This window comes from Dyella sp. AtDHG13 (genome assembly GCF_003201105.1).
Lineage (GTDB): Bacteria > Pseudomonadota > Gammaproteobacteria > Xanthomonadales > Rhodanobacteraceae > Dyella > Dyella jiangningensis_B.
The window spans coordinates 112104-216040 of the sequence record NZ_QICJ01000010.1 but is presented as its reverse complement, the minus strand read 5'-3'; the positions used below and the strand labels follow the sequence as shown (position 1 = coordinate 216040).

The 103937-nt window shown below is 64.7% G+C and carries 84 protein-coding genes, 3 pseudogenes and 8 riboswitches (1 of these 95 only partly in view); of the genes and pseudogenes, 54 read left to right on the top strand and 33 right to left on the bottom strand.

The genetic code is table 11. The features are described from left to right. Positions 1-1171 (top strand): annotated as a pseudogene (locus tag BDW41_RS17195) (DEAD/DEAH box helicase); the annotation flags it as partial. Positions 1172-1321: 150 nt separating this feature from the next. Here the strand turns inward: BDW41_RS17195 and BDW41_RS23865 are convergent. After that, on the bottom strand, positions 1322-1450 hold the full coding sequence (locus tag BDW41_RS23865) for a hypothetical protein (RefSeq protein ID WP_255412979.1): 129 nt from the start codon (positions 1448-1450) through the stop codon (positions 1322-1324). Between the two features lie 501 nt (positions 1451-1951). On the opposite strand from BDW41_RS23865, the gene BDW41_RS17190 reads away from it, so the two are divergent. Continuing rightward, positions 1952-2335: an HU family DNA-binding protein gene (locus tag BDW41_RS17190; RefSeq protein WP_074549321.1), complete on the top strand. Its 384-nt coding sequence runs from the start codon at positions 1952-1954 to the stop codon at positions 2333-2335. 121 nt (positions 2336-2456) lie between these two features. Further along, positions 2457-2870 (top strand): H-NS histone family protein, encoded by a 414-nt coding sequence (locus BDW41_RS17185; protein WP_074548986.1) that lies wholly within the window; start codon positions 2457-2459, stop codon positions 2868-2870. Between the two features lie 110 nt (positions 2871-2980). Here BDW41_RS17185 and BDW41_RS23160 read toward each other — a convergent pair whose 3' ends face one another. From BDW41_RS23160 to BDW41_RS23155, 3 genes are all read right to left on the bottom strand, one after another. After that, positions 2981-3283 (bottom strand): hypothetical protein, encoded by a 303-nt coding sequence (locus BDW41_RS23160; protein WP_146217377.1) that lies wholly within the window; start codon positions 3281-3283, stop codon positions 2981-2983. 138 nt (positions 3284-3421) lie between these two features. Then, positions 3422-3487, bottom strand: a riboswitch (Fluoride riboswitch). Position 3488: 1 nt separating this feature from the next. Further along, positions 3489-4880, bottom strand: coding sequence for an Hsp70 family protein (locus BDW41_RS17180; protein ID WP_074548988.1), 1392 nt, complete (start codon positions 4878-4880; stop codon positions 3489-3491). Between the two features lie 8 nt (positions 4881-4888). After that, positions 4889-6250, bottom strand: coding sequence for a zinc ribbon domain-containing protein (locus BDW41_RS23155; RefSeq protein WP_074548990.1), 1362 nt, complete (start codon positions 6248-6250; stop codon positions 4889-4891). Positions 6251-6300: 50 nt separating this feature from the next. Further along, a riboswitch (Fluoride riboswitch) is annotated at positions 6301-6362 on the bottom strand. 59 nt (positions 6363-6421) lie between these two features. Continuing rightward, a riboswitch (Fluoride riboswitch) is annotated at positions 6422-6483 on the top strand. A 203-nt stretch (positions 6484-6686) separates the two neighbouring features. On the opposite strand from BDW41_RS23155, the gene BDW41_RS17155 reads away from it, so the two are divergent. Together BDW41_RS17155 and BDW41_RS17150 are read left to right on the top strand one after the other, a co-directional pair. Then, positions 6687-7004: a DUF190 domain-containing protein gene (locus BDW41_RS17155; RefSeq protein WP_074548992.1), complete on the top strand. Its 318-nt coding sequence runs from the start codon at positions 6687-6689 to the stop codon at positions 7002-7004. Positions 7005-7229: 225 nt separating this feature from the next. Continuing rightward, the gene (locus BDW41_RS17150; RefSeq protein WP_233496915.1) at positions 7230-8417 is read left to right on the top strand and encodes an MFS transporter; all 1188 of its coding nucleotides are present in this window, start codon (positions 7230-7232) and stop codon (positions 8415-8417) included. Between the two features lie 5 nt (positions 8418-8422). Here BDW41_RS17150 and BDW41_RS17145 read toward each other — a convergent pair whose 3' ends face one another. The 7 genes from BDW41_RS17145 to BDW41_RS17115 are packed head-to-tail and all read right to left on the bottom strand — an operon-like array spanning position 8423 to position 17625. Further along, positions 8423-10312, bottom strand: a complete 1890-nt coding sequence (locus BDW41_RS17145) for a dynamin family protein (protein WP_074548996.1) — start codon at positions 10310-10312, stop codon at positions 8423-8425. A gap of 5 nt (positions 10313-10317) precedes the next feature. Next, positions 10318-12279, bottom strand: a complete 1962-nt coding sequence (locus BDW41_RS17140; protein WP_074549323.1) for a proton-conducting transporter membrane subunit — start codon at positions 12277-12279, stop codon at positions 10318-10320. A gap of 4 nt (positions 12280-12283) precedes the next feature. Continuing rightward, on the bottom strand, positions 12284-13090 hold the full coding sequence (locus BDW41_RS17135; protein WP_074548998.1) for a 4Fe-4S dicluster domain-containing protein: 807 nt from the start codon (positions 13088-13090) through the stop codon (positions 12284-12286). Positions 13091-13098: 8 nt separating this feature from the next. After that, complete coding sequence (locus BDW41_RS17130) at positions 13099-14538, bottom strand: nickel-dependent hydrogenase large subunit (RefSeq protein WP_074549000.1); 1440 nt, start codon at positions 14536-14538, stop codon at positions 13099-13101. Further along, on the bottom strand, positions 14535-16001 hold the full coding sequence (locus tag BDW41_RS17125) for a proton-conducting transporter membrane subunit (protein WP_074549002.1): 1467 nt from the start codon (positions 15999-16001) through the stop codon (positions 14535-14537). The genes BDW41_RS17130 and BDW41_RS17125 overlap by 4 nt, the downstream gene beginning before the upstream one ends. Then, on the bottom strand, positions 15998-16678 hold the full coding sequence (locus tag BDW41_RS17120; protein WP_074549326.1) for a hydrogenase: 681 nt from the start codon (positions 16676-16678) through the stop codon (positions 15998-16000). The genes BDW41_RS17125 and BDW41_RS17120 overlap by 4 nt, the downstream gene beginning before the upstream one ends. A gap of 5 nt (positions 16679-16683) precedes the next feature. After that, positions 16684-17625, bottom strand: coding sequence for an NADH-quinone oxidoreductase subunit H (locus BDW41_RS17115; RefSeq protein WP_074549004.1), 942 nt, complete (start codon positions 17623-17625; stop codon positions 16684-16686). A gap of 170 nt (positions 17626-17795) precedes the next feature. Next, positions 17796-17857: riboswitch (Fluoride riboswitch) on the bottom strand. 209 nt (positions 17858-18066) lie between these two features. Continuing rightward, a riboswitch (Fluoride riboswitch) is annotated at positions 18067-18133 on the top strand. A 279-nt stretch (positions 18134-18412) separates the two neighbouring features. Here BDW41_RS17115 and BDW41_RS23770 point away from each other — a divergent pair. Further along, positions 18413-18538, top strand: a complete 126-nt coding sequence (locus BDW41_RS23770) for a hypothetical protein (protein WP_083337657.1) — start codon at positions 18413-18415, stop codon at positions 18536-18538. Between the two features lie 84 nt (positions 18539-18622). On the opposite strand, the gene chrA is transcribed toward BDW41_RS23770, so the two are convergent. The 4 genes from chrA to BDW41_RS17090 are packed head-to-tail and all read right to left on the bottom strand — an operon-like array spanning position 18623 to position 22156. Next, the gene (chrA, locus tag BDW41_RS17105) at positions 18623-19846 is read right to left on the bottom strand and encodes a chromate efflux transporter (RefSeq protein WP_074549007.1); all 1224 of its coding nucleotides are present in this window, start codon (positions 19844-19846) and stop codon (positions 18623-18625) included. Beyond that, on the bottom strand, positions 19843-21330 hold the full coding sequence (locus tag BDW41_RS17100; RefSeq protein WP_074549009.1) for a multicopper oxidase domain-containing protein: 1488 nt from the start codon (positions 21328-21330) through the stop codon (positions 19843-19845). The genes chrA and BDW41_RS17100 overlap by 4 nt, the downstream gene beginning before the upstream one ends. A gap of 26 nt (positions 21331-21356) precedes the next feature. Then, positions 21357-21839 (bottom strand): DoxX family protein, encoded by a 483-nt coding sequence (locus tag BDW41_RS17095; protein WP_074549011.1) that lies wholly within the window; start codon positions 21837-21839, stop codon positions 21357-21359. Continuing rightward, a complete protein-coding gene (locus BDW41_RS17090) occupies positions 21839-22156 on the bottom strand; it encodes a PadR family transcriptional regulator (RefSeq protein WP_074549013.1) in 318 nt (105 codons plus the stop codon). The genes BDW41_RS17095 and BDW41_RS17090 overlap by 1 nt, the downstream gene beginning before the upstream one ends. Before the next feature lie 291 nt (positions 22157-22447). Next, a riboswitch (Fluoride riboswitch) is annotated at positions 22448-22515 on the top strand. Between the two features lie 94 nt (positions 22516-22609). Between BDW41_RS17090 and BDW41_RS17085 the strand changes: the two genes are divergently transcribed. From BDW41_RS17085 to BDW41_RS17030, 12 genes are all read left to right on the top strand, one after another. After that, positions 22610-23071 carry a universal stress protein gene (locus BDW41_RS17085; RefSeq protein WP_074549015.1) on the top strand — a complete coding sequence of 154 codons (462 nt, stop codon included), beginning with the start codon at positions 22610-22612 and terminating at the stop codon, positions 23069-23071. Next, a complete protein-coding gene (locus tag BDW41_RS17080) occupies positions 23068-23682 on the top strand; it encodes a histidine phosphatase family protein (RefSeq protein WP_074549017.1) in 615 nt (204 codons plus the stop codon). The genes BDW41_RS17085 and BDW41_RS17080 overlap by 4 nt, the downstream gene beginning before the upstream one ends. A gap of 15 nt (positions 23683-23697) precedes the next feature. After that, positions 23698-24240: an inorganic diphosphatase gene (gene ppa / locus BDW41_RS17075; protein WP_074549019.1), complete on the top strand. Its 543-nt coding sequence runs from the start codon at positions 23698-23700 to the stop codon at positions 24238-24240. A gap of 13 nt (positions 24241-24253) precedes the next feature. Then, positions 24254-27619 carry a DEAD/DEAH box helicase gene (locus BDW41_RS17070; protein ID WP_074549021.1) on the top strand — a complete coding sequence of 1122 codons (3366 nt, stop codon included), beginning with the start codon at positions 24254-24256 and terminating at the stop codon, positions 27617-27619. Between the two features lie 24 nt (positions 27620-27643). Beyond that, positions 27644-28921, top strand: a complete 1278-nt coding sequence (gene eno, locus BDW41_RS17065; protein WP_074549023.1) for a phosphopyruvate hydratase — start codon at positions 27644-27646, stop codon at positions 28919-28921. 40 nt (positions 28922-28961) lie between these two features. Beyond that, positions 28962-30728 carry a lipid A export permease/ATP-binding protein MsbA gene (msbA, locus tag BDW41_RS17060; protein WP_074549025.1) on the top strand — a complete coding sequence of 589 codons (1767 nt, stop codon included), beginning with the start codon at positions 28962-28964 and terminating at the stop codon, positions 30726-30728. 151 nt (positions 30729-30879) lie between these two features. After that, positions 30880-30946, top strand: a riboswitch (Fluoride riboswitch). A gap of 80 nt (positions 30947-31026) precedes the next feature. After that, complete coding sequence (locus BDW41_RS17055) at positions 31027-32334, top strand: voltage-gated chloride channel family protein (RefSeq protein WP_074549027.1); 1308 nt, start codon at positions 31027-31029, stop codon at positions 32332-32334. A gap of 18 nt (positions 32335-32352) precedes the next feature. After that, positions 32353-32703 (top strand): DUF190 domain-containing protein, encoded by a 351-nt coding sequence (locus tag BDW41_RS17050; protein WP_074549029.1) that lies wholly within the window; start codon positions 32353-32355, stop codon positions 32701-32703. Positions 32704-32856: 153 nt separating this feature from the next. After that, positions 32857-34968 (top strand): LTA synthase family protein, encoded by a 2112-nt coding sequence (locus BDW41_RS17045; RefSeq protein WP_074549031.1) that lies wholly within the window; start codon positions 32857-32859, stop codon positions 34966-34968. A 90-nt stretch (positions 34969-35058) separates the two neighbouring features. Further along, positions 35059-35137, top strand: a riboswitch (Fluoride riboswitch). A gap of 200 nt (positions 35138-35337) precedes the next feature. Continuing rightward, positions 35338-36546, top strand: coding sequence for an MFS transporter (locus BDW41_RS17040; RefSeq protein ID WP_233496914.1), 1209 nt, complete (start codon positions 35338-35340; stop codon positions 36544-36546). Positions 36547-36550: 4 nt separating this feature from the next. After that, entirely contained in the window at positions 36551-37141 is a 591-nt protein-coding gene (locus BDW41_RS17035; RefSeq protein WP_074549035.1) for a phosphatase PAP2 family protein, read from the top strand. Between the two features lie 51 nt (positions 37142-37192). Continuing rightward, positions 37193-38371, top strand: coding sequence for a hypothetical protein (locus tag BDW41_RS17030; RefSeq protein WP_074549037.1), 1179 nt, complete (start codon positions 37193-37195; stop codon positions 38369-38371). 202 nt (positions 38372-38573) lie between these two features. On the opposite strand, the gene BDW41_RS17025 is transcribed toward BDW41_RS17030, so the two are convergent. The 3 genes from BDW41_RS17025 to BDW41_RS17015 form a co-directional block, all read right to left on the bottom strand. Beyond that, on the bottom strand, positions 38574-38936 hold the full coding sequence (locus tag BDW41_RS17025) for a BPSL0761 family protein (RefSeq protein ID WP_233496913.1): 363 nt from the start codon (positions 38934-38936) through the stop codon (positions 38574-38576). A 159-nt stretch (positions 38937-39095) separates the two neighbouring features. Beyond that, positions 39096-39842, bottom strand: a complete 747-nt coding sequence (locus tag BDW41_RS17020; RefSeq protein ID WP_233496912.1) for an enhanced serine sensitivity protein SseB C-terminal domain-containing protein — start codon at positions 39840-39842, stop codon at positions 39096-39098. Between the two features lie 64 nt (positions 39843-39906). Then, positions 39907-40260, bottom strand: a complete 354-nt coding sequence (locus BDW41_RS17015) for a hypothetical protein (protein ID WP_074549041.1) — start codon at positions 40258-40260, stop codon at positions 39907-39909. 117 nt (positions 40261-40377) lie between these two features. On the opposite strand from BDW41_RS17015, the gene BDW41_RS17010 reads away from it, so the two are divergent. Next, positions 40378-40695, top strand: coding sequence for a helix-turn-helix transcriptional regulator (locus BDW41_RS17010; RefSeq protein ID WP_017461006.1), 318 nt, complete (start codon positions 40378-40380; stop codon positions 40693-40695). 162 nt (positions 40696-40857) lie between these two features. On the opposite strand, the gene BDW41_RS23765 is transcribed toward BDW41_RS17010, so the two are convergent. Then, a complete protein-coding gene (locus tag BDW41_RS23765; RefSeq protein WP_146217376.1) occupies positions 40858-41745 on the bottom strand; it encodes a hypothetical protein in 888 nt (295 codons plus the stop codon). 1322 nt (positions 41746-43067) lie between these two features. On the opposite strand from BDW41_RS23765, the gene BDW41_RS16995 reads away from it, so the two are divergent. The 5 genes from BDW41_RS16995 to BDW41_RS16970 all read left to right on the top strand — a co-directional run bounded on the left by BDW41_RS16995 (position 43068) and on the right by BDW41_RS16970 (position 48880). Continuing rightward, entirely contained in the window at positions 43068-44942 is a 1875-nt protein-coding gene (locus BDW41_RS16995) for a helix-turn-helix domain-containing protein (RefSeq protein WP_074549047.1), read from the top strand. 188 nt (positions 44943-45130) lie between these two features. Then, positions 45131-45961 (top strand): hypothetical protein, encoded by an 831-nt coding sequence (locus BDW41_RS16990; RefSeq protein ID WP_083337658.1) that lies wholly within the window; start codon positions 45131-45133, stop codon positions 45959-45961. Beyond that, the gene (locus tag BDW41_RS23150; protein ID WP_146217375.1) at positions 45945-47291 is read left to right on the top strand and encodes a hypothetical protein; all 1347 of its coding nucleotides are present in this window, start codon (positions 45945-45947) and stop codon (positions 47289-47291) included. The genes BDW41_RS16990 and BDW41_RS23150 overlap by 17 nt, the downstream gene beginning before the upstream one ends. Positions 47292-48189: 898 nt before the next feature. After that, positions 48190-48492, top strand: coding sequence for a YlcI/YnfO family protein (locus tag BDW41_RS23405; protein ID WP_083337680.1), 303 nt, complete (start codon positions 48190-48192; stop codon positions 48490-48492). 97 nt (positions 48493-48589) lie between these two features. Next, positions 48590-48880, top strand: a complete 291-nt coding sequence (locus tag BDW41_RS16970) for a hypothetical protein (protein WP_074549050.1) — start codon at positions 48590-48592, stop codon at positions 48878-48880. Between the two features lie 231 nt (positions 48881-49111). Here BDW41_RS16970 and BDW41_RS23140 read toward each other — a convergent pair whose 3' ends face one another. Beyond that, positions 49112-49543 carry a hypothetical protein gene (locus BDW41_RS23140; protein ID WP_146217373.1) on the bottom strand — a complete coding sequence of 144 codons (432 nt, stop codon included), beginning with the start codon at positions 49541-49543 and terminating at the stop codon, positions 49112-49114. A gap of 55 nt (positions 49544-49598) precedes the next feature. Next, positions 49599-50627 (bottom strand): DNA-binding protein, encoded by a 1029-nt coding sequence (locus BDW41_RS16960; RefSeq protein ID WP_074549054.1) that lies wholly within the window; start codon positions 50625-50627, stop codon positions 49599-49601. A 267-nt stretch (positions 50628-50894) separates the two neighbouring features. Between BDW41_RS16960 and BDW41_RS16955 the strand changes: the two genes are divergently transcribed. Both BDW41_RS16955 and BDW41_RS16950 read left to right on the top strand, forming a co-directional pair. Beyond that, a complete protein-coding gene (locus BDW41_RS16955; RefSeq protein ID WP_074549056.1) occupies positions 50895-51641 on the top strand; it encodes a Pycsar system effector family protein in 747 nt (248 codons plus the stop codon). Then, entirely contained in the window at positions 51641-52393 is a 753-nt protein-coding gene (locus BDW41_RS16950) for an adenylate/guanylate cyclase domain-containing protein (RefSeq protein WP_074549058.1), read from the top strand. The genes BDW41_RS16955 and BDW41_RS16950 overlap by 1 nt, the downstream gene beginning before the upstream one ends. Positions 52394-52398: 5 nt before the next feature. Here the strand turns inward: BDW41_RS16950 and BDW41_RS16945 are convergent, their stop codons facing one another. After that, the gene (locus tag BDW41_RS16945) at positions 52399-52746 is read right to left on the bottom strand and encodes a hypothetical protein (protein WP_074549061.1); all 348 of its coding nucleotides are present in this window, start codon (positions 52744-52746) and stop codon (positions 52399-52401) included. 126 nt (positions 52747-52872) lie between these two features. Here BDW41_RS16945 and BDW41_RS16940 point away from each other — a divergent pair, with 126 nt between their 5' ends. Genes BDW41_RS16940 through BDW41_RS16930 form a run of 3 tightly spaced genes read left to right on the top strand, consistent with a single transcriptional unit; the run spans position 52873 to position 54338 of the window. Then, the gene (locus BDW41_RS16940; protein ID WP_074549063.1) at positions 52873-53190 is read left to right on the top strand and encodes a helix-turn-helix transcriptional regulator; all 318 of its coding nucleotides are present in this window, start codon (positions 52873-52875) and stop codon (positions 53188-53190) included. Positions 53191-53219: 29 nt separating this feature from the next. Further along, complete coding sequence (locus tag BDW41_RS16935) at positions 53220-53975, top strand: enhanced serine sensitivity protein SseB C-terminal domain-containing protein (protein WP_074549065.1); 756 nt, start codon at positions 53220-53222, stop codon at positions 53973-53975. A 12-nt stretch (positions 53976-53987) separates the two neighbouring features. Beyond that, positions 53988-54338, top strand: a complete 351-nt coding sequence (locus tag BDW41_RS16930) for a hypothetical protein (RefSeq protein WP_074549067.1) — start codon at positions 53988-53990, stop codon at positions 54336-54338. A gap of 16 nt (positions 54339-54354) precedes the next feature. Here the strand turns inward: BDW41_RS16930 and BDW41_RS16925 are convergent, their stop codons facing one another. The 4 genes and pseudogenes from BDW41_RS16925 to trxB form a co-directional block, all read right to left on the bottom strand. Then, positions 54355-54636: a DUF4880 domain-containing protein gene (locus BDW41_RS16925; RefSeq protein WP_074549069.1), complete on the bottom strand. Its 282-nt coding sequence runs from the start codon at positions 54634-54636 to the stop codon at positions 54355-54357. Between the two features lie 131 nt (positions 54637-54767). Then, a pseudogene (locus BDW41_RS23760) lies at positions 54768-54947 on the bottom strand (hypothetical protein); the annotation flags it as partial. Between the two features lie 12 nt (positions 54948-54959). Continuing rightward, positions 54960-56327 carry an FAD-dependent oxidoreductase gene (locus tag BDW41_RS16915; protein ID WP_074549073.1) on the bottom strand — a complete coding sequence of 456 codons (1368 nt, stop codon included), beginning with the start codon at positions 56325-56327 and terminating at the stop codon, positions 54960-54962. A 90-nt stretch (positions 56328-56417) separates the two neighbouring features. Then, positions 56418-57380, bottom strand: coding sequence for a thioredoxin-disulfide reductase (gene trxB / locus BDW41_RS16910; RefSeq protein ID WP_074549075.1), 963 nt, complete (start codon positions 57378-57380; stop codon positions 56418-56420). Between the two features lie 185 nt (positions 57381-57565). Between trxB and BDW41_RS16905 the strand changes: the two genes are divergently transcribed. Then, positions 57566-58675 carry an MFS transporter gene (locus BDW41_RS16905; protein ID WP_199535363.1) on the top strand — a complete coding sequence of 370 codons (1110 nt, stop codon included), beginning with the start codon at positions 57566-57568 and terminating at the stop codon, positions 58673-58675. Positions 58676-58739: 64 nt separating this feature from the next. On the opposite strand, the gene BDW41_RS16900 is transcribed toward BDW41_RS16905, so the two are convergent. From BDW41_RS16900 to arsH, 3 genes are read right to left on the bottom strand one after another with little or no spacing between them, the layout of a single operon-like run. Then, positions 58740-59804, bottom strand: a complete 1065-nt coding sequence (locus tag BDW41_RS16900) for an ArsO family NAD(P)H-dependent flavin-containing monooxygenase (RefSeq protein ID WP_074549079.1) — start codon at positions 59802-59804, stop codon at positions 58740-58742. Continuing rightward, positions 59801-60199 (bottom strand): arsenate reductase (glutaredoxin), encoded by a 399-nt coding sequence (arsC, locus tag BDW41_RS16895; protein ID WP_074549336.1) that lies wholly within the window; start codon positions 60197-60199, stop codon positions 59801-59803. Before arsC ends, BDW41_RS16900 begins: the two co-directional genes overlap by 4 nt. A 2-nt stretch (positions 60200-60201) precedes the next feature. Further along, positions 60202-60987, bottom strand: a complete 786-nt coding sequence (gene arsH, locus BDW41_RS16890) for an arsenical resistance protein ArsH (protein ID WP_074549082.1) — start codon at positions 60985-60987, stop codon at positions 60202-60204. Positions 60988-61036: 49 nt separating this feature from the next. On the opposite strand from arsH, the gene BDW41_RS16885 reads away from it, so the two are divergent. The 8 genes and pseudogenes from BDW41_RS16885 (at position 61037) to BDW41_RS16850 (ending at position 67579) form a co-directional block, all read left to right on the top strand. Then, complete coding sequence (locus tag BDW41_RS16885; protein WP_074549084.1) at positions 61037-61384, top strand: helix-turn-helix domain-containing protein; 348 nt, start codon at positions 61037-61039, stop codon at positions 61382-61384. Then, positions 61381-61896 carry a hypothetical protein gene (locus BDW41_RS16880; RefSeq protein ID WP_074549086.1) on the top strand — a complete coding sequence of 172 codons (516 nt, stop codon included), beginning with the start codon at positions 61381-61383 and terminating at the stop codon, positions 61894-61896. The genes BDW41_RS16885 and BDW41_RS16880 overlap by 4 nt, the downstream gene beginning before the upstream one ends. Positions 61897-61953: 57 nt before the next feature. Next, complete coding sequence (locus BDW41_RS16875) at positions 61954-63240, top strand: arsenic transporter (RefSeq protein ID WP_074549088.1); 1287 nt, start codon at positions 61954-61956, stop codon at positions 63238-63240. Between the two features lie 227 nt (positions 63241-63467). Beyond that, positions 63468-64418, top strand: a pseudogene (gene pstS / locus BDW41_RS16870) (phosphate ABC transporter substrate-binding protein PstS); the annotation flags it as partial. Further along, the gene (pstC, locus tag BDW41_RS16865) at positions 64397-65509 is read left to right on the top strand and encodes a phosphate ABC transporter permease subunit PstC (RefSeq protein WP_233496910.1); all 1113 of its coding nucleotides are present in this window, start codon (positions 64397-64399) and stop codon (positions 65507-65509) included. The pseudogene pstS and the gene pstC, both read left to right, overlap by 22 nt. 9 nt (positions 65510-65518) lie before the next feature. After that, a complete protein-coding gene (gene pstA, locus BDW41_RS16860) occupies positions 65519-66367 on the top strand; it encodes a phosphate ABC transporter permease PstA (protein WP_074549090.1) in 849 nt (282 codons plus the stop codon). Beyond that, the gene (pstB, locus tag BDW41_RS16855) at positions 66364-67158 is read left to right on the top strand and encodes a phosphate ABC transporter ATP-binding protein PstB (RefSeq protein WP_199535362.1); all 795 of its coding nucleotides are present in this window, start codon (positions 66364-66366) and stop codon (positions 67156-67158) included. The genes pstA and pstB overlap by 4 nt, the downstream gene beginning before the upstream one ends. Positions 67159-67204: 46 nt before the next feature. Continuing rightward, on the top strand, positions 67205-67579 hold the full coding sequence (locus BDW41_RS16850) for a metalloregulator ArsR/SmtB family transcription factor (protein ID WP_074549094.1): 375 nt from the start codon (positions 67205-67207) through the stop codon (positions 67577-67579). A gap of 13 nt (positions 67580-67592) precedes the next feature. Here BDW41_RS16850 and BDW41_RS16845 read toward each other — a convergent pair whose 3' ends face one another. Next, positions 67593-68120: an arsenate reductase ArsC gene (locus tag BDW41_RS16845; RefSeq protein WP_074549096.1), complete on the bottom strand. Its 528-nt coding sequence runs from the start codon at positions 68118-68120 to the stop codon at positions 67593-67595. An 86-nt stretch (positions 68121-68206) separates the two neighbouring features. On the opposite strand from BDW41_RS16845, the gene BDW41_RS16840 reads away from it, so the two are divergent. The 12 genes from BDW41_RS16840 (at position 68207) to BDW41_RS16790 (ending at position 88474) form a co-directional block, all read left to right on the top strand. Beyond that, positions 68207-68839 (top strand): hypothetical protein, encoded by a 633-nt coding sequence (locus tag BDW41_RS16840; protein ID WP_146217372.1) that lies wholly within the window; start codon positions 68207-68209, stop codon positions 68837-68839. After that, positions 68836-70155, top strand: coding sequence for a site-specific integrase (locus BDW41_RS16835; RefSeq protein WP_233496909.1), 1320 nt, complete (start codon positions 68836-68838; stop codon positions 70153-70155). Before BDW41_RS16840 ends, BDW41_RS16835 begins: the two co-directional genes overlap by 4 nt. A 30-nt stretch (positions 70156-70185) precedes the next feature. Continuing rightward, on the top strand, positions 70186-73215 hold the full coding sequence (locus BDW41_RS16830) for a Tn3 family transposase (RefSeq protein ID WP_074549100.1): 3030 nt from the start codon (positions 70186-70188) through the stop codon (positions 73213-73215). A 907-nt stretch (positions 73216-74122) separates the two neighbouring features. Then, entirely contained in the window at positions 74123-74254 is a 132-nt protein-coding gene (locus BDW41_RS23860; protein ID WP_255412978.1) for a hypothetical protein, read from the top strand. 1 nt (position 74255) lies between these two features. Next, the gene (locus BDW41_RS16825) at positions 74256-77528 is read left to right on the top strand and encodes a non-ribosomal peptide synthetase (protein ID WP_074549102.1); all 3273 of its coding nucleotides are present in this window, start codon (positions 74256-74258) and stop codon (positions 77526-77528) included. Further along, positions 77525-82996, top strand: coding sequence for a non-ribosomal peptide synthetase/MFS transporter (locus tag BDW41_RS16820; protein WP_083337661.1), 5472 nt, complete (start codon positions 77525-77527; stop codon positions 82994-82996). The genes BDW41_RS16825 and BDW41_RS16820 overlap by 4 nt, the downstream gene beginning before the upstream one ends. Continuing rightward, complete coding sequence (locus tag BDW41_RS16815; RefSeq protein WP_074549104.1) at positions 82993-83718, top strand: alpha/beta fold hydrolase; 726 nt, start codon at positions 82993-82995, stop codon at positions 83716-83718. The genes BDW41_RS16820 and BDW41_RS16815 overlap by 4 nt, the downstream gene beginning before the upstream one ends. 98 nt (positions 83719-83816) lie before the next feature. After that, a complete protein-coding gene (locus tag BDW41_RS16810; RefSeq protein ID WP_158537008.1) occupies positions 83817-85688 on the top strand; it encodes a non-ribosomal peptide synthetase in 1872 nt (623 codons plus the stop codon). Between the two features lie 70 nt (positions 85689-85758). Further along, positions 85759-85962: an MbtH family NRPS accessory protein gene (locus tag BDW41_RS16805; protein ID WP_074549108.1), complete on the top strand. Its 204-nt coding sequence runs from the start codon at positions 85759-85761 to the stop codon at positions 85960-85962. Further along, positions 85959-86318, top strand: coding sequence for a nuclear transport factor 2 family protein (locus tag BDW41_RS16800; protein WP_074549110.1), 360 nt, complete (start codon positions 85959-85961; stop codon positions 86316-86318). Before BDW41_RS16805 ends, BDW41_RS16800 begins: the two co-directional genes overlap by 4 nt. A gap of 56 nt (positions 86319-86374) precedes the next feature. Next, on the top strand, positions 86375-87250 hold the full coding sequence (locus tag BDW41_RS16795; protein WP_074549112.1) for a branched-chain amino acid aminotransferase: 876 nt from the start codon (positions 86375-86377) through the stop codon (positions 87248-87250). Positions 87251-87304: 54 nt separating this feature from the next. Then, complete coding sequence (locus tag BDW41_RS16790; RefSeq protein WP_074549113.1) at positions 87305-88474, top strand: YbaK/EbsC family protein; 1170 nt, start codon at positions 87305-87307, stop codon at positions 88472-88474. A 161-nt stretch (positions 88475-88635) separates the two neighbouring features. On the opposite strand, the gene BDW41_RS16785 is transcribed toward BDW41_RS16790, so the two are convergent. Beyond that, positions 88636-89676 carry an aldehyde reductase gene (locus tag BDW41_RS16785; RefSeq protein ID WP_074549115.1) on the bottom strand — a complete coding sequence of 347 codons (1041 nt, stop codon included), beginning with the start codon at positions 89674-89676 and terminating at the stop codon, positions 88636-88638. 140 nt (positions 89677-89816) lie between these two features. Between BDW41_RS16785 and BDW41_RS16780 the strand changes: the two genes are divergently transcribed. Continuing rightward, positions 89817-90770: an AraC family transcriptional regulator gene (locus BDW41_RS16780; protein ID WP_199535361.1), complete on the top strand. Its 954-nt coding sequence runs from the start codon at positions 89817-89819 to the stop codon at positions 90768-90770. Between the two features lie 125 nt (positions 90771-90895). Here BDW41_RS16780 and BDW41_RS23400 read toward each other — a convergent pair whose 3' ends face one another. Then, a complete protein-coding gene (locus BDW41_RS23400) occupies positions 90896-101161 on the bottom strand; it encodes an autotransporter-associated beta strand repeat-containing protein (protein WP_158537007.1) in 10266 nt (3421 codons plus the stop codon). Between the two features lie 405 nt (positions 101162-101566). Then, positions 101567-101758: a hypothetical protein gene (locus BDW41_RS23065; protein WP_146217371.1), complete on the bottom strand. Its 192-nt coding sequence runs from the start codon at positions 101756-101758 to the stop codon at positions 101567-101569. A gap of 104 nt (positions 101759-101862) precedes the next feature. Between BDW41_RS23065 and BDW41_RS16770 the strand changes: the two genes are divergently transcribed. The 3 genes from BDW41_RS16770 to BDW41_RS16760 all read left to right on the top strand — a co-directional run. Next, positions 101863-103047, top strand: a complete 1185-nt coding sequence (locus tag BDW41_RS16770; RefSeq protein WP_074549119.1) for a GGDEF domain-containing protein — start codon at positions 101863-101865, stop codon at positions 103045-103047. Between the two features lie 121 nt (positions 103048-103168). Continuing rightward, complete coding sequence (locus BDW41_RS16765) at positions 103169-103816, top strand: methyltransferase domain-containing protein (RefSeq protein ID WP_233496908.1); 648 nt, start codon at positions 103169-103171, stop codon at positions 103814-103816. Position 103817: 1 nt separating this feature from the next. Continuing rightward, positions 103818-103937, top strand: partial view of a flavin reductase gene (locus BDW41_RS16760; protein ID WP_074549121.1) — the start only. 807 nt of this gene lie beyond the right edge of the window; 120 of the gene's 927 nt are visible here — the first part of the coding sequence; its start codon is at positions 103818-103820; the stop codon falls past the right edge of the window.

The window sequence follows — 103937 nt, the reverse complement described above, 5'->3', positions numbered from 1 at the left end:
CGCGCGCTCGCGGACCTCAGGGGAAAACTTCGTAGACTTGTTCATGGCTCCATTCTCTCAAGAGTTGGAGCCTCCTCAGAACCCGGGGCGATTCAATGTCATCGAGGACGCCTTGGACGAGAAGGCTGGTCTAGAAACGCGGCTTCGACTGGACACGATACAGACCGCAGCGGTCATCTCGCTTTTGCTAGAAAACTGGTTCGAGCCGCCTGCTGTCCATGGGGCGCACTACTCCACGCTCGTGCAACAGCTCCTGTCTTCCATCGCGCAATATGGCGGCCTCCAGGCGGCTCAGGCGTTCCGCCTTCTTTGCGCCCCGCCCGGTCCGTTCGAGCGGGTGTCCAAAGAGGCCTTTGCCGAACTGCTGCGCACCCTAGGTCAGGCGGAAATCTTGACTCAGGATCACTCAGGTCTGCTGCTCCACGGCCGCATCGGCGACAAGATCGTCAATCACAATTCCTTCTACGCGGCGTTCTCCAGCGACGAGGAGTTCCGCATTGTTTCCAGCGGCAAGGCGCTAGGAACGCTACCTGTCTCGCAGATGCTGACGCCGCGCCAGCGCATTCTTTTCGGAGGGCGCACATGGCTCATCGAAGCCATCGACGAAGAATACAAGACAATCCATGTCGCGCCCGCCAGGGGCGGCGCTCCTCCGCTGTTCAATGGAGGCGGAGGGCGTGTACATACCCGGGTGCGGCAGCGCATGCGCGATATATATGCGGCACAAGACGCACTGCCATTCCTGGACCCAACGGCACAACGCTTCTTGGAGGAAGGCCGCGAGGCGTTCGCTGCGCTGGTGTTGGCCGATCAATTGCTGTTGGATCAGGGTAGCCATGCGATCCTTTTGACATGGCTGGGCGATGCGGCCAACGAGGCAATCGCGTGCCTATTGATGTTCCGCGGCGTGCAGGCATTCACAGGCCGACTGGGTGTTGAGATCCTGCGTGCAGGCCGTAGCCTCGAGGAGGTCAGAGACCTGCTGTGTGACATCGGCTCGGAACCTGCTACAACGCCGGACGAACTGCTCGCGAAAGCAAACAATCTAGCCCGCCAAAAATGGGACGGACTTCTCTCACCGCACCTCTTGCGGCAAAGCTATGCCAGTTCCAACCTGGATACTGATGAGGCGATGGCTTGGCTCCAGGCTACGTTTGTACCGCAGTCATAACAGGCCAATTGTGGTGCATAACTCACCTGACTAATTGAAGGGCCTGATCGCGAAGTGACAGCTTGGATTACGGGGAGGCCCGGCGGGGCCTCCCCGTAATTATTCAACCGCTAGATCTATTCTATGTGCAGCACTTGCGCTGATGGACTCTTACTTTTTGGGCTTATGAACCGGCAAAGTCGGGTGTTTGGGTTTGTTCGGTGGATCAACGCGACGGCGGCGATCATCCGTGCCGTCTTCTTTCTTTGGCTTCGGACCAGGCTTAATGTGATAGCTCATGGACACTCTCCGTTAAAGATTAGAAACACGTCGCAGGTGGCACATACGAATCAGTGTGCCAGTAAAGCCAAGCTGGAATAGCAAGAGACGGCGCCAGCATGCATCGAAAACCAGGTGCGCTGTCGATGATCAATATAGCCTCAAAACCAGAATCTGCCGTTTCCCGATCAAGGAAACGGCAGGGGTTTTTGAGGTCCATGCTGAAGCCGCCTGTGGCCGTTACGTAGGCTTGGGGCGGTGAGTTGGCAAAGTGGACGCGGGTGAGAACAGGCGTAGACAGTGAAGGTCCGCTTGGTGCGAGGGGCTTTTCATAGAGACCGCTGGTATCCACCCTTCCCTACCCCCGATAACGACCCCTAATCACCGAGCCGCCACAGCGAGGCGCGCTCATCGTTAGCCAGCGCCCAGCTGGTGGCCCAGAACGCCGTAACCACGTAGATTTGTCAGGCCAAAACGGCCATCGCTCCATGAGGAGCGATGCATCGTCTGAGACTGAAGATCATGGCCACCAAAACCACTGCCAAAAAAAACACGAAAGCGAAGGCGGCCCCGAAGGCGGCTCCCACCATCAAGCCGATCAAGGATGCGCTGACCAAGTCGGCGCTTATCGCGCACCTGACTGAGCAGGCCAACGTCGAAGCCAAGCAGGTCAAAGCGGTGCTCGCGGCGCTCGAACACACCGTCCTCGGCGCGGTGCACAAGAAGGGAGCCGGCAACTTCACGCTGCCCGGCCTGTTCAAGATCAGTGCGGTGAAGGTGCCGGCCAAACCAAAGCGCAAGGGCAAGAACCCCTTCACCGGTGAGGAACAGGTGTTTGCCGCCAAGCCGGCCACCGTCAAGGTGAAGGTGCGCCCGCTCAAGAAGCTCAAGGACGCGGCAATTTAAGTGATCGATTGTTCCTGCGCCGATCGTTCCGCGCAGGAAGCCTGCCGCGGGCGACCACGGACGTAACGCGCATCGCCGCATTGAGGCGATGCGATTCACTCGATCGACTCCCGAGGAAAACATGGCGATCAAGCTCGACTCACTCTCCCCTGCCGAACTCCAGGCGCTCATTCGGAACGCCGAAGCGCAGATGGAATCTGCGCGCAAGCATCAAGTCCAGGAGGTGCGGACGAAGATTGATGCACTACTCAAGGATGCAGGCTTGAGTATTGATGAGGTCTACCCGCGACGCGGCGGCAGGGGAGCCAAGAGCCCGAAGGTCGTCGTTGCGCCGAAGTATCGCAACCCCTCGGATGCCGCTCAGACTTGGTCCGGCCGCGGTAAGCGCCCGCAATGGTTCTCAGCGGCCTTGAAGAAGAAAGGCGTCACGGTGGAGAGCATGCTCATCGGTGGAAACGCCATGAAAGCGCCTCCGATCAAGGCGGCGAGAAAAGCTCCCGGGAAAGCGTCCGCAACAAGGGCCGCTAAGAAGTAGAAGCGCCTTACAACCATCGCAGCCCCGCACTGACCTGCGGGGCTCTTTGGTCAGGTTGCTGCCCAAGCGCCAGACGCCATTGAGGGCAGCCTCGCAGCAGGAAGGTCTCTCTAGTGCCGAGGATGAGCCACCGCCTTCTGGTCAACTGACGGGGCAATCTCTGCACCAGATAAGCAGATAGCGCGATTTGGTGGCCATGAATCGCGATCTTGCGGACAGCTCGTCACCTCTTGATAGGAGGTAACACCCTCGCTGAATTGAATCTCGTACCAGCGTTCCGCCGAGACGTGGGGCGTGGTGAATCCCAGACCTGCCACGATCAATATGCCGGCCAGCAGCGGTATGAGAATCATGCTGCCATCGATCAGATGTTCTTCCTGGCCTTCGCGTTCCTCGATATGCCACTTTGCCATGCTGCCTCCCGGATCCGTCTGCGAAAAAGCTCGGCCACGGGCATTGCATGAAGCAAATGCGCACGCCCACGGCCGATATCTCATCGAAAGCCACAGGGTTCAGGCAAAAGCACAACACAGCCTTGAACCGCGTAGCCACGCTCCGTAGGCGTCATCAGCGGGCTTTCGCCGCGGTTGGGGAGGTACGCCATCTCCGTGGGCAAAATTACTGCGCGCCCCTGGCCGGAAACAAGTGCGTTGGGACGCAATGCTCAATATCACTTGCGACGGTGGCCAAACCGGAGACGACACCCAGCGAGGGGTCGCCTTCGACCACAGGGATGCCCGGAAAATGACGACGCACGCACCGTTGCAGGTCGGCGGCCTGCGAGCTGCCGCCGGTGAGAAACACGCAGTCCGGGAGCGTGCCGATGTCGTTCCGCGCCTGAATAAGCAGCCGGTTGAATTTCTCGATGAAGCCGGCGGCGGCCTCCAGGAAATCGGCCCGCTGCACCTGAAGCGCCAGGCCTGATTCGATGAAGCCGAAGTCGACGGCGCAGTGCTCATCGCTGCCGAGCCGGATCTTTGCCATTTCGGCCAGACGGTTGAGCTGAGTGGTGGCGCCGAGGTGCTGCAGGGATCTCAGGCGCGAGCCAAACGGTTCGCGAACCATCCTGAAATTCTTTTTCCGGAAATCCCGCTGCCGCGGAAGGATCTGCACGCTGGCTGCGTCGACGTAATTGTGCGCCGGCACCGCGGCCTCATCCTTGCCGAACAAGGGCATGAAGCTTTGCAGATTCACCCCGAGATCGAGGTCCGTGCCGCCTACCGGAACGCCCCAGCTGCGGTGGATACGCGGCGCCATGCCGGCGCCGAGTTCGGCATAGGCCAGATCGGTCGTGCCGCCACCGATGTCCACGATCAGGACGCGCTGCCGCCGATCGATGGCGCGGTGATAGTGCATCGCGGCGGCGACAGGCTCCTCGACGAACGCGATCTCGTCGAACCCGGCCAGCTGAGCCGCTTCACGCAGCAGCTCCAACGCCTGGATACCGCCCTGTGCGCCCATGGAACTGCGGAATTCGACGGGACGCCCGATCACCGCGCCGCGGACCGTGATGCCCAGCTGACGCGTCGCCGTGAGGCGGACATGCTCCAGGATGTGGGCGGCGATGTTCACCACGGTCTGCCTTACCGGGGCATCCATCCGGTATCCGAACATCGACTTCGGCGACTCGATCAGGTGACCGGTGCCCTCCTCCAGATAGGCCTGGACCGCTTCCTCGCCAATGACGGCCCGGTGCAGATCGCCCGTCACGGGGCGCGCCGAACGAACCTGCTCCTCCATCCACTGGCGACGGACGACGCGGATGGCATCCTTGCGAAGTTGCACGTCCGACAGGCCGTGTCGCTGCATGCGTCCGCTACGGACAATCGCGTCCACTTCGGCCTCCATGGCGGGCGTCAGCTGGAACTCATCCGGGCTGGGCACCCGCTCGGGAAAGAAGACCGCCGTGCGGAACTGGGTGGCGTCGCCAAAGCGGATCAGCTGCAGTTTTCCATCCAGCACGGCCGCAGCTGCGGAGTAGCTGGTGCCAAAGTCGATACCGATGTGCATACGTCTCGTCAGAGCTTGAAGATTGATAGGGGGCGTCCGTCGTGATCCGGTCGCCCTCGGGAAGTTGAGGTATGGCCAAGCGCGTGCAGCCAGTGTTCTGCCTCCAGCGAAAGGGCATGTTGATTGCCGTAGATGTCCGGCATCCGTGGCTCCCGTGCGATGGCTTCCACGGCGCCCTGCAGCCAGGGGCGGTAGTCCGGTTGCAAGAGACGCTCGCGACATACATCCACCAGGCGCCTGCATTCACCGACGGCACCCCGTATCAAGGCGTTGGCCGTTGCCGCGCCTGCCGGCATGAACAAGGCGCAGGCGGCGGCCACCGCAGGATGGTGCCCCTGCCCGCTCGCCGACAGCATCGGCGGCAGTGATGCCCCTGTATCCCGCAGCGTCAGCAGGCCACGGAGGGCGGCCAGCCGGCTGCGGAGTTTCACGGGCTCGGCCGCCAGCAGATCCGGTAGCGCCTCCAGGATCGCCGCCTGCCCCACCGGCCCGAGCGCAGTCAGCGCCTGACCGGCAGCCTGCGCAAGCACGTCGTCTTCGAGCAGGCGCACAAGCTCGGGAGCCAACTCACCCGTGCCAAGTCGTCCTGCAGCGCCCACGGCCGCAGGGAGTCGCTCCGAGCGCAGTGCGAAGGCAACATCTGCGGACCTCTGCGGATAGTCGCGCGCCGCCGCATGCGTGACGACCGCATCCTTGACGAGATATTCCGACTCGCGCAGTGGCGCCGCCAGTTCGTGAAGCGGATGGGCGTAAAGAACCTCCCGCAAGCCGTCGATCACGCAGTCGTCGCCCAAGCGCGCCAGCATGGTCACCGCGAAGACACGTCCCTGCGGATTGATCTGGGGTCCCTCGCGCAGATAGACGCGGAGCGGCTCCATCGCGGCACGCCCCTGTGCGGCGAGGTACGCGCTCGCTTGCGCGTGACCGGCATAGTCGTCGATGAGAGCACGCAGATGATCCGGAGACAGGGAGCCGCCGACCATGCCCGCAGGCATGCTGTCCAGCAGGGCCTGTGCGCCGCGGCCGACCACCGCCGCCGGGTGGTCAACCAGGCGTGACACTGCCGCCGCCCACGCCGGGTTACGGGGCAGCCGCTCCAGCGCCCGCAGAATCGCCACACCCTGCACCGGATCGCGCGGATGCTCCAGCGCGCAGTCGGCGAATGCCATGGCGGCGCCCTCCGGCTGCAGTTGTGCCAGTGCCTCGATCGCCGTCATCCGGATGTCCGACAGCGGATGCTTCAAGGCATGCAGCAACCGTTGCGGATAGGCGCGGTCGCGGCCGGCCTGGACGTCAGCACCGCATTGCGGGCAGGTGGAGCTGGCTGCGTCGACTTCGGCGAAGCACGAGGGACAGAAAAATGTGGGCATGACGACGGCATCCCTCGGACGGCGAGGGATATCCTGGAAAGCGGCACGATGGCCAGTCAGGAGTCATCAGCCCTGGGGGCGGTCACAGGCGGACTCCATCGCCCAGCTGCGCGCATTCTAGCGGCTCGGTCGCCCGGTCGCTTGCTTTTGGCCGAACTGGCTGGCTAACTTCGGCGGCACGGAGATGGCATTCTCCCTATAACCGCCGCAAGGCTGATGATGCCTACCTGGTCCGGGCTTCCGGCAGGTGGCGGCGCGCACCCTCCTCTGCTGAAAGTTCGCCACTGACACAGTCCGGGGCGAAAGAAGGCTATGAGCGTCGTGAGGCTTCCGAAAGTCGTTGGGCTCGTTTTCTGCCAAGTCCGCGACGCACATGAAGCATCTGCGCACTCAAGGCTTCCCGTCCCACCGCGTCCCATGCGGAGGAGGCGATGCCATGAACGGTTGGTCACTGCGGTTCTACATGCATGAAAACCAGAAGCACCGGGGCATGCTGCTCTACGAGTGGCTGCTGGAGCAGGCCAAAAAGCACGGCATCCATGGCGCGTCGGCATTCAAGGCCATCGCCGGGTACGGCCGCCACGGCGTCCTGCACGAGCAGAGCTTTTTCGAGCTGGCCGGAGACTGTACGGTCCTGGTCGAGCTGATCGTGGACGACACGGACGCGAGCAAGATGCTGGAGATCGTGCACGAGGACGGGGCGCCCCTGTTCTGGGCCAGGTTTCCAGCCGAGTTCGGGGTCGTCAGTCACTAACATGCGGAGGAGCATCCAGCGCTTGAGCCCCGGCATCCTCCCAGGACGTGGGATGGCTCCATCACGCTCCTCCAACGCCCTACCCACCGCCATCACGGGAGCACTTCAGTTTTGAGCCAAGAGCCGACCTCGTCCGACATGACGGGCCAACAAAAGAGTACAGCGCGCGCCGGAGACTCATCGAGCACGGCCACCCCTTCGCCCAGGCATTGGCTGAATCGGACGGTGGTCGGCGCCGGCGTCACCAGTGCTTTCGGCGACTTCTGCTACGAGACCACCACGGTCCTGCTGCCTGGCTTCCTGGCGGTGCTGGGCCTTCCCGCAGGCGTGCTCGGCACGATCGAAGGCATCGCCGACGCCATCGCCAGCTTCACCAAGATGGTTTCCGGCTACATCGCCGACAAGCTCGGTCACCGCAAGCTGCTGGTGCTGACCGGTTACGGCATGACGCCGCTGGGGCAGATCCTGCTCGCGCTCGCGACGGGGTGGCCACTGCTGCTGCTCGGCCGGGCGATATCGTGGTTCGGCAAAGGGCTTCGGGGGCCGCTGCGGGATGCGATCGTCATCCAGGCCGTCACGCCGGAGACCAAGGGACGGGCCTTCGGATTCCATCGGGCCGCCGATACGGTAGGCGCGGTGGCCGGCCCCCTGCTCGGTGTCGCCCTGCTGGGCTGGGCACAAGGCCTGTATGGAAACGGTTCCACCGAGCCCTTCCGGCTGGTGTTCTGGCTTTCGGTCATACCGGGATTGCTGGCCGTGCTCGCCTTCCTCACGCTAGTGCGCGACCCCCAGCACTCCCCCAACCCGGCGCTGCGCTTTCTCGGCTCGCTGCGTGAGTTGCCCGCCTCGTTCAAGCGATACCTGGGCGCCGTGGGGGTGTTCGGTATTGGCGACTTCTCCCACTCCCTGCTGATCCTGGCGGCGACTCAGTTGCTCACGCCGGCCCACGGCGTCATCCGGGCCGCGCAGATCGCGGGCTTGCTGTACGTGTGGCGCAACGTGGTCCAGGTAGCGCTCTCATATCCCGTGGGTCTGCTCGCCGACCGCCTGGGGCACCTGCGCATGCTGCGCCTGGGCTACCTGCTCGGCGCCATCACCGCCGCCCTGACAGCCGTTGCATTCGTGATGTCGTTGGGCAGCATTGCGTTCCTCGCCCTGATCTTCCTGTGCGCGGGTCTTTACGTCACCGTCGAGGAGGCGCTGGAGCCCACGGTTACCGCCGAGTTCGTAGCACCGAAGCAGCTGGTCACGAGCTACGGTGCGCTCGGCACGATCAACGGGGCTGCCAAGTTCGTCTCCAGCGCGATGGTGGGCCTGGTGTGGTCGGCGGTCTCGCCTGCCTTCGGGTTTGGACTGGCCACGCTGTGGATGGGACTGGGGACGATTGCTTTGTTACGTGTCCGGCGCGGCTAGACGTCTCAGAGGTGAACGCCATCCTGGTCTGATGTGCGGCTCTGCCGCAGCCACTTGGTCAGCCCCTCCAGATCGCGCTTCATCGAACCCTTGTCGCCGCCGGTGGCCGTCGCATCCGCCGACGTAATGGCAAGCTGCCGGCGCAGCGTGCGGCAGGTGGCGGCGAGCCAGTCCTGCAATTGCCGGGCGTAATCGGCCATCGCGGCGTGAAGCGACTCGCCCAGCTGCGTCTCCAGCAGGCTCTTCATCCGCCGACGGCGCCAGAATGCCGGACCGTCCGGTTCGGACCATGTGCAGGCCGGCATGGTCCAGGTGAAGGGGGGCGCGCCGCGCAAAAACTGTTCGCCATGCTCGACGCCCGCCTCGTCCAGGCACTGCTGCAGTGCAGTGACCATGTCGCGCACGACCTGGTCGGCCAGCTCACCGGCCACCTGCGCCGCACGCTCCGCCGCCGGTTGATCAGCCAGGTCTTCCGCCACCTCGTGGATCACCGTAGCCGCGCCGCGCCGCCCCAGTCCGGTGCAGAGCTCGCGCTGCCGATTCTCCGCTTCATCGAGCCGCCCCAGCACCGCACCCGTGTCGCGCTTGTTCCCGGTCGACGTTGCCGGCGCTTCCTCTCGCAGTCCCTGCTCCAGCCGCAAGGCGAGTTGCCGGGCCAGTTGCAGGGTGCGGTCACGCATCCGCTGTGCCGACGCCGCCAGGCATGCATCGAGTGCCGGTTGCAGCACGCTGTCGCGCCAGTCGGAAAAATGCTCCCGATGCGTCGGGGCGACGCTGATCGGGTGCACGGCGATCGCTTCGCCGAGGGCATCGGACAGCATCCGCTCCACGTACTCGCGCTGTTGCGCCAGCGCTTGCGCGGTGACCGCGTCACTCTTGGTGAGGAGGACCATGCGCTGGGCCTTCGCCTGTTGCAGGGCACGCAGTAGGTCGGTATCGAGCGTGGAGAGCGTCGCCGATGCATCGATGGCGACCATGCCCAGATCGCAGCGCGGCAGGTAGTTGAGCGCGTGGGCGGAGGCACTGGCATGCAACGAGCCGAGCCCCGGCGTGTCGGTGAAAGTCAGTCCGGATGCCAGGATCCGTGCGGGCACGGTGATCGCCACCTCCCGCATGCGGCTGGACTGGCTGCCGCCCTCCACGATGCACTGCGCCAGCTCGTCAGACGCGATGGTCGAGACGCGCCCTTCGGAGTCCCATCCCTCGATCTGCAGTGCGTCGCCATGCCGGATGCGGGTGACGACGGCGGTGACCGGGATCGCGCCGGTAGGCAGCAGCTCGCATTCCAGCAGCGCGTTGACCAACGATGACTTGCCGCTGCTGACGCGGCCGAGGATGGCCACCTCGATCCCATCGTGACGGGTCAACAAGCGGCGCACCGTCGGGCGAAACTCGAACAAATGATGGCGCTCGACGATCTGTGCCATCACGGCGAGCAGCCCTTCCGGATCGACGCCCTCCGGCAGTGTCAGCGTCTGGTGCCGCAGCTCGCGGGCAATGTCATCCAGCAGCAGCCCCAGCTCGGCCGCCAGCGCGCGAGCAACGCGCTCGCCCTCCGCGTCCAGCGATCCATATCCGCGCAGGTAGCTTGGCCGCAAGTCATAGACTGCGTTGCGCGCCAGCGTCATGCGGGTTTCGAATCCCCACGACGCGTCCACGGCGGAATAGTTGCTGCGGTTTAACGCCTGCGTTTCCATGAAGCGGCGCATGGCGGCGCGCAGGCGTTCCAGGTGGCGGCGCAGAGCGGTGATGCGTTGAGGCTCGGGAAAATCAATGTAGCGCGGGAACAGGCTGTCCGGATCTTGGTCGGTGAGCATTTGGATGCCGTCCTGGACCTCGTGCTCGATGTGGCTCAGGAGGTTGAGGATGTGGTGACGCTGGTTCTCGGTCAGCATGCGGATCAGAACAAGGCAACCGCCATGATCAGGACCAGCAGCAACCCGACCAGGCCCAGATAGACATTCATGTGCCCCGACTGCAGCGGGCTTACCGCACGGGCCAGCCACTGCACGACGCGTACCGGCACACGGAATATCTTCGCTTCGAAAAGGGGCGCCACCGTGGTGCGATGCTCGACGCGGTGAACGAAATAGCTGCGGCCACTGTACTCATGGTCGATCGTCGTCCGCGGCCGGTAGACGAAGGCATAGAACGTGCGCATGGCGTTGGCGAAGGTCAGCGTCGTCGTGGCACCCTGCGCCGGGCGGGCAAAGCCCCCATACCACACCGGCACGCGCAATCGCCGGTGCCGGCGCACCGACCCGATGAGCAGGCCGATCGGCAACAACGCCAGCAGCGGCAGCGCCACCACCAGCTTGGTCGGGGAGATGAACGCAAAGCTCGACGTCAGCGGCACGAGCAGCGCCCCACTGCGCAGCGCCATGCTCGTCTGGCCGGGAAAAAGCTGCGCGGTGACACGATCGAGCCCGTGCAGCCACCACGGCATGCCCACTGCCAGCAGCAGCACGCCCAGGCCAAGCAGCCCGCAGGCCACCGCATGGCCCCCGCGTACCGAACCAGCGCCCCCTTCCTCGCGCACGCGCCTCCCCAGCACCCCCAGACCGACCAGCTTCACGAACGTGGCAAACGCGACGGCGGCCGTCAGCGCTATGCCGGCACCCGCCAGCGAGAGCGTGAGTCGACCGCCTAGGCTGGTTAGATGAAACCCCTGGAACAGCGTCTGGAAAGTGAACCACTCGCTGACGAAACCGGCCTGCGGTGGCATCGCCGCCAGGCTCATGCCGGCGAAGACCACCCCCATGCCGAAATACCAGCGGCTGTGCCGCAGCAGGGCCTGCTGGCGGATGTCGTAATGCCCGCTGGCGGCGTAGTTGCCGTCGGCCGCCAGCATCAGGCAGCCCTTGGCGAGCGCGTGTCCGGCCAGATGCAGCAACGCCACCAGATACCCCAGCGAGGCCAGGGCCAGCAGCCCTTCCTGCCGGAAGATCATGCTGGCGCCCAGCACGGTGATGGCGATGGCGGCGTTTTCCGCCGAGGAAAATGCCAGCAAGCGCCGCCAGTCGTCCTCCTGGAAGGCGTACAGCACCGCGAGGATGGCGCTGAGCACCCCGACCGTCACCGTGATCACGCCCAGCGCGTACTGCCCCGGCAGCCACTCAGTAAGACCCCGCGCCAGGCCGAAGAAGGCGGCATTGAGCACCACGCCCGACAACAGGGCACCGCTGGCACCACTGCCCTGCCCGTAGGCACCGGGATACCACTCGTAGAACGGCAATATGCCCAGTTTTGCGCCGAAGCCGATCAGCAGCAGCAGACCGATCCCTAGGGCCGGCCAACTTCCTGCAGCCCATGCCTGCGCGGCGAACTCACCGAAGTGCACGCTGCCCGTGCGCTGCGACAACCAGAGCAACGCCGCCATCAGGGCGACCGCACCGACTTCCAGCAAGCCCAGCATGAACAACAAGCCGCGACCCTCGCGCGAGGGCCCGAGGTGTTCCCCGACCAATAGCACCGCACCGCCCAGGCTCATCAACTCCCACGCGATCAGAAAGCCCAGAGCATCCTGTAGACCAAAACAGCCCAGTGCGCCGAGCAGGCACAGACTCGCGCCAGCGGACCAGCTGCGCCATGACGCCCCGGGCGAGCCCAGCGCTGTGGCGAAGAACGCCGCCACTGCACCGAACGCGAGCAGCCATAGCGCATCCGGTGCGAGCACCAGACGGGAGCCTGCCCAGCCGACGCCCAGCGGCGCGCAGGCGATGCCCTCCGGCAGGCGGCCGGCCGACGCAAGCACCACCAGCGCGCAGCCCAGCGCCAACGCCACGCGCACCAGCCGCCGGCCGACACCGAGCACCGCCAGCACCAGCGAAAGCAGCCACAGGGCCGATGCGGCCAGCACCATCCATTCAGCGCTCATGGACACGCCCCCCATGGATACGTTGCGGTTTGCGCTCCAGCAGCATCAGCAACGCCTCGATGATGGCGGCAGGATTGGGCGGACAGCCCGGCAGCCACACGTCCACCGGCAGCACCCCCTCCAGCCCGTGGCCGCTCGTCTCGGTGCCGCCGCATACGCCGCCACTCACTGCGCAGGTGCCGCACGCCAGCACACGCTTGGGTTCGGGCATGGCTTCCCACGCCGCCAGCAAGGGTTCGTGCATGCCCGTGGTTACGGTGCCGGTGACCAGCAGCAGATCGGCCGCACGCGGCGACGCCGTGAAAAAGATCCCCAGCCGGTGCAGGTTGTAGAACGGATTGTTGAGCGCCTGCAGTTCGGACTCGCAGCCGTTGCACGAGCCGGCATCGACGTGCCGCACATGGAGACTGCCGCGGAAGCTGCGTTCGATATGCGAGGCCAGGCGCACCTCCGGCGGCCGCGGATCCGGGTCCAGCGACCATTGCAGATCCACGCGGTCGCGCACGCCGAACGCCCACTCGCTGCCCGGCTGCAAGGTGCCTGCGGGGCAGGTTTCGACGCACAGCTGGCAATTGACGCATCGACCGTAATCGAGCGTTTCCAGATGGCCTCGCGTATCCAGCGTGATGGCCTGCGTCGGGCAGGCATCGGCGCAGCGGTGGCAGTCCTCGGTGCAACGGTCGGCACCGACGCTCGGCATGCCGATGGTGCCCTGCTGGCCATGCGCAGCAGGATCCTTTGGCCACCCGGTGGTGGCCTTGCCCTGACCCAGTCCTCGCAACGTCCACAACGGCATCGATCCTCCTAGCGGTCGCAGCCGGCGATGGTGAGGCCGAAGCTAGCCTCGTTGATCGCGTAATCCATCATGTTGGTCTGGTGCACGGTGAAGGGAAACGCACGCCAGTTCGAGAAGGACGGCGACTTGACCTTCACTCGCGCCAGCGCGCCGTCTGGCCCTACGTGCACCGCGTAATACAGCGACCCACGCGGCGTTTCCGCCCAGCCCAGGCCGAAGCTGCCTGGTGGCGCCTCGCAGGCCACGCGGCACGGTCCGGTGGCGAGCCGGGGCAGCAGGATTTCCAGCAGATCGAAACTGGCCAGCAACTCGGCGGCGCGCACCTTGGCCCGGGCATGGGCGTCGCCGGACTCGGCAAGCGGCACCGGCACGGTCAGCTCGTCGTAGGCTGCATACGGATGGTCGCGACGCAGGTCGCGGTCCAGTCCCGAGGCACGCTCGATCGGTCCGGTCGCGCCCTGGTCGAAAGCGACCTCGCGCGGCAGCACGCCGGTGGTGATCAGGCGGTCCAGGTAGCTGGTGGTGCGCTCGAGCTGCGCAAGGTAGCCCTCGACTTCCTTGCGCAGCGCCAGCAGGTGTTCGGGCCAGCCGGGAGGCACGACCATCTCGCGGCGCAGGCCGCCGGGACACAGCACATTGCGCATGAAACGCTGGCCGGTGAGTTGCCCGGCCAATTGCTTGGCCCGCTCCTCCAGCAGGCGCCCCTCGGCCTGGCCGACCTTCAGGGTGGTCGCATCGGCCAGCGCCCCGAAGTAATGCAGGTGGTTGTAGATGCGCTCCAGCTCGGCCACCAGGACGCGCCATTGCCGGGCGCGGCGCGGAACCTCGCAGCCGGCGGCGTGCTCTACCGCCTGGCAGTAGGCCAGCGCATGCGCCACGCTACCCACGCCCGACACCCGCTCGGCCAGCACGCATCCGTGCGTGGGCGACAACCCCTCGAAACGCGCTTCCATACCTCTGTGCTTCAGGAACAACCGCGGCACGTAGTGCACGATCGCTTCGCCGATGTAGAGGAACAGGAACTGGCCGGACTCCATCACGTCGGCCCGGACAGGGCCGAACCCGAGCCATTGCGCTTGGGGATCAACGGCTTCCGGGAGCACCAGGGGAGCGCGCGGCATGCCGTTCGAGCGGTCGATCACCAGCGGATGCGGCTCGGGATGGCCGCGAAAACTCAGGCCATGCAGATCCTGCATTTCCCGCTCGTACCAGCCCAGCAGCGGTGCACGCGTGGCCAGACTCGGCAACGCGTCATCGACAGGCCGCACGCACCACACCTCGAACGGTTGGCCGGCCGCCGGTGCGGCGAGATAGCGAACCTCGATCGCGTCAGGCGCGGACCGCCACGCGTAAGCCATCTGCATCCGCCCACCATCGGCAAGCAACTGCTCGACGCGCGACTCCAGCGCGGCCGCGTCTAGCACCAGCATCTGCAGACGGACGCTCATGGCCGCACTCCCAGGCCCTGCGCGATGCCACTGAACACGGACTGCCACGAGGGTGGCCACCACAACCCCAGGATCAACAGCGCCCCCAGCGCCAGGGCCATGGGCAGGACGCGCCAGGCGGCACCGCCGATCGGGGTCCGGTTCGCCGGCTCCGATACTTCGCCGAGATACATCGCTCGGAAATGGTTGAGGAACGCCACGAAGATCGCGATCAGCAGCACCAGCATGACGATGGCAGCCCAGCGATGGGGGCCGTCCCAGCCGGCGCGCAGGATGGTGAACTCGCTGAGGAACAGTCCGAAAGGAGGCGCGCCGGTGATCGCCACGGCGCCGCACAGCCAGATCGCCCCGGATACCGGAAACTCCCGCCACATGCCGCGCATGTCGTCCATGCGCTTGCTGCCGAAGCGCTGCATGGCATTGCCTGCACCGAAGAACAGCAGCGGCTTGGCCAGCGAGTGATTGAGCATGTGATACATGGCGCCGGCGATGCCCAGCGGCCCACCGAAGCCGAAGCCCAACGCCAGCACGCCCATGTGTTCCACGCTGGAATACGCCATCAGGCGCTTGACCTGCCGCTGCCGCACGATGAACAGCGCACCGACCACCAGCGAAAACACCCCCAGTACCACCAGTGCCAGATGCGGCAGCTGGCCGTGCCCGGCCGCGTCCGTCACCGCCAGCAGTCGCACGATGCCGACCATGGCGGTATTGAGCAGCGCACCGGAGAGCATCGCCGAGACCGGCGCCGGGCCTTCGCTATGGGCATCGGGCAGCCAGGTGTGCATGGGCGCCAGGCCGACCTTGGTGCCGTAGCCGATCAGCACGAGCAGGAAACCCATCTTCAGCAACACCGGCGGCATATGCGGCGCCGCTGCCACCAGCGTCGACCAGCTGAGCATGTAGGTCTCGCCGTAGACGAAGCTGCCGCCCCAGTACAGCAGCGCCGTACCGAGCAGCGCCAGGCTGATGCCGGAGGACACCACGATGATGTACTTCCACGCCGCCTCCATGCTCTCGGCGTTGCGCTCGAAGCCGACCAGGAAGGTGCTGATCAGGGTGGTCAGCTCGATCGCGATCCAGTAGACGCCCACGCTGTTGACCAGCGGCGCGACCAGCATGCTCAGCGCGAAGCCGGCGAACAGCGCGTAGAAGACCGGCAGCTGTCCTTCGCTGTGCGCCGCCTGCCGCATGTAAGCGATCGCGTAGATCGAGGACAGCAGGTAGACGATCGCGACGCAAAGCACGACCCAGGAACCCAGCGCGTCGACGATCAGATAGCCATGAAGCAGCGTGACCGGTGCAACGAACTGGAACGGCAGCGGCGCGGCGAGTACGAACACCGCCACGGCGGACGCCAGGTTGAGCCACTCGCTGACGCGAGCCCGGCGCAGCGCAAGCCCCAGCACGACGGCCAGGGCCGGTGCGAGCCAGAGCAGCGCGACATGCAGCGATGCGCTCATCCGGTCAATCTCCGCAGCTCATGACTGCTGGTGCTGCCGATATGAGTCAGCAGGTAGCGCACCAGCACCCCGAAACAGGCGACGGCCACCAGCAGGTCGAACAGCAGCACCAGCTCGATCATCAGCGGCATGCCGGGCATCAAGATCTGCGTACCCAGAAAGATCCCGTTTTCCAGCACCAGGATGCCAAGGATGTGACTGATCGCCTCGTGGCGGAGCGTCAGCATCAGGAAGCCGATCAGCTTCATCGAAAACATCACGGTGAGTGCGAGCACCACCACGTTGGAGTTCAGTCCCAAATCGTCGGCGAGCCGAACGGCGACCACCAGTGCAAACACCACCGCGCCAGCACCGATCACCAGCGTCGTCGACGTGCTGAGCAACTCGCGCACTTCACGCGCGGTGTTCAATCGCCGCAGGATCCTGAGGATCAGCCATGGCAGCACCAGGCCGCGGAACAGCACGGTCAAGCCGGCCACCCAGTACAGCTCGGTGTATCCCCCGTAGTAGGCCACGGTGGCGGACAGCAGCCCGATCAGCCAGGACTGCGCGGCAAACGCCAGCATGTAATCCTTGAGCCAGCGCGACCCCAGCATCACGAACGCCATCAACAGGCTACCGATCGCCAGCAGACTGAACAGCGAGGCGGCCAAGGGTGAGAGGTGGGCGGCAAGCATGGCGGTCACCGGATCTGGTTGGCCACGATGGCCAGCACGGCGAGCAGGAAGGCGGCAGCCAGCGGTTCCTGGTAGCGGTAGAAGCGCAGGCGCGACTGCGCGGTCTCCACCCCGACCACCGCGCACGCCACCAGGGCGAACTTGATCGCAATGCCCAGCACGGCACCGGCCAACCCCATCGCCGTGCCCAGCTTCGACAGGCCCCAGGGCAGCAGCAGCACGTGGCAGAAGATGGTGTAGAGAATGAACTGCTTCATCATCGACGACCACTTCAGCAGCGCCAGCAATGGCCCGGAATACTCCAGCACCCGCGCCTCCTCGATCATGTAGACCTCGATATGCGTGCTGGAGTGAATCGGCAGGCGATCCGTCTCGGTCAGCAGCAGCACGAAGAAGGCGGCGATCAGGAACAGGTGGGTGGGGCTCCAGTACACCTCGGGTCGGGCCACAAGTAGGTGATTGACCACGAACGGCAGCATGGCGTGCGCCATCAGCGTGATGCCGACGAACACCAGAATCAGGATCGGCTCGGCAAGGATCGCGATCATCACCGTGCGACTCGCACCGATACCGCCGTAGGCACTGCCGGTATCCAGCGCGGCGAGATTCACGAAAAACGTACCCAGGGTGAGCACCAGGCCACCGCCGAGAATGTCGCCCATGTCCGACTGCGGCAGCGGAAAATCCGTCAGAACCGGGATCAGGATCGGCACGGTGAGCATCGCGGTAAACGCCACCACCGGGGCGCTCCAGAACACCCAACTCGCGGTCACTGGCACCAGTTGCTGCTTGCGGAACAGCTTGAACAGGTCGCGATACGGCTGCAGCAGCGAGGGCCCCTGCCCCCGCTGCGCGCGCTCCTCGTAGCGCAGGATGAACCCCTGCAGCAGCGGCGACAGCAGCACCACTGCGGCTACCTGCGCGATCTGGTCGAGGATGTCGCGCATGACGCCGGGTCAGTCGCGCAAACGGGATGTCTCGGGAGAGCGGCGCACCCTGCGGGCCACGACGCGAACTGGCTGGCGCCCGCGCCGGCCGCTGAGCACCGATGCGGCGAGGAAGATCGTCAGAAGGGGGGCAATACAGGTCATGGGCGGCTCCAGAAGGGTCGCGTGCGCTGCCTGTAGGAGTCATCAGCCCTGGGGGCGGTCGGAGGCGGACTCCATCGCCTGACGCGACGAAAGATACCATGCGTGCCGATGAATGCCAGCGTGCTGATATCCGACGATCCTGGCGTAGCCAATTGAAGGATGCCATGACCGTGCGATCGACCAGCCTGCGCCTTTGGGCAGGACCCGTCGCGCAGGCTGCACGCAACCGCACGCTGCGATCACCCGCCACCGCCCCCCGCACGCGTGCTTGCCGCCCCGAAGCGGCCTCGACTATCTCCCCGCCCGGGAGATGGCATGCCTCCCTGTGTACACCCGCCATAAGGCTGATGATGCCTATCGAACGCGCTTGTTCCCGCGCGACTCGACAGGTTTCGCCTAGCGAATCCTGGAGGAGTAGATGAGGCAACGGCGCACGACTGCAACGTAGCGCGAGTCCCCGCCCATGCCCAAATCGCTTGCCCCAGCCACTGACGCCGACAGCGGTGTATTTGGTCGTCAACGATGCTTTCCGGCGTGTCACCACTGCCTAGGAGGTACAACAATCCGCGCGGCCGCTTAACTCTGCCGCGTCTCGACGCACTGGCTTCGCCATACCGTCGCCTCCCATGAAGCCGACTACGGCATGCCGCCACATCATATTCAGCAGTATCCTCGGCATAGTTCGATTGCGATGACGTCGATCTACTTGCATACCGAAGATGATTCGCGTCATGCACGCACCACCGGGTCAGCGCAGGAGGCGCGATGACGTCATATGGCAACGATTGCCTTGGGATCCCCGACGATGCCTTGGCGGTGGCCTTTGAATGCCCTGGAATCCAGCCCCTGCCATCTACCCAATCAGCTGCGTTGTCATGGGCGTTAACACACACCACGCCACCACGATCAGCGGCGACCAACGCGCCCCGACCAGCATGGCGAAGCCCACCAGTGCGATGGCGAAGTCGCGCGGCGACAGCACCGCGCTCACCCACACCGGGTTATAGAGCGCCGCGGCAAGCAACCCGACCACGGCGGCATTGACGCCGGCGAGCATGCGCGCCGCCGCCTCGCGCTGCGCCAGCGATTGCCAGAACGGCAACGCGCCGGCCACCAGCAGCAAGCCCGGCAGGAAGATCCCGACGATGCCGATGGCCGCGCCGGCGATGCCGCCGCGGCCGCCGTGGAGCTGGTCGCCCAGGTAGGCGGCAAAACTGAACATCGGACCTGGCACCGCCTGGGCCGCGCCGTAGCCGGCCAGAAAGGCGTCCTTGCTGACCCAGCCAGGGCCGACCACGTCATGCTGCAGCAAGGGCAGCACCACGTGGCCGCCGCCGAACACCAGCGCACCGCTGCGATAGAACGCTGCGCCCACCTGCAGCAGTTCGGGCCACCCGGCCGGTACCACCAGGGCCAGCGTCAGCAGGCCAGCAAACGCCACGAGCAGACCGCCGCCGGCGCGCTTGCCGTAGACCAGCGGGAAGCGATCGCCCGCCGCATGCTCGACCTTGCGGCACAGCCACAGCCCGGCGATGGCGCTGCCGGCGACCACGCCAAGCTGCATCATGGCGCTGTTGCTGATCGCGACCAGTCCGGCCGCCGCCGCGGCCAGCAGCGCCCGATTGCGGTCCGGCGCGAGCCGGCCGGCCATGGCGTACACGCCTTGGCCCACCACGGCCACCGCCACGAGCTTGAGCCCGTGGATCGCGGCCAGCCCCAGCGGGCTGTGCAGTCGCTCGCTCAGCGCCGCGAACGCAAACAGCAACATGGCCGAGGGCAGCGTGAAGCAGACGAACGCTGCCAACCCACCTAGCCAGCCGGCGCGGATCAGGCCCATAGAGAAACCCACCTGGCTGCTCGCCGGCCCGGGCAGAAACTGGCACAGCGCCACCAGGTGTCCGTAGTGACGCTCGTCCATCCAGCGCCGCCGCTCGACAAACTCGCGATGGAAATACCCCAGATGGGCGATCGGGCCGCCGAACGAGGTCAGCCCCAGCATGAGAAACGCGGCGGCTACTTCCCGCACGCTGCCGCGACGGGGCGCGGTGCCGGCCGGCTCCCGGGTGGCCAGGGTCATGCGCAGTCGAACAGCGCCATGAACCCGTAATCCATGTGCAGCTGCATGTGGCAGTGGAACAGCGAGAGCCCGCGCTGGTCGGCGGTAAAGTCGATATCCATCGTCTGATAGCCGCCCAGCATGGCGACGTCCTTCAGGATGCCCGCGGTCGGCTGGCCCGCGATGCGGGTGATCTCGAAACTGTGGCGATGCAGGTGCATCGGGTGGATGTCGTCGCTGGCGTTGTGCATGCGCAGGCGGTAGCGCTTGCCGTACTGCAGGCGGAACTTCGGCTTCATCGCCCGCATGTCGAACGCCTCGCCGTTGATCGTCCAGCGGTTGAAGCCGTGCTGGGCGGCGTTCTGCTTGGCGAACGTCATCTCGATGATCTCGTCGACCTTGCCCGCCTGCGCGCCGGGAAGCGCGAAGCGCCGGTAGTCCCACGCAAACGGCTTGGGCGCTTCCCACTTCGGCTTGCCCTGCTGGCCGGCGTACTCGACCACGATGCCCATGCCGCGCTCGCGGTCGTCGTCGGCCAGATCGCCGAGCACCCACACGCCCGGCCGGTTCATCTCCACGATGACGCTGACGCGCTCGGCCGTGCCGAGCCACAGCACCGGCACCTCGGCGGCGTTCGGCACCGGGTTACCGTCCAGTGCCACCACCTTGAACGTGTGGCCGGGCAGGGCGAGGCTGCGGATCTCGGTCGCGCTGCCGTTGATGATGTGGAACAGCACCCGCTCGCCCGCCTTCACGCGCACCGGGTCGCCGTGCCCGAGCATGCGGCCGTTGATGGCGAAGGCCTGGTAGCCGACCTCGTAGCCATGCGCGGCACCGCTGGCCAGCGAAGCCTGCATCGCCGACTCGCCGGCCTCATCCAGCGACCGATCACGTTGCCCGGGGGCGAGGAAATCCATCGCCATGTCGCCGCCCTTGCTGAAGAACGGATCGAACTCCTTGAGCACCAGGAACACTTCGCGGTCGTGCCGGCCCGGCTCGCGCCGCGGCTCGATATAGACCGGGCCCACCTGGCCGCTGTACTGCCCGCGGGTCAGGTCGCTGCCGGCCACTACATGCGTGTGGTAGAAGCGCAGCCCCGCCGGCCCGGGCGTGAATGCCAGCCGGCGCATGCCGTGGGCGGGGATGAAGGGCGTGCCTTCCTCGGCGGCGCCATCGACCGCGATGGGCAGGAACTGGCCGTGCCAGTGCAGCTGTTCGGGCACGTCGGTGTCGTTGTGCACGTCGATGACCACCGGCTGCCCTTCCTTCAGGCGAATCAGCGGCCCCGGGAACTGTCCGTTGTACGTCGTCGTAGACACGATATGGTCTGGCGCTAGCTCTACCAGGCTCCGGGCGATGCGCAGCGCATAGTCCGGCTTGGCCAGGGCGGCGCCCGGCGCTCCGGTGGCTGCGGTGGCAGCGGCCTGGGCGCTGGGTAGCTGCGTGCCGAGAAGCCCGGCCGCACCGGCCGCGCCACTGAGGCGAAGAAAGTCACGTCGATTCATCACGTCATGGCACTCCGTCGTGGGGCTCAGCGACCGATCGCGCGGCGCGCCGCGAGGCGCGCATCCAGCGAACAGCGCCCGCCACCTTCGATCAGCAGGTAAATACAGCCCAGCAACATGCAGAAGTCGTTCCGGGCTTCGTGCGCCATGCTCCAGAAACCGTAGCGGGCGAGCTTGGCCACATGGAAGATGCCGAGGTCGTGCCCCAGCCACATCGGCAGTTTGGTCGAGACGATGGCGACCACCATCACGATGATCAGTGGGATGCACGCAAGGCGAGTCAGCAGGCCGAGCACGATCAACAGTCCGCAAGTCAGTTCGAACACGCCGACGAACGCCCCGAGAAACTCCGGCCAGGGTAGCCCGATCTTAGCGAACCGCCCCGCGCCGAGAATCGACGGGAAGATCAGCTTTTGCAGTCCCTCCGGGACAAACACCACCAGTCCCACCATCAGGCGGGTCAGCAAGGTCCAGCCGTCGGCGCGCGTGTCCAGCAGGCGCTTGATCATCAGCTCGCACTCCCGTCATCGTGGAAAATTTCGCCGAACAATTCCTTGACCTTGGTCTTGGCGGCCGCGAAGGCGCGCTTGCCCTTGGGCGTAATGCGATACACGCGCCGCCGCACACCGTCTGCCACGGCTTGTGTCGAGCGCAGATAGCCCTTTTTCTCCAGGCCGTGGAGCAAGGGATAGAGCGTTCCAGGGCTGAGCTTGTAACCGTGATGGGCCAGTTCCTCGATCATTTCCTGGCCGTAAATAGGCGCCCCGGCCGCGTGGTGCAGGACATGCAGCCGGATCAGGCCGGCATAGAGGTCGCGATCGGTCATTGAAGATACTATATCGAAAATCGATATCGCAATTCGATAATAGCAATTCAAACTTGTCAAGCAATCAGAGCGAGCTCTGCAGAGATTCGCCCGCAGGCAGTCGGGCACACTGCGTCACCATTTGTAGGGGATCATGCGGAATCCTTCGACCCGTTTAGCGAGGTGATGACCGCCGCTTTCCGCTAGCGCGTGCGCTTAGGCACTTAAGGCCTACGCCCCGCTGAATTGCCGCTGTCGACATTGGCCCGAAAGCATCTCAATTCTTGCCGGACCCGATGCGCTCAGCTAATGTCTCGCAAGGGAGATGGCATTCCTCCCGCATGACCAACCGCCGCAAGGCTAATGATGCCTACCCACCGCGCCCCACGGCGACGGACAGACGGTAGGCATGGCTCTCCTCCGTCAAGTCCGTTTCCGGGTGCGCGCTGCATCAGCCCACCTGGAGTCTTGGTCATGCCCCACCTGCACACCGCTGCTTCCCCGGCGCTCGACGCGCGGCAGCTCGGCCATATCCTTGCCGTCTATGACGGTTCCCCCGAAACGATCCTCGCCGTCGAACATGCCTTGTTACTGGCCCGACGCATCCGCGCCAGCGTATTCATTCTGGGGTTGTACCCGCCCCTCGATCGTGCTGCCGATGCCCCGGCCATTCGCGCTGCGATGGTCGATGAATTGATCGCCTACATCCACGCAGGACGACGCCTGGGCCTGGACGTGGACGCCCAGTGTCCCGACGAGGTGTCGCATGGCTCGGTCGAGCGCTTCATCGCCGACCTGCACATCGACCAGATCGTCGTGCCCAAGGTGGGAGAGCACTCGCGCCCCTGGACCGCGGCGCTGGTACGGGACCTGTTGCAGTCCTGCACCGTGCCGCTGGTGATCTGTGAAGATGCGCCGCCGGAGGCCGTTCAATGACACGCCTGCTGCTGATCCGCCACGGCGAAGTCGAAGGGATCGACCCGCCGATCTTCCGCGGACGCATGGATCTTCCGCTGACTCGCCGCGGCGTGCTGCAGGCGCAGGCGACGGCCGAACACCTCGCCGGCAGGACGGCATTGGGCACGGTCTATTGCAGTCCCTTGAGCCGCTGCGTCCGCACCGCCGACATCCTCTGTGAACGTTTCCAGACCGCAGCCATCACCCATCCCGAACTCAACGACATCAGCTATGGCGCGTGGTCGGGCCTGTCGATCAATCAGGTGCGTGCGAAGTGGCCGGAGGAACTGATGGTGTGGCTCACCTCGCCGCAGCTGACGCGCATCCCCGGCGGCGAATCGCTGCAGGAACTGGCCGCCCGCGTGGCCGAAGCGCTGGCCGGGGTGTTGCGCAAGCACCTGCATGGAACGCTCGTGCTGGTGACCCACGACAGCGTCATCCGCGTCCTGCTCTGCCACGCCCTCGGGTTGCCATTGTCCAGCTACTGGACGCTGTCGCCCTCCCCCTGTGGCATTACACGACTCGCCTACGTCGACCAGCACTTCACGCTCGATTCGTTCAACGAAACCCAGCAACTCACGGACCTTTAAGAAGAGACTCTACGCATGGCCCTTTCCAACGTCACCGCAGGCATGAACCTGCCCCACGACATCCACGTGATCGTGGAGATCCCGATGGACGCCGACCCCATCAAGTACGAGGTCGACAAAGCCTCCGGCGCGATCTTCGTGGACCGGGTGCTGTCCACCCCGATGCGCTACCCGTGCAATTACGGCTACATGCCCAAGACGCTGTGTGGCGACGGCGACCCGATCGACGTGTTGATCGTGATGCCGATCCCGCTCATTCCAGGCTCGGTCATCGCCTGTCGGCCGGTGGGCGTAATGCACATGTCCGACGAGAACGGCGAGGACGCGAAGATCATCGCCGTGCCCAACGCCAAGGTGTTCCCGGCGTACCAGAACATCCGCGACATCATGGACGTGCCCGAGACCACGCGTGCGCGCATCCGCCACTTCTTCGAGCACTACAAGGATCTGGAGAGCGGCAAATGGGTGCGCATGGACGGCTGGGGCAACTGCAACGCTGCCCATGAGGAGATCATGAGTGCGGTGAAGGCCTACGTTCTCGCTGCGGGCGAGGATTGAGGCCGACGCCGCCGTGAAGAAGGAGTCGCCCCCCACCGGCCTGTCGCCAGGCTCCTCGGTCGAGGAGGCCCGGCGCGTGCTGATGGACGCCATCGGCCAGCTTTCGCTGGCGGCGCATTTCTCGCGTGCATGCCTAAGACGAGCCGAGCTCATCGCCCGCGGCTCGCAGCGTTGGCACAAGCCCTTGGCGTGGTTCAGACCGTCGGGCACGCAGGCCGATGCGTTGCAGGGCAGCCTGACCGAGGACGGCCGAACGATGCAGGTCACGGTGTGGCTCTACCGGATGCTCGGTGAGCCGCAACTTGCTTCGCAATGCAGTTGTGGAACGGCACCGTGTGCGCACGCGGCCGCCCTGCTGTTGCGCCTGCAGCAGTTGCTGGACTGGCCGCGGGCGATGTCGCCGGTGGAGCGATGGCAGCAGAGCCTCCCGCTCTACCAGGCACCGCCGTCAGCGCCGGTCATGGGCGAGACCGCAGCGGCGTGGCACCCGGCCTGCCTGCTCGACACGGTGGCGGAGCCCGACGGCCAGTGGCTGTGCGCCCGGCTGGTGCTGGTCCCGGGCACGGACGGCATGGATCAGCCGCAACGCTGGATCGGCGCCGAGTCGGCCAAGGCGCGCCCCCATCTCTCGCGCCAGGTCACGATGTGGCTGGCCCAGCTCGCGCTGGGCCGGCGCCTTGCGGGTCGACCTTCGGACGGGTATCTGCTGCAGGGACACAGCGGCGCGGCGCTGTTGCTGGAATGGCTGGAGGCCGGCATCTGCCGTCACGCATCCACCCTGCAGCCGCTGACCGCCGGCCTGTTGCGTCGCCCGCCCTGGCATTGGCGCGTGGACGAGGATGGCACCATCGCGCTGAAGCTGGTCACGGACGACGGCGAAGCCGTCATCCCGCTCTCGCTGGACTCATTGCACTACCTCGATGAGGGCTCGCACCAGATCGGGCAGCTGGACCTGGACGCCATCACCTGGGCCATGGTGCGGGACATGCCCGTGGTCACGCTGGATGAGCGCGAGCCTCTGCGCGAGGCGTGGCCGCCCCATGCCTGCCTCGCCGCGGTGCCGCCACCGCCGCCCACGCCACCGAGTCGCCCGCTGGACGCGCCGATGCGGCCGGTGGTGGTGATCGGCGCATCCAGACATGCCCAACGGGGCCACTACGTGTTCCACCTGCAGGCGCTGGCGGACTACGCCAGCCGGCGACTGCCGTTGGTCAAGGAGGCTTGGCGGACGACCTGGAACCGCCTGGAAGGTGCAGCGCTGGTCTCGATCCACCGCGACATCGATGCCGAGCACCGGGCGCGCGAGGCGCTGCTCGCTGCCGGCCTCGCCACGCTCGCGACGATCCTTCCGTCCGCCCGGCGCGAGCTCTCGCCCCTGCCCGTGGCCGAGGCTTGGGCGCATCGCGAGTGGCACGAGGGCGACGCCGACACCTTCGTCGCGCTCGAGACGCACCTGCAGAACCTGCGCCGCGATGGCTTCGCCATCGAGTACGCCCCGGACCTTCCGTTCGCCATCCTGGGCGAGGCACCGCGATTCCACGCCACGCTCGCCCCCGATGAGGGAACCGCCTGGACGCAGTTCGAGCTGGCGGCCACGCTCGACAGCGGCGAGGAAATCGACGTGCTGCCCCTCGTGCTGGCCGGCCTGGCCGGGCGGCAGTTCCCCCTGCTTCCGGCGACCGACGAGCCGCCCGACGCGCACTGGCTGGCACCGCTGGGGCCCGGGCGATGGCTGCCGCTGCGGCTGGACTGGTTGCGCAGCTGGCTGCATCCGCTGATGGAGTGTCTGCGCCATCCCGGGCAGCTGGCAGGGCATCGCGCGCTGGCGCTCTCGCGAACCCAGGCGATGGCGGTCAGCGATGCGCTGGATCGGCAGGGTGTTGCCCTGGCCGGTGCCCGCGCGGAGGCGATCGGCGGCATGCTGGCCGCGCTGCGTGACGCCATGGCCTTGCCGGCACCGCCGCTACCGGCCAGCTTCCGGGGGAACCTGCGCAGCTACCAGCGCGATGGCCTGAAGTGGTTGCAGGCCTTGCGCACCCAGGGCTTGGGCGGCGTGCTTGCCGACGACATGGGGCTGGGCAAGACGGTGCAGATCATCGCCCACCTGCTGCTGGAGGCCGACGCCGGACGCCTGACCGCACCGGCGCTGATCGTGGCGCCCACCAGCCTGGTGTTCAACTGGCTGGACGAAATCACCCGCTTCGCCCCCTCCCTGCGCCACCTCAACTACACCGGCCCCTCGCGCACCGACCGCTTGCCCGACTTGCCCGGGACCCAGGTGGTCGTGACCAGCTACGCGCTGCTCGCCAACGATATCGATGCGCTGGCTGCGCAGGATTTTTCCGTGCTGGTGCTGGACGAGGCGCAGTGGATCAAGAACCCACGCACGCGCACGGCGCGTGCCGTGCGTCGGCTCAGGGCGCCGCATCGCCTGGCCGTCACTGGCACGCCACTGGAAAACCACCTGGGCGAGCTGTGGGCGCATTTCGACGCCGTCATGCCGGGTTACCTGGGCGATCAGCGCAGCTTCCAGCGCACCTTCCGCGTCCCCATCGAGCGTCAGGACGACCACCAGCGCCGCGACGTGCTGCGCCAGCGCATCGCGCCGTTCCTGTTGCGCCGTCGCAAGGCCGACGTCGCCCCCGAGTTACCGAGCAAGACCGAAACCGTGTTGCGCATCGCGATGGGCGAGACCCAGCGGCAGCTGTACGAATCGCTGCGGCTGGCCATGCACGACCGGGTCCGTGATGCGCTGGCCCGCCACGGCGACGAGGCATCGCAGGTCGTGGTGCTCTCGGCGCTGCTGCGCCTGCGCCAGGCCTGCTGCGATCCGCGGCTGCTCGAACTCCCCGATCCGCCGCCCTCGGCCAAGCTCGACGCGCTCCTGGAATTGATCCAGTCGTTGCGCGACGAGGATCGCCAGGTGCTGGTCTTCAGCCAGTTCACTTCCATGCTCGCGCTGATCTCCACGGCGCTGGAGCAGGCCGGCCATGCCCATGCGCAGCTGACCGGCGACACCACCGACCGCGCCGAGCCGGTCAGGCGCTTCCAGCAGCGTGAGGTGCCCATCCTTCTGGCCAGCCTGAAGGCCGGTGGAGTGGGATTGAATCTCACCGCCGCCGATGCGGTGATCCACTATGACCCGTGGTGGAATCCCGCTGTCGAACAGCAGGCGATCGACCGCGCCCACCGCCTCGGCCGCGAGCAGCCGGTGTTCGTCTACAAGCTGCTGTGCGAGGACACCGTGGAAGACCGGATCGAGTCGATGAAGTCCGACAAGGCCGAGCTGGCTGACCTGCTGCTGGACAAGCCCGGTGCACCTGCCGCCGCAGATGCCCGGACCTTGCATGCCCTGTTTGCCCCAAACCCTTCTCCCTGACCCCTGCCAAGGAACCAGCAAACCATGCGTATTACCCATCTGGACGCCATCGAAGTCCTCGACTCGCGAGGCAATCCCACCATCGAAGCCTGGCTGCGCCTGGAGGACGGCTCCGAAGGCCGCGCGCTCACGCCCTCCGGCGCATCCACCGGCGAGCACGAGGCAGCGGAACTGCGCGACGGCGATCCATCGCGCTACCAGGGCAAGGGCGTCCTCAACGCCGTCGGCCATATTCGCGGTGAGATCGCCGACGCCCTCATCGGCACCACGCCTTCGGGCCAGCGCGAGCTGGACAACCGCATGCGCGAGCTCGACGGCACGCCCAACAAGGGCCGGCTCGGCGCCAACGCCCTGCTCGCCGTCTCTATCGCCTACGCCCGCGCCGCAGCCCAGGCCCGGACGCTTCCGCTGTACCAGTACCTGGGCGGCACCGACGCCGATCTGCTGCCCGTGCCCTGCCTGAATGTCATCAACGGCGGCCGGCACGCGGACAACACGGTGGACTTCCAGGAGTTCAAGATCGTCCCCCACCACGCGCCGAACTTTGCCGAGGCGATCCGCATGGGCGAGGAAGTCTTCCATGCGCTCAAGGCCCTGCTCCACGCGCGCGGCCTGTCCACCGGGGTGGGTGACGAAGGCGGCTTCGCACCCAACCTGCACAGCAACGAGCAGGCGATCGAGTTGATCCTCGAAGCGATCGCCAAGGCCGGCTATACGCCCGGCACGGATGTTTCGCTGGCACTGGACCCTGCCACCAGCGAAATGTGGCACCACGGCCGCTACCGCTTCTTCAAATCGAACCAGAAGGAAGTGGACAGCGACGCGATGATCGCGCTGTGGTCGGACTGGTTCGACCGCTATCCGATCGTGCTGATGGAAGACCCGCTGTCCGAGCACGACTGGGACGGCTGGGCGGAGATCACCCGCCGGCTCGGCGGTCGCGTCGAACTGGTCGGCGACGACATCTTCTGCACCAATCCGGACCTGCTGCGCCGTGGCATCCGCGAGGGCGTCGCCAACTCGGTGCTGATCAAGCCCAACCAGATCGGCACGGTCACCGAAACGCTGGACTGCATCGAGCTGGCCAAGTCCGCCGGCTACGGCTGCTATGTCTCGCACCGCTCGGGCGAGACCGAGGACACCTTCATCGCCGACCTGGTGGTCGGCACCGGCTGCGGCCACATCAAGACCGGTTCGGGCTGCCGTGGTGAGCGCACCGCGAAGTTCAACCGACTGTTGCGCATCGAGCACGAGCTGGGCACCCGCGCCCGCTTCGCCGGCCGCAGCGCCTTCGTGCGCTGACCGGCCCAGCGGCGCCGGTAACCCGGGCGAGGAACAGCCATTGAGTACACCCCGACTCTCGCCCTGGAGCACCTACCGGCGCCTGCTCGGCTATACGGCCGGGCACTGGCGCACGTTCGCACTGGCGGCTGTCGGCATGGCGGCCGACGCCGGCTGCACCACGCTGTTTGCCAAACTCATCAAACCGATGCTCGACCGGCTGTTCATCTACAAGGACCCGTCGACCATCTTCTGGATGCCGTGGTGGATCATCGGCATCTTCGGCCTGCGCGGCCTGGCGTCCTACGTGGGCGACTACGGCATGGCCCGGGTCGGGCGAGGCGTTGTGCAGGCGATGCGCGAGGACGTGTTCGACGCCTACCTGCGGATGCCGATCATCGACTTCTCGCGGCAATCGTCCGGCACCCATGTCGCGCGCATCACCTACACCTGCGAGCAGGTGGCGCAGGCCTCCACCGATGCGGTCAAGACGCTGCTGGTCGACGGCTTCACGGTCATCGGCCTGGTGGGCGTGATGCTCTACTACAGCCCCGTCCTGACCCTGGCCCTGCTGGTGATGGTGCCCGCGGTGGCATACATCGCGGCGCGCGTGGGCCGCTCCTACCGCAAGGTGGGACGCCGCGTGCAGGATGCCATGGGCGCGGTCACCGGCAGCCTGGGCGACATGGTTGGCAGCAATCGCGACCTGCGCATCTACGGGGGGCAGTCGAGCGAGCGTCGGCGCTTCAAGGACATCACGCGGCACACCCGCAAGCTCAACCTCAAGGCCGCATCGACCAGCGCACTGTCCAGCGCCCTGATCCAGTTCGTGGCCGCGCTCGCGCTGGCGCTGATCATCGTGATCGCCACCCGGCCCGCCGTGCTGACCCGCATGTCGCCCGGCACGTTCTTCGCGGTGCTCATGGCGATGGGCGGCATTCTTCCCTCGCTCAAGCGGCTGACCTCGGTCCAAGCCAGTATCCAGCGCGGCATGGTGGCTGCCGAAGATCTCTTCGCCGTGATCGATGCACCCTCCGAGGCTGACAGCGGCACAATCATCGCCGATCGGGTCGAAGGCCACCTCGCGTTTCGCCACGTCCGCTTCGGTTATCCCGAGTCGCGCGCGGCTGTCCTCAATGACATCACGATCACGTGCAGGCCGGGTACCGTGACCGCGCTGGTGGGCCGCTCCGGCAGTGGCAAGAGCACGCTGGCGAGCCTGGTGCCGCGAGTGTTCGATCCTCAATCAGGCCAGGTGCTGCTGGACGGACACGACCTGCGCGAATACACCTTGGCCTCGTTGCGCCGGCAGGTGGCGTGGGTGGGGCAGCAGGTCTCCCTGTTCGACGGTACCGTTGCCGAGAACATCGCCTACGGCGAGCTGGCCGGTGCCAGCGAACGCGCGATCATCGACGCGGCCCGTGCGGCGAACGCATGGGATTTCATCTGCGCGCTGCCCTTGGGCCTGCACACGCCGCTCGGCAGCGGCGGCGTCCAGCTGTCCGGTGGGCAGCGCCAGCGCGTCGCCATCGCGCGTGCCGTGCTCAAGGATGCGCCCATCCTCATTCTCGACGAAGCCACGGCGGCACTCGACGCGGAATCGGAGACTCTGATCCGTGATGCGCTGCGGCGCCTCATGGCAAACCGCACGACGTTGGTGATCGCGCACCATCTATCGAGCATTCAACATGCCCAGCACATCGTGCTGATCGACGAAGGGCGCATCGTCGAGCAAGGAACTCACGATCAACTGCTCGAGCGCGGTGGGCAGTACGCCGCCTTTCATCGGATGCAGAACATCGGATCGGTAACCCGACTCCACGGATGACGAGCTTGGCTCGGTGCGACTTGGATCGCCTCGCACCTGACCGGTAGCAAGGCACGACGAGCCATGACTCGCTTTCGATGCATGCATTTGCCTGCATCGAAAACTGCAATTGTGCAAGGGCTTGTCATCCGCAAATCGTCCGCTATAGTTCGCGCCCTTCGGAGATGGCATTCCTCCGCGAACCGCCGCTCCCCACGGCTGATGATGCCTACGCACCCCTGGACAGGGCAGCGTAGGCGTGCGCCTAGGCATCGACCTGTCCAGATTTTGAGCAACCTCGAATCTGGAACACCCCCAAATGAAACGCTTCTCTGCTCCCGAGCAGGTGGCCATGGTGCCCCTGCTCGGCAGATGGCTGCTGCTTTCAGCCATTGTCGGCGTGCTGGTCGGCGTGGCGTCTGCACTGTTTTTGCGGTCCCTTGACTGGGCCACCGGCGTGCAAACCTCGCACGCCTACATGCTCGCGCTCCTTCCCATCGCGGGCTTCGCCGTCGGCTGGGTCTACCACCGCATCGGCAAGGACGTGGAGGGAGGCAACAACCTGTTGCTCGACGAAATCCACGACCCCAAGAAGATCGTGCCCAAGAGAATGGCCTTCATGGTGTTCGCCGGCACGGTGGTGACTCATCTGTTTGGTGGCTCGGCCGGGCGTGAGGGTACGGCGGTACAGATGGGTGGGACGCTGGCCGATCAGGTCACCCATCGCCTGGGACTCGGGAAAGACGATCGCCGCATCCTTCTGATGGCGGGTATCAGCGCCGGTTTCGCATCGGTGTTCGGCACCCCCTTGGCGGGCGCCATCTTCGGCCTTGAGATACTGGCGATCGGCAAGATTCGCTACGACGCGCTGCTGCCTTGCGTCCTCTCGGCCGTCATCGCCGATCAGGTGGCCCTGCTTCTGGGCACGCATCACGCGGCCTATGTGATGGGTGCGGTGCCGGCCATCAGCACGCTTGGCTTGCTGGCCACCGTTTGCGCGGGAATCTGCTTCGGCCTGGTCGGCATGCTGTTCGCCGACGCCACGCACGCGCTCTCGGCACTGTTCAAGCGGCTGATCAAGTACCCGCCTCTGCGCCTGTTTGTGGGTGGAGCGATGGTTGCCGGTGTCGTCTTCTTGCTGGGTGGCCGGCAATACCTCGGCCTGGGCATCCCCACGATCCAGGCGGCATTCCTGCATCCCCTTCCGCCCTATGACTTCGCCGGCAAGTTCGGGTTCACCGCGGTGACCTTGGCCTCGGGCTTCAAAGGGGGCGAAGTGACGCCGCTGTTTTTCATCGGTGCCACGCTGGGCAATGCGCTGGGCCACGTGCTGCCGTTGCCGTTCTACCTGCTCGCCGGACTGGGATTCGTGGGCGTGTTTGCGGGCGCGGCCAATACACCGATCGCATCCACGGTGATGGCGATCGAGCTGTTCGGGCCGGGGGTGGGCTGCTACGCCGCGCTGGCCTGTGTGGTGGCCTATCTGTTCTCCGGTCACACCGGCATCTATCGCTCCCAGCGTGTCGGTCAGCCCAAGCATCTGCCGTGGCCCGAAGGCATCCGCCTGTCCGACATCCCCGCTCTTCGGCGCGCCAAGCTGGCCGCTGCTTCCGATTCCGCATCCTGATCCGTTCGAGAGATATCCATGAACAAACTCGCCGCCCTTCGCTTGTACTTCCATCACTCCGCCAAGCTTGAGCCTCGCTCGGTGTGGGATCGCCTCAATGCCCGGTCGCTTGCCGACCACGTGCTCAAGACTGCCCACCGTGAGGGGATCGAGCAGGTACTGGTGCACCACGTGCAGAGTGGCTATCTGGCGGGTGACAAACCCCGTGTCCGGCACATGGAAGCCACTCATCCGCGCTTGCCCCATTGCATTGAACTGGTCGACCTGGAGAGCAAGTTGCGCCATTTCTGGGAGAGCCACGGCACGCCGCTGAAAGAGGTACGGGCGCTATTTATGCCGTGCGAGGCGGCATCGGCGGACGCATCCTGACGTTGCCAGCACCACGGGATGCCCGCCTAAGGGCATCCGTTCGCTTGACGGCGGGCATGCCCGACTTGAGCCGCGGCATGCCGGTGGGGAGCCCTAAGCCGGCCAAAAGCTCCCCGAAATATCCTTTTTGACCGCAGTTGCGCAGGACCTTCCATGTATTCCCTCATCGATCTCAGGCGTCAGAGGCTGCGCCCGCTCGGCTGGCTCGCCGCAGCCTATCTGGCCATCGGCGTGGTCACACGGATCGCCCTGCTGGTGATGACTGGCAAGGGCGTGAGCCCGAACCCGCTGAACTATCTCTACGCCTTCGGCGTGGGTGCGCTGGCCGACCTGGCGACCTACGTCTACGTGGCCTGGCCGCTGGTGCTGTTCCTGTGGATCGCGCCCAGCGACCGGGCCGCCGTGCGGAACGTGGGGCGCTGGCTGGCCTGGATCGGTGCGCTATTGGGCGGCTTCGCGCTGTGCTGGGGCGTGCTGCACTGGCTCTGGCGCGCGAGCTTTCAGCAGGTGTGGCCGCTGGCGATCCTGGCGCTATACCTGCTGCCCCTGCCCGCGCTGGCATACAACCGTCGCAGTGGCCGCGGCTACCTGTACGGGCTGTGCCTGGCGCTGCTGTTCGGGCTGCTGTTCGTGGCTGCTTCCGAGCTGGTGTTCTGGCAGGAGTTCGGCGTGCGCTTCAACTTCATCGCGGTGGACTATCTCGTCTACACCACCGAGGTGATCGGCAACATCCGCGAGTCGTATCCGATCGGCACCTGGCTCGCGCTGCTGGCGCTGGCCGCCATGGCGGTGCTGTGGCTGAGCCGCCGCCGCGTTTACCGCAACGACGATGGCAGCCGGTTCGGCCAGCGCAGCATGCTGGCCGCCGTGTGGCTGGGCCTGACCGTGCTGGTGACCGCTTCGTTCACCGCCGACATGAAGGACCGCACCGACAACAACTACGTCAACGAACTGGCCGGCAACGGCATCTTCCAGTTCTTCGCCGCGTTCCGCTCCAGCCACCTCGACTACGCCAAGTTCTACCGTACCCTGCCGCAGGACGAAGCTTATGCCCGTGTGCGCGAACTGCTGAAGACGCCCGAGGCCACCTACCTCAGCGATAATCCGCACGACCTCACCCGCGCCATCCGCAACACTGGCCCGGAGCAGCACCTCAACGTGGTGCTGATCAGCGTGGAAAGCCTCTCGGCCGACTACCTGGGCGTGTTCGGCAACAAGGAAAAGCTCACGCCGCAGCTGGATGCACTGGCCAGCAACAGCCTGTTCTTCGAGAACGTCTACGCCAACGGCACGCGTACGGTGCGCGGACTGGAGGCGCTGTCGCTGTCGATCCCGCCGACGCCGGGCGACTCGGTGATCAAGATGAAGGGCAACGAGAACCTGTTCTCGCTGGCGGACATCTTCAACGATCGCGGCTACGTGTCGGAGTTCGTCTACGGTGGCTACGGCTACTTCGACAACATGAACTACTTCTTCAGCCACAACGGCTACCTGGCGGTGGACCGCAAGGACATCCCCAAGGACGCCACGATCCACCATGAGAATGTGTGGGGCGTGGCCGACGAAGATCTTTTCACGTTGGCCTTGCACCATATGGACCAGGTGAACGCCGAGGGCAAGCCGTTCTTCGTGCACGTGATGACCACCTCCAACCATCGGCCGTTCACCTTCCCGGCCGATCGCGTGCCTTATCCGCAGGGCTCGCGTGCCGGCGCGGTGGCGTACACCGACTGGGCGATCGGCGACTTTCTCAAGCGCGCCAAGGACAAGCCGTACTTCAAGGACACGGTGTTCGTGATCACCGCCGACCACGATGCCGCCAGTGCAGGCAAGGCCAGCATCCCGATCAACCGCTACCACATCCCACTGTGGATCTACGCGCCGGCGCACATCGCACCGCGGAGGGTCGAGAGGCTTACCGCACAGATCGACATCCCGCCGACCCTGTTAGGGCTGCTGCACTTCAGCTATCGCAGCCGCTTCTTCGGCTACGACGTGTTCCAGCTTGAGCATGGTCGCGAACGAGCCTTCCCGGCCACGTACGAAAAGCTCGGCTATTTCCACAACGGCCTCATGACCATCCTCGAGCCGGGGCGGCGAGTGGAGCAACAGATACCCAACACCCAGACAGGCGATGCCGACGCGGTGAAACCGCTCACGCACCCACTGGTCGACGAGGCCACGGCCTACTATCAAGTGGCTGCCAACCTGTTCAAACATGGCGAACTGGCACGGCGACCGGACGACAGTACCCCGGTGGAATGAGTTGCCGGCTTTGCCACAGCCGCGGGATGGGGCAGTCCCTGACACGGACCATCGCCACACGGGCTCGCCCATGTCGCGACTGAATTAATATCGCTGACTGGAGATGGCATGCCTCCAGGCCCTGCTGGCAGGGCGAACCGCCGACCCGGCTGATGATGCCTCCCTTTTCCACCGGCCAACGTCCTGTCTTGCTGGACGTTGGCCAAGGGAGTTTCTTCGCATGCATCAAGCTGCCCTGCCCTCCGTTCACCGCATCGATCCGTTGCGGCCACCGATGTGCTGTGGGTCGCCCGACCCGTTCGAGGCGATCGCGCGTCTGCCTTCTGCGGGCCCACACCACCCGCTCGGGATCGCATGGAATCGTTCACCGTGAGCCGGCCATCTCTACGCCCGGGCACGACGGATCGCAGCCGCCTAGCAGCCCGCTTCGTGTTGCTGGTGGGCGTACTCAGCCTGTTCGCGGATTTCACGCACGAAGGCTCACGCAGCATGCTCGGGCCCTATCTGGGCTCGCTCGGCGCCACCGCATTCGCCGTCGGCGTGATTACCGGTCTGGGCGAGTTCCTCGGTTATGCGCTGCGTCTGTTCTCCGGCCGTCTGGCCGATAGCACCCGACGGTTCTGGCCCATCGCGATCACCGGTTACGTTATCCAGATGAGCTCGGTACCCGCGCTCGCACTTACGCACAGCTGGATGGCTGCGGCGATCCTGATCGTGCTTGAGCGTGTCGGACGCGCCATCCGCAACCCGCCGCGCGACGTCATGCTGTCCCATGCGGCACGCCACCTGGGCGGTTACGGATGGACCTTTGGCATCCACGAGGCCTTCGACCAGTTCGGTGCGATGCTCGGTCCGCTGGTGGTGGCCTTTGTCCTGTCCAGGCACGGCAGCTACCACGAAGCGTTTGCCGTGCTGCTGATCCCCGCGCTGCTCAACGTCACGCTCGTGATGACGGCGCGCTGGCTGTATCCCAAGCCGGAGGATCTCGAACCGGCAGGGACGCGCAAGGCGGGCAGCGATGGATTTCCAAGGCGCTACTGGGTTTACCTGTCGGGAGCGGCACTGGTCGCCATCGGCTTTGCCGACTACCCGCTGGTCGCATACCACCTGGCCCGCAGCGATGCGATCAGCACCGAATGGATCGCCGGCTTCTACGCGGTGGCCATGGCGGTGAGCGGCACGGTGTCTCTGGTCCTGGGGCGCTTGTTCGACCGCTACGGCTTTCGGGTGTTGATCGCGCTGACCGTGGTCACTTCGCTGTTCGCACCGCTGGTGTTCCTTGGCGGCTTCACGCTGGCGCTGGTCGGCGCGGCGCTGTGGGGCATGGGTATGGGGGTGCACGAATCCATCATCCCGGCCGCTGTGGCACCGATGGTGCCCTCCGAGCGGCGCGCCTCGGCGTTTGGCCTGTTCACCGCGGGGTACGGCATGTTCTGGTTCCTGGGCAGTGCGGCGATCGGTTATCTCTACGATCACTCGGTGGCATGGACGGTGGCGTTCTGCATGGTGACCCAATTGGCTGCGGTGCCTGTCTTCGTCTGGGTCGGGCGGCATCAACCTGCGGAAAGGGGCCGATAGCGCCATGTCCGTGTTCCCCGCGTTCGCTGCCGGCATCATCGGCCTGCCCACCCACATGAACCTGGTCGCGACGGGCTGGAATGTCGCGCTGTTCGAATACCTCCACGCGAGCGATGCATCCCCTCGCTGGCTCATCGCTTCGGCCGCCGTGCTTGCCGAAGCGCCGCTGTATGCGGCACTGGCCCTGGCAGCGTGGACGCTGCTGCGTACACGCGACCGTCGGGGCGCACTGCAACTGGCAAGTGCGGCAGTTCTCGCCTTGGTGATCGAGGCGGCGATCAGCCGATGGGCGTTCCACCCCCGCCCCTTCGCCGCCGGCATGGGGCACGCCTGGATGGTGCATGCGGCGAACAACTCGATGCCCAGCACCCATGTAACCCTGACGTGGGTGGCGGCGCTGGTGCTCTTTGCACGCAGTGGCCGCGCCGAGGGAACCATCCTGCTCGTCCTTGGCGCCATCCTCGCGTGGGCCCGGATCTACGTGGGCATCCACTGGCCTGCCGACATGCTTGGCGCCGCGCTCAGTGCAGTGGTCTGCGCGTCGATCGGCTGGGCGGTCGGCCACGTTGTGGCAGACCCGGTCCGTTCGAGCTGATATTCACCTCAATCCGATTTCACTTACCTATCTGACAGGGACATTGCCACCATGAAGAACTCACCGATCCTGCGCCATCTGCCACTGCACTGCCTCGCCGTTGCGCTCATCGCGTGTGGCGCGAACGCGCATGCGCAGGATGCCGGCAAAGTGGCTGCTGACGACGGCTCCTGGACCTTTGCAGTGTCCGGCGATTCGCGCAATTGCGGCAACGTCGTGATGCCCGCAATCGCCGCCGGCGCCAAGGCCGACGGCGCCAGCTTCTACTGGCACCTGGGTGACCTGCGTGCGATCTACAAGGTGGACGAGGACTATGCGGCCGAGCGCCGCTTCAAGAACTTCCCGTACCCGCCCAGCATCTCGGACTATCTGCACACGGCCTGGGCGGACTTCACGCAGCACGAGGTCGCGCCGTTCGGCGACACGCCGTTCTTCATCGGCATCGGCAATCACGAAGTGATTCCACCCAAGTCACGCACGCAGTTCCGCATCGAGTTTGCCGGACTGCTGGATCGCCCCGAGCTTCGCGCCCAGCGCACGCGGGACGCCCAGCATCACGCGGGCATTCCGACGACGCCAGCCGACGCGACCTACAACCACTGGAACCTGCGTGGCGTGGACTTCATCAACCTGGACAACACCGAAGATCACTCGATCGACGACGAGCAGCTCGCCTGGTTCGACGCCCTGTTGGATGCCGACCTCAAGGACGACTCGATCCACAGCATCGTCGTGGGACTGCACGAGCCGCTTCCGCACAGCCTCTCCGATGACCACAGCATGTGCCAGAGCGTGCCGGGCATTCGCAGCGGCGAACATATCTACCGGCGGCTCGCCGCTGCCCAGCGCCGCAAGCCCGTCTACGTGATTGCCAGCCACGAGCACTACTATCTGGCAAACGTCTACGACACAGCGTATTGGCGAAACCGCAAGCACGGTGGCGCGGTAGTTCCCGGCTGGGTAGTCGGCACCTCCGGCGCCCAGCGCTATCCGCTGCCGCAGGGGGTGAAGCCCGGTCCGAATGCCCGCCAGCATGTGTACGGCTATCTACTCGGCCACGTCGACAAGCATGGCAAGGTCACCTTTGCCTTCCGCGAGCTCGACGAAGCCGCGCTGCAGCGCACCCGAGGCCCGGACTACAGCGAGGAAACGGTCAGCTTCTGCGCGGCGCAAAACCCCTCTCTGCTTCCGCCTCCGCCGAAGCCCGTCCGTTGCGATGGTGCCCAGTGAGTTCACGACACATCTATCGGACGGGCAGCCCCGCGGGTACCCACCCGCGATAATGCTCCCTAATCACGTTATCGCCGTCCAGACGTCGTCTCAGAAGCTTTGGCCTGCGAGTCCGTGCCGTGCTGCAAAACTCGACGAGCCGGACACGTGCTTGACCATACAGGTGGCGGCGGGACCAGGGTTCGACCAAGCGCAAGCCGAGTCAGTACTCACGTTTGCGCTTGCTCTTTGGCAGTGGCTGCTCCTCCGGAAATCTCAACCGCGTGGAGTCGAGCAGCGGGCCTTCCGGGTACTCCTTCAGCCAGTCGGCGAGTTCCGCTGAAGAGCCCATCTCCACATCAGGGAATGGCGCTGATGCCATGCGCTTGATGTCCAGCGTCGTTGGGAAGTGCCGTGCGATGACTGCCGCAGTTCTACGGATACCGAGTGGCAGGCTCTGGTCCTTGTTCAACTCGACCAAAAACGCGCCGGCCCACACCAAGGATCGTGCTCGTTCGCTCGGAGTCGTCATGGTCTGGATCTTCGGAAGGAAAGGAATAATGAGGATGTGGAAACGGTGTCGCATGGCTTGAACCTGGCCGCCCGAGGTTCTTCGGAGCGAGGGACGGCCTCGGTTCGCCCACGTCCCAACTATTACGGCTCATCACTACATCATGCGTAGCACACTCCACATCGCTTCCGTGTCCGCATATGCACGTGCTCGGCGACGCGGAAAGTCTCTCTCTCAGGTTCCATAGAACTGAATACCGTGCCGGCAATGCTCTGGCAGCAGTTCATCGGGCGACTTGCAGGACAGAGTGACGGCCAACCGCGGAACAGGGGACAGCGAATTCAGCTCCAACGAGGTCAGTTGGACGATGCGCTCTTCACTTCCGAGGGTCACCACCAAAGTCAACAGCAAAGAGACGTCCGATAGATCAGCGCCGCGATGCATTTCCACCAGATAAGCCGCCCGCACCGCCGCCTCGCGTGCAAACAACGCTTGGAGAACTTGCACCAAAGCCGCGGTAGGAACTGAAGGTGGGCAGAACCCAACTTGTTCTTCCTGATCGCAAATCTCATGAAAAAAGTGGCCGAGGGAACGCCCGTCCAACAAGGCGGTCACCTCCGGGGGATACAGGGCGACACGATCTCTATTGGGGTTCAGCATCAACGTCGCGCCCCGGGTCAGCTCGAGGAGGCGGCGACCAGTCATCGCGACGATGCCGACTTGTCTCACAGCAGCGACCTCTTCCGCCTGCTCGCGATCGCTGAAGAACGGTAGGACAGTCTGAGCGTTATCGGGACGAACAAATTGGATGAAGCGGATCCGATCAGGCGGAACGTGTTCAGCGGGAACATGCGCGTACACCGTTAGCTCCAAAAGAGCCCTGAAGACCGCATCTTCCGACGCTATGGCCTCTGCGGGGTTTGCTGCCGCCCTCGCAGCCTCCAACAGCACGTCGAACTTCTTCTTGGTCACTGTTGCCACGCTCGAAGTCTCCACTAGACAACCTCTCTTGGATCATCTCGCACGAAGCCCTCTCGCCGGACGATCATGTGCCCTGCTCGTCCTTCAAATAGCCTCGACGCTTTTGCCGCAGCGCCTCAGCAAACCGATCAATGAATTCCCCCATGGGCCCACGAAAGCGCAGCGCCTCCGATGGCAGAGCGATGCCAAGCTCTCGTGCGATGCTAGTGGCGTACTGGATCTGGGCGTCGGTTGGGGGTTTGAGGTCGGTGTCCAAACATTCGGCCAAGCTCGTCGCGAAGCAGGAAGCTAAGCGCTCCCGGAATCCGTCGATAGCTCCCGTGTGTGCTGCCCGGTTGTATTGCAGCAGCCAAGCCTCCCGGACAACGTCATTGAGGGGGAGAGAGATGCCGCTGTCGTCGTCGAGTACGAGCCGCATAAGGGAAGCAAACCGGTGCTTGAGGGGTGTCGCTTGCGCGTGATGCTACGAAACTCGTAGTATCGGGCGCAAGGCAAAGTTACGAATCTCGTAGGACCTCCTCCGCAGATTCGTTTCATGCCCCGACGAACGGACATTCGGCTGGTCTTCCAGCAACGCCTTAAGCAGGCGCGTGCACTGCGTGAGCTTTCGCAAAAACAACTCGGCATTCAGGCAGGCTTGGACCCGTTTGTGGCCAGTACGCGCATCAACCGCTACGAACTTGGGGTCCACGAGCCGGACATGGCGACAATTGAGCGCTTAGCTGCTGCGCTGTCCGTCCCCACCGCCTATTTGTTCGCTGATGATGAGCGCTTGGCACGCATGATCCTGGCGTTTGATCAACTTCCTGCATCGGAGAAAGATCGTCTGCTAAAGGCGGCTGAATCCTCCTAGCCCACTTCGATACCTAACGATGGATGCTCAAGAAAGCATCGGTTGAGCGAGGAAGTCGACGATCCAGAAGACCAGCACACCGCCTGCGCTTCTGGAAGAAGGGCATGCCTTGCCCCTCACTCGAACAGCAAGATTTCTATCCCAGCTGTTCGCATGATCCCCTCATGAGTCTGCCTTGGGAAAGAAGAAAGGGAGGCGCCGCTTCCCCCGCCTTACCTTCTCGTGCCCCGGCTCTGCTGGCCGGCGAACCCAATGGTGCAGAGGCACAACATCTTCAAGAAGTGGAACGGGACGAGGAGAAGCGGGGCGGCCTTCAGCTACATCTCTTGAAAGGATCCACGGAGGTGTTCCCTGCCATGCGGTGGGCATCAATACTTCAGCCCTGAACGCCTCCCAGTCAATGAGGATCCGTGTGAAGAACCAGCGGATGCCGCCAACGCCCATCATGTCCTCTATGCATTGAAGCAAAAGGTCGATGTCCGGCCTCACCCAGGCTAGTCGGCAGACGCTTGGGAGCGCCGTATACATGTGAATTGCGAGCTCCGCGCTCCTCTGAAATTCGCTGCGGGCGACAGCGGTCCTGAGTAGCGCCAGGATTGCAAGGAAGCCGAGAAGGTCACCGCGCCTCGCGAGTGAAGCAGAATCCTCCCATGCGTAGAACACAACTTCCACGGAAGGCGGCCGGAAGAAGCCGGGGGGCGGCAGTGCCCAACTTTTTTCGCCGTCGATTTGCTGACGGTACAGGCCTTGAACTGCTCGTAGAGCAGCTGGAGCGCTCAATGCACCGGGGGAAAGTAGCCTGTAAATCCCGAGGACGTATTCGGTATTGGGTACCCGGCTCTCCACCCGATGAGCGGTTCGCGTCCATACTGCTGCCTTACCTTTCTCCCAAGACTCCGGCCCACGCCTGTCAATGCCGTAGGCGAAGTTCAGCTGAGAATATGGTTTGTCGAGCTCATCGACGAGCTTTGATGCCTTAGTGATTCCCAACATCGCCAAGACGAGCCTCAACCAGAGCCTGGTTCCAAGGATTCGCGCGGCGCTCGACATGGCGCCCATCTAACACAAACACGCCGATAAAGCTAGCTCATAGATTCGATATGTACGTTGCCTTGTCAAACCATGCTCTTGCGACGCAGGGGAGCACCCTCCAAGGTCGGCAACCAAGGGAGACAGACGAGGACTGGCGACGAGATGAAGACCAGAGCCGAACGTGAAGCTGCGCTTCGCCAGCAATTTGGTGACCTGCTGACACTGTCCGATCTTGCGATCGTGCTGAGGTACCCGTCAGTCGGCGCAATTCGGAAAGCGCGGTCCCGAGGTCAGTTGCCAATCGCCCTCCTACGGATGCCACCAAGGCGCGGATGGTTCGCGACAGCAAGTGCCGTCGCAGAACTGTTGTGCCTACTTGAAAGTGGAGGACACCAAGTCCAACGGAAGGACTAGCTCACAAGATAGCAGCCCAAAAGTAGGCTTGCGGTGCTCTAGCGGTTCAATCCCTAGAGCAGCCTGCTAACAATTTCTGTCTTGGAAAAAGAAATCCCCGCTGGCAGGCGGGGACTTGGGGCTTACGGCTTATCGCCTTCGCAGGCTCCCATCTTCTTCTTTCCAGGTCAAGTCCTTTCGCACACTCGTCAAGGGTGCGCGACGGGCGGCTTTTGCCCCAAGAAGGAGATCGCTATGAACTTGCCTGACACGCTCGCTAGGAGCCGTACTCTCCCATACACCGCACGCGAACTTAGCCCCAAAGAGGTGCGAGATGAGGATATCTATACCTTCAACTCGCCTAAGATGGGTGCCAGGCGTACGCGTGTCGCGATGCTGCCGAACCTATTCCTTGCGCTCCAACTTGAGTTTGATCCGGAAGTGGAGAGCTACGTCGAGCGCCCACGGCGACTCATCTGCGACGCTGAGACTTACGAGTTTTCCTTCTGGTACCGCACTACATCGGGGCGCGAATACCTGCCCCTTCTAGTACCTGTCGGTTCGTCCGAGCCTTCCGCCCCGGCGCGCCGGCGACACCGTAAAGAGCGGCAACTCCTGGAGGCCGCTGAGCGCGCCCAGTTGCCACTCAAGTTCGAATTCGAGGCTGACCTTCTCCAAAGCGCTACCGCATTCGCTTCATGGCTACGAATGTTGCCCGGCGTGCAGCTGGCGTCTCGTTTCAGGCACCGATTCGATCTTCGCGCACGAGTTCTAGACATCGCCGGTCGCTTTGATCGATTGCGGATATCTCAAATCGTCGATGCGCTTGACGGGTTCCCACCTGGAGACGTTCGCTGCGTGATCTGCGACCTGATCCACGCCGGCCGTCTATCAATCGACCCGAAGTTTCCTTTGACCGCGCACTCAGTTTGCCAAGTGAGGCGCCCATGAAGAAGGACATCGCCGTACCACCCTTTTGCGTCAGTGCGAACTACCCCATGCCGGGCCGTGATTTCGTCAAAAAAAAGCACTTGGCGAAATTCGACCAACGTGTACTCGCCTTAAGCGCTGTACTGGATGGCGCTTCCATACAGCAAGCTGCACGCACCTACGGAGTCGACCGCAGCACATTAACCAGCATGACCGAAGCTGCCTCCACTCTTGCTCCCGATGGGAAACCGTTCGGCTATCGAGTCTGCATACCGTGGTACCGAGTCGCTGAATCGGTGGTCACTCGGGTCGAGGTTCCTCTTGCATCCGGCCCCGGTGCGTTCGCTCGTCTGCTTGCAGCACTACCCGACCTCAAGGAGCTCGTACTCAGCTACAAAGGAAAGTTGCCCGCACATAATGAACCCAGCTCCAAGTTCGAGGTGTTCTTCCGGAAGTTCGTCGCCTATCTCAAAGGTAAGGAACTTGAATGCTACTACCCCTTAAACAGTTCGGATCGGGGCCGCCGAGCCCTCCAAAACTGGATCAAGCGGGAGCGAAAGGGAGTGCGCGACCTCCAAATGGGAGATAACGAGGACGCTGCTTACACCCTGACACGACTCGACCAACTACTAACATTGCAGCCCCTCGATCGCGTCGAGCTGGACGGCCATAGAACTGACTGCGATTGGCACGCTCAAGTCCCCACAAAGGACGGCAAGTGGACGACCGAACTCGTCAGCGCCATCTGGGTATTGGCAGCCATCGACGTTGTTTCACTGGCCGCTTTTCCATGCACGCTGGTCGTCGGCCCTTCTTACGACCGATATGACGTTCTAGAGACCTTCGCAAACACCCTGCGCCCTTGGGAGCCGCGAAAACTCATTGTCCCCAATCTCCGGTACGCCCCCGATGCATGGATGCCCACCATGAGTTGTGTCGCTGGCGACGTGCATCGCCCGGCGAGCACTGCCATTGACAATTTTCTCGCTCACAAAGCCAAGATCACAACGGAGAACATTGGTGACCATCAGCTGGGTGTAGTCAACCTGGGATTCCCCCACGTGCCAGAAGGACGTCCCAACATCGAGGCGTTTTTCAAGCGCCTGGAAGACGCGGTACTTCGGCAGTTGGCCGGTGGCTACCGGCCTCCAAATGAACAAAGCGGCAAGAAGCAATTCGTATCAACCAAGTCTTCCAAGAACTACCCGGTCAATGCGGAAGCTCTACGGGACCTGATCGACGTTGAGATCAGTGCCTACAACATAACCCCTCACCCGGCGTTACAGCATCGAACACCCCGAGAAGTGTTCGAGTCTCATATCCACGACGGCATGTGGACCACGCAGTCCTTCCTTACGGCGGAAGACACCGAGCAATTACTCGTCCTTCATAAATCGGTGACCATCCGTGGGAACAAGCGCAAGGGCGTGCTGCCATACGTCAAATATCAGCATGCAAAATATCGATCGAAGAAATTGAACAATCGCTACGATCTGGTGGGTCGGACTTTTTGGGCGAGCATCCATAGCCATTCCGCCCATCAGATGTCGATCTGGGACGAGGATGGGAACTTGCTCGTCGTTCTGCAGGCCCTGCGTCCCTGGGGTGTACCGCACAGCCTTCAGCAGCGCAGCGCCGTTCTCAAATGCGTCCAGCGCGGAATCCTCCACATTGAGGGTACCGACGATGCGCTGGCTGCTTACCATGAGTTCGTTCGCGCCAAAGCATCTGAGCTCCAATGGGCGACAGATGAATATCTGAAAGAAGGCCTCAAACAAACCCAGCCTGTATTTAGGAAGGCCAAGCCCTCCCTTCTCGACCAGCTCAACTCACTCTCTGATCTCACCCCACGCGCTGGTCAAGTGGATCTTCGGCAGCGGAGGAAGTCGTGATGGCGATCTGGGCTCCCCCTGCCCCTCCTATTCACCCCATGCTCCGTCCGAGGAGGCCCATCATTGTGACAGGCCCAATCAACCGTATGGGCGCCGCTTGCGCGACCGCCCTTGAGCGTGGCGACAGAGGCATACCAATTCACGGAAACGGCCGAGACGGAAAAACATGGGGCGTCGAGTGCCTTGCAATGAACGCCTCCTGGCAACCCTTCCCCGTCGCGTTCTTCTTCATGGATTACGGGAAACCCGAAAAAGCAACGGAGAATTACTTCTCCGCAACGTTCCTCGAAACCGCCGGCATGAGGACAATCCGACATGCCACAGGCGCAGAAAGCATGATGCGTGCATGCAACCTTCTGATGGAGAGAACTAGGGACCTATGCCAAGAAGCTATAGCAGTAGTAATAAATGAGGCAAACCGATTCACCTCGTTTGAGCACGATCATCTTGTCACCCTCGACAACCTCCTCGAACGCCGCAAAAAGCGCGCTTTCTTTATCTTGATCTATCAAAACGACGCGGAATGGGGCGGCCAGCAAGCCATTGATCACCGCCCGCCAACGCAGGTCACCGGACGCTTCTACTCGATGGCCCATCAATTCACTGGACTACTTTGGGGGAACGCTAACGCTATAGACTTTCAAGGTTGCGATGTCACGATGGCTTTCAACGAATACGACGAAGGGGTGATTTTTCCTGATGACGAAACGGGCGTTCCCTGCACAGCCTACTTCGCCCGCAATGCGTACATGAATGGTTATCGCCTAACCTCGCAAGTAGGGCTATTTCGCGAGGTCGTGGAGGACCTTCGAGTAAAAAATCACCTGCCCGCAATAGCTCCCTTTCCGATGCAATCTTTCGAGCGCTTCGTTTACTTTCTTTTGGTCCGTATAGCTGGCGAAGATCCGAATTTTCGCCAGTTCAACCGAGAGCAAGCCCTCAAGGCACTCCTCTGGGCGGGCTACATCGAACTAGAGCTGTCCAAGCATGCGGTGGTGCCCGATGACACACATCGCTGACTTCGGAGGCGCGCGCTTTGTTGGCGCGGATTTCTCAAGCCTTCCAGGGATCTCCGTTTTCGGTGCCTTCAGCCGTGTAGTCAGGCTCAATCACATCAGTCACAAAAGCTATTTTTCTGCGTTCGGGATACGAAACCGCGGTAACGATGATCTTTCCCTTCGCCTGACTTTCAGTGAAGCGAGTCGCAGCAAGGTGGCGGAAGCACTGTCACTGAAATCAGCAGCCACACTGGATGCGGCCTTATGGCTTCCCTTTCGGGGCGGCTCAAACATTTTGGAGACGAGTTGGGCGTTTCGCTACTGTCCTGCTTGTCTACGCCAAGGGTTTCACACCTTATTGCACCAACTCCCCTGGGTGCGTCGTTGTCCTTGGCACCGAATGCGATTGCTGACGAAATGTGCAGTATGCGACAGCTCACTTACTCTACGCGGGGACCCCGGCCATCAACTGCTCGCCTGTCGGAACGGCCACGACATCTTCAGTGAGATGGTCAGTTGCGCCTACCCGTTTGATCAGGCAGAAAGCGCAGCCGCGTTCATAGATCGCTATCTGACCTGGGCCGAAAAGGAACGGGCATACACCCTTCTCATCCCTCCAGAAGGCGCGACAACGTCGTTCGATGCTATGCGGAACGCCGTTGTGCTTCCACAGGCTCTGCGTGACTCCTGCCGAGGGCCGGAATGGATACTGTCCACGAGCCACACGCGCACGTTGAAGCGACAAGCGATGAGGGCGAATACAGTCCATGATCTTCCATCTGCTCTCGCCAAACTGACCTCGTTACGTGATGAGGTGGCGGGCTTGGAACTGCCTCCGCAAATATCTCCTGGCTTCCTCAACATTGGTTGCCAGCTCGCCAATCGCCTACCTCCTGAGAGCCTGACCGATGCAGAAATGTCGCTGTTCTTTCACGGGCTAGCGTGTCAGCCGAATCGGACGTTCAAGCCTGCGAGGCGCTCACCACTGGCGGAAATCCGTTTCCTCCCGCCACTGCTCATCGGCCAGACACGAGTCATCCACCGAAGCACGCTTAGCAAGACTGCCTCGCGGTCGGCCGAGCAGCTGCTTGCCGTCATTGTGGGCCAATTCATGCCGCCTGATCCCCAAGCGGAGGCGAGCCTCCAACTCTTGCTGCGCGCGTTGGCTAGCATCCTAAAGCGCGCTTACGCCGAGGGTATGCGTATCGTGCTTTCCCGCTACATCCCAGCCCTGTTTGACTCGAAGCGAGACCGCCCGCGCCTCACGGAACCATGGATCCTTGTCCGGAAGGAGGGACATCAACTGGATCGCATCAAAATAGTCTGGGCGAAGCGAAGCAGGCTTCCGTGATCGGGGCCTCGAGTTCAAGCCTTCCTTCGCATACGTTCTTCGTTGCCAAAGTTTGTGCGCGTTGCATTTCCGTATGCGTATGGATCTCTGCAGTGGATCCTTCACTGCAGAGGTTTCTATGAAGCGGTCATTGCGCAGTCGAGTCGACAAGCCATCACGCCCACTAGTCAAATCAATGGCTTAGCTTGTTGGAGTTTAAGCGCCGAGAACAGCCGTCGCCGGCCATATCGCCGGCCATGGCATTTGGCACCAGATGGCTTTCGGGCCCTTCGCCACAGCTGCTTTCTGAGCCGCAAAGCCTGCGCCGAGTTCCTCGGCGTGTCGATGCGCACGGTTCGTTACTGGGACGATGGCCAGCGCCGCGTGCCGTGGTCTGTGGTTCGGTTGCTTCGCTTGCGCCGGCGCGGTGACATGGGCGCGCTCAACGATCGTTGGGCCGGCTGGGTGCTCAATGAGCGCACCGCCGAGTTGGTCAGTCCGAACGGCTACAGCTTCCTGCCGGGCAAGCTTGAGGCGTGGCCCCTGCTCTGCGAGCAGGCCCGTTTCTGGCGTCAGGACTTTGCCCAGCGCGCGGCCCGGGGTGCAGGGGCTGTCGCCCCTGCGAGGCCGGAGGCCGTCTCGCTCCAACCCGAAGCCGTACAGGCGGAACCGGTGATCAAAGTTGAGCAGGTGATGCCAGTCATCGCCCTGCTTCAGCTGACCAATCTTTCTTGGTTACCTGCAGGGGCCGAGGGTCACACCCCTCGCGCGCAGCGCGAGGGGTGTGACCTGGGGCTTGTCTTTAATGCAACAAGGGACATGCCATTCGGGACGAATGGCTTAGTGGCGCGGTTTGCGCCGGATGGACATGGGGCCATTATGGGGCCAGAATGGGGCCACATTTTGAGCGGAGTTTTCCATGTCCGAGACGGTGAAATTGAACCTGCGTTTGCCGCCCGACTTGAAGGAAGAAGCGTCGGCGGTGGCGGAAATGATGGGGCTCAGCTTGAACGCCTTCGTGGTCCAGGCCGTGAGGAACTGGACGGGCTTCCAGGCGGAAAAGCTGGTCAAGTATCACCGCACGATGAAGGGTCCTGCGGATCCTGCTCCGGCTCCACAGGCGGCCGCCTCGCGGGTTGTCCAGGTGGCGAAGGTGGGGGCGAATCAGCCCTGCCCGTGCGGGAGTGGTCAGAAGTACAAGCGGTGTCACGGTAAGCCGTGACGCTTCGCGAAAGGTGCCGCCCGGGCCGAGTTTGACGGCCTGACCCGGGCGGCGATTGGTAGAGACCAACCGGGGCGACGCCCCAAGGGATGATCGCATGAAAGCGGTAGAGAGGCGGCAGCATGAGCAGCTGCTGGGCGTGTGGAAACGCATGTTGCATGCGTTGCTGGACATCGGTCCGACCAGTGATAGCCAGGAGGATTTGGAAGCCTACGGCAGCGTCAAGGATTACATCCTGGACCGGATTGATGAGCGTGAATCGATTTTGTCGGCGGCGGCGAGAAAATGCCGTGGCAAGCGTGCTTTTTTGGGCCCGCATTTGAACGGTTTGCCACCCGGAGAAAATGCCGTCGATAATACCACCTCGCGTGGGGTGGAAAATGCCTGATAAGCCGGCCAAAGATATACATGAGGGTCGGCCGAGAATCCCCAAAAAAAGCGCACTTTCCGTCATAAGGCGCTGAAACGCCGAGGCTTTATGTTCTCATCGCCCCCTCGCTCTGCGATGCCAGCCGGCGTCGTCAGTCGGATGTCGGGCGCGTCTAGCCCGCTAGCGAGCGCGCATTACCGACGTGAAGAAGAAATGGCCTTGTGGGAGCGGTAAATCCAGACTTTACGATCAAGCCGAGGCGGAATTCGCCAACCGAATTAGTGTTGAGGCGGCGGCTGCCGTCTCGTCCGCGTGAGGAGCTCCCTCCACTCGTAGCGATCCATTTGCGAGAACGAATTGGTGCGAGCCATTCCGCCGCTGCACGGTCCAATGCCAGCCCTGGCTTTCCAGATGCCGAAGCACCTTGTTGACGGCAATCATGTCTTGGCAGTGTCGTGGTATGAGGCGTTTGAGTTCGCGCAAGGGATCCGGCGTGCCGCCCAGCCCTCGAAAAAGATGAGCCTTCGCATTGCAACGGGTGCATGCGGCGTATTCGAACTGATGTCCCCAATCCTTCTCTGTTTTGAAAATGAAGTCTGGGTGATCGCAGCCGCCCATGAGCCGTACGTGGATCAGCAGCTCATCGTCCGTTGCCATCTTTTCTCCCTGTTCCATCGCCATGCCGTTGTCCTTCCTCATTGAGAACGTAACGAATGCGATCGTACCGTGGAGCGCATCAGCTCGACGATCCATCGATCGCTGGTGAAGTTGGCTGAAGATTGGATAGCATGGCCTCGATCGTCCCCCACCGCTCGCCCTGGGCTCTGGCCTCTCGCAAGGCATCGGCCAGTGCAGCGCGTTCGCCATCCCATTGCATGTGCGCTGTCGTCTGTTCGCGGCGCATGGCCTCGATGTCGACGGTTAACTGACTGACGCGTTGCTCGAGCGCCTGATTGGCCTGGCGCAGGCCTTCGGCCTCCGCGACGCGCGTCTGGGCCGTCTGTAACGTCCGACGGGTGTCCCGCAGTTCCTTGTCGAGTTGGCCCACTTGCTCGGTGTATCGGGCGTTGGCCCTGTTGAGGCTCAGCAGTTCGTCGTTCTTCGATGCCACCGCGTCCGTCGCGCGACGGAGTTCGACCTGGAGGGCTTGCACAGCCTGTTCATGCTGACGCGCCTCGGTGTCCCGTTGCTCCCGGGATGCTTGTCTGAAGTGCTCCAGGGCATCGCGCGCCTGCTGGTGTTTGGTCTCTGCCGACATTAGGTGAGCCTCGCGCTCGCCGAGTTGACGCTCAAGGCCGGCGATGCGCTCGTTCAGACCGACGATCGTCGTGTCCCGATCGCGTGCGGCTCGTTCGGTGGTGGTCAGCGCCTGGTGTACCTCATCCAACGTGGTCTGCAGGCGCTGGATCTGCGCGCTGGCATCTTGCCCTTGCTGGGTGAGCCGGGCGACATCCTCGCGAGCAGCCGCCACTTTTGCCGCCGCCTCGGCCTGACCGGCGGCGACGATCGAATCGGCTTCCTCGCGGAGCTGGGCTGCCAATTGGCTCACTAAGCCTTGCAATGCGTCGCTCACCGCTTCGCCGTTCCGCGGGGTCGCCTCGGCCTCTTCGGCCTCCAGTTCCCTCATCAGGCGATGGATCGTCGTTTTGGAGCCGGTATTGCCCAAGGCGATGCGAACAGCATCCAGCGAAGGATTCGTGCCCTGCCGCAGAAGCGCGTCCCGAGCCGTCTTGACCTCGGATTTATAGACTCTGCCACGTGCCATGATCGGCCCCTCTGTTTATCGTACCGTAGTACATACTACGTATATACGTACTACAACGCATGCCGTCAAGCGGTTGATCGGCACGAAATTGAAGGCGGGATAATCAAAAGTTATCCCGCCTCATGGCGTTGTCGTGCCTCCCTCCGCCTCCGAAGCGGTACAGAACGGGCGTGCGGTCGTCGTTTGAAACGAGCGCAGAGGCCCTTTTCAGGCCTGCCAATCAGGCGCCTGTGCCGGTACGCTCCTGCCCCACGTAAGGAGGAGCTCATGACAGAGGTTCGCGCGGTTCTTCGCCAGGCAGGCACGCAGTGGGTTTTGGCCGTGGCGGACACGGTCGTGGAGGCGGCAGGCTGGCACGACGGCCAGGCTCTCACCGTGACGGACGCGGTGGACGACCCGGCGTTAGAACAAGTCGCCGCACAGGCGACAGCCGCCGTTCGAGCCGCGACGGCTGCTGTCGACCTGGCCTTGGTGGGTACCGAACCGACCCGGTCAACGGTGACGTCCTCGCCGGACCCAGGCATGAACGAGGAGCTCGCCGGCCGGGCAAAAGACCAACTGGCCCTGGTGCTGTCCTTCTTCGCGCGGGTCGAGACCAAGCTATCTGTGGTTCTGGCGGTGGACCTGGCGATGATCAGTATCGCTTTTGCCAAAGTCCTGCCCGTTAGCGACGTCTCACCTTCCGTGATCGGCGCGATTGCGCTCTTTGCTGTCATGCAGGTTGCGAGCCTCATCCTGCTGTACCGCGGCTCGTTTCCTCACCTGACCGATGGCGAGCGCTCGCTGATCTACTTTCGGACCGTTGCCCAACTGGACGAAGCCGACTACCGAACACGATTCAGCCAGCGCAACCTCGGTGCCCATACAGATGACATCATCGACCAGGCGTGGATCAACGCGAAGATTTTGACGGTCAAATTTGATCGCCTGAAGCGAGCCTACTTCTGGATGGGGCTGAGCGTCGCGCCCTGGCTGGTCGCCTTGGCGGTATTGGCCTTGTCGGTGTCTCGCTAATGGCGCTCTACCACGATCTCGCCGCACGGATCGAGTCGATCACGACCGAGCGCTGGAGCACCCGCGCTGGCCTGGTGGTGCCGAAGTCCGATGATGTGGCTCTTGCCGGCGGCGGGGTGACGATGTCAGCGACGATGCTCTATGCCGATCTGGCCGATTCGACGTTGCTGGCGACTCGCTTTGATCCACGCGTTGCCGCGATGGTCATCAAGCTCTTCCTTGGGCCGACCTGCGACATCATCCGCTATCACCAGGGACACATCCGAAGCTTTGACGGCGATCGCGTCATGGGGGTTTTTGTCGGGCCCAACCAAGAGCAGCGCGCAGTCAGCGCAGCGATGCATATTTTCTATGCCGTCCACGAGCTGATGCGTCCGGCGCTCGATCGGCACGTGCCCGGTTTGCGTCAGGCGGGCTACCTGATGAGTCACGGTGTCGGCATCGACCGAAGCGACGTGATGGCAACGCGAGCGGGAATCCGACGTAGCAACGACCTGGTCTGGATCGGCCGTGCGCCGAATGTCGCGGCCAAGCTCTCCGCCATACGCACCGATCCATACGGCACCCACATCACCGGCACGGTCTTCGGCGGCCTCTTCGATCCGGCGACGCTGGTCTATGCCGTGGACGGGCAGTCGCTATGGGAAGTCGTCCCCTGGCCGGACGCGCCGACGCCCGACACCCACTTCATCTTGCGATCCCGCTGGATGCTGCGCCCCCCGACCGGGTCGCTACTGCGTGGCCTGGTGTAATCGACTCAGGTGATGTCTTCCCGTGGCACACGACGGCGGAGACGGTGGGACTCGGCAAAACGGTCGAGGAAGTCGTACATCGCCCCACGAAACCGCAGCGCCTCAGCAGGCAGCGAGACGCCCAGATGCCGGGAAATGTCGGTTGCATAGCGGACCTGGGCCTCGGTGGGCAGTTGCAGGTCGGCATCGAGACATTCGGCCAGGCTGGAGGCGAAGCACTCGGCCAGGCGCTCGCACAGCTGCTCAACGGCCTGATTCGCAGCGGCACGGCCGAATTGGACCGCCCAGGCCTCGCGGACGAAGTCGTCCATGGGGATGGGAATGCCGGATTCATCGTCGAGCATGAGCTGCATGGCTATGCACCGAGAAAGCCTAAACACATGAAAGGCGTACGGTTGCAGCCGATACTACGAAACTCGTAGTATCCAGCGCAAGGCGAAGTTACGAATCTCGTAGGTCCCTCCTACCGGGTTCGGACTATGGCGCGTCAGCAGGACATTCGGCTGGTTTTCCAGCACCGCCTCAAAGCGGCCCGGGAACAGCTTCAACTTTCGCAGAAAGAACTCGGTATTCGGGCAGGCTTGGATCCCTTTGTGGCCAGTACGCGCATCAACCGGTATGAGCTAGGCGTCCATCAGCCGGACATGGCCACGGCTGAGCGTCTGGCGAGCGCCTTGTCGGTACCGACGGCCTATCTGTTCGCCGGCGACGAGCGCCTGGCGCGGATGATCCTGGCGTTCGACCAGATGTCGGTCGCCGACAAGGAGCGTCTGCTAAAAACCGTTGAGGGCACGTAGCGGCGTGACGAACGCGCCAGGGAGATCCGTTGAGCAGCAAAGATATCCTCGGCGAACGACTGCAGCTTGCCGCCGCCGATCCGGGCCTGATGCCTGAGTTTTACCGGCTGCTCGCCGACAGCACGGTGCTGGTCCCGGTCTCCCGTGTGCCGGCTGCCAACGGCCGATCTGAAGTCCGTGTCGTGGTGGGCTGGCGGGATCCCAAGGACCAGGTCACCTTCGTCCCGATCTTCTCGGACGCGGCACGCATCCCCGCCGGACAACCGGCCTCGGTCGAGATCGTGTCGGACTCGCTCAAGCGCCTTATCGAAGCGATGCCACGCGGACACTTTCGACTCAATCCCGCCGGGCCGGTGGCGTTGGATCTTCCGCCGGACACCATTGCGATGCTGTTGAAGGACGGGACGATTCACGCCGGTGCGCAAGCCAGCGCGATCCCACAAGGTGCCGATATTTCGATCGGCACCGCGACCGAGGACCCGCGCGCGCTTATCGCGGCGCTTCAGAGCCATTTCGACCGGCAAGCCACCGCGCCAACCATCTTCATCTACGACCTTCACCGCCCCGAGGCCCATGGCTCGATCCATTCGCTGGCTGTGGGTGTCGTTAGCCCATACGACGTCACAATCGCCCAGGACATCGGTGCCATTGTTTCGGAAGCGTACCTGGGGAGGCTGCCCGTGGACGTGTGTTTCCTCCGTGCCGGCGATGAGGTCGTTGAGGCACTGACAAGGATGGGTATCGCCCCGGTGCTGAGCAGCCGCGCAGCGTCAGCGCCGCACTAGCGGATAGGTGCGATGGACGAGGTGAGCTACGTCAATGCACTCCTCTGGCACATGCAGCGCCCGCCCGCGACGATGTCCTCGAGCCCGGCTGTGGGCTATTCGTCTGCCGCCGCGCGCGTCTTTCTCCGCGTCGCCCCCGTCTTTGCCGACGCCTGGACAGCTCGCATATGGTTCGAATTCGGCCGGATCGACCCGGTGACGGAGCTGACGCCGATACTGGCGTGTCACTGGGGCATGGTGGATCGCATTGATGCGGCTCTCGCCAAGTATCTCAGCGCGCCATTGCCTGCGCCGGAGGATAGCGGCGACCTGGACGCGCTCGGTCGATGGCTCGATGGCGATGGCGCGTTCCCCTCGTCATGACGTCGCCGGGAAGTGGTTAGCAGTCGGCGTCAGCGGGCGGACACCGGTCGTCATGACTAACCGTGTGCGGCGGGACGGTCAAGCGGGACCCTGCGGCGGCGTTGAGGCGCATCCACTGGTCACGCGTGCGGGCAAAAGCGATCCTGTGCCTCGTCGCCTGATGACACCACTGGCGGAATGCCCGCGCATCGTCGGTGGTGGCGCGACCGGAGGTCAGCTGCAGCAGCCAGGCACGCGCCTGACGTTCCGCGCGGCGGCGGCGCAGCCGCTCGATGCCATGCACCGCCCACAAGCACATGGCACTGAGTGAAACCGTCACGCCTGTGCCGATCGATGCTGGCCGAGACTGGCGAAGCGTGATGTTCCCCCGGGCAGTGGCACGCGGCATATGGCCTCCGTTAAAATATCTATATCTCTAGAGTAGTTGTACTACGACGTGGCGACAATCAACCGTGATAGGCACAAGCCCGGCCAAGGGGTCGCCGTCATCCCACGGTGTGGCGTTAGTCCCGCCTCTCGCGCCGCCATGCAGCCGAAACCGGCCGAGGTCATGGCCTGGCGGTAGACGTGGTCGGCGACGTCGCCGGCTGCGAACCCGTCCGCGAGCGCCTGCACACGGGATTACACGGAGCGGCCGCGCGCCGCACGCTGGGCCTGCCACGCCTGTGCCGCGAGCTGTACCGGGTCCCAAGGACTACTGAATGGCGGTGTGTAGGTGAGGTCCAGTTCGTTGAGCTGCTCCACGCTTGCCCCCTGATAGAGCGCCGCGGCCACGATGTCGATCCGCTTGGACACCTCCGCGCGGCGATCGCCGAGGATTTGCGCGCCGAGCAGCCGACCGCTGCGCCGGTCCCCGGTGATCCGAAGCTGCAGCGGCACCGCCCCTGGAAAGTACGACTTGTGATCGTCGGCCTGGATCGCCACGGTCAGCGGATCGAATCCGGCGTCGCGCGCTTCGTGCCCGAGCAGGCCGGTGCGGGCGATGGCCAGGTCAAACACCTTCAGGCTCTGCGAGCCGACGGTGCCGGCGAATTCGCACGCTCCACCGACCGCGCGTTCCCCGGCGACGCGACCTTGCTTGTGGGCGATGGTGCCCAGCGACAGGTAGGTGGGCGCGTCGAGCAGGCGGTGGTACGTCGTCGCGCAGTCGCCGGCGGCGAGTACATCCGGCAGGTTCGTCTGCATCTGCCGCGTCACGGCAATCGCGCCATGCACGCCCAGAGCCGCACCGGCACGTTCTGCGAGCTCGCTGGACGGCCGCACGCCCACGGCGAGGATCACCAGGTCGGCACCGTGGCGTCCGCCTTCTGAATCGGCCACCCGCAGGGCGAAGGCCGTGCCACCTGCGCCGGCCGCATCGATCCGCTGCGCGCTCACGCCCGATACCACCCGCACGCCATGGTGGTGCAACTCGTCGACCACCCGCCTCGCCAACGCCGCGTCGACGGTGGGAAGCACGTCGGTTGAACGGCTCAGGAGGGTGACCTGCAAGCCGCGCCGGGTCAGCGCATCAGCCATCTCCAAGCCGATGTAGCCGGCGCCCACGATCACCGCCGAGCGTGGCGATCGCTCCGTGATGTGCCGGTCGATGGCGAAGCTCTCGTCCATCGTATGCAGGGTGTAGACCCCCTCCAGCGTGCCGCCGGTGATCGATGGCCGCACCGGCGTGGCACCCGTGGCGACGATCAGGCGGTCATAGGGGATCGGCCGTAATGCGCCGGCGTGCTCGACATGCACCCTCCTGGCCACGGCATCGATCGAACGTGCGATGTGGCCACGAAGCACTCGGATGCCGGGGAAATCGGTGCGATGGGCCAGCTGCTGCCAGTGCGGCGTCTGGCCACTCAGGAAATACGGCAGCCCGCAAATGCTGAAATTCGGGTAATCGTCGGCGAGCAGCAGCGTGATGTCGGCGGCCGGATCGATCTCGTGGGCACGCAGCGCCGCACTGATGCCGGCGTCGCTACCGCCGATGATAAGCAGGTGCATGGCAAGGCTCCGAATCAGGGGCACGGGGATGTCGTTTCACGCCCGGTCCGTGTTCACGGGCATCGAGGCTCACGGACCGGGCCATGCGGCCTACGCGGGCATGGCATGCTGATCAAGCCAGCGCTCGGCGTCCAGCGCGGCCATGCAGCCGAAACCGGCCGAGGTGATCGCCTGGCGGTAGACGTGGTCGGCGACGTCGCCGGCGGCGAACACGCCCGGCACCGAGGTGGCCGTGGCCATGCCGACGAGGCCCGACTGGATCTGGATGTAGCCATCCTTCATATCGAGCTGGCCGTCGAAGATGCCGGTGTTGGGCGTGTGGCCGATGGCCACGAAGAAGCCCTGGACCTCGAGATCGCGCCTGGTGCCGGTGTTCACGTCCTTGACGCGAACGCCGGTGACGCCGGAGTCGTCGCCCAGCACTTCGTCGACCTGACTGTTCCAGATCAGCTCGATCTTGCCGGCCGCGGCCTTCTCGAACACCTTGTCCTGCTGGATCTTCTCGGCGCGCAGGGTGTCGCGGCGGTGGACGAGATAGACCTTGCGGGCGATGTTGGACAGGTACAGGGCCTCTTCCACGGCGGTGTTGCCGCCGCCGACCACCACCACGTCCTGGTCGCGGAAGAAGAAGCCGTCGCAGGTGGCGCAGGCGGAGACGCCGCGGCCCTTGAACTTTTCCTCGGAGGCGATGCCCAGGTACTTGGCGGTGGCGCCGGTGGTGATGATCAGGGCATCACACGTGTACTCGCCGGCGTCGCCCTTGAGGCGGAACGGGCGGTTCTGCAGGTCCACCTGGTGGATGTGGTCGAACATCATCTCGGTTTCGAAGCGCTCGGCGTGCTCGGCCATGCGGCGCATCAGTTCGGGGCCCTGCACACCCTTTTCGTCACCCGGCCAGTTATCCACCTCGGTCGTGGTCATCAGCTGGCCGCCCTGCTGCAGGCCGGTGACCATCATCGGCTTCAGGTTGGCGCGGGCCGCGTAGACGGCGGCCGTGTAGCCGGCGGGGCCGGAGCCGAGGATCAGCAGGCGGCTGTGGCGTTCTGTGGACATGCGATGCTCCTTGAAGGAATCGGCATTATATCGACATATCCAGAAATGTGGTTATATATCCTTCTCTTCAAGCGAGCCTTCCGCATGCCCCTGGCGCCCGCACGTCCGTCGCCTGCCTCCGACGTCGGCCGACCCGGACGCGCATGAGCGCGCGCCTTACCGGGGCACGTTTGGGGGTGGCTCAGATGATTGCCTGGGCCTCGAGCTACTACCTGCCGGCGGTGATGGCCGGCCCCCTCTCGCACAGCGTGGGCATCGCGCCTGCCGAGGTGTTTCTCGGTCTCAGTGGCGCGCTCCTGCTTTCCGCGTTACTCGCGCCCGTCGTGGGCCGCGCCATCGAGCACCTCGATGGCCGACGCGTCCTGGCGGCGTCCAACGGCGTCTTCGCGTCCGGACTGCTTATCCTGTCGACCGCAAAGACCTCGTGGGGGATGGTAGGTGCGTGGGGACTGCTGGGCGTGGCCATGGCGATGGGTCTCTACGACGCCGCCTTCTCCGTGCTGACCCGTCTCTACGGCGCCGCCGCCAAGGAACCCATCACGGTGGTCGCCCTCGTCGCCGGTTTCGCCAGCACCGTCGGCTGGCCAGTCACCGCGTGGATGGATCAGGTACTCGGATGGCGCCTGGCGTGCGTGGCGTGGGCCGCGCTGCATCTGTGCGTTGCGCTGCCGTTGAACCTGTCGCTTCCCAAGGCGACCACCCCGACGACCCCGGTAAGTACGGTCGCCACAGCGCCATCGGCGGGCACCTTGGTGCCGACGCGCGACGTCCTGACGCTGCTCGCGTACGTGTTCGCCGCCAACTGGTTTGTCTCGACCGCGTTGGCCGCGCACCTGCCCACGCTGTTCGTGGGCACGGGCATGACCCTCTCCGCCGCTGTTGCAGCCGCGTCACTGGTGGGGCCGGCCCAGGTTGCGGCACGCATGGCGGAGATGATGGTGTTGCGGCGTGCCGGTTCGCTCACCTCGGCGATGGCGGCGTGCCTGCTGCATCCCCTGGGCGTGGCGTTGTTTCTCTTCGCCGGCGCACCCGCCGCTGCGTTCGCCATCCTGCATGGCGCGGGTAACGGCATCCTGACCATCGCGACGGGAACCGTGCCCTTGGCCCTGTTCGGCGCCGACGGGTACAGCCGTCGCCAAGGCTGGTTGGCGTTGCCCGCGCGCGCCGCCCAGGCCCTGGCACCGTTCGCCTTTGCCACGTTGATGTCGGTGGTCGGCTCGGAGGCGCTGCTGGGCACGGCGGGCCTGCTTGTGGCGGGCGCCGCCGCGTTGGGTGTGATTGCCCATCGGGAGTGAGTGGCGCGGTCCCGCGCCGCAGTCACGCCAGGGGCAAGGCGCGTGCGGTGAAGGCCCTGCGTCGTCAGGAGGCGGCGAGGTATCCCGCCACTGCGTCGACGGTCGCCCGCGCGTAGCGGGTGATGCCCATCAGCGTTGCCGATGCCGGCCCGGTCCAGTCGCCGTACCCCGCCAACCAAAGTCCCGGGAGGTCGGCTGCCTGACCCTCGTCGACGCGCACGCGCCCGTCGGTCAGGACCACGCCCAGCGGCTCCAAGAGTTGCGTTGCCGGTCGAAAGCCCGTGCACCAGAGGATCGCGTCGGCACGTTCGAACGAGCCGTCGGGCCAGGTCACGCCATCCTTTTCGATCGCGACGAACGGGCGACGAGCCGTGAGGGCGCCGCGCTCTCGTGCGGCCTTGACGGACGGCACCATCACGATATCGCCCAAACTCGGCGCGGGCGGGACCGGCTCGCCGGCCTGCTGCGCTCGCCAACGGGCGGTGGCACGGTCGAACAAGGCGCGGCCATCGACATTGTCGGGAAGGAACTGCGGCGGTTCGGGCGTCACCCAGGTGGCCGTGGCCACCTCGGACAGCTCGGCCATAATCTGCGCGCCTGAGTTGCCGCCGCCGACGACGATCACGCGTTTGCCTCGGTAGGCGTCCGGTCCCGCGTAGTGGGCCGAATGGACCTGGGTGCCCCCGAATCGATCCCGACCCGGGTAGTCGGGCACATGCGGCTGGCCCCACGTGCCGGTCGCCATGATCACCGCGCGGGCCGTCCAGGTGCCGCGGTCGGTGCGCACGTGGAACCGGTCGTGCTCGACGGCGAGCGACTGCACCGGACAGGGACGGCACACCGGCAACTGGTAGCGGACCTCGTACGCTCGCAGGTAAGCCACCACGGCGTCGCGCGAGGGATGGTCCTGCCCGTCGCCGGCCGGCATCGGCCACCCGGGGATGGAGCTGTAAGACGCCGGCGAGAACAGGCGCAAGGATGGCCACGCGTGCTTCCACGCGCCGCCGGCGGCGGTCTCGCCGTCGAAGATCATGAAGTCGATCTTGCGCCGTCTCAGGAAATAGCCCACGGAAAGACCGGTCTGGCCACCCCCGATGACCGCCACCTGCGTGGGCCAGGGCTCGCTCACCGGAAGACCACCTCGCCATCCTCTTTGGTGAAGGGCGTGCGCAGCGGCGGAATGATTTGCAGCACCACCTCCGAGGGTCGGCACAGCCGCGTGCCGATCTCGGTCACCACGAACGGGCGGTTGATGAGGATCGGATGGGCGATCATCGCATCGAAGATTTGCCGGGGCGTGATCAGCAGGTCATCCAGGCCCAGTTCGAAGTACGGCGTGCCTTTCTTGCGCACTGCCTGCAGGGGCGACAGGCCGGTGTCGTGCAGCAGGCGCTTGAGCGTCGCACGGTCCGGTGGCGTTTTCAGGTATTCGATGACCGTGGCCTCGATGCCGGCGTGGCGAAGGATCGCCAGCGTGTTGCGCGAGGTACCGCAGTCGGGATTGTGGTAGATGGTCGCGCGCATGCTCACGCCTTCGCCGTCGGTGCGCAGCAGGCGGACTGCGGTGCGCACGCCGATCGATTCGCCGTCGCCACCGGTTCGACCACCGCCGCCGCGGCCGCCAGCGCACGCGCTTCGGCCGCGCCCTTGCGCTCGCTGTAACGATCGACCAGGTAGTCGCTTCGCCCGCGGACCAGAAGGGTGAATTTCATGAGCTCTTCCATCACGTCGACCACCCGGTCGTAGAACGGCGAGGGCTTCATGCGTCCGTCGTCGTCGAACTCCGACCAGGCCTTGGCGACCGAGGACTGGTTGGGGATCGTGACCATGCGCATCCAGCGGCCGAGGACGCGAAGCGCGTTGACCACGTTAAATGACTGCGAGCCGCCGCACACCTGCATCACGGCCAGCGTGCGTCCCTGCGTCGGGCGCACGCCGCCGTCCTCCAGAGGCAACCAGTCGATCTGGTTCTTGAACACGCCGGTCATCGTGCCGTGCCGTTCGGGGCTGACCCAGACATGCCCTTCGGACCACAGCGACAGGGCACGCAACTCCTGCACCTTCGGATGATCGTTGGGCACGCTGTCCAGCACGGGTAAATCGGCTGGGTCGAACACGCGCGTCTCCGCGCCCAGATGACGAAGGATCCGCTCGGCCTCGAGGGCGAGTTTGCGGCTGAACGACTGTGGCCGCAGCGAGCCATAGAGGATCAGGATGCGCGGCGGATGGCCGGCGTCATCGGCGACGGTCAGGCGCTCCCACGCCGGGTGCGGTAGCTCATGCGTCAGGTGCGGCAGGTCGTTGGGGGTCACGGTTCCTCCAGTGGTTGCTTGCTGACGACGATTCTAGCATTCTAGAAACATGGAAACCAAATCCGCCCTGCAATCACTCTCTGGCCTGGCCCAGGATCATCGGCTGAGCATCTTCCGCTACCTCGTCACGCGCGGGACCGTGGGCGCCGTCGTCCAGGAAATCGCCGAGTCGGTGGGGTTTAGCGGCTCCACGTTGTCGTTCCACCTGAAGGGGCTGGTTCACGCCGGCCTGGCCAGCGCGACGGCCGAGGGACGCTTCGTGCGCTACCACGCCAACTTTGCCGCGATGGATGGCCTGATCCGCTATCTCACCGAGCATTGCTGTGAGGATGATCCTGGCCGATGCGCGATCGCTGCCAAGACACCCCGCACGCCCAAAGGCGGTACCCGCGCATGAACCCCTGCCGCGTCCTCTTCCTGTGCGACCACAACAGCAGCCGCAGCCTCATGCACGAAGCGGTACTTGGCCATGAGGGCACGGGGCGATTCGTCGCCTACAGCGCGGGCCGGCGTCCCGCCGCGCACGCTGACCCCGACGCGCTCGACGCCTTGCGCGACGCGGGCCTGGCGACCGCTGATCTGGCACCCAAATCCTGGCACCGTTTTACCGGTCCCGGCGCGCCCGTGTTCGACATCGTGATCCGCGTCTGCGGTCCATCCGCGGAAGAGGACTGTCCTGACTTCGCCGGTCCACCCGTGTGCGTGCAGTGGCCGGTCGCCCATCCGCGCGCCGCATCAGGCTCGGTCGTCGCGCGCGCGGCGGCTTATCGCCAGGCGCTGGCCCGGGCCACCTATCGCGTCCTCGCGCTCATCCGGCTGCCGGTGGCAACGATGCCCCGGGACGCGCTCGTGGCGGCTCTGACGGCGATCGGCGACCACTTTGCGGACGACCTGGCCGACGACGACTAGGCCCGCACAGCGGCACTTGCTTTCCTCCTTTTCCATTTCCTGTTGCCGAAGGCTTTCATGACTATCGCACTCGTACTTTTCATTCTCACGCTGATCCTGGTGATCTGGCAGCCCCGCGGGCTCGGTATCGGCTGGAGCGCGCTGGCCGGCGCCGTGGTCGCGTTGTGCCTGGGCGTGGTCCACCTCAGCGACATCCCGGTGGTGTGGCACATCGTCTGGAATGCGACCGCCACGTTCATCGCGGTGATCATCATCAGCCTTTTGCTGGACGAGGCCGGGTTCTTCGAATGGGCCGCCCTGCATGTCGCGCGGTGGGGCGGCGGCCGCGGGCGCTATCTGTTCGCCCTCATCGTGCTCCTGGGCGCCGCAGTGGCGGCCCTTTTCGCCAACGATGGCGCGGCGCTGATCCTGACCCCGATCGTCATGGCCATGCTGATGGCCTTGGGTTTCGGGCCAGCGGCGACATTGGCCTTCGTCATGGCCGCGGGCTTCATCGCCGACATGGCGAGCCTGCCCCTGGTCGTGTCTAACCTGGTCAACATCGTCTCGGCGGACTTCTTCAAGATCGGTTTCAACGAATACGCCGCCGTCATGGTGCCGGTGACCCTGGTGGCCGTCGCCGCCACGCTCGGGGTGCTACTGGTGTACTACCGTCGCGACATCCCGCGTACCTACGACGTCGGTCTGCTGAAGAGCCCCGCCGCCGCCATCCGTGATCGCGCCACGTTCAATGTCGGTTGGGGCGTGCTCGTGCTTCTGCTGCTTGGCTTCTTCGGGCTCGAGCCGCTGGGCGTGCCCGTCAGCGCCGTCGCCGCGGTCGGTGCCATCGTGCTGCTCGCGGTCGCCGCCCGCGGCCACCACATCAACACGCGCAAGGTGCTGCGCGAGGCGCCCTGGCAGATCGTGCTGTTCTCCCTGGGCATGTACCTGGTGGTCTACGGCCTGCGTAACGCCGGCCTGACCGACTACCTCTCCGCGCTGCTCAACCGCTTCGCCGACTACGGGGTGTGGGGTGCGGCCCTGGGTACCGGGTTCCTCAGCGCCATCCTGTCCTCGATCATGAACAACATGCCCACGGTCCTCATCGGCGCGCTGTCGATCGACGGCACCACGGCCACCGGTGTGGTCAAGGAAGCGATGGTCTACGCCAATGTCATCGGTAGCGACCTGGGTCCCAAGATCACTCCGATCGGTTCCCTGGCAACGCTGCTGTGGCTGCATGTGCTCGCCCGCAAGGGCATGACGATCACCTGGGGCTACTACTTCAAGGTGGGCGTCGTCCTGACCCTGCCTGTCCTGGCGATCACGCTGGCGGCCCTCGCGTTGCGTCTTTCGATCGGCTGAAGCGGCCCGGGCAGGGCGCGTCGCACGGCGCGCCACGCCAGACGACGTCTCACTGTCATCGACTGCGTCGCTTGTCATCAAACGGTCATACGCTACATGCTTCCATATCTCTAGAGGTATAAACCGAAGTCACTCACTGGAGCTTCCGCATGAAACGCATGACGCACCGCCTTCGTCTCACCGTCCTGGGCCTGGCTCTGGGCGCCGGCCTCATGGGTACCGCACAGGCGGCCACCGAAGTCACGGGGGCCGGATCCACCTTCGTCTATCCCATCCTGTCCAAGTGGTCGTCGGACTACAGCCAGAAGACCGGCACCAAGGTGAACTACCAGTCGATCGGGTCCGGCGGCGGTATCGCCCAGATCAAGGCCGCGACGGTCGACTTCGGGGCCAGCGACATGCCCATGAAGGCAGCCGACCTGCATGCGCTGGGGATGGGCCAGTTTCCCTCGGTGATTGGCGGCGTGGTACCGGTGGCGAACCTGCCGGGCATTGCCCCGGGCACGCTCAAATTCACCGGGCCGGTGCTCGCCAACATCTTCCTGGGCAAGATCACCCGCTGGAACGACCCGGCCCTTGTGGCGATCAACCCGGGCGTCAAGCTGCCCGACTCGCGCATCACCGTCGTGCATCGCTCCGACGGCTCGGGCACCACCTTCAACTGGGTCAACTACCTCTCCAAGGTCAGCCCCGAGTGGAAAAGCAAGGTCGGCGAAGGCACCTCGGTGTCCTGGCCCACCGGCCTGGGTGGCAAGGGCAACGAAGGCGTGGCCGCCTACGTCAAGCAGGTGCCGTACTCGCTGGGTTACGTCGAGTACGCCTACGTCAAGCAGAGCAAGATGAATTACGGCCTGGTCCAGAACAAGGCGGGCAAGTTCGTCGAGCCGAACGCGGAAAGCTTCCAGGCCGCGGCCGCGACCGCCGACTGGTCGCACGCGGAGGACTTCGATCTGGTCATGACCGATGCGCCGGGCGAGAAGGCCTACCCGGTGACCGCCACCACGTTCATCATCATGTACAAGCAGCCCAAGGACGCCGCCCGCAGCAAGGCCGCCCGCGAGTTCTTCCGCTGGTCGCTCGAGAGCGGCCAGTCGCAGGCCAATGCGCTGGACTACGTCCCGCTGCCGGCGGATCTGGTCAAGCAGATCGAGGCGTATTGGGGCGCGAACTTCAAGTAACCGTGCGTGCCGGGCGGGGACCTTTCCCCAGCCCGGCCGCGCCACCGCACGCACGTCTTCTTCCGTCCGCTTCGGGGATCCCCATGGGTGACCTTATTGACATCTCCGCCGCTGCCGCCGCATCGCCGCCGCGCCGGGTACGCACGCCGCGTACCCGGCGTCTGAGCGATCGCACCGCCGACCGGCTCTTCCTGGGACTGACCGGGGGCGCGGCGTATCTGGTGCTGATCGTGCTGGTCGGCGCAGCCCTGTCCATGGCCTGGGGCGGGCGGCTGGCGTTCAAGACCTTCGGCTGGTCGTTCTTCACCTCCACGCAGTGGGATGCGGTCGCCCACCAGTTCTCGGCACTGGTGCCGGTCTGGGGAACGATCGTGACCTCGCTGATCGCCATCGTCATCGCGGTGCCGGTCAGCCTGGGCATCGGCATCTTCCTCACCGAGCTGGCACCGCCGTGGCTGCGACAGCCCGTGGGCACCGCCATCGAACTGCTCGCGGCGATCCCCAGCATCGTATATGGCATGTGGGGGCTGTTTGTCTTCGTGCCGTTCATGGCCGCGCACATCCAACCCTGGCTCATTGACCACCTGGGCACCATGCCGGTCATCGGACCGCTGTTCGAGGGCGCGCCGATTGGCCTGGGCATGCTGACGGCCGGCATCATCCTGGCCATCATGATCATCCCGTTCATCACCGCGGTCATGCGGGATGTCTTCTTGGCCACGCCCTCGGTACTCAAGGAGTCCGCCTACGCCCTGGGTGCCACCCGTTGGGAAGTGATCAAAGACATCGTCCTACCCAATTCGCGCAATGCCGTGGTCGGCGCGATCTTCCTGGGACTGGGCCGCGCCCTTGGCGAGACCATGGCGGTGACCTTCGTGCTGGGTAATGCCCATGAGTTCAAGTGGTCGCTGATGGAACCGGGCAACTCCATCGCCGCGGCGATCGCCAACGAATTCACCGAGGCCGATTCGGATATCTACCTGTCGTCGCTGATCGCGTTGGGCTTCATCCTTTTCGTGCTCACCTTCGTGATCCTGGCCTTGGCGCGCCTGTTGCTACGGGCGACGCGTCGCGCCGGTAGCGAGGCATAGGAAACGTCCATGAATACGCTGTATGTGCGTCGCCAGCTCGTCAACGCGCTGGTCATGACCGCTTCCCTGGCTGCCACCGCGTTCGGCCTGGGCTGGCTGCTGTGGATCATGGCCACCACGCTCATCCAAGGCGCGTCCGCGCTCGATCTGAAGCTCTTTACACAGATGACGCCCGCACCCGGGGAGCGTGGTGGCCTGCTTAACGCCTTCTACGGCAGCTTCGTGATGACCCTGATCGCGCTGGTGATCGGTACACCGCTGGGCGTGCTGGCCGGAACATTCCTGGCCGAGTTCCAGCGCAAGACCCGGATGGGCGCGGTGATCCGCTTCACCAACGACATCCTGCTGAGCGCGCCGTCCATCGTCATCGGCCTGTTCGTGTATGAGCTCGTCGTGCGACAGGTAGGGCACTTCTCCGGCTGGGCCGGTGGGCTGGCCTTGGCGATCATCCTGCTGCCCGTCGTGGTGCGCACGACGGATGAGATGCTGCAGCTCGTCCCGGGTGGGATGCGCGAGGCCGCGCTATCGCTGGGACTGCCCAAGTGGAAGGTGAGCGTGAAAGTCCTGCAGCGCGCGGCGAGCACGGGCATCCTCACGGGCGTGCTGTTGGGCCTGGCCCGCATCAGTGGCGAAACCGCGCCGCTGCTTTTCACGGCGCTTAACAACCAGTACTGGAGTGCGACGCCGAACGGGCCGATGGCCAACGTGCCGGTGGTGATCTTTCAATACGCGATGAGCCCCTACGACGACTGGCATGCCTACGCCTGGGCCGGTGCCTTCGTCATGGCGATGTTCGTCCTCCTGCTGGCTGTTCTTTCGCGTGCCGTGCTCGGGCGCGCCAAGAAACACCGGCCATGACCGCCAGGACCCTCATGACTTTAGTCGTCGACAACAGCAAACCCGCCCTCCGGGTTCGTGATCTGGACTTCTTCTACGGCACCCAGCAGGCCCTGCATGCGGTGTCGGCCGATTTTCGCCGCGGCGAAGTGACCGCGATCATGGGCCCCTCCGGCTGCGGCAAGTCCACCCTGTTGCGCGTGCTCAATCGCGTCTACAGCCTGTATCCCGGCCAGCGCGCCGCCGGCGAGGTCAGCCTGGACGGCCAGAACATCCTCGACCCCGCCTACGACCTCAATGCCCTGCGCCTGAAAGTCGGCATGGTCTTCCAGGCACCCACGCCGTTTGTCATGAGCATCTTCGACAACCTGGCGCTGCCGCTGACCCACCACGAGGCGCTCACGCCCTCCGAGCTACGCGACCGTGTCGAGGCAGCGCTGCGCCGTGCCGCGCTCTGGGAGGAGGTGAAGGACAAACTCAAGCACAGCGCCTTGTCGCTCTCCGGAGGCCAGCAGCAGCGCCTGTGCATCGCGCGCGCCATCGCGATCGAACCGGAGGTGCTGCTTTTAGACGAGCCGACCTCGGCCCTGGATCCCATCGCCACCACGCGCATCGAGGAACTGATCGATGAGCTACGTGCCGATTTCACGGTGGTCATGGTCACCCACAACCTCCATCAGGCGGCCCGGGTCTCCCAGCGGACCGTGTTCATGTATCGCGGCGAAGTGGTGGAGCAAGGCCCGACCGATCGGATCTTCACCGCGCCGGACAACCCCCGCACCCACGATTACGTGACCGGCCGATTCGGCTGAGGGTCGGTTTGCTACACTGCTCGCCAGCCCCGCTGTATCGCCGCCTATGAAAACCGCTGACGCCATCAAGGTTCTTTCCGCGCTCGCCCAGGAGTCTCGCCTGGCGATCTTCCGGCTGCTTATCGAACAGGGCCCGGAAGGGCTGCCGGTGGGCGTCATCGGTGAACGGCTGGGCCTGCCCAGCGCCACCTTGTCGTTCCACCTGAAAGAATTGCTGCATGCCGGCCTGGTCACCAGCCGCCAGAGCGGCCGGTTCATCTATTACGCGCCGGTCATCGCTTCGATGAACGGGCTGGTCGACTACCTCACCGAGAACTGCTGCGCCGGCAGCGGCGGCGACTGCCTGCCGGCGCCGGGGACCAAGCGGACCGCGGTCAAACGCGCCGCGGCAGCCAAGCCGCGACGCGCCAAAGCGTCCTGAGGCCCCTTCCGCGTTACTCGGCCTGACTGGCCAACGACGAGGCGCCTTCGCCGCGACCGATTTTTTTCAGCTCCTCACGCATCGTCAGGGCATCGAGCCGGTCCGCCGGCAAGGCCGTCAGGGCCGTAATGCGGTTTTTAAGGTAGCGGAAAGCCGTCATGAAGGCGCGCTTGCGCTCCAGTTCCGATCCCTCCACGGCCGAGGGATCCTCGATGCCCCAGTGCGCGGTGACCGGCTGACCGGGCCAGATCGGGCACATCTCGCCGGCCGCGTTGTCGCACACGGTGATGACGATATCCATGACCGGGGCGCCCTCGGCGTCAAAGACATCCCAGCTCTTGGACGTGAGCTCGGCGGTCGGGTAGCCCAGTTCCTCAAGGACCTGGACGGCCATCGGGTTGACCGCTGACTTGGGCGAACTACCGGCGGAGAACGCGCGAAAACGGCCCGCGCCCTCCTGCCGCAGAATGCTCTCGGCCAGCACAGAGCGGGCCGAGTTGTGGGTACAAAGGAAGAGCACGTTAAGGACGGGGTGACTCATGTTGTGGCTCCGGCAGGCCAATGAGAAAGCGGTCTGACAATACCACGTTTCCATATATATGGATGTGTCAGACGCTCGTCCCGCGCTTGGCCAAGGGTACCGGTGCAGACACGGTCCGGAACAGGGTGCCGGGCGGCGCGCAGGGCGATATCATCGGGGCTCGCATCCAGGGCCACGACGACATGGATATGGCGCGATACGAGACGTGGGTGACGCGATCCTTTCGCTGGATTCGCGATCCCGCCCGCGACGGTAGCTTGCCACACCACATTCAGCTACTGGGTCTGGCCGATGCCAAGCTGCGCGGCATCCGCCGCGAGGACCTGGTCGATACCCAGGGCGAGTGGGCGACCGACGATAACGACATTGCACTGCGCGATCACGTGATGATCCAGGCCCATCTGTGGGTGCTCGGCGTGTACGAATTCATCCGCATGCTGGACGAACGCCTGCGCCACGATCCGTCGCTCGCAACCGACGCATCGGTCGCGGCGATCACGGCGACCAAACGGGTGTTCTCACGCCTGCGGGTACCCCTGGCGAAGCGGGAGCCCGAACAGCGTCACGCCAAACATGACTACCCGGTGCCGCTTCCCGGGCTCGGCCCGCAGGGGATCGGCTGGCAACTCAACGACAGCCTCATCGTCTATCAGGAAGAGCTGTCCGACGCCTTCATGACCATGCTCGAAGCCCTGCGTCCGCGGCCGGACCCGGTATGACATCGCCATCCGTGCCCGAGGTGCCGGTGCGCAGCGTGGCCGACTACGTGGAGGCCGGCACGCGCGACAATACGCAGAAGAGCTATGCAGCCGGCGTCCGTCATTTCGAGGAAACCTGGGGTGGCCTGCTGCCGGCGACGGCGCAGCGCGTTGCCGAATACCTGGCCGCGTATGGCGCGACCCAGTCGCTCAACACCTTGCGTAGCCGTCTGGCGGCCTTGGCCCATTGGCACCAATCCCATGGCTTTGCCGATCCGACGCGACATACGCTCGTTCGTCAGACGCTGAAAGGAATCCGCGCTGTTCATAACGTCCAGGAACGTCGGGCCGATCCGCTGCAGCTGCGCGATCTCACCGTGCTCGATGCCTGGATGGCTAATGCGATCGCCGCCGCCGATGGCTGTGGCGATCGCGCCATGGGATTGCGGGTGCGCCGTGACCGGGCGCTCATCTTGCTTGGCTTCTGGAAAGGCTTTCGCGGCGACGAATTGCTGCGGCTTCGCGTCGACCAGGTGACCGTGATTCCGGCTCAGGGCATGCTGATATATCTGCCCCGGAGCAAAGGCGACCGCCTCGCCGCCGGTGTCACGCACCGCGTGCCGGCGCTCAGCCGGTTGTGTCCGGTCACAGCCGTTGAGGCGTGGCGCGAAGCCGCGCATCTTACCGACGGGCCGCTCTTTCGCGCCATCGATGCCCATGGCACGGTAAGGGCCGGCGCCTTACACGCCAATAGCCTCATTGGCGTACTCCGTAGAGCCTTCGCCCGGGCAGGACTGGCCGGCGCGGCGCAATACACCGGGCACTCGTTACGCCGGGGCTTCGCGGGCTGGGCGAGCGGAAGCGGATGGGACGCCAAGGCGCTGATGGAATATGTGGGCTGGAAAGACATCCAGTCCGCCATGCGCTATGTCGACACCCCCGACGCCTTCGGGCAATCGCGAATCGAGCAAGGCCTGGCCCAGCATCCGCCGGCTGTCCCGTCGCTCGCGTTGCCACCCCCGTCAGCCGTTCCCGAGCCAACCCCCGATCGCACCTTCGTCGTCTCGCTCGTCCTGCGTCTGGCGGCCAGTCGTTCGCGGCGCGGCGCGGCGCAGGCCCATCGCGCCATCGAATTCGTCTGCCTGCAGCGGCACGCTGCCGTCGCCCAGGACGCGGCGCGAACGGCGTACGTGCTCACCGTTGCCGCGACCGACGAATTGGCGTTGAGCGAGACCATGGCAACCCTGATGGAAGATATCCATCGCATCGCTGACAACCACGGTGCCGTTGCCGACACGGTCGCGCAACACGACGACGGCAGGCTCCGATGGGATTAATCATCTTCTGCCCCTGGGAACACGACCCGGATGACTCAAGAGCACGAGACCGCGTACCGGCGCCTTCCTGCGGACCTGGGGGCTGCGGATCTGGAAAGCCTTTTCACGCCCACGGCGGCGGACCTGGCGTTTATCCGGTCGATCGCCGACCAGCCGCTCCGGCAGTTCACGGCGATGGTGCAACTGAAGACGGCTCAGCACCTTGGCCGGCTCGCGCCGATTGGACCGACGCCCGAACGCATTGCCCGGCATATCGCCCACGCCATGGGCTTCCGACGCGCGTTTCGGCTGGCCGATCTGGATACCTATGATCGCTCCCGCATGCGCGACAAGCATGTCAGTGCCATCCGGGATCATCTGAAACTTCGTCGCTTGGGCGAGCGGGGCCGTGATCTGCTCGCCGTCGTGGCGCGCGAGGCCGCGCGCACGCGGCACTATCTGGCTGACATCATCAACGTCATGCTGGAGGAATTGATTCGGCATTCGTACGAGCTGCCAGCATTCGGGTTACTGGACGCCATGGCCGGCAAGGCCCGGGAGGACATCCACGAAACCTTCTTCAAGCAGATCGACGACAGCCTGTCATCCGCGTCCAAGGAGACGATCGCGTCGCTGCTGACCGTCGCACCGGGTATGACCAGCAGCGGCTGGCAAGCGCTCAAGCGCGAGCCACGCAAGCCGGGGAACAAAGAGGTGCGCTACTACCTGGCGCATGTGCAGCGTTTGCGCACGTTGGCGGATTCATTACCGCCGGTGGATATTCCCATCGCCAAGTTGAAGTTCTTTCGCGACTGGGCGCGCGCCAAGGACGCCGCGGAACTAGCCGAGTACCATCCGGCGAAACGTCACGCATTGGCGGTCATCTTTATCCGCTCCCAGTACAACAAGACTCTGGATGACGCCGCCGAGCTCTTCATCCGTCTGCTGCAGAACCTGGAAAACGTCGCCCAAAAGAACCTGATGACCTATCAGGCCGAGCACATGAAGCGCACCGACGCGCTAGTGGCTCAGCTGAAGGAGACCCTGCAGGCATACCAGCTGGAAGGCACCGCGGAGGAACGCATCACCGCCATCGAAGGCTCGCTCGAACGGGCCGTTTCACTGATCGTGGCCGATTGCAACGAACATCTGGCGTACGCGGGACAGCATTTCATTCCGTTTCTGGAACGTCCCTATGCCGCCCAACGCGCGTTGCTGCTTAATTGCCTTGCGATCATGCAGCTGCGCTCGACCTCCAGCGATGACAACACGGCTCGGTTGTTGGAGGTTTTGGAGTACTGCCGTGACGTCCGTCGGGACTCACTCGCACTGTCAGAGCTAGGCCTGGAGTGGCCCGACGATTTCACCTGGATGTCGGCGACGTGGCGGAAAGAAGCGATGATCAAGAACCGGTACGGTCCGCCGGCCTGGGTGCGTCGCCGTTTCTTCGAGCTCGCCGCGCTGTTCCATATCAAAGATGAGCTGAAATCGGGTGACCTCTTTGTCCCCGGAGCCAACAAGTTTGACGACTACCGCGAGACGCTGGTGGATGATGCGATCTTGGCGCAGGAACTGCCGCTGTATGGCGAGGCGACGGGTCTTGCCGTGGAACCAGAGCAGTTCGTTCAGAACCTCCGGCACGCCATGCGCGAGCGGTGTGAATCGGTCAATCGACGTTTCCCAGCAAATGCCGATGCCTCGTTCGTCGATGGTCGACTGATTCTCCGAAAGCCGCAGCGTCCGGAGGTCACGCGGGACATCGCCATCCTGGATGCCAAGCTGCTTGAGCGCATGGAGCCCACCACCATCACGGACGTGCTTCAGGATGTCGCGACCTGGACCGGTATGGAGCGTCACTTCAAACCGCTCGCCGGCAGTGAGGCGCAAGTCGACAACCTGCTGTATCGCGTGGTCACGACCGTATTTTGCTATGGCTGCAATCTTGGGCCCACGCAAACCGCGCGGTCCCTTCGCGATCTGAGCCGAAAGCAGGCGGGCTGGTTGAACCTGAAGTACGTGACCGACGAGGTGCTCGAGCGAGCGACGAAGGACATCATCAACGTCTACAACCGTTACGAGCTACCCGGTTACTGGGGCAGTGGCCAGTCGGCGTCAGCCGACGGCACCAAGTGGAGCATGTACGAGCAGAACACGCTCTCGCAGTACCACCTTCGTTACGGCGGCTACGGTGGGATTGGCTACTACCACGTTTCGGACAAATACATCGCGCTGCTGAGCCGCTTCATTGCCTGCGGCACCTACGAAGCAATCTATATTCTGGACGTGCTGCAGAACGACTCCGACATCCAGCCCAAGACCATCCACGGAGATACACAGGCGCAGAGCTTCCCGGTGTTCGCCCTGGCGTACCTATTGGGTATCGACTTGATGCCTCGCATACGCAACCTCCGGGACCTGTCATTTTCGCGACCGGATGCAGGCACCGCCTATCCGCATCTGCACCCGTTGTTCGGTGATGGCGTGATCGACTGGGATCTGATCCAAACCCATCTGCCGGACATGCAGCGCGTGGCTGTGTCGATCAAAACAGGGAAGATCACGGCGTCGACCATTCTTCGTCGTCTGGGTACAGCGAGCCGAAAGAACAAGCTTTACTTCGCCTTCCGCGAGCTGGGTCGCGTGATCCGAACGATGTTTCTTCTACGCTACATTGACAGCGCGGAGATTCGACAGATGATCACGGCGGCAACGAACAAGAGCGAGGAGTTCAATAACTTCGCCCAGTGGGCCTTCTTCGGTGGGCAGGGCATCATTGCCGAGAACCTGCGGCATGAGCAGGAGAAGGTGATCGGCTACAACCATCTGGTGGCCAACATGGTCATTCTCCATAACGTCGAGCACATGACGCGGGCCATTGGCCAACTACAGGTCGAAGGTCATGAAATCACCCCGGAAGTCCTGGCAGGGCTGTCGCCATACCGGACGGCGCACATCAACCGGTTTGGCGATTACACCGTCGACCTGACACGAGCCGTAGTACCGCACGACGCAAGCCGGAGGCTTCTGACGCCGCAAGCGACTGAGGATGTAGGCGATCCTGTGATCGAGCAGGGCACATGAAGTGGGCCGCCTGCATGATCTCTAGGAGGCTAGCCAGGCTCGTTGGGCGGCGCGAAGTCACCGCAGGAACGCTTCGCCGGGCCGTCTTCATCGGATTCTGTAATTCCAACAGACAGTTAGGACTCAAAGTGCGCTTTTTTTTCTGATTCTCGGCCGACCCTCTACATTATGCGTAGTTATCGATGGCTGGCACGGCTGCCAAAGCCCGAATTTCAGCCGGTCGCTCTGTGCAACCGCTTCGGCGCGAAATTTATCTTAAAACGCGCCGGTCTCGTTTCGCATGGCTGATTAATTGCAGCCATGAAACTTAAGGCCGCAACGACCGGCCGGCCCATTACTTGCCCGGCCAGTGGATGCAATTCCCCTGGTACCGCTGGGCCAGACCGCCAGTCCTGCGCGCCAAATAGCTTCGTGCCTCTGCAGGTGTTGAGCATCAAGCGCCACAGATAGTTTGTAGGTGAAAGCCTGCAGTTTGTGTAAGAAATATCTCTCAAGAGATGCGCCAGTCCTTTTTTAAGTATCGATTGAAATTCATATCTTGGGCACATGCTCTCAAGTGGATTCGCGAACAGGCTGTGCCGCCTGTGCCGCCTTTCGCTGTTAGGGCCGCTTGCACTCGCAACATTTTTTATTGCTCAATCGAATAGACCTGAACACATACATGGGGAGGCGCCTCTGCACTGCGTGTGCGGGCGTGTTCAGGAGATGCATGGGCCAGGAGTCGCCATCGGCGTGTCTGGCGAAGCGCATCGTTGATCTGGTTTTCGTTGCGCAACAGGCCGTGTAGAACCACGGTTGAGGGAGATGCGCCGCCTCGAGTGAGCATCCCGCGGTGTCGTGCGCGCCGCTTTCCGCCGCACACGATGGAAAGGAAGAACGCATTTCGCGAAGTAGTACCGAGCAGCAGATGGAAACCGTGCTTGCGGAGGGGGATCGCGTGGATTCGTTGTCTTGGCGTACGAAAGGAAACCTGCCTGCCGCATGCGCGATGCGTGTCAATGGCTCCGAAAAGCTCATCGAAATGCCGGGCCTGATCTGATATGGCCGACCGATCGCCGACTGAAGCCTCGGTACCGGGCCTGTCTTTCGCCCAAGAGCGTCTCTGGATCATCGATCGACTGGTTGACGACAAGGCGCTCTATAACGCCTCGATGATTTTCAACTTGCGCGGCCCCTTGAACGCCGCCTTGCTGGAGCAGTCCATTGTTGAAGTGATGCGTCGTCACGACGTGCTTCGCACGGGTTTCGTGGACCGGCAAGGCGAAGCCGTGCGCATCGAGGCAGCGCTGCAGGCGTTTTCGCTGACCATCGAGGATCTGAGCGGCCAGGCACATGCCGCCGCCTTGGCACGGGAGCATCAACGCGCGACGCTCGACCGTCCATTTGATCTCGCGCTACCGCCCCTGCTCCGGGCGACTTTGTATCGTTTCGATGCAGGCGCGCACCAGCTCGTGCTGACGGTTCACCACATCATTTTCGACGGTGCGTCGATCGACATCTTCTTGCAAGAGCTGGGGGCCATTTACCCAGCCTTGTCGAGCGGACAACCTTCTCCCCTGCCCGCTCTTCGTCTGCAAAGCCATGATGTCGCCGCAGCTGAGCGCCTACGCATCCGGGGCGATCACCACGGGCGCCTGCTCGAATTCTGGAGTGCGGAACTGGCCGGCGAACTGCCGGTGCTTGCTCTGCCCTCGGATCGGCCGCGCCCGGCCGTGCAGACATACCGTGGGGCCACGCTGGCCATGCCCGTGTCCGCCGCCTGGATGGAACGACTCGAGCAAGCCAGTCGTCGCGAGCGCGTTACGCCCTTCATGTACCTGCTGGCTGCGTATGCGATCTGGTTGAGCCGGTACACCGGCCAGCAGGACATAGTCATCGGCGCGCCCTTCGCGTTGCGTACCGACAAGGACACGCGCGACCTGATCGGCTTTCTGGTCAATACGGTGGCGATGCGCATCAAGGTGGATAGCCGGGTGTCGTTTCGCCAGCTTCTTCGCGACGTTCGTACCCGCTGCATCCACGCTTACGCGCACGGCGAATTCCCATTCGGCGAACTGGTCGGCGCTCTTGGCGTCCAACGGGAGCTCGCCCACTCGCCGGTATTCCAGACCATGCTAGTGGTGCAAAACGTGCGGCCGTCCGTACAGATCGCACCCGATGTGAGCATCGGCTACGCGGGAGAAGTGCCGACCGACCGCGCACGTTTCGACATCGCTTTGGTGCTCGATCCGCTCGAAAGTGGTGTCACCCTCTCGCTGGAATACAACATCGATCTTTTCGACGCATCGACCGCGCAGCGGATGCTGGCGCATTTCGACGTACTGCTTTCGGCGGCCGTGGACCGGCCCGACACACCTGCGAACGCGCTCCCGCTGCTCGACGCCACCGAACGCGATCGCGTCATCCGCCGCTGGAACGAGACCGACAGGGACCGGATCGATGGCGTGGCGCATACGCTCTTCGAGGCGCATGCGCGCAGCCACCCGGAAGCCATCGCCCTTGTCTCCGGTCATGCGACATGGACCTACGGCGAACTCGATCGGCGCGCCAATCAACTGGCGCACGCGCTGCGTCAACGGGGCGTGCGTCCCGAGGTTCCCGTGGGCGTGCTGCTGGAGCGCAGTCCCGAACTTGTCTGCGCGATGCTCGCCATCTTCAAGGCTGGCGGCGTCTACCTGCCACTGGATCCCGGTTATCCCGACGAGCGTATCGCCTTCATGATCGAGGATGCGCGCCCTGGCCTGGTGGTGACCGGCCAAGGCACCAGGGGACGCATCGATGCACTGCTTGCCGCACGGGCCCGTGCGTCCGCCGTCTGGGATTGGCAGGCCGATGGCGCGGCGCTCGAAAGCCAGCCGACAGGCGCACCAAGCCAAGGGCCTGCGCCGAGCGACCTGGCGTACATCATCTATACGTCCGGCTCGACCGGTAAACCGAAGGGCGTCGAGGTCACGCACGACGCGTTTTTCAACCTGGTCAAGGCGAAGATCGAGGGATTCGGCGTCTACGCACACAGTTGCGTCCTGCAATTCGTTTCGTTCGGCTTCGATGTTTCCGTATCGGACGTCTGCATGACCCTCGCGGCCGGCGCGCGACTCTTGCTGCGCCCCGCCGATGTCGTGGGTGGGGAGCCGCTGGCGCGACTATTGCGCGAGCATGGCGTGAGCGTGATCGTCCTGCCGGCATCCGTGCTGGCGACGATACCGCCGGAACCGCTGCCGGCGTTGGCCTCCGTGATTGCGGGCGGCGAGGCCTGTTCCGCCGAACTGGTGGATCGTTGGGCGGAGGGCAGGCGCTTCATCAATGCCTTCGGGCCCACGGAAGCCACCATCTGCACGACGATGGCGCGCTGTGTTCCGCACGGCGGAAAGCCATCCATTGGCCGGCCGATCCCGCACGCTCAGGCCTATGTGCTGGATGCGAACCTGGAGCCAGTGCCGCCGGGAGTGACCGGCGAGCTCTATATCGGCGGCGCGGGCGTGGCGCGCGGTTATTTGGGCCGACCCGCGCTGACTGCTGAGCGGTTTATCCCTGATCCGTTCGCCGCGCAACACCCGGGTGCACCAGCAGGTGCGCGGCTCTATCGCACCGGCGACCACGCCCGATACCTGCCGGACGGTTCGATCGCCTTCGTAGAGCGCATCGATGATCAGGTCAAGATCCGGGGCTTCCGCATCGAGCTTGGCGAGATCGAGGCCGTTCTTCGGCAACACCCGCACGTGCAGGACGCCGTGGTGACCGCTCGGGCGCATAGCATCGGCGGCAAGCAGCTGGTGGCCTATGTCGTCGCGCAGCACGGGGTTGCGATCGAGGATCAGGCGCTTGCGTCGCATCTGCGCACACGCCTGCCGGAGCACATGGTTCCGGCGGCCATCATTCCGCTCGCGGAATTCCCCCGTACGGCCAATGGAAAGATCGACCGTCTCGCCCTGCCCTCGCCAGAGGCGTTGGGCCACGCCGCGACGCGGGAATACGTCGCACCGGGCACGCTGACGGAACAAATCCTCGCCGCCCTGGTAGGCGAGGTGCTTTCGTTGGACAGGGTCAGCGTGGAGGACGACTTCTTCACCCTGGGCGGACAATCCATTCTTGCCGCGCAGGTGATGGCGCGCGCCAGCGAACGCTTTGAAGTTCCGCTGTCGCTGAGGCTCCTGTTCGAGTCGCCCACCATCGCCGCGCTGGCACTGCGCGTCGAGGACGCGCTGATCGCACAGATCGAGGCGATGGACGCCGCCGACGTGGCCCAGGCGCTGGCCCAGGACGACAGCGAAACACTGGCGGACACGTCCGCCGGCCAAGGAAACACCGAATGAGCACACTCGGATCGGACATGGATGCCCGTCGTCGCCTGCTGGAACAACGCCTTCGCAAGGCGCAGTCCGGCCAAGCGGAAGCGCCACGCATCACACCTCGGCCCGCCGATGCCGGCATTCCCCTGTCGTCCATCCAGCGGCGCCTTTGGTTCCTGGATCAATGGCAGCCCGGAAGCGCCGCTTACAACGTGCCGGTCGCGCTGGCCTTGCACGGTCGCGTCGATGCCGCTCGACTGGAGCGGGCGCTGCGGGATGTGGCGCGCCGGCACGAGATATTGCGCACCACCTATCGCGACGACGGCGGCGAGCCCGCGGCAGTCGTCCATGACGAGCACGAGCTCAGTCTCCGTGTGATCGATACCCATGCCAGCACGGCACTCGATCAGCTGGCGTCTCTTGCGACGGCGGAGGCCAGCGTGCCTTTTGCGCTGGATCGCGAACTTCCGGTGCGTGCCGTTCTGTGGCGTTCGGGCACAGATGAAAGCCTATTGCTGATCAATCTTCATCACATCGCAGCCGACGGCTGGTCGGTGGGCGTGTTATTGCGCGAACTCGGCAAGTCGTACAACTCGGGGGGCGACGGAGAAACGGAGCGCCGGCCAACCCTGCAATACGCCGACTTCGCGTACTGGCAGGCACGGCAGCTGCACGGCGAGGTCCTCGAGCGCCAGCTCGGTGTCTGGCAACAGCGACTGGCCGGCGCACCCGCGTTGCTCGAGCTCTCCACAGACCGCCCACGTCCGGCGACGCAGGGGACGTCCGGCGCCATCCACACGTTTCGTTTTGACGCCACGACCCAGGAAGCGCTGAAGGCATTCGCGCTGCAGGAGCGCGTCACGCCCTTCGTCATTTTCCTCGCGGCGCTCGGCGCGCTATACCGCCGTTACAGTGGACAGGGCGACCTGGTGATCGGTGCGCCGGTCGCCGGCCGCGATGCGCCCGAGTGGGAAGGCCTGGTGGGCTGCTTCGTCAACACCCTGGCCATGCGCGTGCGTCCTGGCCGGGCGAGCAGCGCGCGCGAACTGATACGCCAGGTCCAGCAAGAGTGGATGGCCGTGGTCGACCATCAGACCCTGCCTTTCGATAAGCTCGTCGAAGCCGTGGCGCCCGAACGCCAGTTCGGCCACACGCCGATCTTCCAGACCATGCTGTCGATCAACAATATGCCGCGCGCGCGCCTTGACCTGGATGGCGTGGCCGCGCATGACGTGCCGATCGATACCGGCACCGCGAAATTCGACCTGAGCTGGGCCATCGACGATCTCGCCGAAGGACTGAGCGGCTCGGTGACCTACAACACTGATCTTTACGATCGCGAGACCGTGGTGCGAATGGCCCGGCACCTCGATCGCCTTCTGCTGAGCATGCTGCGCCGGCCGGATGACACGCTCGCCCTGCTCGACTGGATTGATGGCGACGAACGCCATGCCTTGCTGGTCGCGTTCAACGACAGCGCGGTCGTTTATCCCGTGGTTCGTGACATCGTCGAATGGTTCGCGGCCCACGTCGCCCGCACTCCGGACGCGCCAGCGGTAATGCACGAGGACGCGCGCCTGAGCTACCGCGAACTCGACGCATGGTCCAACCGCATCGCGGCGCTCCTCCGGTCGGCTGGAGCAGGCGCTGAGCAGCGCGTGGGCCTGTACATGGAGCGTACGCACGCGACGGTGGCAGCCCTGCTCGGCATCCTCAAGTCGGGTGCGGCCTACGTGCCCATCGACGCCACTTATCCGATCGATCGCGTTCGCTTCATGCTGGAAGACGTCGGCGCCACGCTGTGCCTGACCGAATCGCACTTGGTCGCCCCACTCGAAGCGACGGGTGGCATTCATGCCATCTGCATGGATCGGGACGAAGCGCTGATCGCCGCCCAACCTGATGTAGCCGTGCCGGTAGTCCATCGTACCGATAACCTGATGTATGTGCTGTTCACCTCGGGCTCGACCGGCCGCCCCAAGGGTGTGGGCGTCGAACACCGGCACTATCTGAACTACCTGCATGGCGTCATGCGTCGGCTGGCGGTACAGCAGGGTAGCCATTTCACGATGGTGTCCACCTTCGCGGCAGACCTGGGCACTACCATGCTGTACGGCGCCCTGAGCAGCGGAGGCTGCGTGCATGTCATGTCGCATGCGCGCGTCACCGAGCCACTGGCGTTTGCCGACTACATGCGCACGCACCGCCCCGACGTGCTGAAGCTGGTCCCCAGCCACTTTGAAACGCTGTGCTCCATGGCGCCGATCCATGACCTGCTGCCGCAACGTTGCCTGGTCTTTGCCGGCGAGGCCTGCAGTTGGCAGACCGTGAGCGATGTCCGCACGGCCAGGCCGACGCTCAACATACAGAATCACTACGGCCCCACCGAAAGCAGCGTGGCGGCACTGACCTACACGGTTGCCGCGGAGCAACCGACCAGGGTCGGCACCCTGCCGCTGGGGCGTCCGCTGGGTAACGTACAGGCCTATGTGCTGGATGCCGAGCTGCAACCGCTCGCCATTGGCATCCCCGGCGAGCTGCATATCGGTGGCGCCGGCATTACCCGCGGCTACCTGGGCCGCCCCGCGCTCACGGCAGAACGCTTCGTGCCTGATCCGTTCGGTCCGCCCGGCAGCAGGCTCTATCGCACCGGCGACCTGGCGCGCGTGCGCAGCGACGGCATGGTGGAGTTCCTGGGGCGTATCGACCATCAGGTCAAGATTCGCGGATACCGCGTCGAAACCTCGGAGATCGAAGCACTGTTGCGCCACGACGCCGTGCAGGAGGCGCGCGTCATCCTGCGCGAGGACACGCCCGGCGACAAGCGGCTTGTCGCCTATCTGGTGATGGCCGACGCCACGCAGCGCGAGCACGATCGCGAGGTCATCGACGCACTGCGCCTCTCGTTGCGGGCCGCGCTGCCCGACTACATGGTGCCCACTGCCTTTGTGCCCATCGAGCGGCTACCGCTCAACGCTAATGGCAAACTAGACCGCTTCGCCCTTCCCGCGCCCAGCCACGAACGCCAGGTCGCGGCCCATGCGCGCGCACCACGCAATGCGCTGGAAAACGAAATCGCCGCAGCATGGGCCGCCCTGCTCGGCTTCGACGACTTCGGCATCGACGAGAATTTCTTCGACCTGGGCGGCGACTCCTTCAAGGCGGTCCGCGCCGTGCGCGGCATCGGCCGGGGACTGAGCGTGATGGATCTGTTTCGTCACCCGACCGTGGCGGAACTGGCCGATCATCTCGCCCAGGCCGAATCGAGCCACGAAGGCTTGCTGCACCGGCTCACGCCACGCGATGCACGCCAGGATGGCATCACCTGGGTGTGCGTACCGTTCGGCGGCGGTAGCGCCATCTCCTACCTGGCGCTGTCGACCTGCCTGCCGGAAAGCGACGCGCTGCACGCCGTGGAACTGCCCGGACACGACTACGCGCGGCCCGACGATCCGCTGCAACCCTTCGACGCTGTCGCCAGGCAATGCGCGGAGGAAATCCAGCGCACCATCCACGGGCCAGTATTGCTGTACGGCCACTGTCTCGGCGCGGGCATGGCCGTGGCGATCGCGCAGCAGATGGAAGCACGTGGTGCCGACAACGTGCTCGGCGTCATGGTAGGCGGATCGTTCCCCATTCCGCGCCTTCCTGGCACGATCTTCGACGCCATCAGCCGTGTGCTGCCCACCGATGGCCTGGTCTCCACCCGCTCCATCCTGGATGGGCTGCTGGTCACCGGTGGCGCCTCCGGAGACGAAGACCCCAGGGAGCTGGAATTCCTGGTGCGCAACATGCGCCACGACGGACGGCAGGCGGAGGATTTCTATACGCGCCACTATCGCGCGATCGACGCCGCCCTGCTCAAGGCGCCGCTGGTCTGCGTAGTCGGCGAGCGTGACCGCGCCACCGAATTCCATGGCGAGGAATACCTGGAGTGGCAGCGTTTCAGCCGTGACGTGTCGCTGGAAATCATCCCTGGCGCCGGACACTTCTTCCAGAAACATCAGGCGCGCGAACTGGCGGAGCTTGGAACGCGGCAGGCCCGGCGCTGGCGACACGGCACGACCCAGACATCCAGGCCCACAGCGCCGTCCAGGGCGTCGGCGCACGTGCCTGCCTCGACGCTGGCAACCTTCTTGCTGGTTTCGCTGGGCCAGCTCGTATCGGTGATCGGCACCGGCCTGTCCACCTTTGCGCTGGGCGTATGGGTGTATCAGCAGACAGGCGTCGTCTCCGATTTTGCGATGATGTCGGCGATGGGCATCCTGCCCGGCATTCTGGTATTGCCCATCGCGGGCGCCGTGGCGGACCGCTGGGACAGGCGCAAGATCATGATGATCTGCGACCTGCTCGGTGTGCTGGTCGTGGCGGCCACTGCCGTGCTGGCCTGGACGAGGGAACTCCACGTCAGCACGCTCTACGCCGTCGCCACGCTGAGCGCCATCGCCAGCGCGTTCCGGCAACCGGCCTATACCGCCGCCATCGCACAGCTGGCACCCAAGCGCTACCTCGGTCACGCCAATGGCTTCGTCCAACTGGGCGGCGCGTCGGGCCTGCTGATCGGGCAGATGTTCGGCGGTTTGCTGATGCTGCGACTGGGCCTGGACCGCATCCTAGTGCTGGATATTGCCAGCTACGCGATCGCGTTCGCCACGCTGCTCGCCGTGCGCTTTCCTTATGCGCTGTTCCGCCGGCAAGAAGAGCCGTTCTGGAAGGAGGTGACGCAAGGCTGGCGCTACATCCTCAAGCGCCACGGCATGATCGCGCTGGCGGTGTTCTTCGCGCTGGGCAACTGCCTGGCCAGCATGGTGCTCGTCCTGGTGACGCCACTGGTGATGGCGTTCTCCACCACCGCCACGCTGGGTACGGTGATGGCCATGAACGGCGCAGGGATGCTGGCCGGCAGCCTGGCCATGAGCTTGTGGGGCGGCTTGCGGCGCCGTGTCGTCGGCATGGTCGGCTTCGTCGCCCTGTTCGGCGTATCGGCCGTAGTCCTCGCAGCCCGACCCGCAGCGATCTATCCCATGATCGGCATGTTCGGCATCGGCGTATGCACTGCCTTCATCAATGCGCACTGGCTTTCATTGGTGCAGGTGAAGGTGGGTCTGGAACTGCAAGGGCGGGTGATCGCAGCCAACCAGATGCTGGCCCGCTCGCTGATGCCGCTGGGCACCTTGCTGGCCGGATGGATGGTCGACCAGGTGTTCCAGCCCATGCTTGCCCATGCCCAGATCGCCTCCTTCGCCAGGCACTGGGTGGGCACGGGCGCATCGCGCGGCACGGCGGTGATGATCATGATCGTTGGCCTGCTCTCCGTCATGCTCACTGCGCTTGGCCTGCTCTATCCACCGCTGCGGCGCCTGGAGGAAAGCCTGCCTGACGCCATTCCCGACTCAGTCATTCTGGACAAGGACACCATCCAACGGCAGGCCGACGAGACGCTCGCCAAGGCCACACAGCCTGTATCGACGGCGGAGGGATCGCTGTCGTGAGCCTGCCCACACTCTTCTGTTTTCCTTTCGCGGGCGGCAGTTCGTGGAACTTCCGGCAACTCGCCGGCCAGTTGCGCGGCCGCATGGATGTCGTACCGATTGATCTCCCGGGTCGCGGCCGCCGGCGCGCGGAGCCCTGCATCGACACCTGGCCTGAGCTGGAGGCCGCGCTCACTGCCGAACTCCGTCCACAACTGCGCGAACCCTGCGCGTTCCTGGGCTACAGCTTTGGCGCACTGGTCGCATTGAACGTGATGCATCGCCTGGCGGCGGACGACACGCCATCCGCTTCCCTGCCGAACGCACTGGTGGTCTGTGCATTGCGCGGTCCGTCCGCCATCGCGCACCCGCAACTGCTGCATCGCATGGATGATCGCGCCATGTTCGAAGCCCTGCGCGACCTGGGCGGCATTCCGGACGAGCTGCTGGCGTCACCCGAACTGGTCACGCTTTCCGCGCCATCCATGCGGGCGGACCTGCGGCTGTTCGAAACCCATGAGAGGGCACGTGTTCCGCTACGTGTCCCGATATACGCCTACTACGGCAACCAGGATGCAAGCGTGGGCGAAGCGTTCGCCGCCTGGCGCAAGGAAACCAGCGCGTCATTCCAGGCGCGCGAGTTCGATGGCGGCCACATGTTCGTTCATCAGCATGTGACTGCCCTTGCCGACGCCCTCGTGGCGGATCTGGCCGGCAGCGGCGAGCGCAGGCACATCGTATGAGGGCAGCCGCGCGGCCGACAGGCGGCGCGGAGGCAAGGAATGACGATACGGTCCGCCTGGCGCGGACCCATGCATGGCAAGGTCTGAGGAGGATCAGGATGGTCGACCGAATGCTTGCAAGCGCGATACCCGCCAAGGCATCGGGCATGAGTGTGGCGCGCAACAACCATGCGCCCTTTCCACCTGCGCCGTCCCTTCCTGTGGCATTCGCGCAGGTGGTGCGGGCCATGCCGGACAAGCTCGCCATCATCCATGGCGAAATGCGTTTGAGCTACGGTGAACTCGACCGGCTGGCCGACGTCACGGCGCGCGCACTGATCGATCGGGGCACGCAGCGCGGCGATCGCGTCGGCCTGCATATGGACCGTTCTGCCGCAGCCATCGTCGCGATGCTCGCGATACTGAAGGTGGGCGCGGTGTACGTGCCGCTCGATCCGGCGGCGCCTGACCAGCGTCTTGCCGCCCAAGCAACGGCGGCCGGCATCGGGATACTGGCCCTTGCCGAAGGCGCAGCGGCACCCGCCTGGTTCACCGGCAGCCTTGTGATTGTCGATGTTGCATCAGTCGGCACAGCACCGCTGATCGCCTTGCCCAACCTTCATCCGCTCGAGCTGGCCTACGTCATCTATACGTCCGGTTCCACGAACGAAGCCAAGGGTGTGTGCATTCCGCATCGGGCGATACTCGATCTGGTCACCGGCGCAAGCTACTGCGGCTTCCAGCCGGACGACGTCGTCTACCACGGTATGTCCATCGCGTTCGATGGTTCCACGTTCGAGATCTGGGGTGCCCTGCTCACCGGCGGGACCCTGGTCGTGGCGCCCCCGCGCATCTCCGGCAAGGAGATCGGCGACCTGGTCGCCGCGCATGGTGTCACCGTACTGCTGCTCAGCACGGGCGTATTCAACGCATTGGGCGGCGAAGCCCTGTCGCGCTTGCACAGCGTTCGCGTGCTTCTGGCCGGAGGCGACGTGATGTCGCCCGCCGCGGCCAGCCAATTCCTGCGGTGCGGCGGCCTCGCGCTGGTCAACGGCTATGGCCCCACCGAAGTCACCACGTTCTCGCATTGCCATGTCATGACCGCCGAGGTGCCCGGTGACACGGCGATTCCCATCGGCACGCCAATTCCCGGCACCGCCGCCTATGTGCTGGACGACGACGGGCTGGCCGCAGCGCTCGGTGCCGAAGGCGAACTGTTCATAGCAGGCACCGGACTGGCTCAGGGCTACCTGGGCAACCCGGCACTCACGGCGGAGCGCTTCCTGCCCGATCCCTTCGCTACGGATGGCTCGCGCATGTATCGCACGGGCGATCTGGTACGCCAGGCAGCCGACGGCCGGCTGGACTACCTCGGCCGTATCGATACCCAGGTGAAGATACGGGGCTTTCGCGTAGAGCTTGGCGAAATCGAAACCTGCCTGCGCGCCGTCGATGCGCTTGCGGACGCCTGCGTCATCCACCTGAAGCAGGCCGCTGGCACTCAGTCGCTGCATGCGTTCGCGGTAAAGCGCGGCGACGCCGGCCCGGTGGACGAAGCCTCGCTGCTGCAACACCTGCGCGGCTCGCTGCCCGGCTACATGGTGCCGCGGGACGTCGCCTTTCTCGACGCGTTGCCGTTGACCATCAACGGCAAGGTCGATCGCCGGGCACTGGCGGAACATATCGATGCCCGCGGCAAAGGCGCGCCGGGCGCGGCAGCCCCCTCGGCCGGCGCCACGGACGCATTGGCCCAGGCCTTGCTCGATGGCATGCGCCGGTTGCTCGACCAGCCGCAGATCCAGGCCAGCGACAACTTCTTCGATATCGGCGGCGACTCGCTGAGCGCCATGCGTTTCTGCGCTGCGGTGAGCGAACAGCACGGCATCGACGTGCCCCTCGTCACCGTGTTCGAAGTGGATTCGCTCGAAGAGCTATTTTCCCGCGTGCGCGCGCTCAAGCACATCGATCACGAATCGGCCGCGTCGGCCTGAGCTGCCGAGGGCTTTCCTGCGGCGACGCGTCTACCACCTTCCGATGAACGGATATCAAGGGAGACACCCCATGCAAACTGGCGAAGATCAATTCATCGTCGTCCTCAATGACGAGCTGCAGTATTCCATCTGGCCCGCCGGGCGCGACATACCCCTGGGATGGCGTGCCGAAGGCTTCCAGGGCGCGCGCGCCGACTGCCTCGCGCATATCGAGCGCGAATGGACCGACATGCGCCCGCTCAGCGTGCGCCGCCACGCGGAGGCGAACGCATGAGCGCGCAACCGCCGGTCAGCTGGTTCGAAGACCTGTTCCATGTGATCGACACCGCCACATGGAGCGACCTTCCGCAGTTCTTCCACGCCGACGTGGTGTACGAACGCCCGGGCTATCCGCCCATTGACGGCATCGACGCCCTGCTCGCTTTCTACAGCTCCACTCGCATCGTGGCCGAGGGCAAGCATTCGCTCGATGGCGGCCTGCGCGAAGGCGGCAGCGCCATCTGCTGGGGGCGCTTCCAGGGTCGCTCCAAGACTGGCGAGGTGCTCGCCGAGCGCTTCGCGGACGCCTATGAGCTGGAGAACGGGGTCATCAGGAAACGCACCACCTACTTCTTCCGCGCGGCGATCTAAGAGCGAAGGCGGCAGTCGCGAACGGTTCGCGGTCGACTGACATTCTGGAGGCACCCATGGATGCCCTGTATTGGCATGGAGATGGCTGGACCATCGAACACCGGCCCTTGCTTGGCCTGAGCGACAACAGTTTCTGGATGGGCAACAGCGTCTTCGATGGCGCCCGGGCCTACGACAACGTCATCCCGGACCTGGACCTGCATTGCGAACGCCTGCTTCGCTCGGCCACGCACATGCTCATGAAGCCCTCGCTGGATGCGGCTACGCTGGCGGCGCTCTGTCGCGATGGCGTTTCGCGTTTCGAGCCGGGCGCGGAGCTCTACATTCGTCCCATGTTTTTCGCGCGACGCGGCTTCATCATTCCCGAACCCGACAGCACCGAATGCGCCATCGTCATCCATCGCGCGCCCATGCCATCGCGCGCGGGATTCAGCGCATGCTCCTCGCCGTTCCGCCGACCGCGCCCCGACATGGCGCCCACCCTGGCGAAGGCCAGTTGCCTGTACCCCATGACCCAGCATGCATTGCGTTACGCGCAGCAACGGGGTTTCGACAACGCCCTGATGTGCAACGCAGACGGTGACGTGGTGGAGTTCTCCACCAGCAACCTGATGATCGTCAAGGACGGCGTCGTCCACACCCCCGTGCCCGATGGCAGCTTTCTTGCGGGCATCACCCGTGCACGGGTCATTGGCCTGTTGAACGAAGCAGGCATTGGCGTGGTGGAGCGGCGCATCGCGCTGCCGGATGTGCTGGATGCGGACGAGGTGTTCAGCACCGGCAACTACGGAAAGGTTCTACCCGTACACCGCATCGACGAACGCCACTTCGCGCGCGGCCCCGTCACCGAGCTCGCGCACCAGCGCTACCAGTCCTTCGCGCGCGAGCAAGCACGTACGTATACAGATCCGCGGGTTGCCGCCACCGCCTGACGTTCAGCGGTCCCACCTCAGACGCATCCATCACACCATCGGCAAGGATTGACCATGGCTCAGATTTTGACCGAAAGGACGCTCGATCGCGGTACGCCGCCCCTGCTGTCCGTGCACGCTGCCGCATCCGCCGGGCATCCCGCCGCCGAAGCCATCGCCCACTGGGCGCGGGACTATCTGTGCGCGCCACATCCGCAGCTCGGCCGCAATGGGCCCATGTGTCCGTTCGTGCCCGGGGCGCTGATGAAGAAGCTCATGTTCGCGACCGTCTACGAAGAGGGCGACCTTGACATCGATGCGATCAAGGCCATCCTGCTGCGAGAGATGGAGCGCTTCATCGAGCTCGAGCCCGTGTCAGGCAATGAGGCCCAGTTCAAATCGCTCATGGTGCTTTTTCCTGGAATCGCCGAACGCGATGTCGCGGAGCTGATCGAGGCCGCGCAGGCCGACCTGCAACGGCATTTCGTGCCCAACGGCCTGATGGTCGGCGAGTTCCATGCCGGGCCACCAGATAAACGGGGATTATGGAATCCGGAGTTTCGTCCGCTATACAGTCCGGTGCCGATGCTGGTGATCCGGCACATGGTGCCGACCGACATCCTGTTCCTCAAGGACAGCCCGCATCTGTTCAGCGAGTATGTGAAGATCTACGGCAACGCGGTACCCGAACGTTTTCGCTCGCACTATGAGGAGGCCGCTCAGCGGTATGGCATGACCACTCCATCGCAAGACCTGCCCCACGCCGCACCGCGCATCATCGACGCGCTGGGTGCCGCCGGCACGCCGTACAAGGTGCATCGTCACGACGACTTCGAGCGCCCCATTCGCTCGCCGAAAGACTTCGCCGATGCGTTGGGCTATGACCTCTCCCGCATCACCAAGACCCTGTTCCTGAAGAGCCGCGACGAGGAACGCCACTTCCTGGTGGTCTGCGGCATGGACAAGCGAGTGGATCTCTCCAGACTCGCGGCCGGGCTCGCCACCCGGCGACTGGAGATGGCCCCGCTGTCCGACCTGCAGGATCGGGTGGGCTATCCGCCCACTTCAGTAACGCCGATCGCCGTACCGGACATCCCGGTATTCATCGACGAAACGCTGCTTGCGCACGCCACGGTGCTGACGGGCGCCGGTGTGCCGCGCGTGGAGATCGAGCTTTCCCCGGCTGACCTGAAGGCACTGTGCCGGGCGCAGCCGGTGCCATGCCATGCCTCACCTACCTACTGACGGCTCACTCAAACTTCGCCAATCGTCATACTTAATGAGCGGCGAGTGGCCGTGAGCGGCACGGCTGGCCTGAAAATTTGCCTGATTTCGCTAGCCGCGTGATTTCAACGCGGCACCACGGCTGTTCAATAACCGCGGACAATGAGTGGACATCGCCAACCTTAAGCACCGCGCAGCAACCCGAATCGAACAAGGCTCTCGGCCGTGGCAACGATGGCTTCCTCGCGCGGACGCGGCGCCCAGCACAGTAGCCGGATGGCTTTTTCACTGGTGGCGTTGAGGTTCAAACCCAGCAACGGCACGGATCCTTTCAATGCCGGATCCTTGAACGCACCCAGGCGCACCAGCCAGTTGGGCAGCGTTCGTGTCGATACCCGACGCGCGACCGGCCCCATGCGTTCTTTCAAGACCCTGGCAACATCGGCCAGCCACATGCTCTCACCGGCAATGGCCAGGAAGCGTTCGCCCTTGGCTGCTTCGTGCGTCATGGCGCGCAGGTGCAGGTCAGCCACATCCCGCACGTCGACAAAGCCGCAATTGATCCTGGGGTTCCCGGGCTGACCATCCATGAGGCTCTTGATCAATCGGATGGAATGGGAATAGTCAGCGCCGAGCACAGGGCCCAACACCGCAACCGGGTTGATCGCGCTCAACTCCAGCCCTGCTCCCTCGCGGCCAACGAAGTCCCAGGCCGCCCGCTCCGACAAGGTCTTGGACTTCTGATACGGCCAGACATTTTTATTAGTCAGGTCGCTCCAATCGGTTTCATTGAAGGGACGCGTCATTGGCCCATGTCCAGCGCAGATCGCTCCGAAGGCCGAGGTCAGCACCACGCGCCGGACCCCTGCGTCACGCGCGGCGCGAAGCACGCGCAGGTTCCCGTCGACTGCGGGCCTGATCCAATCGTCTTCGCTTGTTTGATGTCCGGTGGGTGTTGGCGAAGCGCCGTGCATGACGTACGTGCAACCGGCCGCGGCCTCTGCCCAGCCGTCGTCGGCGCCCAGGTCCGCTGCGACGAATGACAGGCGATCGCCCGGTTCGGCGCCACCCGCCTTGAGGTGCTCGCGCACTTCCGCTTCTCTCGCCAGTGAACGAACGGTGGTTCGTACACGATAGCCACGCGCCAGCAATGCCAAAATGCAGTGCTGCGCGATGAATCCGGTGCCGCCGGTGACGAGCACGAGTGCGTCTTTGTCGTTCATGTAGCCTTCCATAAGGGCATCGCCGAGTGGGTATCCGTGGCCATTGCTTCAATGGCGCGGACGAAGATGGCGAAGGCTAAAGTCGGGCTATCGGATTTGTAATGCTTCATAGTGCGGCTTGCTTGCGCGATAGTACGAACATGAGCGCCGACCCCTTCTCCGACATCCTCAGAATCACGAACGCCAAATCGCTGATGACCGGTGGCTTCACCGCCGGCGGTGCATGGGCCATCCGTTTTCCTGCCCCGGACAAGATCAAGTTCTTCGCCGTCGTGAAAGGCGCCTGCTGGGTCTGCATCGACGGCGAGGCGCAGCCGATCCGTTTTGAAACCGGGGACGTCGGCCTGCTGACTGCGAAACGCTCGTTCGTTCTGGCCAGCGATCCTGCTGTGGCGCCCGTCGATGCGATGAGCGTGTTTTCCCGTGCGGGAACGTCGTCGGCCGTGCTGGGCGACGGCCGTGATTTCGCGCACGTCGGTGGACATGTCTTGCTGGATCCTGCCGGCGGTCGACTGCTGTTGGACGTGCTGCCGCCGTGGATTCACGTCCCGGCTGCATCGCCCCAGGCAACGACCTTCCGCTGGCTGCTGGATCAGCTCGTGGAAGAACGGGCGGCGGGTCTGCCTGGCGCGCAGCTTGTCTCGGCGCAACTGGCGCAACTTCTTTTCGTGCAGATTCTGCGCGCTCATCTGAAAACAGTGGGCCCCGTGTCGGGATGGCTGCGGGCATTGAGCGATCCGCGCATTGCTCCTGCGCTCCGGTTGATGCACGGCGACCCTGTGCGCTCCTGGCGTCTCGACGAGTTGGCCGAGGCCTGCGCCATGTCTCGCACGACCTTCGCCGTCCATTTCAAGAAAAGTGCGGGTGTCGCACCGCTGACGTATCTGGCCGAGCGGCGAATGCGTCTTGCCGAACGGACGTTGCGGGAAAGAAGCACGCCAGTGGCAGTTATCGCGCAATCGCTCGGATATGCATCCGAGAGCGCGTTCAGCCATGCCTTCAAGCGCATGACTGGCCAGTCGCCCAAAGCGTATCGCCATGCCTCGCGGGCTATCGCAGCCGACGCTGTCGAGGGTGTGGGCGACTCCGTCTAGGCGTTCACTGCGCGAGCGCCCGAGACGATCCAGCCTTTGCCCTTACAGGCCGCCTTGCGCCTGGCAAAAAAACGAAGAGCATCCGGTGTTCGAGGGGATTCCCGGATGCCCTTCCAAAGCCAGTCTCAGAGATCGCAAAGTTCTCCCACGGGAATCTTCTTGATGGCGATGGAACGCGGCTTTGGCTTCACCGCCGCCGTCGCCGCCTTCCCTGCTCCTTGATGGGTTCGCGCGTGATGCGGATGGACCGAGGCCACCGTCGTGGCTTTCGATGCGGAAGGCGCCGGGTGGCCTTTGCATTGGGAGAACGGCTCGCTGCCCGGCGCAGCGCCTGCCCCGGCCGCGGCGGCCGCTCCCATTCCTGCGGCACCTGCCATCCCTGCGTTATGCGAATCACCATGCCCGGGCATGGACGGGTCCAGCACCACCGGAGCGATCGGCATGGCGGGCAAGGTATTCACGCGGTGGCTCAGCTGCATGGCCACGGCCGAAGCTGGCAAGCCAAAGCTCCAGCGGAATCCCAGGTTCACTGCCTGGCTGGTGCTGTGGGGCGCGATGTCGGCGGAGTAATAACCGTAGAGACTCGCCTGGGGCGTGATGTCGTAGCTCAGGCCAGCGCCCGCCTGCCAGTGATTGCGCGTGCCGGGCATGCTGCTCACGTTGAAGCCGGCATCGGGAACGCCCGCGAAGGCTGCGGTCGTGGTCACGCCGTTGTCGTTGGTGCTGTGCAGGTAGCGCACCAGCGCGAACGGATGCCACTGCGTGCCATTGGGTTGCTGGCCGAAGTCGCCGACCAGTCGTGCGCCCACGCCGTATTGCATGCTACTGGCGTGGCTGCGAGCCACATCCAGATCCGCATTGCCGGCACCGTGCTCGGTGAAGCCGTCGTAGGACACCTTGGTGTAGTAGGCGCCGATGAAAGGCTCCATGTGCCACTGCCCGCCGTTGAAGCGGTAGCCGCCCTCCACGCCCGCGTTGAGCGCCGTACCGTCGTAGCGCGAGGTCGCGCGCGAATCGAACAGCGGCCCGACCTGGATCAGCCGATCGCCACTGGCGCGCTGCCAGCCATACGAGGCCGCGCCTTCGATCCACCACTGTTGCGCGGGTGCGTACAGGCCATGCACGCCCACGGCGTACTGGTCGACGTCGACCTTGTCGTTACGCGCGTCCACCGAGGTGCGCGAATTTGCAAAGCCCGCATGCACGCCCAGGCGAAGATCGGGCGCCACCGTGGTGTCCGCCCCGACGATCAACCCGTAAATGCGGTAATCGGTCTGCGCGGTGCCGCGGGTCGCGTCATACCCTGAGTTGTACGCGTACGGCTCGGCCCATGCCGCCGTGCCCTGCTCGCCCGTGTCCCGCGCCAGCTGCAGGCGATGCAGTATCGTGTTGAGGAACTGCTCCTGCCCGTTCAATGCGTACTGCGTCGATGACGCATAGGTTTCGCCGGTGAGGCTGTCGAAGGCAGGAATCGCCTGCGCCGCCGTCAACCCTCGCGCAGCGCCCAGCAAGGCCGGCAACGCGGAGGGCGTCTGCGTCGCGATGCTCTGCAGCGCGCTGGCCATGCTGCGCTGGTTGTTGTTCAACCCCGCGAACTGGTTGAAGGCCATGCCACCGCCCTGGCCGCCGTTGCCTGGGTCGCCACCGCCGACGCTGCCTGGCTGCACCAGCGTCAGCAATACGTTGTCGCCCTGCGTGCTCACGCTGGCCGTGAGGAACGGCAGGACGTTCTGGGTCACGCCCGCGTAGCTGCCGCTCACGCCGCCGCTTGCATTGAGGATCGTGTAGGTGGTGCTTGGCGCGTACGAGCCGGCGGCAGGCAACGCAACCAGTTGGCCGCCCAGCGTCGCGCTTCCGTTGACGACGACGTGATCGCTCGCGCCATTGCCGGTGGTGTGGATTTGCGTGGTCGAACCAGCGCCGGTCACCAGGCTGCCCACGGTCAGGGTGGCGCCCGGCGTGCCGGCGGCCGCGCCCGCGGCGCCGCTCACGCCGCCCGGAGCCAGCGTGCCGTCGACCGTGACGGGGCCGGAGACACTGCCCGCACCGATCAGCGCACCACCAGCACGGATCATTGCCGGACCCATCAACTGGCCGTTCACGACCAGGTTGCCGCCCACGCTGCTGCCATCCGTGAAGCTTGCGGTGTTGCCGCCGCCAATGATCAGCGTGCCGCCATCCACGCCAAGCTTCGCGATGTTGGTGAAGGAGGACGCCGGCAGCGTGGCTTCGCCGGTGCCGGTGACGTTGAGTGTCGTGCCGCCGCCCTGCCCGTGAACGGTACCGGTGACATCGGCCAGATGCGCGTAGTCGATGCCGACGCTGCTGTCGCTGGCCAGGTTCAGCGTGCCGGCCAACGGCCCATTGACCGTCGCCGCGCTGCCGCTGCCATTGAGGTTGGCGATCGAGCCTTGCGCCACGGTGATGTTGCCGGCATACGGCATCGCCGCATTCAACACGCCGCCATCGATGGCCAGACCGCCCGTGAAACTGGCGAGCGAACCGTTGAGCGTGGTCGTGCCGCTGCCTTGCTTGTCGAGCAACCCTGCACCCGAAAGCGCGCCGGACAGCACCAGGCTCTGCGCGCCAAGCACCTGCAGGCCGCTGCTGCCGATCACCACGTTGTTGCCCAATGTCGCGCTGCTGCCCGCCTGCAGGCTGCCGCCGTTGGCATTCAATGTGCCGGTGCCCAAGGCGCTGGTGCCGCTGACGGTCAGGTTGCCGCTGTTAAGTGCCGTGCCGCCGCTGAAGCTATTCGCACCAGACAGCGTGAGGCTGGGCCCATTGACGACCAGGCTGCCTGTGCCGGAGACCGTGCCGCTCAGCGTGACGGCCTGCGTACCGCCATACGTCAGCGGCGCATTCAGCGTGACGCCGTTGGACAGGCTGACCGGTGCGCTCGCCGCCAGCGTGGTGGCGCCTGCCACGGTCAGCGCACCTGTGCCGAGCGCGGCGCTGTTGCCCAGCAGCAGTCCGCCGCCCTGCGTCGTGATGCCTCCGCTGAAGCTGCTGGCGACGGCGAGTGTCTGCACGCCGGTGCCGCTCTTCACCAGGCCGCCTGTGCCGCTGATCGCGCCGGCAAATGTCTGGTCGGTGGCGCCACCGAAGGTCAACGTGTTGCCGCCCAGGGCGATGGTGCTGCCGGCCGCGCCGCTGAGCGCGCCGATGGTCTGGCTGCCTCCTCCGCTGATGTCGAGGCCCGCGCCACTGGCGGCGAGACTTACCGCGCCCGACGGCGCCAGGCTTCCACCCGCACCGATCGCCAGCGTGCCCGCATTGATCGTGGTGCCGCCCGTGAAGGTGTTGGCGCCGGTCAGCGTCAGCGTGGAACCGCCGTTCAAGGTCAGGCTGCCGTTGCCGGAAATCACGCCGCCGAGCGTGAGCGGGTTGCTGCCCGGCACGCTCAGACCCGCGCCCGCCGCCAGCGCCACGTTGTTGCCGAGTGTCACCGGACTGTTGGCGTCGAGCGTGGCCGTGCCGTTGACCGAAAGCGTTCCGGTGCCGAGCGCCGTGTTGTTGCCCACGATCACGCCAGTGTGATCAGCAAGCGTCACGCCACCGCTGAAACCGTTGGCGCCACCCAGCGTCTGCACGCCGCTCTGGATCGCCAGGCCGCCCGTGCCGGTGATGACGCCACCGAACGACGCCGGGCTCGCACCCGCGCTCAACGTCAATGTATTGCTGCCCAGCGCGATGGCGCTGCCAGCCACGCCGTTGAGTGCGCCGATGGACTGCGCACCGCCGGCGCTGATGTCGAGCGCCGCGCCGCTTGCCGCCAGATTCACCGCGCCCGTGGACGCAAGGCTGCCACCCGTGCCAATCGCCAAGGTGCCTGCGTTGATGGTGGTGCCGCCGGTGAAACCGTTGGCGGCGCTCAGGGTCAGTGTCGCCGCGCCATCCTTGTTGAGGCTGCCTGCGCCGGTGATCGCGCCACTCAACACCAGCGGGTTGCTGCCCGATACGTGCAGGCCCGCGCCGCTGGCGAGGCTCACATTGTTGGCCACGGTCATCGCGCTGCTGGTATCCAGCGTCGCGTTGCCGCCCACCGTCAACATGCCCGTGCCCAACGCGGCACTGTTGCCGAGCACGAGGCCGCCGGCATCCAGGCTCACGCCGCCGGCGAAGGTGTTGGCGCCATCCAGCGTCTGCACGCCGCTGCCGATCTTCACCAGGCCCCCGTTGCCGCCGATGGTGCCGCCGAAGCTGGTGTTGCCCGCGCCGCCCAGCGTCAGCGTGTTGTTGCCGAGCACCACGCTGCCGGACGCGCCCGCCAGCGAACCAACCGCCTGCGCGCCACCCGCGCTCATGTCGAAGGTTGCCGTGCCCGTCAGCGTAAGCGCGCCCATAGGCGCCAGGCTGCCACCCGCGCCGATGGCCAACGTGCCCGCATTGATGGTGGTGCCGCCGGTGTAGGTGTTGGCGCCGGACAGCGTGAGTGTCGCCGCGCCGTTCTTGGTGAGGCTGCCGGTACCGGAAATCGCGCCGCCAAGCGTGAGCGCGTTGCTGCCCAGTACGTTGAGGCCGGCATTGCCGGCAAGCGTGACGTTGTTGGCCAGCGACACCGGCGCCTGGGCATCGAGCGTGGAAGCCCCGTTGACTGTGAGCGCGCCGGTGCCGAGCGCCGCGTTGTCGCCAACCACCAGTCCCGCATTGTTTCCAAGCGTGACGCCGCCGCTGAACGTACTGGCCCCGCCAAGCGTCTGCACGCCACCGTTGATCGCCAGCGCGCCGGTGCCGGTGATGGCGCCGCCATAGCTGGCATTGCCTGCACCTGCCAGCGTCAGCGTGTTGCCGCCCAGCGTCACGGTGCTGCCGGCCACGCCGTTGAGTGCGCCAATGGTCTGCGCGCCGCCGGCACTGATGTCGAAGCCTGTACCGGCCGCGAGGTTCACGCTGCCCGTGGCGGCAAGGTTGCCGCCCGCGCCGATGGCCAGCGTTCCCGCATTGATGAAGGTGCCGCCGGTGAAGCCATTGGTGCCGGTCAGCGTCTCCGTGCCGGCACCGACCTTGGTCAGGCTGCCCGTGCCGGTGATCGAGCCGCTGAACACGCCATTGGTGGCGCCGCCGAGCACCAGGTCATTGTTGCCCATGTTGACGGTGCCGCCACCGACCAGCGTGCCGAACGTCTGCGTGCCGTTGCCGGCAGAGAGATCGAACGTGGCGCCCGTGGCGAGCGTCACCGTGCCGCTCGCCGCCAGGCTCGCGCCGGCACCCAGGGCGAGGGTTCCGCTGTTGATGAAGGTGCCGCCGGCATAGGTATTCGTGCCGTTCAAGGTCAGCGTGGCTGCGCCGTTCTTGGTCAGGCTGCCCGCACCCGAGAGGTTGCCATTCAAGGTGAGCGCGTTGCTTCCCAGGAACGTCAGCCCGTCGTTGAGCGTCACGTTGTTGTCGAGCGTAAGCGTGCGATTGGCATCGAGCGTGGCGGCGCCATTGACGGTGAGCTTGCCCGTGCCCAGCGCCGCGTTGTCGCCGACGATTACGCCCGCATTGGCGCCCAGCGACACGCCGCCGCTGAAGGCATTGGCGCCACCAAGCGCCTGCACGCCACCGTTGATCGCCAGCCCGCCGCTGCCGTTGATCACGCCATCGAAACTCGCGCTGCCGATGCCGTTCAGGCTGAGCGTATTGCCGCCGAGATTCACCGTGCCGGATGCGCCGTTGAGCGCGCCGACGGTCTGGTTGCCTGCACTGGAAAGATCGAACGTGCCCGTGCCGCCCAGCGTGACATTGCCGGTGGACAACAGGCTGCCGCCCGTGCCGAGCACCAGCGTGCCGGCAAGGATGTTGGTGCCGCCGGCATAGGTGTTCGCACCCGTCAGCGTCAGCGTGGATGCGCCATTCAAGGTGAGGCTGCCGTTGCCGGAGATCACGCCGCCCAGCGTCAATGCGTTGTTGCCTTGCACAGTGAGGCCGGAGCCCGCGCCCAGGCCTATGTTGTTGGTGAGATTCACCGCGCCGCCGGCGGCCAGCGTCACCGCGCTGCCGGCACCCACCGTCAGGTTGCCCGTTCCGAGCGCGGCGTTATTGCCGACGATCAGCCCACCGGCATTGAGCGCCAAGCCGCCGCTGAACGTGCTGGCGCCGTTGAGCGTCTGCACGCCGCTGCCATTCTTGATCAATCCACCGGTGCCGGCGATGGCGCCATCGAAGCTGGCATTGCCGATGCCGCCCAGCGTCAGCGTGCCGCCGCCAAGGTTGACGCTGCTGCCGGACACGCCATTGAGCGCACCGATGCCTTGGTCACCGGCCGCCGATATGTCGAAGGCCGCTCCCGCGCCCGCAAGGTTGATCGTGTTGGAACCGGAAAGGCTGCCACCCGCGCCCATCGCCAGCGTGCCGGAGTTGATCGCGATGCCGCCGGTGAACGTGCTGGCGCCGGTCAGCGTTTCCGTTCCCGTGCCCTGCTTGATCAGGCCGCCACTTCCAGTGATGGAACCGCCAAAGCTCAACGCATTGCTGCCGCCGAAGGTCAGCGTTTGCGCGCCGAGCAACAGGCTCGTACCTGCCATGCCCTGCAGATCACCGATGGTCAGGCCGCCACTGGTCCCCGACAGATCCAGCGCCGCGCCAGCTCCACTCAGGTTGACTGCACCGGTGGCCGCGAGGCTGCCACCGGCGCCCAGCGCCACGGTGCCGCCAGCGATGTCGAGACCACCGCCAAAGCTGTTGGCGCCGTTCAAGGTCAGGGTGCCCGCGCCGTTCTTGAGCAGGCCGCCGGCACCGGAAATCGCGCCGCTCACGGCCAGCGCGTTGCTGCCGAGCCAGTTCAGCGTGGCGCCCGCGCCCAGGTTGATGTTGTTCGCCAGGTTCAGCGCCGCGCTGCTGTCCAGTGTGACCGACCCCGCGGCGCCCACGTTCAGCGCGCCCGTGCCCAGGGCAAGACTGTCGCCGAGCAGCAGTCCGCCTCCGTTGAGGGCGAGTCCGCCGCCGAAGGTGTTCGCGCCGTTGAGCGTGAGCAGCGATGCGCCATCCTTGATCAGCCCGCCATTGCCGCTGATCACGCCGTTGAGCGTCAGTGCATGGCCGCCCAGCACATCCAGCGAAGCGCCCGCGCCAAGGGCGATGTTGTTACCAACGTTGAGGTCAACGCCGCCATCGAGCGTGACTGCACCGGCGCCACCTACCGCAAGCACGCCCGTGCCCAGCGCGCCGCCATTGCCGAGCAGCAGGCCGCCGCCGTTTAGCGTGAGCCCGCCACCGAACGTGTTGGCGCCGTTGAGCGTAAGCAGCGACGCGCCATCCTTGATCAAGCCGCCATTGCCGCTGATCACGCCGTCGAGTGTCAGTGCATGACCACCCAGCAGATCCAGCGACGCGCCCGTGCCGAGTGCAACGCCATTGCCAAGCGTGAGGTCGACGCCAGCATCCAGCGTGACCGGGCCTGCACCGCCGACGCTCAACCCACCGCTGCCCAGCGCGCCACCATTGCCAAGGAACAGGCCGCCGGCGTTGATTGCCAGTCCACCGCCAAACGTATTGGTGCCATTGAGGGTGAGCAGCGATGAACCGTCCTTGATCAAGCTGCCGGTGCCACTGATCGCACCATCGAGCGTGAGCGCGTTGCTTCCCAGCAGATCCAGCGACGCTCCCGCATCCAGCGCGACATGGTTGGCAAGGCTGAGCGCCACGCTGCCATCCAGCGTGACATTGCCGCCGACGTTCAGATCGCCACTGCCCAGCGCGCCGGCATTGCCCAGCACCAGACCGCCCGCACCGAGATTGAACGAGCCGGTGAAGCCGCTGCTCACACCGGTCAGCGTTTCCACGCCGCCCCCTAGCTTGGTCAGGCCGCCGCTACCGCTGAACACGCCGCCGAAACTGGCATCGGAAGCGTCACCGAAACTCAGCGCCTTGCCACCGAGATTGACCGTGCCGCCCACGCCATAGAGCTTGCCGATGAGCTGCGCATTGGCAGCAGCGGAAATATCGAACGCGGCGCCCGCGCCGAGGCCGATCGCCAGCCCCGAGGACAACGTGCCCTGCCCCACCATGGCGACGGTGCCCGTATTGATCGCCAGATTGCCGGCAAGGTTGCCCGTGCCGCCGAGGCTCAGCGTGCTCAATCCATTCTTGACCAGATTGCCGGTGCCGCTCAGCGCGCCACCCAAGGTCAGCGCCTGACTGCCGGGCAAGGTCAGCGTGGCGTTGCTGGTGCCGAAGTTGATGTCGTTGTTCAACGCAAGCGAGGTGCTGACATCCAGCGTGGCGTCGCCACCGATGCCAAGCGCCCCCGTTCCGAGCGCCTGTGCGTTGCCGAGCAGCAATCCGCCGGCATCGAGGCCAAGGCCGCCACTGAAGGCATTGGCGCCATTGAGCGTAAGCAACGCCGCGCCATGCTTGGACAGGCTGCCGCCGCCGCTGATCGTGCCGCCGAGTGTCAGCGCGTTGCTGCCCAGCACATCCAGCGCGCCGCCGAGGCTCAGGTTGAGCGGATTGGTGAGCGTCAGCGCGGTGCTTGCATCCAGCGTGGCGCTGCCACCGACCTGCAGTGTGCCGCCGCCCAGCGCCTGGGCGTTGCCGAGCACGAACCCACCCACATTGAGGTTGATGTCGCCGGTGAAACCACTGCTGGCGCCCGTCAGCGTTTCCACGCCGGCCCCCAGCTTGGTCAGGCTGCCGCTGCCGGTGAACAGGCCACCGAAGCTCTGGTTCGTCGCATCGCCAAAGCTCAATGCGCTGGCGCCAAGGTTGAACGTGCCGCCCGTGCCGGATAGCGCACCGATGGATTGCGCGCCCGCCAGCGAGATGTCCACGCTGGTGCCCGCGGAAAGGTTGAGTCCGCCCGTCGGCGACAGGTGGCCTCCCGCACCGAGCATCAGGGAGCCGCCCGCCAACGAAAACGTTCCCGCCAGCGCATCGCTGCCATTGAGCGTGAGGCTGCCCGCGCCGCTCTTGGTCAGGTTGCCCGCGCCCGACAGGATGCCGTTGAGGCTCAAGGCCTGGCTGCCCAGCAGATTGAGCGTTCCGGCATTGATGGTGATGTTGTTGGAAAGGCCAAAGGCACCGGTGGTATCCAGCGAGGCCGAGCCACCGACCACCAGGCTGCCCGAACCCAGCGCGCCGGCATTGCCCAGCACCAGGCCGCCGGCATTGAGCGCCACGTTGCCGGAGAACAGATTGCCGCCCCCCAGCGTAATGACGGCAGTGTCGTTGATTGTCAGCCCACCGCTTCCCGACAGTACGCCGGTGAGCGAAAACGGATTGGTGCCGCTCAAGGTCAGGCCGGCCGCGGTATTCAGCGCCATGCTGTTGGACAGCGAGAGACCGCCGACGCTGGCGGCGATGGCGCCGCCGTTGATGTTGAACAGGCCGCTGCCGAACGCCGCGGCATTGTCGAAATTCACCAGGCCATCGTTGAGCGTGGCATCCGCGCTCACAAGCGCGCCTTGCAGGTTCCACGTGCCGCTGTTCACCGTCAGATGCTGGAAGCCGAGATACGTGGCGGCGCTGAGGTTCGTGCTGCCGCCACCGGTGCCGGAGCCCGGCCCCGACACCACGTTTTGCAGCACCAGGCGGTTGTTGGTGCCCGTGCCCGCATTGACCGTACCGGCCGCGGCCAGCTTGACATTGATCGTGGTGCCGTTGCTGATCGTGCCGGCCGCCGACGTGCCGCCGGCGGCGTTGACGCTGGAACCCGATACGGCGGTGAAGACATTGCCGCTCGTCGCGTCGCCCAGATAAAGGCTGCCGTTGAGAGTGCCCGCATTGACGAAGGTATTGCCCACGCCCGCAGCGCCCGGCGTGGTGAAGCCGATGCGGCCGCTCACGACGCCGCCGCTGTTGTTGATAAAGTTGACCTGGCCACCGCCATAGGCCAGCACCGAGGCGCCGTCGGCGGTGTTGCCTATGCCGCCGAGCACCGACATGCCGATGTTGCCGCTGTTTTGTACATTGGCCACGCCGCCCGCGCCGTTCTGAAGCACCAGGGCCTGGCCGCCATAGCTGAACAGCTGGGCGAAATTGAACAGGCCCCGCAGCGTGGCGCCGCTGTAGTTCGTCACGTTGATGGTGTTGGCGTTCGCATTGCCGAGCGCCGCGCCGGAAGCGACGATGCTGGCCACGCCGCCATTGATCGCCGGATCGATGGAACCCTGGTTGTTGAGCGTGATGCCGTTTCCGGTAAGAGTCAGCGAGGTTCCACCAACGATGGGCGGCACGCTGAGCACGGCGCCCGACTGCACATTGACCGTGACGGCATTCGTGCTGTCCGCCAGGTTGTTGGTATTGGATCCGGTCGCGCAGGTGATGGTGGTGCCGGCCGTCGTGCAGGCGGCCTGGGCGATGCCGGCCGTCCATGGAAATACCGCGAGCGATGCCAGGGCGACCCAGATGCCCTTGGCGATGGGACGGTGACGAAACGGATGTGCCTGCTTGAAACGACGGGTGTGCATATGCGCCTCCATGCCGAAGGAACACGGACGCACGGCGTCGATGACATGCCCTCAAAAAGGGAGGGCAGAAGCACGCCGTGCCGTTCCTTGGGAACGACTGCTTCGAATGTGGGATACCTGCTGACGGAACGCTCTTGGAGCGAACTTCCCCTATAAAGATCTGCATACCCCTATGCCGGCGCATCCATCGCCGCAAGGCCTTCTCTCACCGGTTTCGTGAATGCCTCATCAAGGAGAGGTGATGTCGCGAGTGCGCGGTCCATCCGCAAATCGTGCGCAAAATCGGCAAGATGAATGCACCGTTCCTGAGGCTGCAAGACACGAGCCGATCACGACTGTGTTGGAAACCGCGCGTCCGCAAGCACTGGAAATGCGCATGGCTTCAGCGCTGCATTTACAGGCGCTTCAAAGGGATGGGCAGGACAAGGAAGCTCGCGCAACCCGTGACCCATTAGCCGCATAGGCCAGCCCACGCACGGCATCGCGAGGAAATCGCCGGGAAAACCATGGGGCGAAGAAAAATTTGATCTGCGTCGTGAAAGGCTTGTCACGCATGACGGATTTCTTGCCGAATTCGCCCATTGATTTCTTGCCCATAAGCGCGCGCTCCCCGATGGCACGCGCCAACCATCGGGCTTCTCCCGACCGGCCGAAGACGAGCAAAATTGCCGGTATTGGCAACATCGTCACCCGGAGAAACCATGGAGTGGATCGCAGGCCTATTGCATGCAGGCACCCTGCTGCTGGTCAATGCGTTGCTGGCGTCCCTTGCCTCCGCGCTCTTCTTTGCCTTGTACATGGGCCATCCCCGGGTCAAACGCCAGCCTGGCGTCATGCTGTGGGGCACGAGCTACGCGGCCTTTGCGGCAGGCTTCGGCGTACTTTTCCTGCCGGCCTTTCACGTCGGCTTTCCGGGTCTGGGCCTGGTGGGCAACCTCTTGATCGACCTGGGCGCAGTGTGGGCCTTGCTTGCGGTCAACGCCTATCTGGAGCTGCCACGGCGGCGGCTATGGGTGCTGGTTCCCGTGGCCGCGATGGCGCTGGCCGAACTCTTCCTGGTGCTGGTCGAAGGCGAAAACCTCCGCCACATGGTGATCCTGGGCGGCGCGTTGACGGCGCTGCTCACTGGCGCCACCGGCGCGGCGTTCTGGCAATGCAAGGACGAGGCGCAGCGCCCGGTCGCGCGCCTGGCCGCCCTCTTCCATTTTCTATGGGCGGCGATGCTGCTGGTGCGCATGTCGTGGTGGATCGCCCAGCCCGTCGAATTTGCGGGACGGGACCCCACCTCGACCTTTGGCCTGCTCTCGCGCATCGTGCTCACCTGGGTGATTACCCCGAGCCTGCTATGGATGCTCACTCGCAAGCTCGACGCGGAACTGATCCGCCACGCCAGCCAGGATCCGCTGACCGGCGTCGCCAATCGCCGCGTCATGTGGGAGGAAGGACAGCAGCGGATCGCCGCCTCGACGCCGCGGGGCAGCTCCGTCGCCACGCTCATCATCGACGTGGACCGGTTCAAGTCGATCAACGACCGCTGGGGACATGACGGCGGCGACCAGGTGCTTGTCGCCATCGCGGACACGCTGCGGCGGCATATCCGCGAGAAGGACATCCTTGCGCGGGTGGGCGGCGAAGAGTTCATGGTGCTGCTTCATCAGGCCGAGGCCACCGCGGCGAAGGACGCGGCGGAACGACTGCGCCTGGCCATTGAAAAGGAAGCCATCACGCTGCTGTCCGGCGAGACCCTGCATTGCACGGTCAGCATCGGCTACTGCGTATCCACCCGCAGGGAAAAGAGCTGGCGCGAGGTGGTTGTCGCGGCCGACCAGGCTCTTTATGCCGCCAAACAGGCTGGCCGCAATCGCGTCGTGGGCACCGGCGATTGAGCATGGAGGCGAATGCACCAACGGTCGCAACCTGACGCCGCCAACCAGGCACTCACGCAGGGTCCGTTGAGCTTGGCGCGGGAAGCCGCTCCTCGCTTCTTGCTGCGGATTTCGTCGGGCCATGATCAAAGGCAGTGCCATGCATACGGGAGCGCAGTACCACCAATTCTTCCTGACCTCCCGCCGGGACCTGGAGGTGCGCGACCGCTTCCAGCGCACGGCCATGGCCATGCTGCCGCACGGAGCGGACGTGCTCGATTTCGGCGCCGGCACGGGCATCGACGCGAAGGCTTACGCCGCGCACGGCCATCGCACCTACGTCTATGAACCCTCCCCCGCCATGCGGGAGCACCTGCTGGCGTATTGCAGCGAGGAACTGGATCGTCGAACCGTCGTAAGCATCGACTCGGCCAGCGAGTGCAAGGTATCCGCGGTCACGGCGAACTTCGCGGTACTCAATCATTTCGCGGATCACGCCCAGCTCTTCGAGCAGCTGTCGACCATCGTGCGCAAGGGCGGCTTTGTACTGGCGAGCATGCTCAACCCCTACTACCTGGGCGATGCACGCTACGGCTGGTGGCTGGCCAATGCCTTCCATCTGCTGCGCCGCGGCCACTACGCCATCGCCAGCGAGAGCCGCATCCATCGCTTCGCGCCGCGCGTGGTGGCGCGTTCGGCGGCGCCCCATTTCCACCTCGAACGCATCGAGCCCGGCGGCCTTCGCATGGCCACCCAGCTCTACATGTTCCTGCTGTTCCGGCGCCGCTGAGATGTGGAAGGATACGTTGCGTCCGTGGGTACGACCGCTGCCGCAATGGTCGACGGTGGCCGTCGCCGCTCCGCAGCACGCCGTCGCGGCCTATCTGCACGCAGACGATGGCGTGCACGAC

Coding starts and splice junctions, on each gene's coding strand:
- BDW41_RS17090 (WP_074549013.1), bottom strand. CDS start 22,156: ATGACCGATCGCGACCTCTATGCCGGCCTGATCCGGCTGCATGTCCTG.
- arsC (WP_074549336.1), bottom strand. CDS start 60,199: ATGCGCGCGACCATCTACCACAATCCCGACTGCGGTACCTCGCGCAAC.
- BDW41_RS23770 (WP_083337657.1), top strand. CDS start 18,413: ATGCCGCCACATCATATTCAGCAGTATCCTCGGCATAGTTCGATTGCG.
- BDW41_RS16940 (WP_074549063.1), top strand. CDS start 52,873: ATGGCGCGTCAGCAGGACATTCGGCTGGTTTTCCAGCACCGCCTCAAA.
- BDW41_RS17145 (WP_074548996.1), bottom strand. CDS start 10,312: ATGCTGACCGAGAACCAGCGTCACCACATCCTCAACCTCCTGAGCCAC.
- BDW41_RS17190 (WP_074549321.1), top strand. CDS start 1,952: ATGGCCACCAAAACCACTGCCAAAAAAAACACGAAAGCGAAGGCGGCC.
- BDW41_RS23160 (WP_146217377.1), bottom strand. CDS start 3,283: ATGGCAAAGTGGCATATCGAGGAACGCGAAGGCCAGGAAGAACATCTG.
- BDW41_RS16770 (WP_074549119.1), top strand. CDS start 101,863: ATGGAGTGGATCGCAGGCCTATTGCATGCAGGCACCCTGCTGCTGGTC.
- BDW41_RS16930 (WP_074549067.1), top strand. CDS start 53,988: ATGGACGAGGTGAGCTACGTCAATGCACTCCTCTGGCACATGCAGCGC.
- BDW41_RS23405 (WP_083337680.1), top strand. CDS start 48,190: ATGTCCGAGACGGTGAAATTGAACCTGCGTTTGCCGCCCGACTTGAAG.
- BDW41_RS16960 (WP_074549054.1), bottom strand. CDS start 50,627: ATGGCACGTGGCAGAGTCTATAAATCCGAGGTCAAGACGGCTCGGGAC.
- BDW41_RS17115 (WP_074549004.1), bottom strand. CDS start 17,625: ATGCGCGACATCCTCGACCAGATCGCGCAGGTAGCCGCAGTGGTGCTG.
- BDW41_RS16990 (WP_083337658.1), top strand. CDS start 45,131: ATGAACGCCTCCTGGCAACCCTTCCCCGTCGCGTTCTTCTTCATGGAT.
- BDW41_RS16820 (WP_083337661.1), top strand. CDS start 77,525: ATGAGCACACTCGGATCGGACATGGATGCCCGTCGTCGCCTGCTGGAA.
- BDW41_RS23400 (WP_158537007.1), bottom strand. CDS start 101,161: ATGCACACCCGTCGTTTCAAGCAGGCACATCCGTTTCGTCACCGTCCC.
- BDW41_RS16785 (WP_074549115.1), bottom strand. CDS start 89,676: ATGAACGACAAAGACGCACTCGTGCTCGTCACCGGCGGCACCGGATTC.
- BDW41_RS16825 (WP_074549102.1), top strand. CDS start 74,256: ATGGCCGACCGATCGCCGACTGAAGCCTCGGTACCGGGCCTGTCTTTC.
- BDW41_RS16905 (WP_199535363.1), top strand. CDS start 57,566: ATGATTGCCTGGGCCTCGAGCTACTACCTGCCGGCGGTGATGGCCGGC.
- BDW41_RS17045 (WP_074549031.1), top strand. CDS start 32,857: ATGTATTCCCTCATCGATCTCAGGCGTCAGAGGCTGCGCCCGCTCGGC.
- BDW41_RS23765 (WP_146217376.1), bottom strand. CDS start 41,745: ATGTCGAGCGCCGCGCGAATCCTTGGAACCAGGCTCTGGTTGAGGCTC.
- chrA (WP_074549007.1), bottom strand. CDS start 19,846: ATGACCCTGGCCACCCGGGAGCCGGCCGGCACCGCGCCCCGTCGCGGC.
- BDW41_RS17135 (WP_074548998.1), bottom strand. CDS start 13,090: ATGCCGTTGTGGACGTTGCGAGGACTGGGTCAGGGCAAGGCCACCACC.
- BDW41_RS16805 (WP_074549108.1), top strand. CDS start 85,759: ATGCAAACTGGCGAAGATCAATTCATCGTCGTCCTCAATGACGAGCTG.
- ppa (WP_074549019.1), top strand. CDS start 23,698: ATGGCCCTTTCCAACGTCACCGCAGGCATGAACCTGCCCCACGACATC.
- BDW41_RS16850 (WP_074549094.1), top strand. CDS start 67,205: ATGAAAACCGCTGACGCCATCAAGGTTCTTTCCGCGCTCGCCCAGGAG.
- BDW41_RS23065 (WP_146217371.1), bottom strand. CDS start 101,758: ATGGGCAAGAAATCAATGGGCGAATTCGGCAAGAAATCCGTCATGCGT.
- BDW41_RS16875 (WP_074549088.1), top strand. CDS start 61,954: ATGACTATCGCACTCGTACTTTTCATTCTCACGCTGATCCTGGTGATC.
- BDW41_RS16835 (WP_233496909.1), top strand. CDS start 68,836: ATGACATCGCCATCCGTGCCCGAGGTGCCGGTGCGCAGCGTGGCCGAC.
- BDW41_RS17140 (WP_074549323.1), bottom strand. CDS start 12,279: ATGGTGCTGGCCGCATCGGCCCTGTGGCTGCTTTCGCTGGTGCTGGCG.
- BDW41_RS16955 (WP_074549056.1), top strand. CDS start 50,895: ATGACAGAGGTTCGCGCGGTTCTTCGCCAGGCAGGCACGCAGTGGGTT.
- BDW41_RS16765 (WP_233496908.1), top strand. CDS start 103,169: ATGATCAAAGGCAGTGCCATGCATACGGGAGCGCAGTACCACCAATTC.
- BDW41_RS17100 (WP_074549009.1), bottom strand. CDS start 21,330: ATGAATCGACGTGACTTTCTTCGCCTCAGTGGCGCGGCCGGTGCGGCC.
- BDW41_RS16970 (WP_074549050.1), top strand. CDS start 48,590: ATGAAAGCGGTAGAGAGGCGGCAGCATGAGCAGCTGCTGGGCGTGTGG.
- BDW41_RS17080 (WP_074549017.1), top strand. CDS start 23,068: ATGACACGCCTGCTGCTGATCCGCCACGGCGAAGTCGAAGGGATCGAC.
- BDW41_RS16880 (WP_074549086.1), top strand. CDS start 61,381: ATGAACCCCTGCCGCGTCCTCTTCCTGTGCGACCACAACAGCAGCCGC.
- BDW41_RS16795 (WP_074549112.1), top strand. CDS start 86,375: ATGGATGCCCTGTATTGGCATGGAGATGGCTGGACCATCGAACACCGG.
- BDW41_RS16915 (WP_074549073.1), bottom strand. CDS start 56,327: ATGCACCTGCTTATCATCGGCGGTAGCGACGCCGGCATCAGTGCGGCG.
- BDW41_RS17125 (WP_074549002.1), bottom strand. CDS start 16,001: ATGAGCGCATCGCTGCATGTCGCGCTGCTCTGGCTCGCACCGGCCCTG.
- BDW41_RS17015 (WP_074549041.1), bottom strand. CDS start 40,260: ATGCGGCTCGTACTCGACGACGACAGCGGCATCTCTCTCCCCCTCAAT.
- BDW41_RS17155 (WP_074548992.1), top strand. CDS start 6,687: ATGAACGGTTGGTCACTGCGGTTCTACATGCATGAAAACCAGAAGCAC.
- BDW41_RS23155 (WP_074548990.1), bottom strand. CDS start 6,250: ATGCCCACATTTTTCTGTCCCTCGTGCTTCGCCGAAGTCGACGCAGCC.
- BDW41_RS23150 (WP_146217375.1), top strand. CDS start 45,945: ATGACACACATCGCTGACTTCGGAGGCGCGCGCTTTGTTGGCGCGGAT.
- BDW41_RS16810 (WP_158537008.1), top strand. CDS start 83,817: ATGGTCGACCGAATGCTTGCAAGCGCGATACCCGCCAAGGCATCGGGC.
- BDW41_RS17085 (WP_074549015.1), top strand. CDS start 22,610: ATGCCCCACCTGCACACCGCTGCTTCCCCGGCGCTCGACGCGCGGCAG.
- BDW41_RS16845 (WP_074549096.1), bottom strand. CDS start 68,120: ATGAGTCACCCCGTCCTTAACGTGCTCTTCCTTTGTACCCACAACTCG.
- eno (WP_074549023.1), top strand. CDS start 27,644: ATGCGTATTACCCATCTGGACGCCATCGAAGTCCTCGACTCGCGAGGC.
- BDW41_RS17025 (WP_233496913.1), bottom strand. CDS start 38,936: ATGCGACACCGTTTCCACATCCTCATTATTCCTTTCCTTCCGAAGATC.
- BDW41_RS17050 (WP_074549029.1), top strand. CDS start 32,353: ATGAACAAACTCGCCGCCCTTCGCTTGTACTTCCATCACTCCGCCAAG.
- BDW41_RS17030 (WP_074549037.1), top strand. CDS start 37,193: ATGAAGAACTCACCGATCCTGCGCCATCTGCCACTGCACTGCCTCGCC.
- BDW41_RS17095 (WP_074549011.1), bottom strand. CDS start 21,839: ATGATCAAGCGCCTGCTGGACACGCGCGCCGACGGCTGGACCTTGCTG.
- BDW41_RS16925 (WP_074549069.1), bottom strand. CDS start 54,636: ATGTGCTTGTGGGCGGTGCATGGCATCGAGCGGCTGCGCCGCCGCCGC.
- BDW41_RS17055 (WP_074549027.1), top strand. CDS start 31,027: ATGAAACGCTTCTCTGCTCCCGAGCAGGTGGCCATGGTGCCCCTGCTC.
- BDW41_RS16950 (WP_074549058.1), top strand. CDS start 51,641: ATGGCGCTCTACCACGATCTCGCCGCACGGATCGAGTCGATCACGACC.
- BDW41_RS23140 (WP_146217373.1), bottom strand. CDS start 49,543: ATGGCGATGGAACAGGGAGAAAAGATGGCAACGGACGATGAGCTGCTG.
- BDW41_RS17010 (WP_017461006.1), top strand. CDS start 40,378: ATGCCCCGACGAACGGACATTCGGCTGGTCTTCCAGCAACGCCTTAAG.
- pstA (WP_074549090.1), top strand. CDS start 65,519: ATGAATACGCTGTATGTGCGTCGCCAGCTCGTCAACGCGCTGGTCATG.
- BDW41_RS17120 (WP_074549326.1), bottom strand. CDS start 16,678: ATGCTTGCCGCCCACCTCTCACCCTTGGCCGCCTCGCTGTTCAGTCTG.
- BDW41_RS16800 (WP_074549110.1), top strand. CDS start 85,959: ATGAGCGCGCAACCGCCGGTCAGCTGGTTCGAAGACCTGTTCCATGTG.
- BDW41_RS17185 (WP_074548986.1), top strand. CDS start 2,457: ATGGCGATCAAGCTCGACTCACTCTCCCCTGCCGAACTCCAGGCGCTC.
- BDW41_RS23860 (WP_255412978.1), top strand. CDS start 74,123: ATGGAAACCGTGCTTGCGGAGGGGGATCGCGTGGATTCGTTGTCTTGG.
- BDW41_RS16790 (WP_074549113.1), top strand. CDS start 87,305: ATGGCTCAGATTTTGACCGAAAGGACGCTCGATCGCGGTACGCCGCCC.
- pstB (WP_199535362.1), top strand. CDS start 66,364: ATGACCGCCAGGACCCTCATGACTTTAGTCGTCGACAACAGCAAACCC.
- BDW41_RS16995 (WP_074549047.1), top strand. CDS start 43,068: ATGAAGAAGGACATCGCCGTACCACCCTTTTGCGTCAGTGCGAACTAC.
- BDW41_RS16780 (WP_199535361.1), top strand. CDS start 89,817: ATGAGCGCCGACCCCTTCTCCGACATCCTCAGAATCACGAACGCCAAA.
- BDW41_RS23865 (WP_255412979.1), bottom strand. CDS start 1,450: ATGAGCTATCACATTAAGCCTGGTCCGAAGCCAAAGAAAGAAGACGGC.
- BDW41_RS16945 (WP_074549061.1), bottom strand. CDS start 52,746: ATGCAGCTCATGCTCGACGATGAATCCGGCATTCCCATCCCCATGGAC.
- BDW41_RS17130 (WP_074549000.1), bottom strand. CDS start 14,538: ATGAGCGTCCGTCTGCAGATGCTGGTGCTAGACGCGGCCGCGCTGGAG.
- BDW41_RS16830 (WP_074549100.1), top strand. CDS start 70,186: ATGACTCAAGAGCACGAGACCGCGTACCGGCGCCTTCCTGCGGACCTG.
- BDW41_RS17180 (WP_074548988.1), bottom strand. CDS start 4,880: ATGCACATCGGTATCGACTTTGGCACCAGCTACTCCGCAGCTGCGGCC.
- BDW41_RS17035 (WP_074549035.1), top strand. CDS start 36,551: ATGTCCGTGTTCCCCGCGTTCGCTGCCGGCATCATCGGCCTGCCCACC.
- BDW41_RS16885 (WP_074549084.1), top strand. CDS start 61,037: ATGGAAACCAAATCCGCCCTGCAATCACTCTCTGGCCTGGCCCAGGAT.
- trxB (WP_074549075.1), bottom strand. CDS start 57,380: ATGTCCACAGAACGCCACAGCCGCCTGCTGATCCTCGGCTCCGGCCCC.